The 115,343-nt window shown below is 60.3% G+C and carries 90 protein-coding genes, 8 tRNA genes and 4 pseudogenes (1 of these 102 only partly in view); 36 read left to right on the forward strand and 66 right to left on the reverse strand.

Translation table 11 applies throughout. The features are described 5' to 3' along the window. The 3 genes from MMB48_RS07395 to MMB48_RS07405 form a co-directional block, all read right to left on the reverse strand. Positions 1 to 2,323 carry the 5' portion of an ABC transporter permease gene (locus MMB48_RS07395; RefSeq protein WP_032744321.1) on the reverse strand. Its footprint begins 533 nt before the window's first position, so only the first 2,323 of its 2,856 coding nucleotides appear in the window; it begins with the start codon at positions 2,321 to 2,323; its stop codon lies beyond the left edge, outside the window. A gap of 28 nt (positions 2,324 to 2,351) precedes the next feature. Beyond that, positions 2,352 to 3,266 carry an ABC transporter ATP-binding protein gene (locus MMB48_RS07400; RefSeq protein ID WP_080714779.1) on the reverse strand — a complete coding sequence of 305 codons (915 nt, stop codon included), beginning with the start codon at positions 3,264 to 3,266 and terminating at the stop codon, positions 2,352 to 2,354. Between the two features lie 478 nt (positions 3,267 to 3,744). Beyond that, entirely contained in the window at positions 3,745 to 5,061 is a 1,317-nt protein-coding gene (locus MMB48_RS07405) for an O-acetylhomoserine aminocarboxypropyltransferase/cysteine synthase family protein (RefSeq protein ID WP_032744322.1), read from the reverse strand. Positions 5,062 to 5,536: 475 nt separating this feature from the next. Here MMB48_RS07405 and MMB48_RS07410 point away from each other — a divergent pair, with 475 nt between their 5' ends. From MMB48_RS07410 to MMB48_RS07440, 7 genes are all read left to right on the forward strand, one after another. Then, complete coding sequence (locus MMB48_RS07410) at positions 5,537 to 6,409, forward strand: pyridoxamine kinase (RefSeq protein WP_012577998.1); 873 nt, start codon at positions 5,537 to 5,539, stop codon at positions 6,407 to 6,409. A gap of 235 nt (positions 6,410 to 6,644) precedes the next feature. Beyond that, a complete protein-coding gene (locus MMB48_RS07415) occupies positions 6,645 to 7,148 on the forward strand; it encodes a YraN family protein (RefSeq protein WP_080714780.1) in 504 nt (167 codons plus the stop codon). A gap of 54 nt (positions 7,149 to 7,202) precedes the next feature. Further along, positions 7,203 to 8,738 carry a YifB family Mg chelatase-like AAA ATPase gene (locus MMB48_RS07420; protein ID WP_032744323.1) on the forward strand — a complete coding sequence of 512 codons (1,536 nt, stop codon included), beginning with the start codon at positions 7,203 to 7,205 and terminating at the stop codon, positions 8,736 to 8,738. Beyond that, complete coding sequence (locus MMB48_RS07425) at positions 8,735 to 10,435, forward strand: DNA-processing protein DprA (RefSeq protein WP_050496261.1); 1,701 nt, start codon at positions 8,735 to 8,737, stop codon at positions 10,433 to 10,435. Before MMB48_RS07420 ends, MMB48_RS07425 begins: the two co-directional genes overlap by 4 nt. A 56-nt stretch (positions 10,436 to 10,491) precedes the next feature. After that, the gene (locus tag MMB48_RS07430) at positions 10,492 to 12,357 is read left to right on the forward strand and encodes an FAD-dependent oxidoreductase (protein ID WP_032744324.1); all 1,866 of its coding nucleotides are present in this window, start codon (positions 10,492 to 10,494) and stop codon (positions 12,355 to 12,357) included. Between the two features lie 95 nt (positions 12,358 to 12,452). Next, positions 12,453 to 13,418: a succinate dehydrogenase/fumarate reductase iron-sulfur subunit gene (locus MMB48_RS07435; RefSeq protein WP_032744325.1), complete on the forward strand. Its 966-nt coding sequence runs from the start codon at positions 12,453 to 12,455 to the stop codon at positions 13,416 to 13,418. Positions 13,419 to 13,511: 93 nt separating this feature from the next. Next, positions 13,512 to 14,177, forward strand: coding sequence for an O-methyltransferase (locus tag MMB48_RS07440; protein ID WP_032744326.1), 666 nt, complete (start codon positions 13,512 to 13,514; stop codon positions 14,175 to 14,177). A 45-nt stretch (positions 14,178 to 14,222) separates the two neighbouring features. Here the strand turns inward: MMB48_RS07440 and MMB48_RS07445 are convergent, their stop codons facing one another. The 21 genes and pseudogenes from MMB48_RS07445 to MMB48_RS07545 all read right to left on the reverse strand — a co-directional run bounded on the left by MMB48_RS07445 (position 14,223) and on the right by MMB48_RS07545 (position 38,890). Continuing rightward, complete coding sequence (locus tag MMB48_RS07445; RefSeq protein WP_032744327.1) at positions 14,223 to 15,164, reverse strand: TIGR00730 family Rossman fold protein; 942 nt, start codon at positions 15,162 to 15,164, stop codon at positions 14,223 to 14,225. Between the two features lie 232 nt (positions 15,165 to 15,396). Further along, positions 15,397 to 16,815, reverse strand: a complete 1,419-nt coding sequence (locus MMB48_RS07450) for a Na+/H+ antiporter NhaA (RefSeq protein WP_013140568.1) — start codon at positions 16,813 to 16,815, stop codon at positions 15,397 to 15,399. A 178-nt stretch (positions 16,816 to 16,993) separates the two neighbouring features. Then, positions 16,994 to 17,067, reverse strand: a tRNA-Arg gene (locus tag MMB48_RS07455). Between the two features lie 29 nt (positions 17,068 to 17,096). Next, positions 17,097 to 17,170, reverse strand: a tRNA-Arg gene (locus tag MMB48_RS07460). Positions 17,171 to 17,325: 155 nt separating this feature from the next. Beyond that, positions 17,326 to 18,705 carry an ATP-dependent Clp protease ATP-binding subunit ClpX gene (gene clpX / locus MMB48_RS07465; RefSeq protein WP_032744328.1) on the reverse strand — a complete coding sequence of 460 codons (1,380 nt, stop codon included), beginning with the start codon at positions 18,703 to 18,705 and terminating at the stop codon, positions 17,326 to 17,328. 121 nt (positions 18,706 to 18,826) lie between these two features. Then, positions 18,827 to 19,528, reverse strand: a complete 702-nt coding sequence (locus MMB48_RS07470; RefSeq protein ID WP_032744329.1) for an ATP-dependent Clp protease proteolytic subunit — start codon at positions 19,526 to 19,528, stop codon at positions 18,827 to 18,829. Positions 19,529 to 19,533: 5 nt separating this feature from the next. Further along, positions 19,534 to 20,157, reverse strand: coding sequence for an ATP-dependent Clp protease proteolytic subunit (locus tag MMB48_RS07475; protein WP_080714783.1), 624 nt, complete (start codon positions 20,155 to 20,157; stop codon positions 19,534 to 19,536). Between the two features lie 205 nt (positions 20,158 to 20,362). Then, complete coding sequence (locus MMB48_RS07480; protein WP_007052057.1) at positions 20,363 to 20,743, reverse strand: hypothetical protein; 381 nt, start codon at positions 20,741 to 20,743, stop codon at positions 20,363 to 20,365. Positions 20,744 to 20,826: 83 nt separating this feature from the next. Then, positions 20,827 to 22,293, reverse strand: coding sequence for a chloride channel protein (locus MMB48_RS07485; RefSeq protein ID WP_032744330.1), 1,467 nt, complete (start codon positions 22,291 to 22,293; stop codon positions 20,827 to 20,829). 183 nt (positions 22,294 to 22,476) lie between these two features. Next, positions 22,477 to 23,856, reverse strand: a complete 1,380-nt coding sequence (tig, locus tag MMB48_RS07490; protein ID WP_032744331.1) for a trigger factor — start codon at positions 23,854 to 23,856, stop codon at positions 22,477 to 22,479. A 54-nt stretch (positions 23,857 to 23,910) separates the two neighbouring features. Beyond that, complete coding sequence (locus MMB48_RS07495) at positions 23,911 to 25,212, reverse strand: HRDC domain-containing protein (RefSeq protein WP_032744332.1); 1,302 nt, start codon at positions 25,210 to 25,212, stop codon at positions 23,911 to 23,913. Continuing rightward, complete coding sequence (locus MMB48_RS07500; protein ID WP_032744333.1) at positions 25,209 to 25,847, reverse strand: DUF3000 family protein; 639 nt, start codon at positions 25,845 to 25,847, stop codon at positions 25,209 to 25,211. The genes MMB48_RS07495 and MMB48_RS07500 overlap by 4 nt, the downstream gene beginning before the upstream one ends. A 62-nt stretch (positions 25,848 to 25,909) precedes the next feature. Continuing rightward, positions 25,910 to 26,791: a pyruvate formate-lyase-activating protein gene (gene pflA / locus MMB48_RS07505; protein ID WP_032744334.1), complete on the reverse strand. Its 882-nt coding sequence runs from the start codon at positions 26,789 to 26,791 to the stop codon at positions 25,910 to 25,912. 163 nt (positions 26,792 to 26,954) lie between these two features. Continuing rightward, on the reverse strand, positions 26,955 to 29,330 hold the full coding sequence (gene pflB, locus MMB48_RS07510) for a formate C-acetyltransferase (protein ID WP_032744335.1): 2,376 nt from the start codon (positions 29,328 to 29,330) through the stop codon (positions 26,955 to 26,957). Positions 29,331 to 29,607: 277 nt separating this feature from the next. Next, positions 29,608 to 29,832 (reverse strand): hypothetical protein, encoded by a 225-nt coding sequence (locus MMB48_RS07515; RefSeq protein WP_012578016.1) that lies wholly within the window; start codon positions 29,830 to 29,832, stop codon positions 29,608 to 29,610. Between the two features lie 52 nt (positions 29,833 to 29,884). After that, on the reverse strand, positions 29,885 to 31,582 hold the full coding sequence (locus MMB48_RS07520) for an NAD+ synthase (protein ID WP_032744336.1): 1,698 nt from the start codon (positions 31,580 to 31,582) through the stop codon (positions 29,885 to 29,887). A 348-nt stretch (positions 31,583 to 31,930) separates the two neighbouring features. Next, positions 31,931 to 33,082 carry a M20 metallopeptidase family protein gene (locus MMB48_RS07525; RefSeq protein ID WP_032744338.1) on the reverse strand — a complete coding sequence of 384 codons (1,152 nt, stop codon included), beginning with the start codon at positions 33,080 to 33,082 and terminating at the stop codon, positions 31,931 to 31,933. Between the two features lie 88 nt (positions 33,083 to 33,170). Further along, complete coding sequence (locus tag MMB48_RS07530; protein ID WP_032744339.1) at positions 33,171 to 33,857, reverse strand: methionine ABC transporter permease; 687 nt, start codon at positions 33,855 to 33,857, stop codon at positions 33,171 to 33,173. Next, positions 33,854 to 35,067: pseudogene (locus tag MMB48_RS07535) on the reverse strand (methionine ABC transporter ATP-binding protein). The gene MMB48_RS07530 and the pseudogene MMB48_RS07535 overlap by 4 nt, the downstream one beginning before the upstream one ends. A gap of 132 nt (positions 35,068 to 35,199) precedes the next feature. Next, positions 35,200 to 36,179: pseudogene (locus tag MMB48_RS07540) on the reverse strand (MetQ/NlpA family ABC transporter substrate-binding protein). Positions 36,180 to 36,412: 233 nt separating this feature from the next. Next, positions 36,413 to 38,890 (reverse strand): phosphoketolase, encoded by a 2,478-nt coding sequence (locus MMB48_RS07545; protein ID WP_032744340.1) that lies wholly within the window; start codon positions 38,888 to 38,890, stop codon positions 36,413 to 36,415. A gap of 445 nt (positions 38,891 to 39,335) precedes the next feature. Here MMB48_RS07545 and guaA point away from each other — a divergent pair, with 445 nt between their 5' ends. The 12 genes and pseudogenes from guaA to MMB48_RS07605 all read left to right on the forward strand — a co-directional run bounded on the left by guaA (position 39,336) and on the right by MMB48_RS07605 (position 50,899). Further along, positions 39,336 to 40,898, forward strand: coding sequence for a glutamine-hydrolyzing GMP synthase (guaA, locus tag MMB48_RS07550; RefSeq protein ID WP_012578023.1), 1,563 nt, complete (start codon positions 39,336 to 39,338; stop codon positions 40,896 to 40,898). A gap of 139 nt (positions 40,899 to 41,037) precedes the next feature. Next, a pseudogene (locus MMB48_RS07555) lies at positions 41,038 to 41,297 on the forward strand (hypothetical protein). Between the two features lie 175 nt (positions 41,298 to 41,472). Continuing rightward, complete coding sequence (locus MMB48_RS07560) at positions 41,473 to 43,344, forward strand: acyltransferase family protein (protein WP_032744341.1); 1,872 nt, start codon at positions 41,473 to 41,475, stop codon at positions 43,342 to 43,344. Between the two features lie 85 nt (positions 43,345 to 43,429). After that, positions 43,430 to 44,452 carry a ribose-phosphate diphosphokinase gene (locus tag MMB48_RS07565; RefSeq protein ID WP_032744342.1) on the forward strand — a complete coding sequence of 341 codons (1,023 nt, stop codon included), beginning with the start codon at positions 43,430 to 43,432 and terminating at the stop codon, positions 44,450 to 44,452. 116 nt (positions 44,453 to 44,568) lie between these two features. After that, positions 44,569 to 44,639: transfer RNA gene (locus MMB48_RS07570), tRNA-Gln, on the forward strand. A gap of 94 nt (positions 44,640 to 44,733) precedes the next feature. Then, on the forward strand, positions 44,734 to 46,116 hold the full coding sequence (gene glmU / locus MMB48_RS07575; protein WP_032744343.1) for a bifunctional UDP-N-acetylglucosamine diphosphorylase/glucosamine-1-phosphate N-acetyltransferase GlmU: 1,383 nt from the start codon (positions 44,734 to 44,736) through the stop codon (positions 46,114 to 46,116). 3 nt (positions 46,117 to 46,119) lie between these two features. After that, positions 46,120 to 46,512 carry a ribosome silencing factor gene (rsfS, locus tag MMB48_RS07580; protein WP_032744344.1) on the forward strand — a complete coding sequence of 131 codons (393 nt, stop codon included), beginning with the start codon at positions 46,120 to 46,122 and terminating at the stop codon, positions 46,510 to 46,512. Next, entirely contained in the window at positions 46,509 to 47,207 is a 699-nt protein-coding gene (locus tag MMB48_RS07585) for a histidine phosphatase family protein (protein WP_032744345.1), read from the forward strand. The genes rsfS and MMB48_RS07585 overlap by 4 nt, the downstream gene beginning before the upstream one ends. Before the next feature lie 217 nt (positions 47,208 to 47,424). Then, positions 47,425 to 47,497: transfer RNA gene (locus MMB48_RS07590), tRNA-Ala, on the forward strand. An 89-nt stretch (positions 47,498 to 47,586) separates the two neighbouring features. Beyond that, positions 47,587 to 47,659: transfer RNA gene (locus tag MMB48_RS07595), tRNA-Ala, on the forward strand. Between the two features lie 128 nt (positions 47,660 to 47,787). Continuing rightward, positions 47,788 to 49,458, forward strand: coding sequence for a phosphate acetyltransferase (gene pta, locus MMB48_RS07600; RefSeq protein WP_032744346.1), 1,671 nt, complete (start codon positions 47,788 to 47,790; stop codon positions 49,456 to 49,458). A gap of 211 nt (positions 49,459 to 49,669) precedes the next feature. Continuing rightward, positions 49,670 to 50,899: an acetate/propionate family kinase gene (locus MMB48_RS07605; RefSeq protein ID WP_032744347.1), complete on the forward strand. Its 1,230-nt coding sequence runs from the start codon at positions 49,670 to 49,672 to the stop codon at positions 50,897 to 50,899. Between the two features lie 111 nt (positions 50,900 to 51,010). Here MMB48_RS07605 and aroA read toward each other — a convergent pair whose 3' ends face one another. From aroA to MMB48_RS07620, 3 genes are all read right to left on the reverse strand, one after another. Further along, positions 51,011 to 52,348: a 3-phosphoshikimate 1-carboxyvinyltransferase gene (aroA, locus tag MMB48_RS07610; RefSeq protein ID WP_032744348.1), complete on the reverse strand. Its 1,338-nt coding sequence runs from the start codon at positions 52,346 to 52,348 to the stop codon at positions 51,011 to 51,013. Between the two features lie 182 nt (positions 52,349 to 52,530). Continuing rightward, on the reverse strand, positions 52,531 to 53,703 hold the full coding sequence (locus MMB48_RS07615; RefSeq protein WP_032744349.1) for a hypothetical protein: 1,173 nt from the start codon (positions 53,701 to 53,703) through the stop codon (positions 52,531 to 52,533). Positions 53,704 to 53,813: 110 nt separating this feature from the next. Next, positions 53,814 to 53,990 carry a hypothetical protein gene (locus MMB48_RS07620; protein WP_155270630.1) on the reverse strand — a complete coding sequence of 59 codons (177 nt, stop codon included), beginning with the start codon at positions 53,988 to 53,990 and terminating at the stop codon, positions 53,814 to 53,816. Between the two features lie 315 nt (positions 53,991 to 54,305). On the opposite strand from MMB48_RS07620, the gene MMB48_RS07625 reads away from it, so the two are divergent. Together MMB48_RS07625 and MMB48_RS07630 are read left to right on the forward strand one after the other, a co-directional pair. After that, positions 54,306 to 54,379 (forward strand) — tRNA-Pro (locus MMB48_RS07625). Positions 54,380 to 54,833: 454 nt separating this feature from the next. Next, positions 54,834 to 55,388, forward strand: a complete 555-nt coding sequence (locus MMB48_RS07630) for a DNA-3-methyladenine glycosylase I (RefSeq protein ID WP_032744350.1) — start codon at positions 54,834 to 54,836, stop codon at positions 55,386 to 55,388. A gap of 168 nt (positions 55,389 to 55,556) precedes the next feature. On the opposite strand, the gene MMB48_RS07635 is transcribed toward MMB48_RS07630, so the two are convergent. The 14 genes from MMB48_RS07635 to MMB48_RS07700 all read right to left on the reverse strand — a co-directional run bounded on the left by MMB48_RS07635 (position 55,557) and on the right by MMB48_RS07700 (position 71,978). Beyond that, positions 55,557 to 56,207 (reverse strand): GyrI-like domain-containing protein, encoded by a 651-nt coding sequence (locus tag MMB48_RS07635; RefSeq protein WP_032744351.1) that lies wholly within the window; start codon positions 56,205 to 56,207, stop codon positions 55,557 to 55,559. Between the two features lie 3 nt (positions 56,208 to 56,210). Continuing rightward, entirely contained in the window at positions 56,211 to 56,696 is a 486-nt protein-coding gene (locus tag MMB48_RS07640; protein WP_032744352.1) for a zinc ribbon domain-containing protein, read from the reverse strand. A 148-nt stretch (positions 56,697 to 56,844) separates the two neighbouring features. After that, positions 56,845 to 57,132, reverse strand: coding sequence for a hypothetical protein (locus tag MMB48_RS07645; RefSeq protein WP_230581236.1), 288 nt, complete (start codon positions 57,130 to 57,132; stop codon positions 56,845 to 56,847). Between the two features lie 50 nt (positions 57,133 to 57,182). Further along, on the reverse strand, positions 57,183 to 59,303 hold the full coding sequence (gene glgX / locus MMB48_RS07650) for a glycogen debranching protein GlgX (protein ID WP_032744353.1): 2,121 nt from the start codon (positions 59,301 to 59,303) through the stop codon (positions 57,183 to 57,185). Between the two features lie 73 nt (positions 59,304 to 59,376). Further along, positions 59,377 to 60,051 carry an NUDIX hydrolase gene (locus tag MMB48_RS07655; protein WP_012578040.1) on the reverse strand — a complete coding sequence of 225 codons (675 nt, stop codon included), beginning with the start codon at positions 60,049 to 60,051 and terminating at the stop codon, positions 59,377 to 59,379. A 45-nt stretch (positions 60,052 to 60,096) separates the two neighbouring features. Beyond that, the gene (locus MMB48_RS07660; protein ID WP_014485018.1) at positions 60,097 to 61,017 is read right to left on the reverse strand and encodes a Nif3-like dinuclear metal center hexameric protein; all 921 of its coding nucleotides are present in this window, start codon (positions 61,015 to 61,017) and stop codon (positions 60,097 to 60,099) included. A 169-nt stretch (positions 61,018 to 61,186) separates the two neighbouring features. Continuing rightward, on the reverse strand, positions 61,187 to 64,054 hold the full coding sequence (polA, locus tag MMB48_RS07665) for a DNA polymerase I (protein WP_032744354.1): 2,868 nt from the start codon (positions 64,052 to 64,054) through the stop codon (positions 61,187 to 61,189). A 45-nt stretch (positions 64,055 to 64,099) separates the two neighbouring features. Continuing rightward, entirely contained in the window at positions 64,100 to 64,885 is a 786-nt protein-coding gene (locus MMB48_RS07670) for an ANTAR domain-containing response regulator (RefSeq protein ID WP_012578043.1), read from the reverse strand. A gap of 67 nt (positions 64,886 to 64,952) precedes the next feature. Continuing rightward, a tRNA-Leu gene (locus MMB48_RS07675) sits at positions 64,953 to 65,026 on the reverse strand. A gap of 303 nt (positions 65,027 to 65,329) precedes the next feature. Then, on the reverse strand, positions 65,330 to 66,772 hold the full coding sequence (pyk, locus tag MMB48_RS07680) for a pyruvate kinase (RefSeq protein ID WP_032744355.1): 1,443 nt from the start codon (positions 66,770 to 66,772) through the stop codon (positions 65,330 to 65,332). A gap of 166 nt (positions 66,773 to 66,938) precedes the next feature. After that, positions 66,939 to 67,925 (reverse strand): TerC family protein, encoded by a 987-nt coding sequence (locus tag MMB48_RS07685; protein ID WP_032744356.1) that lies wholly within the window; start codon positions 67,923 to 67,925, stop codon positions 66,939 to 66,941. 32 nt (positions 67,926 to 67,957) lie between these two features. Beyond that, on the reverse strand, positions 67,958 to 70,069 hold the full coding sequence (uvrB, locus tag MMB48_RS07690) for an excinuclease ABC subunit UvrB (protein ID WP_032683833.1): 2,112 nt from the start codon (positions 70,067 to 70,069) through the stop codon (positions 67,958 to 67,960). Positions 70,070 to 70,087: 18 nt separating this feature from the next. Further along, positions 70,088 to 71,335, reverse strand: coding sequence for a histidine kinase (locus MMB48_RS07695; RefSeq protein ID WP_230581237.1), 1,248 nt, complete (start codon positions 71,333 to 71,335; stop codon positions 70,088 to 70,090). Next, positions 71,313 to 71,978 carry a response regulator transcription factor gene (locus MMB48_RS07700; RefSeq protein ID WP_032744358.1) on the reverse strand — a complete coding sequence of 222 codons (666 nt, stop codon included), beginning with the start codon at positions 71,976 to 71,978 and terminating at the stop codon, positions 71,313 to 71,315. Before MMB48_RS07700 ends, MMB48_RS07695 begins: the two co-directional genes overlap by 23 nt. 149 nt (positions 71,979 to 72,127) lie before the next feature. Here MMB48_RS07700 and MMB48_RS07705 point away from each other — a divergent pair, with 149 nt between their 5' ends. The 3 genes from MMB48_RS07705 (at position 72,128) to MMB48_RS07715 (ending at position 75,279) form a co-directional block, all read left to right on the forward strand. Beyond that, complete coding sequence (locus MMB48_RS07705) at positions 72,128 to 72,520, forward strand: lactococcin 972 family bacteriocin (protein ID WP_032744359.1); 393 nt, start codon at positions 72,128 to 72,130, stop codon at positions 72,518 to 72,520. A gap of 98 nt (positions 72,521 to 72,618) precedes the next feature. Further along, positions 72,619 to 74,589: a bacteriocin-associated integral membrane family protein gene (locus tag MMB48_RS07710; RefSeq protein WP_032744360.1), complete on the forward strand. Its 1,971-nt coding sequence runs from the start codon at positions 72,619 to 72,621 to the stop codon at positions 74,587 to 74,589. A 54-nt stretch (positions 74,590 to 74,643) separates the two neighbouring features. Next, positions 74,644 to 75,279 carry an ATP-binding cassette domain-containing protein gene (locus MMB48_RS07715; RefSeq protein WP_032744361.1) on the forward strand — a complete coding sequence of 212 codons (636 nt, stop codon included), beginning with the start codon at positions 74,644 to 74,646 and terminating at the stop codon, positions 75,277 to 75,279. On the opposite strand, the gene coaE is transcribed toward MMB48_RS07715, so the two are convergent. The 3 genes from coaE to MMB48_RS07730 all read right to left on the reverse strand — a co-directional run bounded on the left by coaE (position 75,274) and on the right by MMB48_RS07730 (position 78,477). After that, positions 75,274 to 75,891, reverse strand: a complete 618-nt coding sequence (gene coaE, locus MMB48_RS07720; RefSeq protein ID WP_012578052.1) for a dephospho-CoA kinase — start codon at positions 75,889 to 75,891, stop codon at positions 75,274 to 75,276. The genes MMB48_RS07715 and coaE overlap by 6 nt on opposite strands. Positions 75,892 to 76,005: 114 nt before the next feature. Then, positions 76,006 to 77,481, reverse strand: coding sequence for a 30S ribosomal protein S1 (gene rpsA / locus MMB48_RS07725; protein WP_032744362.1), 1,476 nt, complete (start codon positions 77,479 to 77,481; stop codon positions 76,006 to 76,008). Positions 77,482 to 77,601: 120 nt separating this feature from the next. After that, complete coding sequence (locus MMB48_RS07730) at positions 77,602 to 78,477, reverse strand: bifunctional methylenetetrahydrofolate dehydrogenase/methenyltetrahydrofolate cyclohydrolase (protein WP_032744363.1); 876 nt, start codon at positions 78,475 to 78,477, stop codon at positions 77,602 to 77,604. 103 nt (positions 78,478 to 78,580) lie between these two features. On the opposite strand from MMB48_RS07730, the gene MMB48_RS07735 reads away from it, so the two are divergent. The 3 genes from MMB48_RS07735 to MMB48_RS07745 all read left to right on the forward strand — a co-directional run bounded on the left by MMB48_RS07735 (position 78,581) and on the right by MMB48_RS07745 (position 81,724). Then, positions 78,581 to 79,762: a metal ABC transporter solute-binding protein, Zn/Mn family gene (locus tag MMB48_RS07735; protein ID WP_032744364.1), complete on the forward strand. Its 1,182-nt coding sequence runs from the start codon at positions 78,581 to 78,583 to the stop codon at positions 79,760 to 79,762. A 171-nt stretch (positions 79,763 to 79,933) separates the two neighbouring features. Further along, complete coding sequence (locus MMB48_RS07740) at positions 79,934 to 80,824, forward strand: ABC transporter ATP-binding protein (RefSeq protein ID WP_013140512.1); 891 nt, start codon at positions 79,934 to 79,936, stop codon at positions 80,822 to 80,824. Between the two features lie 66 nt (positions 80,825 to 80,890). After that, the gene (locus MMB48_RS07745; RefSeq protein WP_032744365.1) at positions 80,891 to 81,724 is read left to right on the forward strand and encodes a metal ABC transporter permease; all 834 of its coding nucleotides are present in this window, start codon (positions 80,891 to 80,893) and stop codon (positions 81,722 to 81,724) included. A 50-nt stretch (positions 81,725 to 81,774) separates the two neighbouring features. On the opposite strand, the gene ispF is transcribed toward MMB48_RS07745, so the two are convergent. Beyond that, a complete protein-coding gene (ispF, locus tag MMB48_RS07750) occupies positions 81,775 to 82,299 on the reverse strand; it encodes a 2-C-methyl-D-erythritol 2,4-cyclodiphosphate synthase (protein ID WP_032744366.1) in 525 nt (174 codons plus the stop codon). A 108-nt stretch (positions 82,300 to 82,407) separates the two neighbouring features. Further along, a complete protein-coding gene (locus tag MMB48_RS07755) occupies positions 82,408 to 83,001 on the reverse strand; it encodes a CarD family transcriptional regulator (protein WP_007053566.1) in 594 nt (197 codons plus the stop codon). Positions 83,002 to 83,178: 177 nt separating this feature from the next. Between MMB48_RS07755 and glgB the strand changes: the two are divergent. The 4 genes and pseudogenes from glgB to MMB48_RS07775 all read left to right on the forward strand — a co-directional run bounded on the left by glgB (position 83,179) and on the right by MMB48_RS07775 (position 87,717). After that, positions 83,179 to 85,432 (forward strand): annotated as a pseudogene (gene glgB, locus MMB48_RS07760) (1,4-alpha-glucan branching protein GlgB). Positions 85,433 to 85,467: 35 nt separating this feature from the next. After that, on the forward strand, positions 85,468 to 86,190 hold the full coding sequence (locus MMB48_RS07765; protein WP_012578060.1) for a response regulator transcription factor: 723 nt from the start codon (positions 85,468 to 85,470) through the stop codon (positions 86,188 to 86,190). After that, positions 86,190 to 87,263, forward strand: a complete 1,074-nt coding sequence (locus MMB48_RS07770) for a sensor histidine kinase (RefSeq protein ID WP_032744367.1) — start codon at positions 86,190 to 86,192, stop codon at positions 87,261 to 87,263. The genes MMB48_RS07765 and MMB48_RS07770 overlap by 1 nt, the downstream gene beginning before the upstream one ends. A gap of 67 nt (positions 87,264 to 87,330) precedes the next feature. Next, a complete protein-coding gene (locus MMB48_RS07775) occupies positions 87,331 to 87,717 on the forward strand; it encodes a LexA family protein (protein ID WP_032744368.1) in 387 nt (128 codons plus the stop codon). Here MMB48_RS07775 and MMB48_RS07780 read toward each other — a convergent pair. After that, the gene (locus tag MMB48_RS07780; RefSeq protein ID WP_032744369.1) at positions 87,633 to 88,355 is read right to left on the reverse strand and encodes a ComF family protein; all 723 of its coding nucleotides are present in this window, start codon (positions 88,353 to 88,355) and stop codon (positions 87,633 to 87,635) included. The genes MMB48_RS07775 and MMB48_RS07780 overlap by 85 nt on opposite strands. 12 nt (positions 88,356 to 88,367) lie before the next feature. Beyond that, positions 88,368 to 89,171, reverse strand: a complete 804-nt coding sequence (locus tag MMB48_RS07785) for an HAD-IIB family hydrolase (RefSeq protein ID WP_032744370.1) — start codon at positions 89,169 to 89,171, stop codon at positions 88,368 to 88,370. A 154-nt stretch (positions 89,172 to 89,325) separates the two neighbouring features. Here MMB48_RS07785 and MMB48_RS07790 point away from each other — a divergent pair, with 154 nt between their 5' ends. Beyond that, on the forward strand, positions 89,326 to 89,688 hold the full coding sequence (locus MMB48_RS07790; protein WP_014485022.1) for a metallopeptidase family protein: 363 nt from the start codon (positions 89,326 to 89,328) through the stop codon (positions 89,686 to 89,688). Between the two features lie 102 nt (positions 89,689 to 89,790). Here MMB48_RS07790 and MMB48_RS07795 read toward each other — a convergent pair whose 3' ends face one another. Genes MMB48_RS07795 through MMB48_RS07805 form a run of 3 tightly spaced genes read right to left on the reverse strand, consistent with a single transcriptional unit; the run spans position 89,791 to position 94,767 of the window. After that, on the reverse strand, positions 89,791 to 91,332 hold the full coding sequence (locus MMB48_RS07795) for a DUF5719 family protein (RefSeq protein WP_032744371.1): 1,542 nt from the start codon (positions 91,330 to 91,332) through the stop codon (positions 89,791 to 89,793). Then, on the reverse strand, positions 91,329 to 94,424 hold the full coding sequence (locus MMB48_RS07800; RefSeq protein WP_032744372.1) for a glycosyltransferase family 2 protein: 3,096 nt from the start codon (positions 94,422 to 94,424) through the stop codon (positions 91,329 to 91,331). The genes MMB48_RS07795 and MMB48_RS07800 overlap by 4 nt, the downstream gene beginning before the upstream one ends. 43 nt (positions 94,425 to 94,467) lie before the next feature. After that, positions 94,468 to 94,767 (reverse strand): WhiB family transcriptional regulator, encoded by a 300-nt coding sequence (locus tag MMB48_RS07805; protein WP_012578068.1) that lies wholly within the window; start codon positions 94,765 to 94,767, stop codon positions 94,468 to 94,470. A 778-nt stretch (positions 94,768 to 95,545) separates the two neighbouring features. On the opposite strand from MMB48_RS07805, the gene MMB48_RS11705 reads away from it, so the two are divergent. From MMB48_RS11705 to MMB48_RS07820, 3 genes are all read left to right on the forward strand, one after another. Next, the gene (locus MMB48_RS11705) at positions 95,546 to 96,451 is read left to right on the forward strand and encodes an LCP family protein (protein ID WP_050496269.1); all 906 of its coding nucleotides are present in this window, start codon (positions 95,546 to 95,548) and stop codon (positions 96,449 to 96,451) included. Positions 96,452 to 96,620: 169 nt separating this feature from the next. Further along, complete coding sequence (locus MMB48_RS07815) at positions 96,621 to 98,447, forward strand: FtsK/SpoIIIE domain-containing protein (RefSeq protein WP_032744374.1); 1,827 nt, start codon at positions 96,621 to 96,623, stop codon at positions 98,445 to 98,447. A gap of 113 nt (positions 98,448 to 98,560) precedes the next feature. Beyond that, positions 98,561 to 98,839 carry a WhiB family transcriptional regulator gene (locus MMB48_RS07820; RefSeq protein WP_003835265.1) on the forward strand — a complete coding sequence of 93 codons (279 nt, stop codon included), beginning with the start codon at positions 98,561 to 98,563 and terminating at the stop codon, positions 98,837 to 98,839. Between the two features lie 72 nt (positions 98,840 to 98,911). Here MMB48_RS07820 and MMB48_RS07825 read toward each other — a convergent pair whose 3' ends face one another. After that, the gene (locus tag MMB48_RS07825) at positions 98,912 to 100,399 is read right to left on the reverse strand and encodes a sensor histidine kinase (RefSeq protein ID WP_032744375.1); all 1,488 of its coding nucleotides are present in this window, start codon (positions 100,397 to 100,399) and stop codon (positions 98,912 to 98,914) included. A 162-nt stretch (positions 100,400 to 100,561) separates the two neighbouring features. On the opposite strand from MMB48_RS07825, the gene trhA reads away from it, so the two are divergent. Continuing rightward, on the forward strand, positions 100,562 to 101,506 hold the full coding sequence (gene trhA, locus MMB48_RS07830; protein ID WP_172664380.1) for a PAQR family membrane homeostasis protein TrhA: 945 nt from the start codon (positions 100,562 to 100,564) through the stop codon (positions 101,504 to 101,506). Positions 101,507 to 101,594: 88 nt separating this feature from the next. Here the strand turns inward: trhA and MMB48_RS07835 are convergent, their stop codons facing one another. The 14 genes from MMB48_RS07835 to MMB48_RS07900 form a co-directional block, all read right to left on the reverse strand. Beyond that, the gene (locus MMB48_RS07835; protein ID WP_007055115.1) at positions 101,595 to 102,074 is read right to left on the reverse strand and encodes a GreA/GreB family elongation factor; all 480 of its coding nucleotides are present in this window, start codon (positions 102,072 to 102,074) and stop codon (positions 101,595 to 101,597) included. A 98-nt stretch (positions 102,075 to 102,172) separates the two neighbouring features. Further along, a complete protein-coding gene (locus MMB48_RS07840; RefSeq protein WP_012578073.1) occupies positions 102,173 to 102,580 on the reverse strand; it encodes an FKBP-type peptidyl-prolyl cis-trans isomerase in 408 nt (135 codons plus the stop codon). Between the two features lie 141 nt (positions 102,581 to 102,721). Further along, positions 102,722 to 104,182, reverse strand: coding sequence for an L-serine ammonia-lyase (locus tag MMB48_RS07845; protein ID WP_032744376.1), 1,461 nt, complete (start codon positions 104,180 to 104,182; stop codon positions 102,722 to 102,724). Positions 104,183 to 104,328: 146 nt separating this feature from the next. Further along, a complete protein-coding gene (locus MMB48_RS07850; RefSeq protein ID WP_032744377.1) occupies positions 104,329 to 104,898 on the reverse strand; it encodes a hypothetical protein in 570 nt (189 codons plus the stop codon). 195 nt (positions 104,899 to 105,093) lie between these two features. Continuing rightward, positions 105,094 to 105,172: transfer RNA gene (locus MMB48_RS07855), tRNA-Leu, on the reverse strand. 223 nt (positions 105,173 to 105,395) lie between these two features. Next, complete coding sequence (locus tag MMB48_RS07860) at positions 105,396 to 106,397, reverse strand: Ppx/GppA phosphatase family protein (RefSeq protein WP_032744378.1); 1,002 nt, start codon at positions 106,395 to 106,397, stop codon at positions 105,396 to 105,398. A 62-nt stretch (positions 106,398 to 106,459) separates the two neighbouring features. Next, positions 106,460 to 107,026: a DUF501 domain-containing protein gene (locus tag MMB48_RS07865; protein WP_032744379.1), complete on the reverse strand. Its 567-nt coding sequence runs from the start codon at positions 107,024 to 107,026 to the stop codon at positions 106,460 to 106,462. Continuing rightward, the gene (locus MMB48_RS07870; protein WP_032744380.1) at positions 107,023 to 107,640 is read right to left on the reverse strand and encodes an FtsB family cell division protein; all 618 of its coding nucleotides are present in this window, start codon (positions 107,638 to 107,640) and stop codon (positions 107,023 to 107,025) included. The genes MMB48_RS07865 and MMB48_RS07870 overlap by 4 nt, the downstream gene beginning before the upstream one ends. Positions 107,641 to 107,730: 90 nt before the next feature. After that, entirely contained in the window at positions 107,731 to 109,029 is a 1,299-nt protein-coding gene (eno, locus tag MMB48_RS07875; RefSeq protein ID WP_013140489.1) for a phosphopyruvate hydratase, read from the reverse strand. Between the two features lie 150 nt (positions 109,030 to 109,179). Further along, complete coding sequence (locus MMB48_RS07880) at positions 109,180 to 110,118, reverse strand: aldo/keto reductase (protein WP_012578128.1); 939 nt, start codon at positions 110,116 to 110,118, stop codon at positions 109,180 to 109,182. 150 nt (positions 110,119 to 110,268) lie between these two features. Next, a complete protein-coding gene (gene mfd, locus MMB48_RS07885) occupies positions 110,269 to 113,853 on the reverse strand; it encodes a transcription-repair coupling factor (protein ID WP_032744381.1) in 3,585 nt (1,194 codons plus the stop codon). After that, entirely contained in the window at positions 113,843 to 114,442 is a 600-nt protein-coding gene (gene pth, locus MMB48_RS07890; RefSeq protein ID WP_007053586.1) for an aminoacyl-tRNA hydrolase, read from the reverse strand. Before pth ends, mfd begins: the two co-directional genes overlap by 11 nt. A gap of 135 nt (positions 114,443 to 114,577) precedes the next feature. Continuing rightward, positions 114,578 to 115,012: a type II toxin-antitoxin system VapC family toxin gene (locus tag MMB48_RS07895; RefSeq protein ID WP_032744382.1), complete on the reverse strand. Its 435-nt coding sequence runs from the start codon at positions 115,010 to 115,012 to the stop codon at positions 114,578 to 114,580. Continuing rightward, positions 114,966 to 115,316 (reverse strand): type II toxin-antitoxin system RelB/DinJ family antitoxin, encoded by a 351-nt coding sequence (locus MMB48_RS07900; protein ID WP_032744383.1) that lies wholly within the window; start codon positions 115,314 to 115,316, stop codon positions 114,966 to 114,968. Before MMB48_RS07900 ends, MMB48_RS07895 begins: the two co-directional genes overlap by 47 nt. Positions 115,317 to 115,343 lie beyond the last annotated feature (27 nt).

Consider the following 115,343-nt stretch of genomic DNA (forward strand, 5'->3'; position numbering starts at 1 on the left):
TGCGCATAAGCATGATATGCCCGTCGGCCTTGATTCCACCGTTGGTGAAGTGGCTGGCGTCCACGAAGGCGACCGCGGCGTAGTTGGAGGCGATGCGGCGATAGTCCACCTTCCGCGGTTTGAGCGTCAGCGTCTGTGTGCCGCCGGATTGTCCATTGCCGTTTTCGGCGCTGCCGTTCGCATCATTACCGGACGGACCATTGGTGGCATCGGCTTGTGCTTCGGCCGCTCCAGCCGTGAACGTAACGCTCTTGTCCAGCGGAATATCCTTGCCTGTAGCGGCGGAATACTTGGGCATCAGTACGGAATCGCCATCAATGGTCACACCGGACAAATCGGAGCGCACCACCTTGCGCAGCGCGTCGACGCCATCCACGCCCACGACCAGCACACTCAGACTCTTGCCGTCGGCATCCTTCATGGTCATCATGCGGGTCGGCGCGTAGATACTGCTCTGAACGCCCTTGACTTTGGCTGCCTCGCTGGCCTGTTTGCCAGTCATATCGGTGCCAGCGGCAATCATGTCGACGCTGTAGCGCGTGGTCAACGCCTCGTTCATGGTTTGCTTGGCGCTGGCGGCACCGGTGGCGATGGTGGAGACCAGCGTCACGCCGATAAGCAGTGCGGCACCGGTGGCGGCCACGCGGCGCGGGTTCTTCTGAATGTTCGCATGTGCCACTTTGGCGGACGGACCGGCCAGTGCAACCAGCGCGCCCACGCCGCGCATGAGCACCGGCAGCCAGAACGTGGCGGAAAGCACCAGTCCAAGGAAGATCAATGCACATCCGATGATGGCGGCGAGCAGCACCAGCGAATACTGCTTGTCGGCCATTGAATCACGTCCGGCGATTTTCTCGGACATCTGCCATACAGAGAATGCGCACAGTGCCACGCCGACCGCAATCAGCAGCATGGAAATCACGGCGCGGACCACACCGGCCCGTCGCGTGTCGGTCAGTTCGATGGGTCGCAACGCTTCCAGCGGGGTGACGGCGGTAGCGGAACGCGCGGAGCCTAGCGAGGCAATCACCGTCATAATGATGCCGAATGCCACCGGTACGGTGAACGCCGGGCGGGACAGCACCAGTCGCATGTTCATGTCGGTGGCCTGCATGATGCCGGACCGGCACAGCGCTTCCACAAGGGCGATGCCGAGGCCCACGCCCAGCACGGAGGCGATCAGTCCCAGCACGCCGGCTTCGAACAGCACACCGGCATACAACTGTTTCTTGTTCGCGCCGATGGTGCGCAGCAGCGCGAGCGTGCGGCGGCGTTGCGCCACGAGGACGCGGAAGGTGTTGGCGATGACCAGCGAGGCCACCAGCATGGCGAGTATGCCGAAACTCAACAGGAATATGGTGGTGATGCTGGTTTCGCCCGCGCTCATGCTCGCGATGGATCGTTCGGCGTATGAGGCTCGGGACTGGACGCTGAAATGCTTGGGGAGCAGGGCGTTGATCTGTGCGACCGCGGCCGTCGCGGCCGCATCGCCCGCACCATCGATGTCGAGGTAGATCATGCTGGCGGGCAGTTCGTTGAAATCGTCGCCGCCTCCCATCGCGGCGATCACGTTGTCGGAGAGCACGGAGGCGCCGCCGTAGTAGGGGTAGGCACCGTTCGGATCGTCGGTCAGGCCGACCACGCGCACGGTCATGCCGGAGTCGGCGGCCGTGTCGGTGCCGTCGGATGGGGCGGACGCGCCGGACGCGGCATCGGAATCACCGTCGTGCGAGCTCGCGCCATCGGCGTTCTGGGCCGACTCATCACCAGCGTCACCGGTATTACCGGCCGAATCGCCGGTCTTGCCCGCATACTGCGCCGCCTGCGAGTTGACGGTCACACGGTCCCCTACCTTGACGCCGAGCTGGTCGGCCACGGACTTGGTCAGGGCGATCTCGTTGCTGTCCGCCGGCTGGTCTCCTTGCGTGATGGTGACCGGCAGCAGCGTGCGTTTTGTGGCGGTGGTGATGACGTAGCTGCTGGCATGCTTGTTGCCACGGGTTACGGTCACAGGACCCGCGTAGCCGGCACGTGCGTCCTTGACGCCTTTGGTGGCGCGGATGCGGTCAAGCTGGAAGTCGTTAACCGTGCGCGTGTAGATGTAGTCCTGGTCCTTATCGGTCAGGTCCTTGCCGCTATCCGGGCTGATCACGTAGTTCGCGCCGCCGAGCTGGGCGGTGTTCTGGGCGGCAAGCGCATCGTTCATCGCGTTGCCGAACAGGAAGGTAGCGGCGATGAACGCAGTGCCGATCAGGATGGCGATGCCTGCCGGAATCAGCATCCTGGCGCTTTTCTTCATAAGTTTCAGAGTGATGGAAAACATGGGGGTGTCCTGTCTCTCGCTTTCCGGCTCAGCGAGCGTGCTGTACGACGGCGCGGGCATGGCGCATGGTGCCGGTTCTCCCAGCTGGGGGCAATGGAGCGTCGGTGATGGGCAGGTTGGGCACATCCTTTACGCCGGCAAGACGGGCGAGCGTGTCGGCGCGTGTGCTGGTGACGGCAGTGCGCGCGGCACGTTCGCGTTCGGACATAAGCAGCTCGTTCATCGTTTCGGCAGTGGGATTCGATTCATCGGCCACGATCTGTCCGTCGGCGAATACGATGGCACGGTCGGCGTAGGAGGCGGCCACCGCATCGTGCGTGACCATGACGATGGTTTGGCCAAGCTCGTTGACCGAACGCTTCAGGAAGCTGAGCACTTCGGCGCTGGAAACGGAGTCGAGGTTGCCGGTCGGCTCGTCAGCGAACACCAGCTTCGGCTTGGTAATCAGCGCGCGGGCGATGGCCACGCGCTGCTGCTGGCCACCGGACAGTTCATTCGGTCGGTGGTTCAGGCGCTGCTTCAGTCCCAGGGTATCGACGAGCAGGTCGAACCAGGCGTGGTCGGGCTTGTCTCCGGCGAGAGTCAGTGGCATGAGGATGTTCTGTTCGGCGGTGAACATGGGCAACAGGTTGAAGCTTTGGAAGATGAAGCCGATCTTGTGGCGACGTAGCAAGGTGAGCTGCTTGTCGTCCATGCGGGTCAGGTCTGCCCCGCCGAAAAGAATATGCCCGGATGTGGCGGAGTCGAGGCCGGCGAGCGTGTGCATAAGCGTGGATTTGCCGGAGCCGGAAGGGCCCATGATGGCGGTGAATTTGCCGCGTTCGAAACTCACGTTCACGCCGCGCAGGGCATGGACCATATTGCTGCCGGTGCCGTAGTTCTTGACCAAGTCGACGGCCTGAATAGCGATGCCGCGCGATGCGGCCGGGTTCTGCACGTTCATAATGTCTCTCCATATTTGGCCGGGCCTTATGCCCGGATGACGATTCCAACTTATGAAGAAATAACGGCGCGCCCCATCGTGCGCCAGACTGAATTGGGCGGTCGGCCACGCGCCGGCCCTCATCCTTGAGGATTATGTCGTCTCAGGTCTCACACTATTCATGCCTCTGCGCAAACAGTGTGAGGCCAACCGAATATAAAACGAACAACGACATCCGACAATCGGCGAAATATCGCGGATTGTCAACATGTGTGATTGGGTGATGATGTGCGTTTGTCTCACACATTTTTTGGCGACGGTCATTTTTGTGTGAGGCATACAGACGCAAGAAAGCCCGCACTGCATGACGTCAGTGCGAGCTTCCTACTCCTTGGGTCAAGCGATCAGGCGGAAGGCACCCCATGCGGCTCGATGATTCGCGATGCACCCCATTAGCATCGCGCCCCTTCTCATCGGGCTGTCAACCTTTCTGTCGACCTCACTTGGCCAAGCCGGAAGCGCGAAGGGCTTCGAAGCCGCCCTTCAGGTCATCGAGGATATCCTCGATGTTCTCGGTGCCGATGGACAGGCGGATGGTGCCCTGGTGAATGCCCTGGTCCTCGAGCTCTTCCAAGGTCTCCTGGGAGTGCGTGGTGGAAGCCGGGTGGATGACGAGGGACTTTGCGTCGGCCACATTGGCAAGCAGAGAGAACAGGTGCAGATTGTCGATGAAGACGCGAGCCGCATCCTTTCCGCCCTTGATATCGAAGGTGAAGATGGAGCCTGCTCCGTTCGGGAAGTACTTCTCGTACAGGTCGTGATCCGGACGGCCCGGGATGGACGGGTGGGAAACGGACTCGACTTCCGGCACGGTCTGCAGGTACTCGACGACCTTCAGCGCGTTCTGGACGTGGCGCTCAACACGCAGGGACAGGGTTTCGGTGCCCTGCAGCAGCAGGAAGGCGGCGAACGGGGACAGGGTGGCACCGGTATCGCGCAGCAGGATGGCGCGGATACGGGTCACGAAGGCGGTGCCGCCGAGAGCCTCGTAGAAGTTCAGGCCGTGGTAGGAGGGGTCCGGCTCGGTCAGGGTCGGGAACTTGCCCGGAACCGCATTCCAGTCGAAGTTGCCGCCTTCAACAATCACACCACCCAAAGTGGTGCCGTGGCCGCCGATGAACTTGGTCGCGGATTCAACCACCACGTCGGCGCCGTGCTCCAGCGGGCGGAACAGGTACGGGGTGGCGAAGGTGTTGTCGACGATCACCGGCAGGTTGTGCTTGTGGGCGATTTCGGAGATTGCCTCGAAGTCCGGCAGATCAGCGTTCGGGTTGCCGAAGGTCTCGAAGTAGACGAGCTTGGTGTTCTCCTGAATGGCATCCTCGAACTCCTGCGGGTTCTCGGCGGAAACGAAGGTGGTGGTGATGCCGTCGCGCGGCAAGGTGTGGCGCAGCAGGTTGAAGGTGCCGCCGTAGATGTTCTTGGCGGCGACGATGTGATCACCGGACTGGGTGATGTTGCGCACCGCGTATTCCACGGCGGCTGCACCGGAGGCGACGGCAAGGCCTGCGGTACCACCTTCAAGGGCGGCGATGCGGTCCTCAAAGACACCCTGGGTGGTGTTGGTCAGACGGCCGTAGATGTTGCCCGGGTCGGACAGTCCGAATCGTGCCTCGGCGTGATCGAAATCATGGAAGACGTAGCTGGTGGTGGCGTAGATCGGCACTGCGCGGGAATCGGTGGCCGGGTCGGCCTGCTCCTGGCCCACATGCAGCTGCAGGGTTTCAAAACGGTACTTCTTGTTGTTCTCGGCCATGGGTATTTCTCCTTGGTTATGCTAGGTCGCGAGGATTTTTCCTTGCCGCCCGCCTGCCGTGTTCGGGTGGTTGGCGAGGTGTTGGTTATGAAGTTACGACGCTTGGGCCGCGCGACGCAAGCCGAACGTTATCGGGCTTGCCTATAGGGGCTTATAAAGCCTTGGAATCATTGACGTGAGAGACTGTCAAGAGTCACGGAAAAGTCGTTGAAATTATCGCGACACACCGGGCCGCGCGCATGCGCTTTCACGTTCGACTGCGGTCACGGTGATATCGCTACCATGCCTTTCGCGCATGGCTCAAGCGTCCGTGATGATTGCTTGTTCCACCCATCACCAAGACGGTTTGCCCGCTCGGCGATGACGTCTGTTTCATTTTTCTGCCGCCCGGTTACATGGTTTACATGACGAACGACTACAGTCAAACATCGCCAATGAATTATTCCGCCAACATGGTGAAGGGGTTCGAACAGACATGACCGATGTAACACTGTATGACCGTGATCCGAGCTATATTCCGCGCGTGGCCGCCGTGCACGACATGTGCGGCTACGGCAAGTGCTCGCTGACCGCCGCGATTCCGATTCTCTCGGCCGCAGGCTGCGATGTGTGCCCGGTGCCGACCGCCCTGTTCTCGGCGCACACGCGCTATGCAGTGTTCACGTTCCACGACACCACGGATATTCTCTCCGGTTACTTGGATGCCTGGCAGAAGGAAGACGTGGAACTGGATGGCGTGTATTCAGGCTTCCTCGGCTCCCCCGATCAGGTGGCGATCATTCAGCGTCTCTACCGTGAATATCCGAACGCGCTACGTCTGGTTGACCCGGTGATGGGAGACGCCGGCGAAATGTACCCCACGTATACACCGGAGCTGTGCGAGGCAATGGGCGCTCTGGCCGATGGTGCCGACGTGTTGATGCCGAACCTCACCGAAGCGAGTATTCTCACCAAGCGTGACTATCCTGGCCAGAATATTGATGAGGCCACGGTTAACGAGCTGCTTGGTGCTCTGCTGAAGTTGGGTGCCAAGAACGTGGTGTTGAAGGGCATCGACCATGGCGATGGCAAAATCGTCAACTATGTGGCCAGCGCTTCCACCGGTGTTGCCGGCAAGATCGAGCTGGCTCATGAAAAGCTGCCATACATGATTCATGGCACGGGTGACGCCTTCGCATCTGCCCTGTGCGGCGCGGTGATGGCCGGCCGCGGCTTGGCCAAGTCGGCCGAAATCGCCGGCGAGTTCGTGCGACACGCCATGGTCAGCACCCGTGACCAGCCGCATTTCGAGGATCGTGGCGTCAGCTTCGAACTGAACCTTGGCGAACTCACCGATTTGGTGAAGTGACCGCACCTTGGCTCCCCTCTCCGCTCACTGGGTCTGACGTATTCAGCGAACAACTCGGCGGGTTGTTTGTCATCACAGGTAAGTCGGCTGGGGAGCCTTGGTAAACCTTCTGAACTAATGGTGGATAACCGGGTTTTCATCCACACGTTATCCACAACACGCCAAACCGCGTCATAGTATCCACATTTGCCGGTTGCGCTTGTGCTCTTACATATGTAACCCGCACAGTGGAATCATGAACGCTTTACCACCTACCCAGCCGACGACGAAGTCCGGCATCGACGCCGGTCTTGCCTTTCACCAGCCCATGCTGGCTTCACCTGATCCGCAGGCAACGCTGCCTTCGGAACGGATTGCGGCCACGATGGGCGACCGCAATCTGACGCCCAAACAGTTCGGTGCGCTCGGCGAGCAGTATGCCGCCGCGTGGCTGGAGGAACACGGTTGGACGACCTTGAGCCGCAATTGGCATACCCGTTACGGCGAATTGGACATCGTGATGCTCAATCCCGAGTACACGGTGGTGTTCGTCGAAGTGAAATCACGCCGGTCCATGCATTACGGATATCCGCAAGAGGCCATCACGCCGGTGAAACAGCACAATCTCAGGAAAGCCGCCTGCGATTGGCTGCTTGACCGGCGTAATCGTGTGCCGCATACGGCAGTCCGTTTCGATGTCGTCACCATCGTGCTTCGGGTGGGCAGACCGCTCGTGCATCACATCGAAAACGCCTTCTGAATTCGTCCCCCAAAAAACAGTCACGTTGCGAAACACATTGCGAAAGGAGTAGACATGGCTATCGGCAGCACTCTCTCAGTCGGACTGATCGGCCTTAAGGCCTTCATCGTCCAAGTGCAGGCTTTCATCAGCCCTGGCTTGCCATACTTCAGCATCATCGGATTGCCGGATGCATCGTTGTCCGAAGCCCGCGAGCGCGTGAAATCGGCGTGTCAAGCCACTGGATTCGGTTGGCCGCAAACCCGCGTGACCGTGAACATGAGCCCTGCGGCCATGCCCAAACGTGGTTCGTCGCATGATCTGGCCATCGCGGCCAGCGTCCTATGCGCGGCGGATGCCATAGGGCATGATTGCTTGGAAGATACCATTGTGCTCGGCGAAGTGAATCTTGACGGCTCGGTGCTGCCGATTCATGGGCTGCTCCCGATCATGCTGCATGCCGAGGAACGTGGCGTGCGCAAAATGATTGTTCCCCATCGCGATCTTGACGAGGCTTCGATGGTGGATGGACTGGATGTAGTGGGCGTGAGGCATGTGGGTGAGCTCATCGAACTGCTGGGCGGTGATGCCACCTATACGATTACTGATACACCGGTTGCCGACGAGACCACCATGGATCAATCGCCCACAAGCCATCCCAACGATTGTGGCGATATGAACGAGGTTCTGGGTCAGGAACATGCCAAATGGGCGCTGCAAGTGGCGGCGGCAGGCGGACATAATCTCATCATGACCGGCCCGCCAGGCAGCGGCAAAACCATGCTGGCCTCACGTATGCCCGGCATCATGTGCCCGTTGAACGAGGCGGAACAACTGGAGGTGGCATCGATTCGGTCGCTGTGCGGCATACTGCCTCAGTACGGCATCACCGACATGCCGCCGTTCGAGGCACCGCACCACACCGCCAGCACGGCGGCCTTGGTGGGTGGTGGCAGCGGCATCGCCGTTCCCGGCGCGATCACGCGCGCGCATCGAGGCATTCTGTTCCTGGACGAGGCACCGGAATTCAGCGCACGCGCCCTGCAGACGTTGCGCGAACCATTGGAATCCGGGTATGTGGCGCTTTCCCGTTCAAAAGGCAGCACCTATTACCCGGCCTCATTCCAACTCATCATGGCGGCCAACCCCTGCCCGTGCGGATACTATTACGGCACCGGCGAACGTTGCGCTTGCCGGGAAAAAGACCGTATACGTTATTTCTCGCGATTGTCCGGACCGATATTGGATCGTGTGGATATTCAGATGGCGGTGCCACCGGTCTCGCGCATTGCCGTGCAAAGCGAGCCAATCGGCGAGTCCAGTGCCGGAATACAAGCTCGTGTGATTCGCGCCCGTCAAGTGGCCAAGGACCGGTTCAGACAGTACGGATGGGTGTGCAACGCGCAAGCTTCGGGAAAATGGCTGCACGCCAATACGTCGCTGAAAGCGATGGAATTGGTCAATCGGGCCCTGTCCAATCATCAACTCACATTACGCGGGGCCGATCGCGCCATGCGTCTGTCTTGGACGCTCGCCGATCTGGCCGGCCGCGTGTCCCCCACCGAGCAGGACGTCCATCAGGGCATCGAAATGAGAACGAGGATGACATGAGTAACGCTACTGATATCCGACAATCTGGCGGCACCGCAGGCAGTGTGGATCACACCGATACGGGCCTCGCTGTTTCGCGCACCATTCCCATGCCTCCCACGGATACGTTATACCGCGCCGCGCTCACGTTCTGTCTTGATGGGGCGGATGTGATGATGTACGCCACGCTCAAAGGCGCGGAAAGCGCCGAATCCCTCTGGCACGCGTTGGCGCAATCCCATCCAAGCCAGCCATCTGAAATCTGCGGCCCGGCGCTGTCACGTATTGACCGCATGTTCGTGGACGGCCTCACTCGATGGGGCCGCAAGGCGTCGGCGAACGCGATGCGCTCCTTCCGCAATGCACTGGCCGGCTGGCATAACCGCATGATGGACCTGCCCTCGCAAGACATCATCCAACTGGCTGACTGGTTCACTATGGATGGCACGCAATGGATTATCGGCCCTGGCCATCCATGTTGGCCCTCGCAGTTGGCCGACCTGTCCATTCGCTCCGATTGGGCGCCACCGCTGTGTTTGTGGATCAAAGGCGATCCACGCGCATTGACCAGTTGCGCCAAACCGGTCGGCATCGTCGGTTCACGGGACGTGACCGAATATGGCCGGTATGTGGCGCACACCGTAGCCGAACAGGCAGCCGTTGCCGGGCATCTGGTCGTGTCCGGAGGCGCGATGGGAACGGATGCGGCGGCACATTGGGGAGCGTTGAATGCGCTGCACGGCAGAATGCCCGCCAATGTGGGCAGAACCGTTGCCGTATTCGCCGGCGGGCTCAACCATATCGGACCGATGCGTAACCGCACGCTGTTCGAACGTATCGAGGCACAGGGTGGTGCACTGATCAGTGAACTGTGTCCAGGGACGATTCCCGAAGCCCGTCGTTTTCTACTCCGCAACCGCATTATCGCGGCCATGTCTTCCACATTGATTGTGACGCAAGCCCGGTTGCGTTCCGGAGCGCTCAACACCGCGGGATGGGCATGTGAATTGCTGCGCGAAGTGTATGCGGTTCCCGGTGACATCAATCAGCCTTGCAACGCCGGGTGCAATAAGATGATCGGCGACCACCGAGCGATGATTCTGTGTGCCGCCACATCCACCGAGGATATATGCCATGAACGGCACAAACCCGTTATGGGAGTATGCCCAGGCATATCGAAATCCACAGGTCAGGACTCGTCCGAAAACGAGGAGGCCATGGAAGTGCCGGCAACGACTCCGTTATCGCCAGCATCCTCGGAATCATCGGCGTCACAGGAGTCGTCACAAGATCCAGGCCATTCGAAACGTCTTAAGACCAAGCATACTCAGCCTACACTCGTTCAATCCAAGGATGGGCCGGCGAGCGCAACCGCCGGGACCGGTGCCAACAAGAGCAAGGGTGAAGAGCTGCCCTCGTCGCATCAGATGCCGGATCTTCGTGTCAAGCCGAAGCCCGATCCCGAGAAGGAAGCCCAACAACGTATCATTATCGCCAAGCTGCCGGAAATGGAGCGCACATTAGTGGCATTGATTCGTGAATGCCGTAAACGACATCTCATCGTCACTCCGGACGCACTATTGCGTGTGGCGCGAGAGACGGTACCCGACGAGATTCCCAATATCGGCACCATACTTGAGCTACTCGGCGCATTGGAGCTGAAGGGAGTGATCGAGCGGGATGCCGGCATACTCAAGCTGAGCAGCCGTGTCGGCTAATCGGCTTCCATGACACGGCTCGAAGACTGTTCGGCGGGTGTGCGAGAATCGAACCCATGAGTCCGAAACGTTTGGAAGATATGTATGATGCGGTGATCGTCGGCGCCGGAGCGGCCGGCCTGTCGGCGGCGTTGGGACTGCTGCGCTCCCCCAAAATCACCGAGCTCAAGGAACAAGGCGTGGACCCGAAGATCCTCGTGGTCTCCAAACTGCAGCCGCTGCGTTCGCACACCGGTTCGGCCGAGGGCGGCATCGCCGCGAGCCTGGGCAATGTGGAGTCCGATGACTGGCACTGGCATTACTACGACACCATCAAGGGCGGCGACTGGCTCGTCGACCAGGACGCGGCCAAACTGCTCGCCGAATACGCGCCGCAGACCGTGATCAACCTGGAGCGTCAGGGCGTGGCCTTCTCCCGTACCGATGACGGGCATATCGCCCAGCGCCGGTTCGGCGGCCACACGCGCGAGTTCGGCGGTGCCCCGGTCAAGCGCGCCGCCTATGCGGCCGACCGCATCGGCCACCAGATTCTGCACACCTTGTGGCAGCAGTGCGTGGCCGCCGGCGTCGAGTTCGCCGAGGAATGGTATGTGACCGACCTGGTGCTCGCCGACGACGGCAAGCAGGCGGCCGGCATCGTGGCATTTGACACGCATTCGGGCAAGATTCAGGCCATCCACGCGCGCAACGTGCTTCTTGCCACCGGTGGCGCGGGCCGACTGTTCCATACCACATCGAATTCCTGGGACCTGACCGGCGACGGCATGGCATTGGCCTTGGCCGCCGGCCTGCAGCTGGAGGACATCGAATTTGTGCAGTTCCACCCCACCGGGCTCGCGCACACCGGCATCCTGCTGTCCGAGGCGGCCCGCGCCGAGGGCGGCATCCTGAGGAACGCCGACGGTGAGCCGTTTATGGAACGCTACGCCCCGGAGCATAGGGATCTGGCCGCGCGAGACGTGGTCTCCCGCTCCATCATGGCGGAGATCGACGCCGGCCGCGGCGTCGCCGATCCGAAGGACCCGGATGGTCCGAAGGACTGCGTCTGGCTGGATATGACCGGCATCGACCCCGAACGTATGAAGGAAGTGCTGCCGCAGGTAGTCGAAACCATCGAGCAGTACGCGAACCTCGATCCGGTCAAGGACCTGGTGCCCATCAAGCCCACTGCGCATTACACGATGGGCGGCATCCCCATCACCACCAATGGCGAGGTGTACCGTTGGGCCGACGGTGCCGTGCAGGTAGTCGATGGACTGTTCGCCGCTGGCGAATGCTCTTGTGTCTCCGTACATGGTGCGAATCGTCTGGGCGGCAATTCTCTGCTCGACGCCTGCCTGTTCGGCACACGCGCTGGTCAGACGATGGCCGCACGCATCGCCGAGAACCCGGTTGACTCCCCTATGGCCGAAGATTCGGCCGATGACATGCTGACCGATGCCGCCGATCAGGCTGCCGATTCTCGCAAGGCAGAGCTTGACGAACTGCTCGCCGGACCAATGGGTGATTCAGACGATGGGACGACCACTGCCAATCCTTATCAGCTCATGGCCCAACTCGGATCAGTGATGGAGCAGGCTCTGGCCGTACGTTGCACCGCTCAGGCCATCGATACGGCGTTGACTCAGATCAACAACGACATCACGCCGGTTGCCGATACCTTGCGGGCCCATGACAAGACCGCCGCTTTCAATCAGGAGGTCACCGCCATCTGGGAAGTCCGTCATCTGATCGAACTGGCCGAGGCCATGCTGCACGCTTCCGAATCCCGTCAGGAATCTCGCGGATCCATGCAACGCCTTGATTTCCCCGAACGCGACGATGAGCATTTCCTTGCTCACTCGATGGTCGCCGATGATGGTCCGGTAAGTTTCAAGCCGGTGCACATCACCGACTATCCGCCCAAGAAGCGCGAGTACTGATCCGCTGGTGGTAATACCCAAGCCGCCTAGGGCTTGTGGCACAATAGGTTGGCTAATACTGGACTTGACATCCCACTGTTTCATGGAGGCAGAACATGGCTGAGGCGAGCAACACGACGGTTACCCTGCAAGTGCATCGTTTCACGCCGCGACCCGAGCGCGCCGAACGTGCACGCGGCGGCAGCCCGTTCGCCAAGAAAAGCTCCCCATTCGGCGGCGGCTTGGATTCGGCGGCACGCCGTCGTCCGCGCGGCAAGCAGTGGGTGCAGGAATACACGATTCCCGCGCGCCCCTCGGACACCGTGCTCGACTGCCTGCTGACCATCAAACGCACCGTCGACCCGACGCTGGCTTTCCGTTATTCGTGCGGTCATGGCATGTGCGGTTCGGATGCCGTGGCAATAAACGGCACCCCCACCCTGCTATGCACGGCCACCATCCGCGATTGGGCCAAGCAGCCCGGCGCCATGCCTGAAGTCGATGACGAAGGGTTCCGACACACCGGCACCGAGGCTGAGGAATCCGACGATTCCGCGGAAAACGTCGCGAACGCGGCGGCCGACCAGGACTCGGCCGCAAACGGTTCACTGGGAGTCATCGAACTGGCATCCCTGCCCGGCTTCCCGCCGCAGCGCGACCTCATCGCCGACATCGACCCTATGCTCAACCAGATCAGGAAACTCACCCCATATCTTCGGGCGGACGGCGTGCTCGTCACCACCGCCGAAGGCAAGGTGGACGTGTTCGAATACCTGCAGAACCCCGAACAACTCGCCAAATACGAGCTGCTGAGCAACTGCATCGCCTGCGGCGTGTGCGAAGGCGCCTGCCCGGTGTACGCCGGCGGCGACGCCTTCATCGGCCCGGCCGCGCTGATTTGGGCCTCCCGTTTCGTCAACGATTCGCGCGACACCAAGGCCATGGAGCGTATGGATGCCATCGACACCGCCGACGGCGTGGCCGCCTGCCAGTCCGTGCGCGCCTGCTCCCGCCACTGCCCGCGCGGCATCGATGTGGGCGAGGAGATGTGGCAGATCGTGGCCAAGGTCCGCGAGCGCTAAGCCGCGCCGCGGCTGGCTGCGGCGATCGTCTAAGCACATGCGTCGATGCATCCGCCGGGTGCCCGCACGAGAGAAGACATGAAGGAACGAATTATGGACAGAACGCAGTACACCAACCTCGCCAAGGCATGGGAATTCACCGAGGAACACGCGCGCGAACGTGAATCCGATGCGTTGACCGACGCCCGTACGGCCGCCGACGAGTCCGGCCAGTTGCAGGGTTCGGCGGCGCAGGCCCGTCTGCTGGGCATGCTGGTGCGCATCACCGGCGCCGCTTCGGTCATCGCCGTGGGCACCGGCTCGCTGGTGGAGACCTTGCAGCTCGCCCATGCGCTGGATAGCAAGGGCCTGCTGACTGCGGTCGATTCCACCGCTCAGGGCATCGCGCTGATTCGCAAGGCGTTCGCCGAGCTGCAGGATGAGACCGACACCACGTTGCGTGCGGTGAATGCTCCGGCCAGCGTGTTTCTGCCGCGCCTCAACGCCAATGATTACGATCTGATCGTGGTGGCGGGCGACGCCGAGAACTATGCCGCCACGTTCGCCCAGGCCTCCCGTCTGCTGCGCGCGCACGGCGTGATCGTGTTCACCGATGTGCTGGTGTTGGAGGACGGTCAGGGCGGCGTGATCAATCCGGCCGACCGCAGCGACAAGGCCATCGCCATGCGTGAATTGCTCGCCACCGTCGAAGATGACGAAGGTTTCGAGTCCACGCTCACCCCTGACGGCACCGGCCTGCTCATCGCCTACAAAAAGTAACTCTGTCCTTGGCTCCCCTCTCCGAGGGGAGCCACTCTATCTCGCTTATCTCACGATTGCGCTGACGGCCACGTCCACGGCTTCGTCGGCGTCGTCGGTTACGGTGACCAGTTTCGGGTCGATCGTCGAGATCATGCCGTGCTCGGCCACCGGACCGTTGAGCCAGTCAAAGAGCCCCTGCCAGTATTCCTTGCCGTAGAGCACCACCGGAATATTCGCCACCTTGTGGGTCTGGACCAAGGTCAGTAGCTCGAACATCTCATCCAGTGTACCGAAGCCGCCCGGGCACACGATCACGCCCGAGGAATACTTGACGAACATGGTCTTCCGCACAAAGAAGTACCGGAAGCTCATGCCGAGGTTCACCCACTGGTTCACCCCCTGCTCGTGCGGCAATTCGATGCCGAGTCCCACGGATTTGCCGCCGGCCAGTGCCGCTCCCCTATTCGCGGCTTCCATGATGCCTGGACCACCGCCGGTGATGACGGCGATGTTGCGCTTGGCTATCTGGCTACCCATGCGCCGTGCCGCCTTGTAGATCGATTCGGTGCGCTGGGTGCGTGCGGAGCCGAAAATTGAGACTGCAGGTCCGAGCTCGGCGAGCGCCCCGAAGCCGTCCACGAATTCCGATTGGATGCGCAGCACACGCCATGGGTCCATGTGCAGCCAGTCGGTGTCCCGGTCGGGTTTCAGCAGGTTGGCGGTGGTGTTGTCCGAGGGAATCATCTGGCCGCGTAGAATCACCGGGCCGCGATGATAGGTGTCGCCCAGCGGCGAAGCCTCCTCCAAGTCGACCAGGTTCACCGGTGTGGCCGCAGCCTCAGTTGCCGTCTCAGCCTCCAACGTTGCCGTATCATTCGCAGCTGTGGCTTCCAATGGTTCCATATCGTCCACGACTGCGGACTGGGACGCGGCCTCGGCTGGATTCTTTGCTTCAGCGGCCTTTTTGCCGCCGTTCTTCTTGGATTTCTTCTGCTTCTTTGCCATCCAATGTCCTCCTGTACGGTGCTATCGACTCTTCGCATTCTAGCGCCTGAAGCTCTGCATACGTTTTCCGCGAAATCATCCTTGACTTCGTGAAGAACGTACGGTGAGTGACACTCAGCGTACGGTTTTCACGAAATAAGGCCTCATCTCGTGAAGAACGTACGGTGAGCGCGCCTCAGCGTACGTTTTCCGCGAAACAAGGCCAACAACGGAGTAGGGACCGTCTAAGCCATCAGTGGCGGAAGTCAATCTCCACACTGGCGGTGCCGTCGGCGAGGGTGCCGGGGTGTTCCGTGGGCGTGGTGGACTTTGTGGTGCGACCGGTCTGACCAGCGCCATCGCCATCAATCGATTCGTCATCCTCCGCATCGGCCGCTGCTGCGGCTGCGGCCTTCTCGAATCTCTTGGACTGACGGCTCAGCAGCACACCGGAAATCGCGGCGGCGATCAGGGAGGCCACCAGCACGCCGAAGCGCGCCTCAGCGGAAAGTTCCGCGTTCTTGTACGCCAGCGAAGCGATAAGGAAGGACACAGTAAAACCAATGCCGCAGGCGACGGCAGCGGGAATCATGTCACGTACGCGCAGCCCCTTGGCCATCTTGAGCCCGCCCACATGCGTGGCCAGCCATGCGGTGGTGATGATGCCCAAAGGTTTGCCGACCACCAAAGCCACAATCAGTGCGATAACCAACGGCGAAGCCAGCAACAGCGGGCTCACCGACTCGAAGTGCACGCCGGTGGCGAACAGGGCGAAGATGGGCAGAGCCAGCAGTGCGGAGAATGGCTGAAGCTTGTTGGCATAGCGTTCGGCACGCGGTGAAAGTTCGCCGTGCATTTCACGGGAGGGAGTCAGCAGGCCAACCAGCACGCCGGCCAGTGTGGGATGCACGCCTGCCTCGAACATCATGATCCAAGCGAGGACGCCGACGATGCCGACCGCGATCCACGGCACTTTTTTCAGTCGTACGAGGTATGCCCAGATGGCGGCGCATACGGCGATGCCGATGAACCAATACCAGGCGTTGATCGAGGAGAAGAATACGGCGATCAGAATAATGGCCAGCAAGTCATCGACGGTGGCAAGCGTCATCAGGAACGCGCGGATCGAACCGGGCAGGGCCTTGGCAAACAGGGCGAGCACGGCCAGTGAGAACGCGATATCCGTGGCGGTGGGCACTGCCCAGCCGTGCGACATCTCCGAGAACGGGATGCTGCTGCCGGTGGTGGTCAGAATCAGCGTGCCGGGTTCACCAGGCCCGATCTGAGAGAACAATGCCGTGACGGCCAGGAACAGGATGGGCGGGGCGATCATGCCGCCCACCGCGCACAGCATCGGCACGGCGGCCGCTTTCGGATTGGCGAGCGAGCCGGTGGTGAGTTCCTGCTTCAGTTCGAGGCCCACGGTCAGGAAGAAGATGGTAAGCAGACCATCCTGGGCCCAATGGCCAATCGGCAGGTCGAGATTGGTGTAGGGGATGAACAGATGCGTTTCCGCTACGGTCTCGAACGCATGCGCGGTGGCGGGCAGGTTCGCGAGCACCAGGCCGGTGAGCGCGAAGCCGAGCATGATGAGTCCGGAAATACGGTCTGAGGCGGCGATTCGCCTGATGGTGGACCAAAGTCCCTTCTTCGCGCCGGCGGTCGTGGCCATCGCGTCTCCTTGCTGTACTCTCTTGGATGAACCGTATGTAATAGTACGGAATATCTCAGGACGTTCCGCTCCGGGCTGAGTCGCGAAGAGCAACCTTACCCCACCCCTGTGTGGCCGACTCAAACGGGCCAATACAATTGGAAAAGCCTCGGAAGCATTTCGCTTTCGAGGCTTACTGTGCGCCAGACAGGATTCGAACCTGCGACCTGCTGATCCGTAGTCAGCTGCTCTAATCCGCTGGGCTACTGGCGCATACCACTGTTGTCCCCGTGGTTCGGGAGTGCGCCAGACAGGATTCGAACCTGCGACCTGCTGATCCGTAGTCAGCTGCTCTAATCCGCTGGGCTACTGGCGCATGTTGTCTTTCAGACAACTCGATATATAATACACGCCGTTCAGCTGAATGCAACTCGGCGTGTTGCGGCGATTCGCATCATCTTAATCGTCACCGCAACGGCGTATTTACTGGCCTCACGCAGCATGTGTACGGACTCGGTCAAGCAAAACCGACTACGCAACTTTGAGGCGTCCCTGCGGCACATCCACGGCTTCGCGCAGGAGTTTGGGCGTACTGGAACCCTCTACGGACGCCTTGTCCACAATCACCTGCTTCACATCATCCAAACTCGGCAACTGGAACATCGTGTCCTGCAACGTACGTTCGATAATCGAACGCAACCCGCGTGCGCCGGTCCCCTGCTTGATGGCGATATCAGCAATCGCCCGAATGGCCTGTTCGGTGAACTGCAGGTCGACGCCGTCGACGGCGAACAGCTTACGGTACTGCTTGATCAGCGCGTTGGCTGGCTGGGTGAGAATCGCCGTCAGATCGTCTACGGTAAGTTCCTTCAGCACACTGGTGACCGGCAAACGTCCGATGAACTCAGGCAACAGCCCGAACTCGGCCAGATCATCGGCATTGACCTGTTCGAGCAATTCCTCGTCTTTCATGTCGGCGTCGTGCCAATTCGCGCCGAAGCCGGTCTCTCGACGGCCCAATCGCTTGCGAACAATATCCGTCAGTCCCACGAACGCACCGCCGCAGATGAATAGGATGCCGCGTGTGTCCATCTGCGCAGTGTCCTGCTCCTTATGCTTGCGCGTGCCCTCCAACGGCACGGAGGCGATGGTGCCTTCCAAAATCTTCAGCAACGCCTGCTGAACGCCCTCACCGGACACGTCACGGGTGATGGAGGTGTTCTCACCTGATTTGCGCGCGATCTTATCGATTTCGTCAATGTAGATGATGCCGTGCTGGGCTCGGCTTACGTCGCCATCCGCAGCTTGGAGAAGACGTTGGAGCACGGTTTCCACATCGTCGCCTACATAGCCGGCCTCGGTCAGGGTGGTGGCGTCGGTGATGACGAACGGCACGTTCATTACGCGGGCCAACGCCTGCGCAAGATAGGTTTTACCCACGCCGGTGGGGCCAAGCAACAGAATGTTTGACTTGGCGACCTCGACGCCAGCCAAAGGGTCATTGCTGCGGCGGGTAGCACGCGTCTGGGCGGGAGCGGATTGCTTGGCTTGTTCGCCGGTCTGGCCACTGTGCCCGTTATTCCCGTCGAGCTGTTCAGCGGACTCCTGAAGCTCCATATTGACGCGCTTGTAATGGTTGTATACGGCCACGGACAATGCACGCTTGGCGTTCTCCTGACCGATGACGTAGCGGTTGAGATAATCGAAGATCTGAGCGGGCTTGGGCAGGCTCAGCGAATTGACCTCGGCATCTTTGACACGCTCCTCGGAGATGATGTCCACGCACAGGGCGATGCATTCATCGCAGATGGAGGCGTTGGGACCGGCCACCAGTTTTCTGACCTGACGTTCGGTTTTGCCGCAGAACGTGCAACGGGGTACGTCCTCGTTGTAGCTCACCACACGTCCCATGATTCTCCTTTGCCGACCGCGCCGCACCGTCGAACCGCCACGCTGCGCATTATCATTGTCATCCTTGAAATACAATACCCCCGGTCGTTGCCGACCGAGGGTATTGCAATGTTCGGAAGTTTTACTGGCGGTGTTCCAGCACCTCGTCCACGATGCCGTATTCCTTGGCTTCAGGAGCGGTCAGGAAAGTGTCCACTTCGATGTCGCGGCGAATCTTCTCGACATCCTGGCCGGTGTGCTTGGCGAGGGTCTCCTCCAGCCATTCGCGCATACGCAGCATTTCCTTGGCCTGAATCTCGATCTCCGTGGCCTTGCCGAAGCCTTGGTCGATGGCCGGCTGGTGGATGAGCACACGGGCGTTCGGCAGCATCAGGCGCTTGCCCTTGGTGCCGGAGGCCAGCAGAATGGCGGCGGCGGAGGCGGCCTGGCCGAGACACACGGTCTGCACGTCGGGCTTGATGTACTGCATGGTGTCGTAGATGGCGGTCATGGCCGTCATCGAACCGCCGGGTGAATTGATGTACATCATCACGTCACGGTTCGGATCCTGGGATTCGAGGACCAGCAGCTGGGCCATCACGTCGTCGGCGGAGGCGTCGTCCACCTGCACGCCGAGGAAGATGATGCGGTCCTCGAACAGGCGGGAGTAGGCGTCCTGGGTCTTCATGCCATACGGGGTCTTCTCCACGAACTGCGGCATGATGTAACGGTTGGTCGGCGCTGGCTGGGCTGCGCGGGCGGCGTCCGGCATGAAACCGGCTACGCCCTGACGGCCGGCCAAGCGGTCGGCACGGGCGGCGAACTTTGCTTCTTCACTTGCCATGAGTCTCACTCCCCCTGCTGGTTGTTGCCGATGGTGTCCGGCGTGGTCACGAGCTTGTCCACGAAGCCATAGTCGAGGGCTTCCTGGGCGGTGAACCAGTGGTCGTATTCGTTGTCGCGGTAGATTTCCTCGAGGGTGTGGCCGGTCTGTTCGGCGGTCAGCTCGCTCATGGTCTTCTTCATGTCCATGATGAGCTCGGCGTTGATGCGCACGTCAGTGGCGGTGCCGCCAATGCCGCCGGAGGGCTGGTGCATGAGCACACGGGCGTGCGAGGTCAGGTAACGCTTGCCCTTGGTGCCGGAGCTCAGCAGGAACTGGCCCATGGAGGCGCACATGCCCAGACCCACGGTCGCCACGTCCGGCTCGATGAGCTGCATGGTGTCGTAGATGGCCATACCGGCGGTGATGGAGCCGCCCGGCGAATTGATGTACAGCCAGATATCCTTCTTCGGGTCTTCGGCGGCCAGCATCAGCAGCTGAGCGCAGATGCGGTTGGCCATATCGTCCTTGACCTCTTCACCCATCCAGATGATGCGGTCTTTGAGCAGACGGTTGAAAATCGGGTTGACGGGGCCGGCCGGGACGTCATCGCCCGCCATGACCGGCAAGGTCGCAAAGGTATTGCTCACCTTGATTCTCCTTCTAATTACTCGAACACTGTTCAGACTACCGCCTTGAAGCGACTGAAGTCGGCTTTTCGCGTGCTTTTTGGCGGGTAGCGTAGGATATCTCTCCCTCCGTCTCGACTTTGTCGAGCCACCTCCCTCGTCTTTTGTTGACTTCTCTCCCTCCATCTCGACTTCGGCGAGACACCTCCCTCATCAGTGGGAGGTTTTATTCAAGGGTATCGAGGACGTCGTCAATGAGGAGACGGGTCTGGGAGGCGGCATCGTCGCCCAGACGCGGGAAGCGACGGGCGGCATTGGCGGGGCTGGCACCGGCGGCTCGCGCTACGTTGGACTTGCTGGCACCATGGGCCACGGCTTTTTCCGCGAGCCGATCGACCAGTGAATCGGCGACTTGGCGCATCTGTTCGGCCACCCATAATTGGGCCATATCCGCAGGTAAGTCGTAGTCTTCGGCCACATCGCTGGCTGCCTCCTGAATGGCGGCCCATAACACCATGAATGGCTTTCGATAGTAGTCAATCTGCTCAGTGAGCGGCTCGGCGGCAAGCAATTCAAGTGCCGAGCGAATTTCTGTATTTTCTGACATAGCTTTCTTTACCTCGGCTCCCCTCAGTCTCACCGTGTTCGACAGCTCCCCTCAGAGAGGGGAGCCAGAATATATGTATCTACTTACTTACGACTCAGCAACCACTTTGATATCAACGACGACGTGGCCACGGCCATGCCGACCGGCACAAAGAAGCTAATCGGCGCTTCGCTCAGCTCCATCACCAAGCACATGGCCATAAGCGGTGCCTGCTGTGAAGCCGAAAGCAACGAAGCCGCACCGATCAAGGCACACGCGGTTACCGAATCGGTCGGAAACATCAGTATCCATACGAGGCCGAGCATCGCACCCAGCGTGGAACCTAATGCGATGCCGGGCTGCAGCACACCGCCCGATGCACCGGAGCGAATGGTCATCAGCGTCACCAGCGCTTTGGTGACAAAGGTGAGTGCCAACACACCCAGCAACATCCAGATATTGGACTGGGACAGCGGGAAACCGGCGTTCATCCCGGATCCAGAAGAGCCGCTCCCACCCTGAAGCATGGCCCAGAACGAGGCCATTCCAGAGCCCGCTCCCCCGCCAGAGGCCGAATCGGATACATTACCGCCGCCCGTAAGCAAGTTCCATGGAGAGGCGGCCGATGAAGATGCCGACTGCATGGCACCAGCAGTGCCAGCGGTTTCAGGAATGAACGTGCTGAATCCAAGTTGCGCTGCGGCACGGCCGTTGCCCATCACCTGCGGCACAACAATCGCCACCAAACCGGTGATGAGACCAGCCAGCGGCATCTGCCACAGAATGGCCTTACCGGTCGGCTTGTGCGCTTCCGCCCATTGCGAACCTTTTCGGAACAACGCGCCGCCCACTCCACATGCCGCACCGCAGATCAGAGCGAACAGCATTAACGTTGGCGTGGATTCCGGTTGCATGGCGGTAATGTCGTAGAACAGGCAATGCCCTTTGATCGCAACCGCCACGAATGCGGCAATGGCAGACATGCCCAGTCCAAAGGCAACCTTTTCGATCGTCACATCCACCAATAGGATTTCGATGGCGAAGAACATGCCGGCCAGTGGCGCGTCATAGACGCCTCCTAGACCGGCACCGGCAGCCACTGCCACCACCATGCGCCGGTCGATGCCGTCAACGCCCTCGATATGGAACAGGTCGCAGAAACGTTGCGCGATCATGGCGCCGAGTTCGCGTGGGGCGACTTCTCGGCCGATCGAGGCACCGGAGCCGACGATGAAAATCTGCAACACCACATGCACAATGGTCTGCCAGAAAGGCATTCGCTCCCCTGCCACGGCCTTCTTGACTGAAGATACCGCAGTCGTTTTGCGGCGTAACAGATGCCAGATAATGCCCGCGATGCCGAGTCCCACGGTCACCGATATCGCACGGCGTACAGCGGGCACGCCGAATGGACCAGACAATTCTGGGCCTTCGATGTAGCCGAGCAGCACATGTTCAACGCCGTAGAGCAACAGGGTCAGCAGACCTGCTCCCACACCGATGAGCACGCCGAGCACAATGGTCGCCGCAGCGAGCCAACCAAGGCGTTTGATAGTAACCGTTGGCTGCATGTCAACCTCCGCACCCTATGCAACGAGTATGCCTTGGGAACTCCCCTCAGTCTCGCTACGCTCGACAGCTCCCCTCAAAGAGGGGAGCCAAAGAAATAGTCCTTTTGCCAGAATATGAAGAGCCCGGAACCGTGAAACACGATTCCGGGCTCAAACAATCACGCTAACGCGATGAGGCTACGCTCACTCAGCATCCTTGGCGTCATCCTTGGCGGACAGTTCGTCGGCCACGGCGGCAGCAGCGGAAGCGGCCTCGACGGACTCGGACTCTTCGTCCTCAGCGGCCTCGCCCAGGAAGCCGGAGAGGTCCACAACCTCGCCATCAGCGGTGAACTTGACGGCGCGCATGCCGGCGAGCAGACCCTTGGAGCGGGCGACTTCCTGCACGGCCGAGCCAAGCTGGCCGTTCTTGATGATGGCCTGGATGAAGTTGTTCGGGTCCATGCCGTACTGCTGGGCGATGGAAGCGAGGAAGTTGAACACGTCGGACTGGGACACCTGAACGTCCAGCTTCTCGGCCAGGGCGTCGAGCACCATCTGGTCGCGCAGGTCCTTCTCCACGGTCTCCTCGGCCTGAGCCTTCTGCTCCTTGGTGGCCTTCTCCGGGTCCGGGGTCATGCCCTTGAGCTGTTCGGCGACCATGTTGGCCTTGACGCCCTTCGGCACCGGGATCTCGAGGCCTTCCTGCAGCTTGGCGATGAAGGCATCGCGAGCCTCGGTGGCCTGACGACCTTCGGCGTCCTGAGCGGCAGCCTTGCGGATGTCGGCCTTGAGCTCGTCCAGGGTGTCGAACTCGGAAGCTTCGGAAGCGAACTCATCGTCCAGCTCCGGCAGTTCCTCAGCCTTGACGGAGTTGACCTTGACCTTCACGGTGGCCTTCTGACCCTCGTGCTCGCCGGCTTCCAGCGTGCCTTCGAAGGTGGTCTCCTCGCCGGCGGACAGGCCGTCAAGGGCCTCGTCCAGACCGTCGAGCATGGTGTTGGAGCCGAGCTCGTAGCTCACGCCTTCCTGGGAGTCGACGGTCTCGCCGTCAATCTCAGCAGTCAGGTCGATGTTGGCGAAGTCGCCCTTGGCGGCCGGGCGATCCACGCCGACCAGGGTGCCGAAACGCTGACGCAGGGTCTCGAGGCGCTTGTCGACGTCCTCATCCTTGACTTCCGGCTTGGAGATGGCGATCTCAAGACCGTCGATTTCCGGCAGTTCGATGTCAGGACGACGCTCGACGGTGGCGGTGAACTTCAGCTTGGTCTCGTCGTTGGCGGACTGCGGAACATCCTGCACGTCGAACTCCGGCTGAGCCATCGGACGAATCTTCTTCTCATCCAGGGCCTTGGAGTACAGCTCCGGGACCGCGTCGTTCACGGCCTCACCGGCGACGGCGGCGAAACCGATGCGCTGGTCGATGATCTTGCCGGGAACGTGGCCCTTACGGAAGCCGGGAACGTTCACCTGCTTGGCGATTTCCTTACGGGCCGCATCCAGATACGGGTTGAGCTCTTCCGGTTCAACAGTGACGGTGAGCTTCACCTTGGTGGGCTCGAGGTTACGAACGCTGATCTTCACGCTAATGACTCCTCAAAAGTCGTTATTTCTTACAGTTCTGCCGTAAGGCAACCTCTACATGATAACGCCACTTACGGACGGTGCAATGAGTTTCACCTGCCAGTTTCTTGCGCCCTGCTCGATCAGGAACGTCTCGACGTCCACTTCCACCGGGTCTTCCACCCAGCACAGGTTGCGTAGGATCTGTGGCTTGATGATCATCTCGGCCGGCGTGCGGGTGTCTTCGGCGATGCGGTTGATCACACGCCGTACCCGTTGCAGACGGTCATAACGCTCCGGATGGCGCTGTTGCCACAGCCGCATGGATCGGGGCGCGTTCACCACACCGTTTTCGCCCTGTTCGGGGGCAGGCATGGTAGGCCATTGGGTGGGCTTCAGGGCCATGGCTCGGTCGATGGCCTGCTTCCAGACCTTCGGTTTGACCGTACGCTGAATCGGCGCGTACCGCTCGAACATTTTGTCCTGCTCGGTACCGGTATGGATGCGCACACGCTCGTTCAGGGATCGGAGCGCGCGGAATTGGGCGGCATTGTGTGGCTTGTTGGTCGCGGCCTCAATGATTGACGAATCGGTCAATAACAGGCTGGGGGCAATATCGTATTGCCGGGCGAGCCGGTCGCGCTCCTCCCATAGGGATTTGGCGATGGCCAAGCCCCTCGGATCACGACTCAGCTGGGTGATGCGCGAGATACGCAGCCAAGGAATCGGATGAGGTTTGCGCGGGGCAAGGCCCGCAACCAAAGCGTGAGAAAACTCTTCAGCGGCCCACTCATCCTTGCCTGCGGCTTTCAGGTCACGACGCATCAAGGTTTCGAGTTCGATAAGCACCTCCACGTCGAGCGCCGCATAGTTGCGCCAGTCGCGCGGCAGCGGACGGTAGGACCAATCGGCGGCGGAATGCTCTTTGGCCAGCGTGATGCCGAGGTAGTGTTCGGTGACGGCGGCCAGACCGAAGCGATGCAGGCCGAGCAATCGCGCCGCTATTTCCGTGTCGAACAAGGCCTTGGGTTTGAGTCCGATTTCGGCGAATCCGGGCAAGTCCATCAGAGAATCATGCAGAATCCACGTAGCGTCGCCCACGGCGTCATTGAATTCATTCCAGTCAGCTCCGGCCCGTGTCAGGGCGACGGGATCAAGCAAGGCGATGCCCGCCCCTTCACGTTTGAACTGAATCAGCCAATCCTCATGTCCATAGCGGAATCCAGACGCACGTTCGGCGTCGGCGGCCAGCGAGCCCGTCGCCTCGGCCAGCGCATCGCAGGCACGATGATAGCCATCCAGCGTCGAAGTGACATCGGGCACTCCCCCGCGAGGCTCTTTCAGCAGTCGGGGTTCGGTGTCACGGACGTCACTCAACTGGCGTCATCCTCCTCAAAACGGATGGTGGATCTGATGAATGCGGCCCACGAGCGGATTTGTGCGCCGGCGTCCATAGTACCGTCCGGTCCGGTCCCGTCAAGCGGGGTCCATGAGACGCGAATCTCACACCCGGCGCTGGTGGAGCCAGACATCGAACCAAAAGCCGTGTTCTGGGTCACGGTGACTGTGCCGGATACCGAATCCGGCTCGATGCCGTCGAAATAGTCGCACATGTCATCCCAGTACATGCCGGGGGTCAGAGAATCGTTTTCGGCGGTTTCCAGCGGCAGCCGCGCGAACGCCACGCAACGCCAGTTGGAATCCCAGTCAATGCGCAGCTCATGAGCATAAAGCATCATGATCCAGCCTGTGGCGATTCGTGATTCGGCATCGTTGCCAAGACCGGCGGAAAAGGCATCGCCGAGGGCACACTCTCCCGCTTCGAATTCCACGCCGATACCATAATCGGCCAAGGTGGAAGGCACGGGAATCTCCCGATAGCGCACGTCATGGATGCGCTTCATGGTGCTGACGGATTCGACAGCTGCCCATACTTCATCCGGCACACCCTGAGGGCGTACGAGGCGTCCGTCGTTGGACGCTCCCATAGGAAATGCGTAGATGTCGGCCATATCTCTAGGGTATGGGCGAACGGGCCGAATCGTGGTATTTACGCGCGGTTCGGCCCTGCAATTTAAAACACGGTGAAGCCGTGGTCCTTGAACTGGTTGGTCACCCGTTCGCGGGTGGCGGCGTTGGGTCCCTTCTGGTTCTCCAGCGGGTATGGGATGCGCAGTTCGTGCCACTTCGGGCGGCCAAGCTGGTGGAATCCCAGCACGTCGATGTGTTCGACGGCATCACCGAAGGACTCGCAGATCTTCGCCACGTTTTCGACGTTCTCTTCGGAGTCGGTCAGGCCCGGCACGAGCACAAATCGTATCCAGATCTTCTTGCCGGCCTTGGCCAGTCGCTGGCCAAAATCGATGGTGGGCTGCAAGGTGCCGCCGGTGACCTTGTGATAGGTCTCCTCGTCGCCGGATTTGACGTCGAGCAGACACAGGTCGATGTCCTCGAGCATCTCGTCGGTGTAGCTCGTGTTGAGGAAGCCGGACGTATCGAGGCAGGTGTGCACGCCCATCTCCTTGGCGGCATGGAACACACGCGAAACGAAGGCGGGCTGCATCATGGATTCGCCGCCGGAGAAGGTGATACCGCCATGCGTGGCCTTGAACAGGTCCTTGTAACGATCGACCTTCTTGATCATGGCGTCAAGGTAGACGGGCTTGCCGTCGCGCATCTTCCAAGTGTCTGGGTTCTGGCAGTACTGGCAGCGCAGCGGGCAGCCGGACATGAATACGGTCATGCGGGTGCCCGGTCCATCCACGGAGGTGTTGATGTCCCAAGAGTGGACGAAGCCGATATCGCCGGATTTCAGGGCGGAAAGGCGGTCACGTCGGTCGAGTCCGATTGGGGATTCAAAGCCGGAAAGGCCGCCCATCAAAGTCTGCGAGGCATAGGTCTTCGATTCCTTGAGCATATGCCTGGTCGTGGTGCGGAACGTGGGTGTTGCGGGCATAGTTGTCCTCCTGTTCCAGATATGCGAACGTCTGTGTCGATTCCTGTGGGTGTCGCCGGCATTGGGGAATCTCGCCGAAGGCCGGCGCGGCGGAGACGAAGAAGGGGTGGAGCCGTGCCCCACCCCTTCAGTTAGTCAGTGTCGCGTATCGCGAAGCCGGTCATCAGTCGACGACGGCGCCCTGGTGGAAGGTACGGGAGATGACGTCGAGCTGCTGCTCCTTGGTGAGCTTTACGAAGTTCACCGCGTAGCCGGAGACGCGCACGGTCAGGTGCGGGTACTTTTCGGGGTGCTCGACGGCGTCCTCCATGGTCTCGCGGCGCAGAACGTTGATGTTCGCGTGGTAGAGGCCGTGGCCGTTGCCGGCGTCTAGGATGCCGACCAGATTGCTGATGCGCTCGTCCTCGTCGCGGCCCAGGCCATCGGGGGTGATGGTGTTGGTCGACGAGATGCCGTCAAGAGCGTCGTTGTAATCGATCTTGCCGACGGAGAACATGGACGGCAGCATGCCGTGGGAGTCCATGCCGTTCTCCGGGTTGGCGCCCGGGGCGTACGGGGTGCCCTTCTTGTGGCGGGACGGGAAGGAACCGGTGTTCTTGCCGTACTCCACGTTGGAGGTGATGGTCAGGATGGACTGGGTCGGGACGGCACCACGGTAGACGGGCAGACGCTTGACCTGGCCCATCACAGTGGAGACAACCCACTTGGCGATGTCGTCGGCGCGATCGTCGTCGTTGCCGTAGACCGGGAACTCGCCCTCGGTGCGGTAGCCGACGACCAGATCGTCGTCGGCGCCTTCGACGTACTCGTACTCGTGGCCTTCGAGGTTCTTGGCTTCCTTGTTAGTAATCGGGTACACCTTGGCGTACTTGATGGCGGACAGGGAGTCGGCGGCGATGGACAGACCGGACATGCCGCAACCGAGGGTGCGGTACACCTCCTTGTCGTGCAGGGCCATCTCGATGGACTCGTAGGCGTACTTATCGTGCATGTAGTGGATGATGTTCAGCGCTTCGACGTAGGTTTCGGACAGCCACTCGAGCGCCTTCTCGTAGTTGTTCTTGACCTTCTCGTAGTCCAAGGTGCCGTCGGCCTCCGGGGCGATCGGGTCGATGACGCCCTTGTCGATGACCTGCATGCCGGTCATCTCGTCGCGGCCGCCGTTGATGGCGTACAGCAGGGCCTTGGCGGAGTTCACTCGGGCGGCGAAGAACTGCATCTGCTTGCCCACACGCATCGGGGAGACGCAGCAGGCGATGGCGGCGTCATCGCCCCAGTGGTTGCGGATCTCCTTGTCGGACTCGTACTGGATGGCGGAGGTGTCGATGGAGATCTTGGCGCAGAAGCGCTTGTAGCCTTCCGGCAGCTTCGGATCCCAGAAGATGGTGATGTTCGGCTCGGGGCCGGGTCCGAGGTGTTCGAGGGTCAGCGTGTTGAGCAGACGGAAGGAGGTCTTGGTGACCAGCGGACGGCCGTCGTCGCCGAAACCGGCGTCGGACCAGGTCGCCCAGTACGGGTCGCCGGAGAAGATGTTGTCGTAGTCCTTGGTACGCAGGAAGCGCACGATGCGCAGCTTCATGACGATGTTGTCGATGAGCTCCTGGGCGTCGGTCTCGGTGATCTTGCCGGCCTTGAGGTCGCGCTCGATGAAGCAGTCGAGGAAGGCGGAGTTGCGGCCGAACGACATGGCGGCGCCGTCCTGGGACTTGATGGAGGCCAGGTAGCCCATGTAGGTCCACTGCACGGCTTCCTTGGCGGTCTGGGCCGGACGGGTCAGATCCAGGCCGTACTCGTTGCCGAGGGTGATGAGCTGCTTGAGGGCCTTGATCTGCTCGTCGTGCTCCTCGCGGAAGCGGATCCAGTGCTCGATCTCCGGCTCGGTGAAGTCGTTGCGGTACGGGATGGAGTCCTTATCGCGCTTCTTGAAGGCGATCAGCTTGTTGACGCCGTACAGGGCGACGCGGCGGTAGTCGCCGATGATACGGCCTCGGCCGTAGGCGTCCGGCAGGCCGGTGAGGATCTTGTTGTGGCGGGCGATCTTGATGGCCTTGGTGTAGACGCCGAAGACGCCGTCGTTGTGGGTCTTGCGGTACTTGGTGAAGATCTTCTTGATCTCCGGATCGGGCTCCTTACCGGCTTCCTTGATGGCCTGCTCGACCATGCGCCAGCCGCCGTTGGGCATCATGGCGCGCTTGCAGGGCACGTCGGTCTGCAGGCCGACGATCACGTCGTCGATTTCCGGAGATTCGATGTAGCCGGCCGGGAAGGCGTCGATGCCTGCCGGGGTGTGGGTGTCAACGTCGTAGACGCGCTGCTTGCGCTCCACGGCCAGGTAGTTGTCGTCGAGGTACTTCCACAGATGCTTGGTCTTCTCGGTGGCAGGCGCCAGGAAGCTCTCGTCGCCCTCGTACGGGGTGTAGTTCTTCTGGATGAAGTCTCGAACGTCGATATCCTTCTGCCAGTTGCCCTCGGTGAAGCCAGCCCACGCCTTGGCGTCGAGCTCCTCCTGGGAGACAGCTGCATTTTCCACTGCGGTCATGTCACTCCTTACATGGGGTTGTAGGTTTCGCATCCTCACGGAACCCTTGGTTCACAAGTGTAGTTGGCACTTGCTTGAGAAAAGCCGAAATTGGGGGTGAGCTATCTCACATTGTTTTTGTGAACGCTACCATTCCAATGGTTTTTAGGTATTGATGGGACTATTGCACGTCTCCAGATATGGGAAACCGCTCATACTGTGATGTTCGTATGAGCTGTTTGATGAGCAGCTCGGTCTTGAGCTTGACAGCAGAACCGTATCCGCCAGTTTTCGACCGTCAATCCTCGGGGTGAGCCTGTGCGGGTTTCGCGCCGTAGTTCTTCCAGCGCCGGTTCTCCTCCTCCCATCTGGCATTGCGGTCCACCACGATGTCCCACGCATGTTCGGCGTCTTCCTTGGTCTTGTACGGACCCATGCGCTGTTCGACCGGTGAGACCATGCCCAGCTCGGCCTGCTTCTTGACGGTGTTGAAATACCACTGCTTCTTGTTATCGTCTGTCATTGGTACCTCCTCAACGGTATTACTTGCTCCCGCTGGCGGGAGCAATATATGTTTATTCCCTGAATGCGTTGGTGACGGGCAGTCGGCGGTCTCGTCCAAATGCGAGGGCCGTGACCTTGGGCCCCAGAGGGTATTGGCGGCGCTTCCATTCAGCGCGGTCCACCAATCGAATCACGGTGTCTACGGTGGCCTGGTCAAAGCCGTCGGCTAACAGGTCGGCACGGCCGTGCGCGTGCTCGATGTATGCGGCGAGCACCTTGTCGAGCAGCGCGTATTCGGGCAGGGAGTCGGAGTCCTTCTGCCCGGGGCGCAACTCGGCCGAGGGAGCCTTCTCGATGGATGAGACCGGAATCATCACGCCGTCCTTGAGCGGGACGCCGGTGTTGCCGTCCTCGTTGCCCACGATCTTGAGCCCACCGATGCCGACGCCCGCGGCCGCAGCTTTGTTACGCCAACGGCTGATCTCCCAGACGCGGGTCTTGAGCAGGTCCTTGATGGGTGCGTAACCGCCTACCGCATCGCCGTAGATGGTCGAGTAGCCGCAGGCGAGCTCTGACTTGTTGCCGGTGGCCACGGCGAGCAGACCGCGCGAATTGGAACTGGCCATCACGATCACACCGCGGATGCGGGCCTGCAGGTTCTCGGCGGAGACACCATGGAGATCAAGTTGCTGTTGGTAGGCGTTGAACAATGGCTCAATGGGCTGAACCTCGTAATGGGCGCCAATGTTGGAGGCCAGGTCAGCGGCGTCGTCTTTGGAACCATCGGAGGAGTACATGGAGGGCATGGAGATGCCCCAGACGTTCTCGCCGCCGCATGCGTCGGCCGCCATGGCGGCTACCAGTGCGGAGTCGATACCTCCTGAGAGGCCCAGCGTCACGCCGGTGAAGTGGTTCTTGGCCATGTAGTCCTTGAGGCCGAGCACGCAGGCGGTGTATACCTCTTCGTCCGGGTCGAGTTCCGGAACGATCTCGGCCTTGGCCTGATGTTCGGCGGCGGAATCGAAGTCCCAGAACGTCAGGTTTTCCATGAACATCGGGCTGCGTTCGATAAGCGTGCCGTCGGCGTCGACCACGAAACTGCCACCGTCGAAGACGAGGTCGTCTTGACCGCCGACCTGATTCAGGTAGATGACCGGGGCGTTAACCTCGGCGGCACGACGCTGGGCGAGCTCAAAACGGGTGTTGGTCTTGCCTTCCTCATACGGCGATCCGTTGATGGTGAGCAGCAGGTCGATGTTCTTGGTGGCCAGGTCGGCCACCGGGCCGCCGTCCTGCCAGATGTCCTCGCAGATGGCCACGCCAATGGTGGCGCCGTCCACGTCGAGGGTCACAGAGCGGTCGCCGGCGGAGAAGATGCGGAATTCATCGAACACGCCGTAGTTGGGCAGGAAGTGCTTGTCGTAGCCGGCCCAGACCACGCCCTGATGCAAGACCACCAGTCGGTTGCGCGGCTTGGAGGTCTTGCGGTCGGTGCCCACGGTGCCGACCACCACGAACAGATCGCCGAGGCCGTCGTCGTTGAGCTGGGTGGCGAGTTCGTTGGCCTTGTCCCATGCGGCTTGGCGGAAGGTACGGCGCAGGGCCAGATCCTCGATGGGGTATCCGGTGAGGGTCATTTCCGAGAAGACTACCACCTGGGCGTTTCCTGCGGCGGCTTTACGGGAGTAGTCGAGCACCTTGGCGGCGTTGACGTCAAGCGCGCCGACGCAGGTGTCGATCTGGGCGAGTGCGAAGCGAAGCTGTGTCATAGCTTCTTAGTGTAGCCGCGTATGGCGTCGGATTGCCTGTTCTTCCGGCTTGGCGTCATTCATTAGGTCGTTTTTGCGTTCATTAGGTCACTGCAATGCGATATCAGTCGTTGCAATGGCGCGATTCCAACAACCAGTATCACCGTTCACCGACCTAATGGACGATGAATCGACCTAATGAACGAATGTCACTCCCCTCAGTCAGTTTCGCTGATAGCTCGTCCTGCGCTTATGGACGGGCGAGGCCCGCGCATATCTGGTTCGGCTGTCGCCTCACCTTCGGCTACAGACAGCCCACTGGGCTGTCTGCCTAACGCCTCAGCCTCCAGAGGGGAGCCAGAAAAGGATTTACCTCAGCTCGTTGAGCACGCGCAGAGCGGCGTTGACGTAGAAGTTGACGAAGGTGGGAATGGATTCGTCGAGACCCACGAAATGCGGGCTATGCCAGTCGGCGCAACCTTCTTGGCCGTTTGACCCGACGAACGCGAACACCGGCAACGTCACCTTGGCGAATTCGCAGAAGTCCTCCCCCGCCATCGACTGACGTATCGGTTCGAGCTGCGCGTAGTCGTTGACATCCGCCGCCACGGCCTTGGCAAGACCTGGATCGGAGACCAGCGGGTCTTGAAAGTCATCCCAGACCACGTCGGCGCTGATGCCGTATGCCTCGGCGGTGTGTTCCACCACTTCCTTGAATCGGCGGCCGACCAGATTGCCATCCGACTTGTGGAAATAGCGCACAGTCCCTTGGAATCCGGCTTCGGCGGGCACCACGTTCCACACATGGCCGCCGTGCACTTCGGTAACGGACAGCACCAGCGGGTGGAAGGGCGTGACGTTGCGGCTCACGATGGTCTGCAGGCTCAGAATAATACTGGAGAGCGCTTCGATGGGCCCGGTGCCCTTGTACGGGTAGCCGGCGTGGGTGCCTTGGGCGTGGAGGGTCACGCGGAATTTCACGCAGCCGGCCATCATCGGCTCAACGCCGATGGCCAGCTGGCCGGGCGCATAGTTGGGGTTGTTGTGCGTGCCGATAATGGCTTCGACGTCATCCACGAGTCCGGCGTCGATCATGGCGCGAGCGCCTTGGCCGGTCTCCTCACTCGGCTGGAACAGAATCTTGATTGAGCCGGCGAACTTGTCACGGTGCTCGGCGAGCCAGAAGGCGGCACCGAGCAGACCGGTCATGTGCAGGTCGTGGCCGCAGCCGTGCATCACGCCTTCATTGACGGAGCCGAACTCCAGTCCGGAGTCTTCCACGATGGGCAGGCCGTCTATGTCGGCGCGCAGGCCGATGCGCGGGCCGGGGCCGCGCTTGCCTTGGATGAGGCCCACGACGCCGGTTTCCAGCGGATTGTGCAGGATTTCGACGCCGTGCGCTTTGAGCTGGTCGGTCAGATAGATGCTGGTGTCGAATTCGCGGAAGCTGCGTTCCGGGTGGGAGTGCAGGTAGTGGCGGATGACGATGAGTTCGTGGTCAATGTCGATGTGTTCGCTCATGGTTCTCGATTCTAGTAGCGCGCAGAATATATTGCGGCCCTCGCTTCATATTGGCGAGGGCCGCGATCTATGGGGTCAGTATGCCTTGTTATTGCTGGCGTTTGAGCAGTCGTTTGGCGATGGCGTTGGCGATGCCCTGCACCACCTGGACCAGTACGATCATGATGATCACGGCCGTCCAGGTGACGGTCTGGTCGAACTTCTGGTAGCCGTAGGCGATGGCGAAGTTACCGAGACCGCCACCGCCGATGTAGCCGGCCATGGCAGACATGTCGAGCACGCCGATGAACAGGAAGGCGTAGGCCAGGATCAGCGGTGCCAGGGCTTCGGGGATGAGCACGGTGCGGATGATGGTGAGCTTGCCGGCGCCCATCGAACGCGCGGCCTCGATTACCCCCGGGTCGACCGGCACGAGATTCTGTTCGACCAGACGAGAAGTGGCGAAAGTGCACATGACCACCATCGGGAAGATGGCGGCCACGGTGCCGATGGACGTGCCGACCACGACGATGGTGAGCGGCTGCATGGCTGCCAGGAAAATGATGAACGGAATCGGGCGCACGATGTTGACGATGATGTCAAGGATGCGGTAGACGACCGCATTCTCGAACAGGTTACCGGGGCGGGTGCCGTAGAGCACCACGCCGAGGATCAGGCCGAGGAATCCGCCGATCACGAGGGTGATGAGCACCATGGTCAGGGTCTGGCCGATGGATTCGAACAGGAGCGGGCGCAGCACGTTCCAGTCGCTGCGGGGGTTGGCGAGGATGATCATGCGTTGTCTCCTTCATGTGCGGCGGCGGATACACCGGGCGCGGTGGATGCAGAGGCAGTATCGGCCGCCAGCGGGTCATGGGATCGGTCTTCGGCGTAGGTGGCATGTCCAGCGACCGCGTCGGCGTACGCCACAGGCTTTGCGGCGGTGCCGAAGTCGATGACGTCGCTATTGACGGCGAGCTCGCGCAGGAATTCGTCCACATGCCAGCCGGGCCCGTTGAATTCGTAGGTGATGGCACCGATGGCGGCACTTTTGACCGTGTCGATACCGCCGTAGAGCAGGCTGGATTCAACGCCGTATTTGGCGATGAGTTCGGAGATATTCTGTCCGGATGCCTTGAGTTCATGGCCTTGGGTGCCGGAAACGTCCTTTTGTCGGATAAGCACGGTGACAATGCGGCCCGACCATTCGTGATGCAATCGCTCGACCCGATCTTCCTCGGGCAGGCCGGACAATGCGGTGGCGATGAATCGCTTGGTCACCGGCTGCTGGGGTGCAGCGAACACGTCGTATACGTCGCCGGATTCGACCACGCGTCCGGCGCTCATTACGGCCACGCGGCCGGCAATCTGCTGGACCACGTTCATCTGATGGGTGATAAGCACAATGGTGATGCCGAATTCCTCGTTCACACGCTTGAGCAAGGCCAGCACTTCGGTGGTGGTTTCCGGGTCGAGCGCGCTGGTGGCTTCGTCGGCGAGCAGAATCTCCGGATTAGTGGCCAGTGCGCGGGCGATGCCGACGCGCTGCTTCTGGCCGCCGGACAGCTGCGAAGGGTATTTGTTTGCGTGCTCACTGAGGCCCACGAATTCAAGAAGTTCGTTGACACGACGATCCTGATAGTCCTTGCGCCAGTGATCGAGTTGCAGTGGGTAGGCGATGTTCTGGGCCACGGTTTTGGTGGAGAACAGGTTGAACTGCTGGAAAATCATGCCGATTTTTGACGGATGGGTCGCAGCTTGGTCTCGCTCAAAGAGGTGATATCGGTACCGAGCACGGTCACAGTGCCGGAGGTGGGTCGTTCGAGCGCGTTGATAAGCCGGACCAGTGTGGATTTGCCGGCACCGGAATAGCCGATGATGCCGAAGATGTCGCCGCGATCGATGGTCAGGCTGACGTCATCCAAGGCTCGTGCGATGTTCGCGCCGCGTCCGCGTGTTTTGAATTCCTTCACGACATGGTCGAAGGTGATGATGGGGTCGCTCATAGTGCTCCCTGATGCTGGTTGTTGGTGTCCGGTCACGGAAGCGGAGCGAATCCCGATGTTGGCTCGGGTACTCGCTCCGCTTGGTGGTAATGGCTATGGATAGGTTAGTCGTACGCTCGTATCAGCCACGGCTCACTGCTGGGCCTTGGCATCCTTCTCGATGTCGGACAGGAAGCCTTGCAGCTCGCTGGCGCTGAACTGTCGGCGAACACCGCGGTACCGCCGGAGTTCTCCTGCAGGGCGGCCAGCACGTCCTTCTGTTGGAAGATGGAGACGAGCTTCTTGTAGGTCTCGTTGTTCACGTCGGACTTGCGGGCCACCCACACGTTGATGTAGGGGCGGGCCTCCTCGGATTCGGCGTTGTCCTGGTAGATGGCGTCCTTCGGGTTGAGACCGGCGTCGGCCACGTAGTCGTTGTTGATCACACCGGCGGCGATGGTCGGGTCCTTCAGGGTGGTGGCCACCTGTTCGGCCTTTAGCGGGGTGACCTTGACCTTGCTCTTGGCTTCATCAATGTCGGCCGGGGTGGAGAAGGCGGTCCAGTCGCCCTTGAGCGTCACGAGACCGGCGGCCTTGAGTACGCCGATGGCGCGGGCCTGGTTGGTTTCGTCGTTCGGGATGGTGACGGTGTCGCCCTGCTTCAGGTCCTTGATGTCCTTGACCTTGGTGGAGTACACGCCGAGCGGGTAGATGGCGGTGCCGCCGATGGGCTGCAGGTCCTTCTTGTTGCTCACGTTGTAGTTGGCCAGGTAAAGCAGGTGCTGGAATTCGTTGAGGTCCAGCTCGCCGGAGTCGAGGGCCGGGTTTTCGGAGGTGTAGTCCTGGAAGTCGACGATGTCGACGTAGATGCCGGCCTTCTCGGCGTTCTGCTTGAACTTGACCCATTCGGGGTTGGTGGCACCGACCACGCCGATCTTGACCGGGTTGCCCTTGCTGCCCTTGGCGGACGACTCGTTGGCACCGGCAAACGCGCGGTAGCCGAAGAACGCGGCCACGGCGATAATCGCCACGACCACGATGGTGATGATGACGTTGCGGGCGGTGTGGTTCACACGCACCGGCTCGTTATTGTTAGGAGCGGCCGGGGTTGCCGGCTGGGTTGCTGCTGTCATTGGATTTCCTCTCTCCAAAATTGATGTCGGGTAACACCATAACGCGCTTGAACCGCGAAAGTGTCGAAAAATGGCCGATTGCCGTATAAGTGTCTTTTATGGCGCGCATGCAATGGCCGGGATTCGTGCGTTTGGCGGCCGGGCGGCACAGCCGGTGCCGATATGCGAACAGGGCCCGGGACGGATCCCGGGCCCTGTTTCGTCAGCGGTCTAACGACACCGTGGAGGTGTTATCACTCGTTGTCGCCGGCGGTGGCGGCGGTAGCGGTGACGGCACCCTTCTTGTCGGTGTTCACGCCGGAGTACACCCAGTCGGTGTAGTCCGGGTGGTCGTAGCCCTTGTCGACGGCGAACTGGAAGGCCTCATCACGGAACTTCTCGAGCTCGTCGATCTTGTCGGCGTACTTGTCGGCGTCGATCATGCGCAGAGCCTCAGCGGTCAGCTCGTAGCGGTCAATGCGGTTGACACGAACCATGTCGTACGGGGTGGTGGTGGAGCCCTCCTCCTCGTAGCCGTGGACGTTGAAGTTGTCGTGGTTCGGACGATCGTAGATCAGACCGCGCACGTCGTGGGCGTAGGAGTGGTACGCGAACAGCACCGGCTTGTCGGCGGTGAAGATGTCGGCGAACTCCTCGTTGGACAGGGCCTCGTCGTTCTCCTTGGCGGACTGCAGGGAGAGCAGGTCGACAACGTTCACGACCTTGAACTTGATGCCCAGTTCCTTCAGCTTGTCGGAAGCGGCCATGATCTCCTGGGTGGGGACATCGCCGGCGGCGGCAAGCACGATCTCGGCTTCATCGTTGGTCTTGGCGGTGGAGGCCCAGTCCCAAGCGGCGGCACCCTTCTCGAGCTCGGCACGAGCCTCGTCCAGGGTCAGCCAGGTGGCGGCGGGCTGCTTGCCGGCGATGATGGCGTTGATCTTGTTGGTGGACTTGTAGCACTTCTCGGCGATGGCCAGCAGCATGTTCGCGTCGGTGGCGAAGTAGATGCCGATGACGTGGTCGTTGTGGAAGCACTTGTTCAGCAGGACGGAGGTGACACCCGGATCCTGGTGGGAGAAGCCGTTGTGGTCCTGACGCCAGACGTGGGAGGAGACCAGCAGGTTCATGGAGGCGATCGGCTTGCGCCACGGAATCTCGCGGACGGTAGCCTCAAGCCACTTGGCGTGCTGGTTCAGCATGGAGTCGATCACGTGGACGAAGGACTCGTAGGAGCTCCAGATGCCGTGACGGCCGGTCAGCAGGTAGGCCTCGAGGAAGCCTTCCATCTGGTGCTCGGACAGCTGCTCGACGACCTGGCCGGAGACGCGCATGTGCTCGTCGACCTCGTCGGAGATGTAGCCGGCATCCCACTGCTTGTTGGTGACTTCGTAGGAAGCCTGCAGACGGTTGGAAGCGGTCTCATCCGGTCCGAAGATGCGGAAGTCGCGCGGGTTGTTCTTGATGATGTCGCGGGTGTAGGCGCCCAGGGAGCGGGTGGCCTCGAGCTGGCCCCAGCCGTGGCCGAACTCGGCCACTTCCTTGACCTCGTAGTCCTCGAGGTTCGGCAGCTTCAGGTCGTCGCGGATCACACCGCCGTTGGCGTTCGGGTTGGCACCGATACGCAGCTCGCCCTTCGGCATGAAGGCGAGGACGTCGTCCTTGACGGCGCCGTTGGCGTCGAACAGCTCTTCCGGCTTGTAGGACTCGAGCCAGTTCTTGAGGACCTCGAAGTGGGCCTCGGTGTCGCGGGCGGAGGCCAGCGGCACCTGGTGGGAACGCCAGGAGCCTTCTGTCTTCTTGCCGTCGATGTACTTCGGGCAGGTCCAGCCCTTCGGGGTGCGGAAGATCAGCATCGGGTAGAACGGACGGTGCACGTTGTCGGTCTGAGCGGTGGCCTTGATGTCGCAGATCTCGTCCCAGATGGTCTCCCACAGCTCGGCGAAGCGGCGGTGGATGGACATGTGGTCCTCATCATCGAAGCCAGCGACGAACTCGTAGGGCTCGTAACCCATGCCGTAGAAGAACTCGTGGAGCTCTTCGTCGGAGATGCGGGACAGGATGGTCGGGTTGGCGATCTTGTAGCCGTTGAGGTGCAGGATCGGCAGCACGATACCGTCGGTGCGCGGGTTCACGAGCTTGTTGGACTGCCAACCGGTAGCCAGCGGGCCGGTCTCAGCCTCGCCGTCGCCGACGATGGCCGGGACGAACAGGCTCGGGTTGTCCATGATGGCGCCGTAAGCGTGGGACAGAGCGTAACCCAGCTCACCACCCTCGTGGATGGAGCCCGGGGTCTCCGGAGCGAAGTGGGACGGAATACCGCCCGGGTAAGAGAACTGACGGAAGAACTTCTGCAGACCAGCTTCGTCCTTGGTGATCTTCGGGAAGGTCTCGGTGTAGGTGCCGTCCAGGTAGGACTGGGAGGTACCGGCCGGGCCACCGTGGCCCGGGCCCATGATGATCACGGTGTTCTGGCCGTGGTCAGCAATGAAACGGTTGATGTGGCCGATGAGGAAGTTCAGGCCAGGGGTAGTGCCCCAGTGGCCCACCAGACGATGCTTCACATCTTCGCGGGTGAAGGGCTCCTTCATCAGCGGGTTGGAACGCAGATAAATCTGGCCGATGGAAAGGTAGTTGGCAACGCGCCAGTACTTGTCAACGCCTTCGAGGGCTTCCTCGGAAACCGGAGCGCTGAGCTTCTTCCAAGGGGTGCCAATAACAGGACTCGTCATGTGTACTCCTGTACTCCTGCACGTAATCGTGCGATTGATTATTTCTGTTCGGTCACGGTCCCTGACCCTTGCGGTGCCAAGGTTTTCCGTTCCCAGTCAACCGCCATGGTACGAGGACAACGCGACTTTTGAACGATTTCTTGCGGGTGTGTTCGAAATTGTTGCGGAAATTTCAGTATTTGTGCGGTTCAACTGACCGTTTGTCAACATTAGTTTTTTCAACATACTTTTTCAAAACGGCGGAAGCATGCGGAAATCCATTATCTGGCTAGAACAGCGCACGTTCGATTTCCCATGTTTGAAATCGGCGTGTTGTCCGACTACAGGCATGTAGTTTGTTCGATTTACGCACATAGTTTCTGCGTGTCGGCCTTGTCGCCTTGACCAGTGATAATCAGTGGTGTTCAGCCCACGTAAAATTCCAATGAACGTTAGGGGAATATCAATGGCAAACGGTCCTGTGCTTGTCGTCGACTTCGGCGCCCAGTACGCCCAGCTCATCGCCCGCCGCGTGCGCGAAGCAGGCGTGTACTCCGAGCTGGTCCCTCATTCCATGCCGGTTGACGAGATCCTGGCCAAGGATCCGAAGGCGATTATTCTGTCCGGCGGCCCGGCCTCCGTGTTCGAGCCCGGCGCGCCGACCATAGATACTAAGGTATTCGAATCCGGTGTTCCGGTGCTTGGTATCTGCTACGGCTTCCAGGTCATGGCCTATGAGCTCGGCGGCAAGGTGGATAAGGCCGCTCTCGGCGAATACGGCAAGACCTCAGCCACCATCGACGACGCCGACGGCATCCTCGCCGACTCCCCCGCCGAGCAGACCACGTGGATGAGCCACGGTGTGGCGGTCGAACAGGCCCCGGCCGGCTTCGAAGTGCTGGCCCACACCGAAGGCGCGCCCGTGGCCGCCATGGCGGACGAATCCCGCAAGCTCTATGGTGTGCAGTGGCACCCGGAAGTCAAGCACTCCCCGCTTGGCCAGAAGCTTATCGAAAACTTCCTGCACCGTTGCGCCGCGCTGCCCAACGACTGGGATGCCTCCTCGATTATCGAGGATCAAGTCAAGAAGATCCGCGAGAAGGTCGGCGACGCCGAGGTGATCTGCGGCCTGTCCGGCGGCGTGGACTCCGCCGTGGCCGCCGCTCTGGTGCACAAGGCCATCGGCGACCAGCTCACCTGCGTGTTCGTGGACCACGGCCTGCTGCGTAAGGGCGAGGTCGAGCAGGTCAAGCACGACTTCGTTGCCGCCACCGGCATCAAGCTCATCACCGTGGACGCGGCCGACGACTTCCTTGAGGCCCTGAAGGGAGTCTCCGAGCCGGAGCGCAAGCGCAAGATCATCGGTGAGAAGTTCATCCGCACGTTCGAGAAGGCCCAGCGCCAAGTGCTTGAAGAGGCCGGCGCGCGCGGCAAGGAAGTCAAGTTCCTCGTGCAGGGCACCCTCTACCCCGACGTCGTCGAATCCGGCGGCGGCGACGGTGCAGCCAACATCAAGTCCCACCACAACGTCGGCGGCCTGCCCAAGGACATCAAGTTCCAGCTCATCGAACCGCTGCGCACTCTGTTCAAGGATGAGGTGCGCGCCATCGGCACCGAGCTCGGTCTGCCGGATGAGATCGTCTGGCGCCAGCCCTTCCCCGGCCCGGGTCTGGGCATCCGCATCATCGGCGAGATCACCAAGGAGCGCCTCGACCTGCTGCGCGAGGCCGACGCCATCGCCCGCGAGGAACTCTCCAAGGCCGGCCTCGACCGTGACATCTGGCAGTGCCCGGTCGTGCTGCTCGCCGACGTTCACTCTGTCGGCGTCCAAGGCGACGAGCGCACCTACGGCTCCCCCATCGTGCTGCGCCCGGTGAGCTCGGAGGACGCCATGACCGCCGACTGGTCTCGCGTGCCCTACGACGTGCTCGCCACGATCTCCACGCGCATCACCAACGAGTGCCGCCAGATCAACCGCGTCGTCCTCGACTGCACGAGCAAGCCTCCGGCCACAATTGAATGGGAGTAATTGCTCTCTGTGACGAATGGGATTCTCCATCGGGGAATCCCTTTTTTGTTGCCGACGATGCCCAGTATAATTTTTCCGCTTACGACGTCGTCCGGAAAGGGATGCCGACCTCTTCGCGCCAGGGATTCGACAACGAAAAATACATCGAACTGCAAGCCGCCAACATCTCAACAGCGTGAACCGACGCTTGCACTCGGATGAAACGCTGATTGCATTGTCAATCACCAGCGCCACCAGTCCTGTGGCCGCTCGCGTCATCGAAGGGCTCAAACAGTTGCAGGGCTGCGACGCCTTTTCTCCGTTATCATCTCATCCACGGACGAGGCGCTGTATCGCAATCTCGACATCAACGTGTGCTGCGAACCGAAGTACGAACGGGTGAGTCTGTATCACCGGTAAACGCCACCGATAAGCGCGGTATGCCGCGAATCGTCAAGCCGGTAATCATGCAGCATGCGGCCTGACGATTCGCTGCTGTCGCATTGTCTCTCCCCTCTACCATGCTGGGCTTGTTTTCCGTTTGTTGGAGAGAACGGGGGATGCCATCAGCACTACGGTGAGAGAAGGATTATCCGTGAAGCGGTTCGTGGGTCTAGACGGTATTAAAGGACTGGCGCTGCTGGCCATCGTGCTCTATCACTGCATGCAGCAGCGTCTGCCGGGCGGATTCTACGGCGTGGACGTGTTCTTCACCGTCTCGGGATTCCTGACCGCCACAAGCCTCATACGGTCCCTGAACACGACCGGAACGCTCAACCTCGTGCGATTCATCCCCAAGCGGGCGGTGCGCCTCTACCCCGCGTTGCTCCTGCTGATCCCGATCATCGTCAGCGCCGGCTGGCTGTTCGATCACGATATGCTGGTGTCCATCCGCGATCAGGTCATCACCGTGCTGCTGGGCTGCTACAACTGGTACGCCATCGGCACGGGACAAAGCTACTTCGACCAGATGAATCCGCAGGTGTTCCGTCATCTGTGGTTCATCGGCGTGCTTATGCAGTTCTACGTGATCGTGCCGTTCATCGTATGGCTGATGTGGCGGATTCGGCGCACGCGGTATGCCTCACTGGTCCCTTTGTCGCTGGCGGCGGCCAGCGGCCTTGCCATGGGACTGATGTATACGCCCAAGGGCGATCCCACCCGCGTCTACTTCGGCACCGATACGCACGGCATGGGTCTGATGCTGGGCGTCGCCCTCGCCTGGTGGGTCACCGTGGCCCCGCTGGGCAACGCCGACCAAGAGCCCGAACCGACGCCCCGCATCATCAGTTCAGGTGATTTCCCCGTCGCACGTGAGACGCCGACGCCTCACGTTCCGGCATGGAGGCGCCTATGGGACGCGGCGGCGCCCTCGATGGCGTTCATCAGCCTGATCGCCTTGGTGAGCATGACGGTCGTGGGCAGGCAGGACGCCTTCGCCTTCCGCGGGGGCATCATGCTGTCCAGCCTGCTGTCCGTGCTGCTGATCGCCGGCACCATCGCCGATGACTCCTGGATGCAAAGCCTTATGGTGTTCAAGCCGCTGGCCGCACTCGGCCGGTATTCATACGGCATCTATCTGTGGCATTGGCCGTTGTGGATCCTCTCCACCGCCCTCGCCCCGAAGCTCTTCCGGTCCGCCGCCCCCTGGCCTCTCGCCATGGCCGCGCTGCTCACCGTCGCCATGGTGACGCTCTCCTGGCAGATGGTGGAGAAGCCGGCGGCGCTCTCGCCGCTGTCCATCGTGCTGCCACCTCGCGCATGCGGCTGCCGCCGGGCCGTGCAGGTCATCGTCTTCGACCTCATTGCGGCGCTCTCGCTGGTCGGCTGCGTGCAGGGCATCGTCCATGCGCCGGCGAAGACCGCCATGCAGATTCAGTTGGAGCAACAGGCCGCGCAACTGGAGCGCCTGCAGAAGACCGAACATGTGCTGCTGCGCCGCAACGTGCCGGCCCCGCCCAAGCCCACGCATACGATGCCCACCGGAGACCGGATCACCGCCATAGGCGATTCGGTGATGCTCGCCTCCTCACAAGGGTTGTCGGCGGTGTTTCCCGGCATACAGATCGACGCGAGTGTGTCACGATCCATCATGGCCGCGCCCGAGCTCATCGACGATGATCTCGCCGCCGGGAGCCTACGGCAATGGGTGCTGGTGGGACTGGCCACCAACTCGCAGATCAGCGCCGATCAGCTTGACCGCATTCTCGCCATGATCGGGCGGGACCGTGTGCTGGTGCTGGTCAACGCGCATGCTGATCGCGCATGGGTCCCGCCCACCAACCAGACGCTGGCCGACTATGCGGCCGCACATCCGAGCAATGTGGTGCTGGTGGATTGGAATGCCGCGGCCAACGCGAACGCGCAGATGCTCGGCTCCGACGGCATCCACCCGAGCATGGATAGCGATATCTATGCAAAGGCGGTCAAACAGGCCATCGAACAATGGATCGCAAGCGGCAGGTGAACGGCAGGCAACGCTGAGTTGTCCAACCGGTCGTGAAGAACGGCTATGCTGAAGACTGCATCAACGAGACCACACGTTGGGAGACATGGTGAGCGCAATCCTTGAAGGGAAGCCCGATAAGAATCTTATTCTCGTTACGGGAAGGATTCATCCGAAGTTGGCTGAGGATGTCGCCGAGCAGCTCGGCATCGACGTCCTTGAAACCACCGCATACGATTTCGCCAACGGCGAGATGTACGTGCGCTACACCGAATCGGTGCGTGGCGCCGATGTGTTCGTGCTGCAAAGCCACTACAAGCCCATCAACAAGGCGATCATGGAGCAGCTCATCATGATCGACGCATTGAAGCGCGCCTCGGCCCGTTCCATTACTGCGGTCTGCCCGTTGCTCGGCTACTCCCGTCAGGACAAGAAGCACCGCGGCCGCGAGCCCATCTCCTGCCGTCTGGTGTTCGATCTGCTGAAGACCGCCGGTGCCGACCGCATCATGTCGGTCGATCTGCATGCCGCGCAGTCCCAAGGCTTCTTCGACGGCCCGGTCGATCATCTGGTGGCCATGCCGGTGCTGGTCGACTACATCCGTGATCGTTTCCAAGGCCATCTCGACAACGTCGCCGTCGTCTCCCCCGACGCCGGCCGCATTCGCGTAGCCGAGCAGTGGGCGCAGCGTCTCGGCGGCGGTCCTCTCGCTTTCGTGCACAAGACGCGCGACATCACCCGCCCGAACCAGGCGGTCGCCAACCGTGTGGTCGGCGACGTCGCCGGCAAGGACTGCGTGCTTGTCGATGACCTGATCGACACCGCCGGTACCATCGCGGGCGCATGCCACGTGCTGCAGGACGCGGGAGCCAAGTCGGTGACCGTGGTCGCCACGCATGGCGTGCTCTCCGGCCCGGCCATCGAGCGACTCAAGAACTGCGGTGCGCGCGAGGTCATGCTGACCGACACCGTGCCGATTCCCGAGGAAAAGCGCTGGGATGGCTTGACCGTCCTGTCGATCGCCCCGCTGCTGGCCAGCGCCATCCGCGCCGTATTCGAGGACGGCTCGGTCGCCGAACTGTTCGACACCTACCCCGAGCACCACGGTCAAGGCTTCCTGTTCGCCTGATTACGTGCGTGTTTGTTCGCGGAAAGCACACAATGCGAGACGCGACATGGCGTAGTCTTTCGGTAAATACCGACAGTATGATATAAATGAACACTTGTGGGCCGAAAGTCCACGACTCCCCCATGGTGTAATGGCAGCACACGGGTCTTTGGAACCCTTTGTCTTGGTTCGAGTCCAGGTGGGGGAACGGCTGACGGCCGCTCGACATCCGGGCGGCCGTCTATTGTTTTGAGGTGTTTCCGCCCTCAATAGACATTCCGATCGAAGGGAATACGTCAGTTATGGCATTATCCGCAGCCATCGTCCTCGCCGCCGGCGAAGGTACCCGCATGCGTTCCAACAAGCCGAAGGTGCTGCATACTTTTGCAGGCAAGACCTTCCTGAACAGGGTCATGGATTCGGTGGCCGCCCTGAATCCCGACACGCTGGCCGTGGTCGTGCACTTCCAGGCCGAGCGCGTCGCCGAAGCCGCACGCTCCTATGACGAGCAGGTCACCATCGTAAACCAGGACGACATCCCCGGCACCGGCCGCGCCGTCCAGTGCGCGATGGCCCAGCTCACCGAACCCGGCAAGATCGACGGCCCGGTGCTCATCGCCGCCTCCGATATGCCGCTGCTCGACAGCGAGACGCTGCACCGCCTGGTCGAATTCCACACCGCCTCCGGCAACGGCGCCACCGTGCTCACCACCATCCTCGACGACCCGACCGGCTACGGCCGCATCATCCGCGACCGCGAAGGCAACGTGCTGCGCATCGTCGAGCAGAAGGACGCCAACCGCAGCGAACTCGCCGTGCAGGAGGTGAACACCTCGGTCTACGTGTTCGAGGCCTCCGTGCTCGCCGAGGCGATCGCCGGACTGAAGTCGAACAACGCGCAGGGCGAGTTCTACCTGACCGACGCACTGGAAACCGCCAAGACGGCCGGCAAGGTCGGCGCGTTCGCCGCACCGGATCCGCTCACCGTCGAGGGCGTGAACGACCGCGTGCAGCTGGCCGCCCTGTCCAAGACCTACAACCGCCGCGTCTGCGAACGCTGGATGCGCAATGGCGTGACCATTCTCGATCCGGAGACCACCTGGATCGAGGACGACGTCCAGATCGGCCGCGACGCCACCATCCTGCCCGGCTCCTTCCTGCAAGGCCATACGGTGATCGGCGAGGACGCCGTCGTCGGCCCGTACACCACCCTTATCGACGCGACCGTGGACGAGGGTGCGGTGGTCGAACGTTCCCGTGTGCAGGAATCGCATATCGGGGCGCGCACGAACATCGGACCGTGGACCTACCTGCGTGCGGGCAACGATTTCGGCGAGGACGCCAAGGCCGGCGCATTCGTCGAGATGAAGAAGGCGCACATCGGCAACGGCACCAAAGTGCCGCACCTGAGCTATGTGGGCGACGCCCGGCTCGGCGACCACACCAACATCGGCGGCGGCACCATCACCGCCAACTACGATGGCGTGCACAAGAACCGCACCGTGATCGGCGACGGCTGCCATGTGGGCGCCGGCAACCTGTTCGTGGCCCCGGTCGAGGTCGGCGACAACGTGACCACCGGCGCCGGCGCCGTGGTGCGCCACGCCGTGCCGAGCGACACGATGGTCTACTCCGAGAACACGCAGCACAACGTCGAGGGCTGGAAGCCCGCCTGGGAGCGCTGAACCATGCCCGCACTTCAGGATTCCATCAACGCCGTCCGCGTGGCCGCCGAGGCCGCAGACCGTCTCAAGGCCACCGATATCGTGGCCTTCGACGTGGCCGACCTGCTCGGCATCACCGACATCATGATGGTCGCCGGCGCCTCCAACGAACGTCAGGTGCTGGCCGTGGCCGAGGAAATCGAAAAGGACCTTTACCTCAAGGGCTCCGGACGCCAGCCGCGCTCGCGCGAGGGCCTGACCGAAGGCCAGTGGGTGCTGCTCGACTACGGCGATTTCGTGATTCATGTCATGCACGAGGAATCACGCGAATTCTACGGGCTCGAACGACTCTGGCGCGACTGCCCGGCCATCGATCTCGATCTTGCGCATCCGGAGACGAAGGAACCGTTGCGATGAGCGATCACGTCCGTTCCATATTCCTCGTCCGTCACGGACGCACTTCGTACAACGCCGCCCACAAACTTCAGGGACAGGTCGACATCCCTTTGGACGCCGTGGGCGAATGGCAGGTCAGGCAGACCGCCGAGGCTTTGAAAAGCCTGTATGTGGACCGTCGGCCGGAAGTGCGCCATCGGCTCATCGTCTGTTCCGATCTGCGGCGCGCACATGCCACCGCGCAGGCTTTCGCCGACGTATTGGGTGGAATCGAGCCCGTCGATGATCCTCGCGTGCGGGAACGCAGTTTCGGCGAGTGGGACGGCCATGCCGTCAGCGAACTGGCCGAACGCTACCCCGAGGACTTCCGCTCCTGGGCGGAGTTTCGCGGCGGCGAGCTGAAGTACGGCGCCGAACCCAAGGAGGCCGTGGGCCGTCGAGGCGTGCGGGCCCTTGAGGACTGGTCCACGCGCGCTGGCGACGACACGGACCTGTTCGTGTTCTCCCACGGCGCATGGATCGCGCAGACATTGCAGACCCTGTTGGGCATTTCCGCGATCGATCCGACCTTCTCCACGGTGGTCTCATTGCGCAATGCGCACTGGGTGCGCTTGGTGCCGATGGACAATCCTGATGGCACTGTGCGCTGGCGTCTGCTGGACTACAATCACGGTCCGGCCATCGCCGACACCGACGAGTGGGAGCGCGAACGCTGATCGCGTCACGGCTCCCCTGCTGATCCAACAGGTCCGTTGTATTCGGAACCGTTCAAGCAATAACTGAATGACTCAATGTCTGAATAATGGCGGAAACAAGCCAAAAAGTGTCGCCAAATCACACTTCTGTCATTTGGCGACACGCCGAGTGTTGCCGGAATCGGCATCCCGGCGTAATGTATACGAGGTCCGAACGACGGGCCAACAATTAAAGAACGGGGCTATAGCGCAGCTGGTAGCGCATCTCCATGGCATGGAGAGGGTCGGGGGTTCGAATCCCCCTAGCTCCACGATGAAGCCGTCAGGTTGCATGATGTGATGGTTTCTCCGCTGGTTCGTGGTGGGTATCTCGACTCCCATGAATCGGATAGCTTCACTCGGGGCTATAGCGCAGCTGGTAGCGCATCTCCATGGCATGGAGAGGGTCGGGGGTTCGAATCCCCCTAGCTCCACAATCAAGGCCGGTGCTTCACGCATCGGCCTTTTGCGTCTCCCCCGCCACGACACTGCGTGAACGGTAACGGTGATCGCCACTACAATGAATGATGGTCCCTATCATGCTGATATCAAAGGAGACATCGTGACCGTCACCCGTGTATACATCGCCAGCCCCGAAGGCGCCAATGGACGCAACGTCGTCGCCTATGGCGTGCTCAATGCGTTGACCTCCAAATACAAGACCATGGTGTTCCGGCCGGCCGTGTCGAACCATGACGAATTCACCCCCATCCTGCTCGCCGCCTCCAATGCGGGGCTCGGCGTGTCCCTGTCCACCGGCCTCGACGTGCATAAGGTGCGCGCCGACAAGGACACCGCCCGCGGAGACATCGTCGGCGAGTTCAACTACGCCATGGAGGTCTCCCGCGCGAACGCCGCCCTGATCGTCGGCACCGACAAATCCCACGTCAACGACCCGACCACCTACGAGTTCAACGCGGACGTCGCCGCCGATCTGAAGGCCGGGGTATTCCTGGCCGTGTGCACCATGGACCGATGGCCGCACGAGCTCGACGAAACCGTGCAACTGTCCATCGAGGGCATGCGCGCCGCGGGCAATACGGTGCTCGGCATCTTCGTGACCGGCTGCGAGCCGCGTCATGCCTTCTCCGTCAAAGAGACCCTCGCCAAATACGGCCTGCCGGTCTGGACTTTGCCGCAGGTGCCCTTCACCGACGAATCCACCAAGGACCTGGCCCTTGAGACCTTCCGCAAGCACGCTCCCATCGACGAGGTGCTCGCCGCGCTCGACGTGGACGTCACCGCGCCGGTCACGCCGTACGCCTTCCAATTCGACCTGCTCGGCAAGGCCAAGAGCAACAAGAAGACCATCGTGCTGCCCGAAGGCGAGGAGGACCGCATCATCAAGGCGGCCGATTACCTGCTCGAACGTGAGACCGTGAACCTCATCATCGTGGGCGACAAGGACGCCATCCTGGCCCGCGGCCGGGAACTGGGGCTGAACAGTCTGGGGCGCGCCCGATTCCAGGCCATGGACGACGAGAACGTGCTCAAGCCGATGGTGGCCAAACTGTGCGAGTTGCGCGCCAAGAAGGGCATGACCGAGGAGCAGGCCCGCAAGCAACTGACCGACGCCGGCTACTTCGGCACCATGCTGGTGGTGCTCGGCTATGCCGACGGCCTGGTTTCGGGTTCCGTGCATTCCACCGCCAACACCGTGCGCCCCGCCCTGCAGGTCATCAAGACCAAGCCGGGCCAGAAACTGGTCTCGGGCGCGTTCCTCATGTGCTTCAAGGACCATGTGGCCGTGTTCGCCGACTGCGCCATCAACCTCAACCCGGACGCCGAGCAGCTTTCCGAGATCGCGCTGCAGTCCGCCGAGACCGCCCGCGCCTTCGGCATCGACCCGAAGGTCGGCATGCTCTCCTACTCCACCCTCGGCTCGGGCAAGGGCCCGGACGTGGATCTGGTGGAGGAGGCCACCAAGCTGCTCAAGGAGAAGGCGCCCGATCTGCCGGTGGTCGGTCCCATCCAGTTCGACGCCGCCTGGTCGCCCACCGTGGCCGCCACCAAGGCCAAGGGCAACGACGTAGCCGGACATGTCAACGTGTTCGTCTTCCCGGACCTGTGCGCCGGCAACATCGGCTACAAGGCCGTGCAGCGCTCCTCCGGCGCCCTGGCCATCGGCCCGGTGCTGCAGGGTCTCAATAGGCCGGTGAACGACCTGTCCCGTGGTGCTCTGGTGCAGGACATCATCAACACCATCGCCCTCACCGCCATCGAAGCGCAGTGAGCCCGGCTTAGCTCCCGCCAGCGGGAGCTGTCACGCACAGCGTGACTGAGGGTGGTCAGGCGCGAAGCAGAACCACCCTCAGTCGGCTTCGCCGCCAGCTCCCGCCAGCGGGAGCCACTGTAATGCTTATTTTGTAGCAAGCAACGAGTAATCTAATCAACGGTAACCCGTGTCTCACGGGAACATTCAATCACAATGGAGGATGCCCACAATGGCGAAAACCGTCCTTGTCATCAATTCCGGCTCCAGCTCGATCAAGTACCAGCTGGTTGATCTTGAATCCGGCGAAGGCCTCGCTTCCGGTCTTGTCGAGAAGATCGGCGAACCGGTCGACGGCCACTACAAGCACGAGTACAACGGCGAAAAGCATGAGCTTGAAGAGCCGATCCACGACCACGAGCAGGGTCTCAAGCGCGTGCTCGGCTTCTTCGAGGAGTACGGCCCGAAGCTGTCCGAGGCCGGTATCGTCGCCGTCGGCCACCGCGTGGTGCAGGGTGGCTCCATCTTCCCGAACCCGGCCCTCGTGACCGACAAGACCATCAACCAGGTCAAGGATCTGGCCGTGCTCGCCCCGCTGCACAACGGCCCGGAGGCCAAGGGCGCCGAGGTCATGCGCTCCCTGCTGCCGGATGTTCCGCAGATCTTCGTGTTCGACTCCTCCTTCTTCTTCCAGCTGCCGAAGGCCGCCAGCACCTACGCGCTGAACAAGGAGATCGCCGACCAGTACCACATCCGCCGCTACGGCGCCCACGGCACCTCCCACGAATACATCTCCTCCGTGGTGCCGGGCGTCATCGGCAAGCCGGCCGAAGGCCTCAAGCAGATCGTCCTGCACATCGGCAACGGCGCCTCCGCCTCCGCCGAGATCTCCGGCAAGCCGGTCGAGACCTCCATGGGCCTGACCCCGCTTGAGGGCCTGATGATGGGCGGTCGCACCGGCGACATCGACCCGGCCGTGGTCTTCCACCTGATCCGCAACGCCCACATGAACGTGGACGAGCTCGACGCCCTGTTCAACAAGCGTTCCGGCATGATGGGCATGACCGGCTACGGCGACCTGCGCGAGGTCCACCGTCTGGTGGCCGAGGGCAACGAGGACGCCAAGCTGGCCCTCGATGTCTACGTGCACCGTATCGTCAGCTACATCGGCAACTACACCTATCAGATGGGCGGCTGCGATGTGATCACCTTCACCGCCGGTGTGGGCGAGAACGACGATGTGGTCCGCAAGATGGTGTGCGACAAGCTCGCTCCGTTCGGCGTCAAGCTGGACGAGGCGAAGAACGCCGTGCGCTCCAAGGAGCCGCGCATCATCTCCACTCCGGACTCCTCCGTGGTCATCGCCGTGATTCCGACGAACGAGGAGCTGGCCATCGCCCGCAAGTCCGCCGCGATCGCCGAAGCCGGCACCGACACCTACGGCAACACCTTCGCCAAGTAAGTAACCGCCGTTAGGCATCTCACTAATCTCTAGTTGCAACACTGTGAGGGGCTGTTGATTCCCAGAGAATCAACAGCCCCTCGCTCGTACCCGGCGCACAGGGAAGGCCGGTCAGGCGGCCAGCATGCCGCTCCACATACCGACGAAATCAGGCAAGGTCTTGCGCGTGGTGGCCACGTTGATGACCTCGATATCGGGAATACGCAGCCCCAGCATCGCGGCGAACGTGGCCATACGGTGATCAGCATAGGTTTCCATCACGGCACCGTGCAACGTCTCCGCCGGCACCGGTTCGATACGCAATCCATCAGGCAATTCCTCAGCCGCTCCCCCAACACGACGAATCTCGTTGACCAATGCCTCCAGACGATTCGTTTCGTGGCCGCGCAAGTGACCAATACCAACCATGCCTGTCGACTTATCAGCAAACACCAGAATCGCCGCCAACGAGGGCGCAATCTCCCCGGCCGCCGTCAAATCGAACGTACCCAGCCCACGCACGATGCCGTCACCGGTCACCTCGCAATAGCGCACGCCATCGATTGTCGGGAACGATACTTTGGCACCTATCTGTTCCAGATAGCCCGGCAACAAACCACCCGGCTGGGTGGTGGTCTCAGGCCAATGAGGCACCCGGACCGTGCCGCCGGCGATCAATGCCGCGCCGAGGAATGGCGCCGCGTTCGACAGGTCGGGCTCAACAGTCACCTTGCTCGGCAGTTGCATTGCGCGCGGTTCAACCGTCCATGTGCGGGCGGATTCATCGGCCTCAACCGCTCCGCCAGCACCGGTCACATCAGCCACAGTCATGCGAATGTGCGGCAGACTCGGGGTCTTCTCCCCCGTGTGCGTGAGGTGCAGACCGCCAGGCAGTTTGGAACTAATCAGCAACAGGCCGGAGATGAACTGGGAAGAACCGGACGAATCGATGCTGACATGCGCCTGGGCAGCCGGCAAGGTTGCAGGCGGCGTAATAGTGAACGGCAGACGGCCAATCTCGCCGTGATAATCAACCGTTGCACCCAGCTGTTCCAAACCGTCAAGCACCGGCTTCATCGGGCGTGCATAAGCCTGTTCGTCGCCATCAAAATTCACTGGGCCATCTGCAAACAGGGCAAGGCCGGGCACGAAACGCATCACCGTGCCGGCCAGTCCGCAGAACACATTGACGTTGCCATGGAATCGGCCGGATACGGGAGGAGTAACCGTTACGGTGGTGTCGGTTGCGGAATCCACGTCGCAGCGGACACCGAGGACTTCGAGGGCGTTCATCATAAGGTCCGTGTCGCGCGAACGCAGCAGGCCAATCAGAGTAACGGGCTTGCTGCCGAGGGCGGCGAGAATCAGGTAGCGGTTGGATAGGGACTTGCTGCCCGGCACCGTTACCGTAGCGTTCAACGGCTGTGTGGCGAGCGGGGCAGGCCAGAGATTCGTAAGTTGTTCAGTCATAAGGCCAAATCTATCAGTATTTGGAGGCTCCAGAGCGTCCGCTGTCATTCATTTGGTCGATTTGTCGTTCATTAGGTAGGTCAGCCTCCGCACCCACCTTTGAAATGGCGCGATTCCAACATGGCGTAGGACACCGAACCTACCAAATGAACGATAAATCGACCTAATGAACGAGATATCTATCAACGGTCGGCGGCGATGCGGGATTCGATCTGCTGGTCGGGCTCGTCATGCGGCTGTTCGAAACCGCCTTCGATGGCCTGCGCGTGCAGCAGCTGGGCGGCCACGCGGTCGGCTTCGATGGCGGCGATCTGGCGCGAAAACACGATGAACCAGCCGAGGAAGGCCATGCCGGCCAACGCCTCCACATTGGTCAGGGTGTTGTGGCCCAACATCATATTGGCCCAGAACGCGGCGCACACGAGCGCGGTCAGGTCGGAAGCCACCATCACGGCTTTGGAGAGGCGCGGCGCCAGCCACGGCAGGAGCCCGAACAGCAGCAGCATGACGGCCGGCAGTCCCTTGGCGCACACATTGTGCAGGATATGGTGCGGCGTGTATCGGAAGACGCCGATGCCGATGAACGCCAGGCCGGACACCGTCAGCAGGAGGGACAGCACGGCGATGCGCGCCGCGAAATGCGGGATCTCATAGCCGCGGTTCGGGTCGCTTTTGGTGCGGTCATGCCATAGACGCCGCAACCGTTCGGTGGCCACCAGTTCGGAGATGGCGAAGTAGCTGACGATGATGATGCACGAGCCGGCAAGGATCAGCGTGGAGTTGAACATGCGCGCCGCGAACGTGGAGCGGTCGCCAAGCTGGGAGAAATTGTTGAGATACCAGTACGGGTCATCGGTGGTCATGCCGGCGGTGGCCACGCCGGAGACGACGAAGAACGGCAACAGGCCGGCGATGGTCTTGGCGTTCATCATCTCCGCCTGCACGAAGGTCATGTATCCCACCACGCCGGCGAACGCCGCGCAGACGCTGGAGATGTATCCGGAGAAGATGGCATTGCCCATCATGTCGTTGGCCACGCCGACGAGTGCGAACGACGACAGGAAAATGGTCGCGGCATACACCACGGACAGGGACGCGATCTCGAAGACGCGGCGGATCGGTGCGAACCAACCGTGCCTGAGGTTCAGGGAGCGGGACTTGCGCCCATAGCCGATGATGAAGGAAAAGACGCCGCATAACGCCACGATGCCCGCGCACACCATGAACCGGCGTTGCGTCAGCTGCCAGATGGCCGGCGCGTATTCCATGTACAGGTTCATCGATACCGCACCAACGACGGCACAAATCAAGAAGGAGATGAGTCCGGAGGTTTCTGCACGCTGATGACGTCCCATGCCGGGCCTCCCCTATCTATTCAATGCCGCGTTATCTTTCAACAACAACCAAAACTCCCCCCGAGGACAATGCTTTACTAGCAAGCCAGCGGGATTCGACTGTCGCCATTCTACTGAAAATTTGAAACATGGAATGGAATATCAGGCAAGCCGGAATCAGCCAAATGACGTTCATACTTATCAATATGTTCCGCTACAGAATCGGACTGGACGTGAAGCACCAATGTGATGAGATGGTATTTACCCCACTCGCCAGATTTTTCCACGAAGATGCTCAATTCGCTCAAATGGGCTCCTGACAACGTTGGAGGAAAAGGAATGCCGGGGAATACCCCCGGCGACTTGGAGCCTCGCCCTTGCGGGCTAAAGCACTGCTTATCATGCCAAAATACGTGACGACTTGCAACACCCTCATGAATGTTGTTACTGAATTAAACTGAAATAGCAGATGCAGATCCAAACCCAGTCGTTGTAGAGCATCATTGGATAAAGATGTCGCTCATATGCTATCAAGAGAATCCAGAACCTTTTTGAATTCACATGCTCGACACGCAATGTATCCAGCGTCGTTTATAATGATTACTTGTGCCTTAATGGCGCATCGGGCTATAGCGCAGTTTGGTAGCGCGCCTGCTTTGGGAGCAGGATGTCGCCGGTTCAAATCCGGCTAGCCCGACAAACAAAAAAGCCTGGAATCTCAACGATTCTGGGCTTCTTCTTTTATCCGGCTGCTAAACGATTTATCCGATTTTATCTGATGACCGTAGAACCTATATGGCCTTGCGGTCTAAGGGACTTTTGTGATGTTGGGACCTCACCTGCTAGTCAGTTCGATTCCATGCGACATCGATTTCCGCTTCCCAATCTCAAATGACACCAAAATACCTGCAACCGATTGTGCAATCCCGTGGGCGGGAGTGGGTTGCAGGTAAAAGGGCCCAGAATCACCCCTAACTAGTACCGAAATACCTGCAACCGCAGTAACTAACCCCTTTATACCCGCAATCCGGCAAATATGGTTCAGACAATCCGCACATCCAGACCGCTATCCGAACACACCGTTTATACTGGATCACACATCGAATCAACATCTAAAACCGACCGTCTCCAACGACCCATAGGGAGAGCACATGGACGATATAAGACCACGTTGCGGCTGGTGCAACCTCAGCAATCCTGTCTATGTTGCCTATCACGATGCTGAGTGGTCAGTTCCTTCGCACGATGACCATCATCTCTTTGAAATGCTGGTGCTCGAAACCTTTCAGGCCGGACTGTCATGGGAGACGGTACTGAACAAACGCGAACGTTTCCGTCAGGCGTTCGAGGGGTTCGACATCGAACGGATCCGACGCTATGACGAGAACAAAATTGCCGAACTCATGAACGATCCGGGCATCATCCGCAACCGTCGCAAAATAGTCGCGACGGTCGGCAATGCCAACGCATTCCGGGATATCCAGGCGTCATACGGCAGTTTCGACGACTATATTTGGCGGTTCACCGGCCGTCACGTCATCTACGAGACAGGCATGACTACATCCCCTCTGTCCGACGCCATCGCAGCGGATCTCAAGACGTACGGCATGCGATTCATCGGTACCACCATCGTCTACGCCTATCTGCAATCCATTGGCGTCATCAATGCACATGAGCCTGGATGCTTCCTGCACCGGGAAAGATGACCTGTGCCGGATTCATAAGGTCGCTCGGGCAGAATCTCTCCGAGAGGAACCAGTGCTTCTAGTTATTTTGCTTATCGAGTTCTTGGTAGCGCTCTTTGACCACGGTGAGGATTCCGGCAGATTGTTTGCGCTACTGCGCGGTGAGCGCTTCGAGCAGTTCGCCGAAAGTCAACCCACCTTCACTACCGGATGACGGATGACGGTTTTGAGGTTTTCCGGTTTTGCTCGGCGCGGATCGGATATGTAGATTTCGTGATGTCGGCGGGCGTCGGAGAGGTCGAGCTCGTAGCCTTGCGAGCGCGCGTAGTCATCCAGAATCGCCACGGTTGCGGGCTCGTCGTCGTACGGGCCCCTGTGCATGACCTGCGCGACCACGCCTTCATCGAAATCGAAGAGATATGCGCGATTGACGTCGGATTCCGGGTGTTTGACGGCAAACGATGCTTTGGCCCACGCAAAGATCTTATCGGTCACGAATTCCGGCAGACGAATCATCGAAGTCCAATGGAAGTCGGCTTTGTGCGCGTAATCGACGCCGGACACACCCTCCCCCATGCTCCATAAGCCCTCCAGCGGAGGCACGGTGTAGTCGAAGTACCCGTCGATATGCTCGGCCGGGTTCTTTGACTTCTTGCTCATTTTGACGGTGAACGAAATGCCGTAAAGCAGTTGCATCGCCTTGGCGTAATCGCCGCCTTCTTCGTTCGGGTCGCCCACACCGTCCACCGCGACGAACCGCATCGCCGGTACCATGACGATGGCCGGCATGGTCTTCGGCTGATACAGGTCGGCATACTCCTTCTTATAATCGAACGCCATCGCTCATTCCCCTTCCGCCACCGCATCGATCTCGTCCTGACGCCGCCACCGCTTGAGGTTTGGCAGCAGCGCCGACATGCAATCCTCGGCCTGTTCGACGCTGATATGGCAGGATTCCGCCATCATCGGCGCACACGCGGCGACCAATTCATCGCTATTGGCATAGGCCTGAAGAAAAACGCCGTCGTCATAACAGTAGTTGCAATAATCTCCGCTTCGCGTTCCATCCGGTTCGGTGCCATGGTCTTCCGGGCGATAGAACGGCATGGCGCAACTTTGGCAAAAACCGTTGTCCGGCATTTCCATAAGCCTCGCCATCGGCGCCTCAAAACGGGTGCTGATCAGCCGAATCATGTCGATGCTCGGCTCTGCCGTTCCCTTCTCCCAGCGGGAAAGCGCCTGTTGGGTGACGAACAGCTCGTGCGCGAACTGCGACTGCGTAAGACCTCGCTCCTCGCGCACGACTTTGATAACCTGACCGATCGACATGACTACCTCCCGACATCGGAAAACGATTCGAGCGCCTCGCTGTGCGCTTGCTGATTCCAGTCTAAGGGCATGGCCCGTTCGCCAAGCGCGGGTACAACAAACCGTTGTTCGCGCTTGCATCCCGGAGGAAGAAACGGCTCGGTCGAACCTATTTCCTCTCCGCACCCTTCAGTTCTCCCGGTTCCTCTGACTCCTTTGCAAGCGCGGCGGACGGGATAAGCACGCTCACGTATGGGGTTGCGCCGGATAGGACGTTGTCGTAGAAGCGCTGTTTGGCGTCGATGAAGTCGATGGAATCCTGGATTTCCGTAAGCTGTTCGACCAGCCGCGCCCGCTTGTCGGCAAGCATCCGCTTGCGCTCGGGAATGCTCGGCTCGTGGAGGAGCGTAAGGGGCGCGAGTAGGAGTTCGCGGCTTTGCTGCGGTCTCTCCCTCACCCGGCTACACTGGGAGCTCCCTCGTCAGAGGGAGCTTAAATTCGGTCTGGTTATAGGCCCATGGGCTTCTTGGGCTTTTTGTCGCTCATGAGCATGAGGAAGCTGCGGGACTGGGCGGTGATCATGAAGCCCGCCTCATAGCTCAGTTCCGGCCTATCCGGGTTGTGCGTATCCACGACCAGCTGCCATTTGCGGCCGTATCGCTCATCCGGCAGGGTGAACATAATCGGCTCGTAATGCGCGTTGAAGATCAGGATGAAGTCATTGTCGACCATCCGGTTGCCGTACCAGTCTACCTCCGGAATATCCGAACCGTTCAGATAGATCATCATGGAGAACGCATGCGTGTTCTGCCAGTCGTCCATATCCATGATCGAACCGGTGTGGTCGAACCATTCGACCTGCGGAATCATGTTCGAATCGTCGCCGGGCTCACGGCCTGTGAAGAAGCGACGGCGGTGCAACACCGGATGATCCAAACGCAGATGAATGAGTTTGGAAACGAAGGCGAGCAGTTCCTTGCGTCCCTTGTCAAGATGCCAGTTGGTCCAGGAGATCTCGTTGTCCTGACAGTAGGCGTTGTTGTTGCCCTGCTGGGTGCGGGCCACTTCGTCGCCACCGCAAATCATCGGGATACCCTGGCTGAACAGCAACGTGGCGAACATGTTGCGCATCTGACGCTGACGCAAGTCGTTGACGTCCGGAATATTGGTCGGGCCTTCAACGCCGCAATTCCAAGAGCGATTGTTGCTCTCGCCGTCGCGATTGCCCTCGCCATTGGCTTCGTTGTGCTTTTCGTTGTAGCTGACCAGGTCGTTCATCGTGAAACCGTCATGCGCGGTGATGAAGTTCACGGACGCCACCGGTCGACGGCCGTTGACCTGATACAGATCGGAGCTGCCCATGAGGCGTGATGCGAATTCGGGCAACGTGGAGGGCTGCGAGCGCCAGAAGTCGCGCACCGTGTCGCGGTAGCGGCCATTCCATTCGGACCAGCTGGACGGGAAGCCACCCACCTGATAGCCGCCGGAGCCCAGATCCCACGGTTCGGCAATCAGCTTCACGCGCGAGATGATCGGGTCCTGCTCCACGATGTCGAAGAACGCAGACAGCTTGTCGACCTCCTGGAACTGGCGTGCCAGCGTGGCGGCCAGATCGAAGCGGAAGCCGTCGACGTGCATTTCGGTAACCCAGTAGCGCAGCGAATCGGTAATCAACTGCAGCGCGTGCGGCGAGCGCATGAGCAGCGAGTTGCCGGTACCGGTGGTGTCGAAGTAGTGCTGCTGGTCGCCTTCCACCAGTCGGTAGTAGGAGGCGTTGTCGATGCCCTTGAAGCTCAGGGTGGGGCCCATATGGTTGCCTTCGGCGGTGTGGTTGTACACCACGTCGAGGATGACTTCCATGCCGGCGTGATGGTAGGCCTTGACCATGGACTTGAATTCGTTGACCTGCTCGCCGCGTTCCCCGGAAGAGGAGTAGGCGTTGTGCGGCGCGAAGAAGCCGATGGTGTTGTAGCCCCAGTAGTTCGACAGGCCCTTCTCCTGCAGGAAGGAGTCGTTGACGAACTGGTGGATCGGCATGAGTTCGATGGCGGTGATGCCGAGCTTCTTCAGGTATTCGATGACGCTCGGGTAGGCCAGGCCGGCGTAGGTGCCGCGGATGTCCGGCGGCACGTCCATGTTGAGGTTGGTCATGCCGCGCACGTGCGCCTCGTAGATTACCGAATCGTGGTACGAGATGTAGGGGTGCTGGTCGTTGCCCCAGTCGAAATACGGATTGATGACGGCCGACTTCATGGTGTGGGCGGCCGAGTCAAGGTCGTTCATCGCCGAGGTGTCGTCCGGGCTTTTGAACCAGTAGGAGAACAGGCTTTCGTCGCCGTCGATGTTGCCTTCGATGGCCTTGGCATACGGGTCGAGCAGCAGTTTGTTGGGGTTGCATCTGAGGCCGTGCATCGGGTCATAGGGACCGTAGACGCGGTAGCCGTAGCGTTGGCCGGGCTGGAGGCCGGGGATGTAGTTATGCCATACGTATGAGTTCTGTTCGGTCATTTCGATGCGCGTTTCCGCATCGTGCTCGTCGAACAGGCATAGCTCGACTTTCTGCGCAACCTGTGAGTACAGCGCGAAGTTCACACCGGCGCCGTCATAGCTGGCGCCCAGCGGATACATTGATCCAGGTCTGATCTGCATAGTTTTCAGTATCCCACTTTCTTGTGTCACTGATGTGCCGGGGAGTTGAACGTCAGGAGAACAGCGACGGCTTGTCTTTGTCGGAGTTCCTGGCGATGAGTCTGCGCAACGCCTCATGCTGGATGGCGATCATCGAATTGGATGAGGTGATGCGCGTGGCGGCAAGGTCGCTCCACGGAATCCACGCGGATTCCACGTGCTCGTCCGCGTCGAAATGGCGCTGCTCCCGCCTGAACGGGCCCAAATGCAACACCATGATGTGGGCCAGTTCGTCGGTCATGCCTTCGGACGAGTAGAAATCGCCCACGAAGTCAACACCCATGGTGTCACGGTCCGGCACCACGCCGGTTTCCTCGGCCAGTTCCCTCAGGGCCGCGTCCATGATGTCCTCGCCCTCGTCCATGAGACCGGCGGGAAGCCCGTAGGCGAACATGTCCGATCCGGCACGGTATTCGCGTTCGATGAGGTAACGGTCGGTGGACATGTCGTGCACGAGCATGACCACACAGGGGGCGTGACGCAGCACCTGGCGGCCGATCTCGTGTTCCTTGCCCTGCTTGTCGGTCAGAGCGATGCGCATGTCGTCCACGTGGAAGATGCGCCCGGTATAAACGGTTTCGCTACTGATCACTTTGGCGGGCACGTCCATGTCGATGCCGTCCGAGGAGGCGTTCAGCTTATGGTCGAGCCGATGCTCCAGTTGTTCCTGCTTGCTTCCCCCAAACATGTCATCTCCTCGGAAAAAACGTTTTCGCCACGTCACTATAGCGTCTTAATCTCGATGCGCGGTAATGGACAGCGTCCATGGATCGGTCGTGTCGTGGAACCACTCGACTTCAGGCCTTGCTCCGGTCGCTTGTTCGATGGCGGCTGGCACGTCATCGATCGCGTAGTTGAACCACATGGATTCGATGGCAGCATGAGGGGTGTTGATGAAGCAGGGACGCACATGGCTCTCCCCCGCCATTCCATGGCCGAGCATGATGCCTTGGGCCCTCATACGGGCTTCATACCGGGCTTGTTCGATGGCGTCGGTCACCGGGTGGTGACGCAAATCGCTGGTTACGTACACGTCCGCACCGGTGGCACGCACCTCGTTGAACAGGGAGTCACCGGAGCCAGGCAGAATGGCCACATACTGAACAAAAGTGTCCGAATCGCCGCATACCTGGATGCCGAGCGCGGTGGTCATGCCATGATCGGACACTTCGTCGAATACACGCTGAGCGAAATCCTTCAGGGCAACAGGCTTCGGCAAACGACCCACACGCCCCAAGCCGACCGGATGAGAGGCGTTGGCATCGTCAATCGGCACGAGTGGTTTCTGGTCGATGAGTCCGAAGTAGTCGGCCGCCGCCTGCCCCACGCCGCGATACGCAGCGTCAGCATTGGTGTGCCCTACCCACAGCCCGCAGCCTTGCTGGTAGAGCCTGCGGACGATGTCGCCCCGGAAACCGAGTCCGCTCGTCTCGTGTACGGAACGGAAGAACAACGGGTGATGGGTGATGAGCAGGTCCGCGCCAGTAGCGATGGCCTTGTCAATGATGGCGGAGGTCGGGTCGGCGGCGAACACGATGCGGTGCACGTCGTGGCTCAGATCGCCGACGATGAGACCCGGCTCATCCCATTCCTCGGCGTAGCGCAATGGGTACAGGGTCTCGAGAACGTCGATGACTTGCTTGAGATTCGGCATATGTCCCATTGTAGTGGGCTATTGCGGCAAGGGACTCATTCTGCAATTGCGGACAAGCCATGCTCGTGCTCTTCGTTGCTCGACTATCGGCTCGCCTTCGCCTACAAACAATCCACTGGACTGTTTGCTCAACGGCTCAGCCTCCTCACCCGAGGGGAGCTAGAAATTGTCAGTGTGCAGCGAGCTGCCAGTCGGAACCGATGCCGCACGATACGTCCAGCGGCACGGCAAGGTCGACGGCGTGTTCCATGGCGTTGCGTACCAGTTCGGTGACCTGGTCGCCTTCTCCCGGCGCAATTTCCACTACCAGTTCATCGTGAATCTGCAGAATGATACAGCTCTTGACGTGGGCCTCGGCCAAGGTCTGCTCGGCGCGAATCATCGCGATCTTCATGATGTCGGCGGCAGATCCCTGAATCGGTGCGTTGAGTGCCGCACGTTCGGCGGCCTCACGCGCAACACGATTGGTCGAATGCAGGGCCGGGAAGTAGCGACGCCGTCCGAAAATGGTTTCCGTATACCCCTTCTCTCGGGCATTGGCCACCAGCGATTCAAGGTAATCGTGCACCTTGCCGAAGGTATCGAAATACCGGTTTTTCAACGCTTCCGCTTCACGTGGCGCGATCTTGAGCTGCTGGGCGAGACCATACGTGCTCAGACCATAGGCCAATCCGTAGCTCATGGCTTTTACATGGCTGCGCTGGTCGCCGGTGATCTGGTCGACCGGCAGCTTGTAGACCATCGAGGCCACGTATTTGTGGAAGTCGGCTCCGGAGCGGAACGCTTCGATCAGCGCCTCATCACCGGACAGATCAGCCATGATGCGCAGCTCGACCTGTGAGTAATCGCAGCTCATCAAGGCCTCGTACCCCTCCCCCGGCACGAACACGCCGCGAATCTCACGGCCGGCGGCGTTCCGATTGGGGATGTTCTGCAGGTTCGGGTCCACGGAGCTCAATCGGCCGGTGGCCGCGACGGTTTGCTCGAAAGTGGTGTGGATGCGCTCATCTGATGTATTGGTGGCATCGATCAGCGTTTGAACGATCTGCTTGAGCTTGTTGATCTCTCGGTGGCGCAGCAACGCCCCGAGGAAACCGTTGGCCCGCTCATTGTCCACTGATTTGACATACAGATCCTGCAATGCGGCCGCATTCGTGGTGTATGAGCCGGACTTGGTACGTTTGGTGGGCTTCAAACCCATATCTTCGAACAGCACCTTCTGCAGCTGCTTGGGACTTTGCAGGTTGATTTCGGTGCCGGCATACTCCCAAGCCATTTCCTGCGCCTGACGAGCCTCGGCGGCAAACTGGTCACGCATGGAAACGAGTCGAACGCTATCGACTTTGGCTCCTGTGTGCTCCATGCCGTGCAGCACGCGGGAAACAGGAAGTTCAATCGCGCGCATCAGCCAGCATTGTTCACGCTCGTCGATAATCGGCCCGAGCGTGACGGCGAGGCTGCGGATAATGGCCAAATCGCGCAGACGATGTTCGTTCGGATCTTCTTCGACCTGATCGTCATCGAAGTCCAACGTGCCTTGCGAAGGCTGTTCGGTTTCGGTGAAGTGGATGTCGAGGAAGTGCTCGGCCGCCTGCTTGAGGCTATCGGCGTGGAAATCCGGTTGGGTCAGATACCCGGCAAGCTTGGTGTCAAACATCGGCAGGTCCATGTCAAGATCTACCGCGCCCAGAAGATGCAGCAATTCTTTATACCCATGCACGATGGTGCGGGAGTGTTCGCTTTTCAGGAACCGCGCAAACTGTGCTCGCAGGGTATCGGTGATTGGAAGGGGCACAATGGCCGCTGATGTTGCCGTGGCAACAGCAATGGCTTGTGCCGTGGCACGCCCCGGCCTTTCGTCGCCCCATGCGGCCACGGTCCAAGCGTGGCCGACCGCGTCGCCGCAGACGGTATGCCGCTGCGATCCATCGCCATAGTCGGAAACCGTGAAATCGGCGATTTCACCGGGAACTTTGACCTCGGCGCGATGGGCCTTGACCCATTCGTCGAACTGCTCCGGAGCAGTGATGCTCGTGGGTTCCGGCAGGTTCAGATCGAGGTTGCTATCCCGCTTGTCCTGTTCATTATTCGTAGACTCGCCGGCTCCGGATGTGTTGCAAACCTTGGCCCCGGTATTGAAGGTTTTCAGTACACGACTCTTGGTACGCGGTCCGAATTCAAGCTCCTTGAACAGGGCGTCGATTTGTGCCACGTCCACGGTGCCGAATGTCAGATCCTCGATATCGACGCCTAGATCGACGTCTCGTACCAGTGCGTTGACTTTGCGATTGAGCTTGACCTGGTCGATATTGGCCCTCAGCGATTCGCCTTTTTTGCCGCCGATTTCATCGGCGTGCTCGCAAATGCCGTCGAGGGAACCGAATTGGTTGATCCACTTGGCCGCAAAGCCGTCGCCTACGCCGGGCACACCGGGAATATTGTCGGCGGTTTCGCCGCGGAGCGCCGCCAGATCCGGATATTGCGCGGGAGTGACTTTGTATTTGTCGACGATGGACTGCGGCGTCATATGCTTCAGGTCTTTGAAGTGATGGCCCGGGTACAACACGGTGACGTTGTCATCCACCAGCTGGAAGGCGTCTCGGTCTCCGGACAATACCAGTGTGTGGTAGCCGGCCTTATCTCCCATGGTGGCGAGGGTGGCGATCACATCGTCGCCTTCGAATCCCGGCTTCTCGATGTATGCGACGCCGAGGGCCGTGAGCATGCGTTGAATCAATGGCAGCTGGGTGAGCAGCTCTTCGGGAGCCGCCTCACGGGTGCCTTTGTATTGCGGAAGCATCTCATTGCGGAATGTGCCGCCCTTCACATCGAAGGCGACGCCCAGATGGTCGGGCTTCTCCGCATCGATCACCTGCGCGAGCATGGTGGCAAAACCCCAGACGGCGTTGGTGGCTTGGCCGCTGGAGGTGCTGAAGTTGTCGACCGGCAGGGCGAAAAATGCACGGAAGGCCAGCGAGTGGCCGTCCACCACCAGCAATGTTTCATTGGTGGGTACGGTCACGCTGGCCTCTCCCATAGTGTGTTTGTGTTACTTTACGACTCAGCACGGCGACGCCGATAATCAGCGTTCGCCCGAATCAGAAGGCTTCGGATCGCCGTACTTGGCGATGATGGCCTGAGCCAGGCGCTTCTTGGGGATGCGCTGGTCCATGGAGGTCTTCTGAATCCAACGGAAGGCACCCTGCTCAGAGAAGTCCGCCTTGTCCATCAGCAGACCCTTGGCGCGGTCGACGAGCTTGCGCTCCTCAAGCGTGTCTTCGGCCTTCTTGAGCTTCTCTTCGGTTTCCTTGAGCTGGTCGGTGGTTTCCTTGAGCTTGCGTTCGCTGCGCTCCACGTTGTCCAGCAAATCGTTGATCTCGGCGAAACGGCCCATGGCCACCTCGAGGGTCGGCAGCAGCTTGGATTCCTCGTACGGCTTGGTGACGTATGCCATGGCGCCGGCGCCGGTGGCCTTCTTCACCAGATCGGTCTGGGAGAATGCGGTGAGCATGACGACGGGGGCGATGTTCTCATCGCAGATGATGCCGGCAGCGGCGATGCCGTCCATACGCGGCATCTTGACATCCATGCACACCACATCGGGGCGGTACTTGCGGGTCAGTTCCACGGCCTCCTCGCCGTTGGCGGCCTGACCAACGACCTCATAACCGTTGTCTTCCAGCATGGCGACCAGATCCATGCGGTTCACGGCTTCGTCTTCGGCCACGACAACGGTACGCGGACCGTCCTCGGGCTTGACCTTGCGCTCAGCAGGTTCGCTTTCATCGGCCACGGCCTTGAGCTCTTCGTCGGTCAGCACCTCATCGACGTTGATACTCGGTTCTTCGGACTTCTTCCTTGCAGCCATGCCAACCTCTTTCTTGAATTACCCAACAGTGGGGTTCGTAATAATTTCAGCGAACTCCTAACTAAAGTGCCCTCGGTGGGACTCGAACCCACACTGCGCAGATTTTGAGGCTGCTTCCTCTACCAATTGGGATACGAGGGCGTGCCAAAGCACTCTGAAGAGAGTACCATACCGATTCGACTCCCGCCACACAAGACACGCGCACCGCCACGGCATCCCCGTCGGACGGGCGTTCTGCGGCGTTCGGACGGGCCGCGCTCCCGTGTGTCGCCCACGCTTGCGCCCATGGCCCACGTCCCGAAGGCGGCGTGTGCGATCGACCGTTGCGAGGATTGCGCATCCCGCACCCGGCGATGACCGCCGTCCGATACGCGAAGGCCCCCACCCCGCAGCGGGATGAGGGTCTTTACGTACCGCACATCAGCGGTCAGCGGCTACACGACATCAGTCGCAGGCGCCAACGGTGTGCACGTAGATGGAGTCGGTGCGGCCCGGCTGGTGATCGCCCTGGGCGGAGCTCAGGATGACGATCTTGTCGCCGTCGACGACCTTGCCGGCGTCCTTGAGAATCTTGTCCGTGTAGATCATCAGATCCTTGCGGGACTTGTCGTGGTAGTCCTCCTTGAGCAGGAAGGCTTCGGTGCCCCAGGACAGAGCCAGCCAGTGGTAGGTGTGCTCGTTGCTGGTCAGACCATAGATCGGGGCGGCCGGACGCTCACGGGAGACGCGGTGGACGGTGGCGCCGGTCTGGGTGTAGGCGACGATGGCCTTGGCGTTGAGCTTGTCGGCCAGGTCCACGGCGGCGGAGGAAACGGCGCCTGTGGAGGACATGTCGAGGTTCTTGAGCTCGGGGATGCGGTCGAAGCCGTGGTCGGTGGCGTAGCCGGAGATGCGCGACATGGTGGACACGGTCACATCCGGGTACTTGCCGACGGCGGTCTCGTTGGAGGTCATGGTGGCGTCGGAGCCGTCGAGGACGGCGTTGGCGCAGTCGGAGGCCTCTGCACGGGTCGGGACCGGGGAGTTCACCATGGAGCCGAGGACTTCGGTGGCCACGATGACCGGCTTGGCATACTGGCGGGCCAGCTCGATGATGCGCTTGGTGGCCAGCGGGACCTCTTCCAGCGGGCACTCAACGGCCATGTCGCCACGGGCGGCCATGACACCGTCGAAGGTCTTGACGATCTCTTCGAGGTTCTCCAGAGCCTGCGGCTTCTCGATCTTGGCAACGATCGGGATGCGACGGCCTTCCTCGTCCATGATCTCGTGGGCGCGGTCGATGTCGGTGGCGAAACGCACGAAGGACATGGCGATGATGTCGGCACCGGTGCGGATGGCCCAACGCAGGTCAGCCTCATCCTTCTCGGTCAGAGCCGGCAGGGAGACGGCGACGCCCGGCAGGTTGATGCCCTTGTGGGAGGACACAGGACCGGCCACGATGACCTTGGTGTACACGTTGTTGCCCTCGACCTTGGTGACCTCAAGACGGACCTTGCCGTCATCGATCAGAATCGGGTCGCCCGGGTGGCAATCGCCCGGCAGGCCCTTGAAGGTGGTGGAGGTGATGTGCTCGTCGCCCTCGACGTCGTCGGTGGTGATGACGAATTCCTGGCCGAGCTGCAGCTGGACCTTGTCCTCGCCGTCGGCGTTCTTCTTGAACCAACCGCAGCGAATCTTCGGGCCCTGCAAATCAACAAGCGCGGCAACGTTGCGACCAGTGGCTTCGCTGGCCTTGCGCACGTTGTTGTAGACCTTGAGGTGATCCTCGGGGGTGCCGTGGGAGCGGTTCAGACGAGCAACGTCCATACCGGCTTCAACGAGCTTCAGGAGGTTGTCGTAATCCTCGGTGGAAGGACCGATGGTGTCTACGATCTTGGCTTTACGCATGAATGCCTGCCTATTCTTGTTCAATTGGGTCGAGGCGCGATCGCCTCACTTGCCGAAGCCCAGTCTACTAGCGCGCGCCGACTCATGACAAGTTTTCTTCACGGTGTGTTGTGAGCGCTCACATTGTTGTGCTGACTGGGCTTAAGGGTTGTATTCTCTAACGATTTCAGGCCTTTTCAGCGCTTTCCATGCTCTTCATCTTGATCACGGAAGCCACGGATGCGCCGCCAATTGCGACCACAATCACAGCCAGCGACAGCCATGTGGGCACTTCCGGCACCCAATGGATGCCTTCGCCGCCGTTGATGAACGGCAAGGTATTGCCGTGCAGGGCCTCCATGATGAGCTTGACGCCGATGAAGCCCAGCACCACGGACAGGCCGGCAGGCAGGTAGACGAGCTTGTCGAGCAGAGCACCCAGCAGGAAGTACAGCTGCTGCAGGCCGAGCAGGGCGAACACGTTGGAGGTGAACACCAGGAACGGATCCTTGGTCAGGCCGAAGATCGCGGGAATCGAATCGAAGGCGAACATGACGTCGGTGGTGCCGATGGTCAGGAACACGATGAGCATCGGGGTCCAGTAACGCACGCCGTTCTTGGTGGTGCGCAGCTTCTCGCCGTCGTAGTCGTCGGTGATCTTGATGATCTTGCGCAGATTACGGATGATGCCGTTCTCGTGATATTCCTCGTCTTCATCGCCACCGAGCACCAGTTTGACGGCGGTGTAGATCAGGAAGGCGCCGAACAGGAAGAACACCCATGTGAAGCGGGTGATCAGGGCCGCGCCGATCAGAATGAAAATGCCACGGAAGATCAAAGCGATGGTGATACCGACGGACAGCACATACTTCTGAACCTGCTTGGGCACCGCGAAGTTCGACATGATAATGACGAACACGAACAGATTGTCGATGGACAACGAGTATTCGGTGAGCCAGCCGGAATAGAACTCGATGGCGGGCTTGGAGCCGGCGAAGAACCAGATGCATCCGCCGAAGATCAGCGCCATGACCACGAAGAAGGCGATATGCTGCACGCATTCCTTGGTGGAGGGCACATGCGGTCGGCGCCCGATGACGAACAGGTCGACGATGAAGAACAGCGCGAGCACCACGAAGGTGATGATTTCAAATGCGAGTGGGGTTTCTGCCATGATTCCCTACACTAACCCATGTATGTGACGGGTCATCGCCCCGCCTCGGTCATCTGCCGGAGCTCCTTCTTGAGATCACGGATCTCGTCGCGCAGACGGGCCGCAAGCTCGAACTGGAGCTGCTCGGCGGCGGTGTGCATCTGTTCGCTCAGCTGGCGAATCAGATCGGCGAGGTCCTGCGCGGGCAGGCCGGCCTTCAGGATCTCCTCGTGGCGTTTGTCCGCCTCGTTGGGATCGAGTACCGGCACGCCCAGGTGTGTGTTGCCGGCCTTGCCCGCGTTGCGGTAGCCACCTTCAAGCAAGGTCTGGGTGTCCACATCCTCCTTGGCGAGCATGTCGTTGACGTCGCTGATCTTCTTGATCAGGGGCTTGGGATCGATGCCATGCTCCTGGTTGTAGGCAATCTGCTTGGCGCGGCGGCGGTCGGTCTCGTCGATGGCTTGCCGCATGGCTTCGGTGGTCTCGTCGGCGTACATGATCACCACGCCGGACACGTTTCGCGCGGCACGGCCGATGGTCTGGATGAGCGAACGATAGGAGCGCAGGAAGCCCTCCTTGTCGGCGTCAAGAATCGCCACCAGCGATACTTCCGGCAAATCGAGGCCCTCACGCAGCAGGTTGATACCGACAATCACATCGATCTTGCCTTCGCGCAACATGCGCAGCAGTTCGACGCGCCGCAACGTATCCACATCGGAATGCAGGTATTCGACCTTGATCCCGCGTTCCAGCAGATAGTCGGTCAAATCCTCGGCCATCTTCTTGGTCAGGGTGGTGACCAGCGCGCGCTCGTTCCTGGCCACACGGGCCTTGATCTCGGCGAGCAGATCGTCGATCTGCCCCTTGACCGGGCGCACGTCGATCTTCGGGTCCAGCAGGCCGGTCGGACGGATGATCTGTTCGACCACCCCGTCGGACAAGCCCAACTCGTAGTCGCCGGGCGTGGCGGACAGATACACGGTCTGGCCGACGCGCTGCAGGAACTCCGGCCATTTGAGCGGTCGGTTATCCATCGCGGAGGGCAGGCGGAACCCGTGTTCGACCAACGTGCGCTTGCGGGAGGCGTCCCCCTCGTACATCGCGCCGATCTGCGGCACGGTAACATGCGACTCATCGATGACCAGAAGGAAATCATCCGGAAAGAAGTCGAGTAGCGTATGCGGCGGCGTGCCGGCCGCGCGGCCGTCGAGATGACGCGAATAGTTTTCGACCCCCGAGCACACGCCCACCTGGGTGAGCATCTCCAGGTCATAGGTGGTGCGCATGTCGAGACGCTGCGCCTCAAGTTCCTTGCCCTGTTTGCGCAGTTCGGACAACCGTCCGTCAAGCTCCTCGCGGATGGTTTTGAGCGCGCGTTCCATACGCTCCGGCCCGGCCACATAGTGGGAGGCCGGGAAGATATGGACCTGCGGTTCATGGGCGATCACATCGCCGGTCAGCGGATGCAGGGTGGAGATGCGGTCGATCTCGTCGCCGAAGAATTCGATGCGGATGGCCAGTTCCTCGTATACGGGGATGATTTCGACCGTATCGCCCCGCACGCGGAACGTGCCGCGGGTGAAGGCGATGTCGTTGCGCTTGTACTGCATGGCCACGAACCGGCGCAGCAGGTCGTCGCGATTGATCTGCTGGCCTTCCTTGAGAAACAGCATACGCCCGGCGTATTCCTCAGGAGTGCCCAGGCCGTAGATGCAGGAGACGGTGGCCACGACCACGCAGTCGCGTCTGGTCAGCAGGTTGGCCGTGGCCTGATGGCGCAAACGTTCCACATCGTCGTTGATGTTGGAGTCTTTCTCGATATAGGTGTCGGTCTGCGGTATGTAGGCCTCCGGCTGATAGTAGTCGTAGTAGGAAACGAAATAGCTCACCGCGTTGTCGGGCATGAGCTCGCGGAATTCGGCGCACAGCTGCGCGGCGAGCGTCTTGTTCGGCTCGATGATGAGCGTGGGACGTTGCAGCCGTTCGATCAGCCATGCGGTGGTGGCGGTTTTGCCGGTGCCGGTGGCGCCCATGAGCACCACGTCGTTCTCGCCGTTCTCGATGCGCGTGGCCAGTTCCTCGATGGCCTTCGGCTGGTCTCCGGATGGTTGGTACGGCGATTTGACCACAAACGGCTTGTCCACACGTTCGATGTTGAATCCCATGCGCTGTTTCCTTCCGATTCACGCTGTATCCCGATGATATATCGGAATATACGCTAGGCAACTCCAATACCCGTCTTCCTCTTGGATGCGCAGCCAACCACCGCTCCGCGTAATTGATTGACGCAGATGAGACATTCCAAATCCCATGCCCAATGTTCTCGGAGATTCCGCCAATGCTCCATCCGCCATCTTGGCGGGAACGTCAGCCACCGATACGTATAGTCCGTCTTGCCGCACTTGTATGGCGAGTACATACCCTTGTTCGCGATCCGCGTGCTTGGCGATATTGGCAAACGTCTCTTCCAGCAACGACCGCGTCAACTGGATAGTCTTCTCGTCAAACCGACTCAGGAGATCGAAGGGATCGGACACAACCACCTCGCCTCGGAAACCAAGCGCTGCGAGTTCCCGCCGGTGCCGTTCGATCTCGGCCTCGAATCGACCTGCACCGATCGGAACGATGGCTTCTCCGGAGCGACGCGCATGGCATCGCGGGATTCGCGCAGTACCGACATTGTGCTTTGCGAGAACCGCTATGACATCATGCGTCTGATCGAGCGCCCGTTGAGCCACTTCGCGCAACAGTGGCAAGTCCATCGACTCTCCTTGCGAAGGGTGTTCCGACATGATCCTGTCGATGCTCATGATGAGATATGAGAGATCATTGGTCGTCGCATCATGCAGCCTTGCCGCCAGATCCAACGATTCGGCCCTGCCACGCGCTTCCGACTCCCTCTCCCCCTCACGATGATGCCAATTCAGCAGCAGACCGATTCCAACGCACGCCAACGCCGGCATGACGGTCCAAGGCACAACGGACACCAACGCCCCGGCATCCCAACCCATCGGCAACCCATACTGCCATATCAGCTGCGCCACGCGAGATACGGTCACAGCCACCGCCAACACCACGCCGCACCATATGCGTTGATAGGAGAGGACGATTAATGGCTCGGCTATCACCACGCTCACCGACATGGACAGATCCACCGGCAAGGGGAACACCACGCACCATAAGATCGCCAACGCGATATTGCCGCCGAACGGGAATGCCACGCAGAGCAACGACAGGATGACGAACAACAGCCCCACCCACAGGGTCCACGCATCCCAAACCGGATTGATACACGACTCGATGACCGTATCAGCGGCTATGCACAAGGCGCAGGCTAGCGCCGCGATCTTTTCGCCATGCCAAGACTTCCCGAAATCGCGGAAGCGACGTCTAAGAAAACGGCTGCCGTCACAGAACATGGTATCGCTCACAGTAATCAAGGAGTTCGCCGCGCCTCGTCACCCCGACCTTGCGCATGGCTCGTTTCACATAGCTGTACACAGTTTCGACACCGATTCCCAAGCGGCGCGCAATTTCAACGGTCGGTACATGATGCGCATAGAGACGCAACACCGCCAGCTCTCGATCGGAGAAGAGCCTGGCACCATCCGCTTCCGGCTGTGCGGCATCCACCGTATGCAATGTCTCTTCAAGGCTATGCAAACCCCAACCATGAGGGTATGTTCCCCCGTCAGACACCGATTTAACCGCCTCGCGTATGGTCGCTGCGAAATCTCTTTTCGAAATCAACGCTTGGGCTCCGCAACACGCGATATCCTCACCATAGGTTGCCAGGTCATACGAAGTGACTACGATGACGCCAACCTGCACATTCCGCTGTCGAATACGTTCCGTCAGCCGCACTCCGTTCAGCCCGTCCATCATGAGATCGCAAATAAGGATGTCCGGCTTCCGCGGATCGAACAGACAACGTTCCAAGGCAAGACTGGGATTATCCGTAACCCATAGCATATGCGCCTCGGGAATCATCCTGCCAATAAGCAAAGCCATCATCTCCGCAGAGCAACGATCGTTGTCCACCAAGGCAAGCCGAATCGGGCGCCCGTTCTTCATAAGTACCCCCTCCCCAAATCGCCTCCGTCAAACGCAATCGTAACACTGTGACGATTCCCGTCACACAGACTTCGTTCGCTCCTCATTGGCATCTTACCGTGTTGCATGCGGCAAAACAGCCGCTCAATGAGGAACAACAAGGAGCACTCATGATCGCAAAGAAAACCACCGGAGGCCTACTGGCGTCAATGCTTGCTCTCGGCGCAAGCGGAACACTTATCATTCCCGCAAACGCCAATGAAGTCGGTACTTCAGTAAAAGTCTCCTGCAGCGTTCCCACAGATAGGGATGCTGGCATCAGCACCGTTGATGTTTCATATCCCTACGGTGGAACATGGCAATATGGAACCACCTTGTGGGGCGGATGTGGAGATGTCTACTCCAATTTCCTCCACAATTCCCGTCGGCATCATTCCTCGGTTTTGAACGCCGATAATGTATACGCATACAGCGGCGTCAAGGAAGCGGGAATCTGGGCCTACGCAAGGACTTACGCGGTATGCGGCAAAGTGGATCAAGCTTTCTATGGATTTGATGCTTGAATCATTTCGCAGCATCCACACCATTTATTGAATGTGCGGCGAGCGAACTTCCTATCGTCCGCCGCACAAACACATTGTTACCGGGAATAAGGTGTATCATGCACTGGACTTATAAAATCGCCAGTATATTGGCCGTGGCTCTCATCACTCTCGCAGCAGGATTCTATGCGCAAAATAACGAAGAAACCTATCCCTCCGGCCCTAGCTACGATATTGGAATTTCCGACGCGCACGGGCAGCCTCTATCGACATTGACCGGTCTCGCAGCGACCCATCATGTCGTACTCGCGAGAGTCTCCTATGAGCCGGACGGTCACGGTACCAACAGACGCGTAATTTCTATTTTCGGCGCATTAGACGGCAACGGCATGCATGCGAATTCGCCATACCCGGATTATGGGTTCGGGCCGCGCACACGTGTGCAACGCGGAGACAGATTCACCGACCCATTGGGAAGATGGCTTCTCTATGGATCACCACGGGATACCGCTTCAGTAGCCAAATCCATACGGCGCCAAGGATTCGAACTTAACAGAGCAACCCCCATCGGCATCACACAAATCACCAAACAATTCTTCTCCAATTCCATCGCCCAAGTCATATTCGCCGGACTTGCTGTAGTATTTGTGTCCGGCGCGCTTTCCGTGTCGACAGCTTCACGCGTTTGCGCGATACAAGCCTTGCATGGCATGAGAACAACCGGCATTATTATGAGGCAATTCCTGCGGCATGCGTTCTTTTTCATCATCTGCGTCTGCATCGGATGGATGACTTGGATTTCCATTGGTGCGATCTTCTGGCCTTTCGCTTCTCCCTTAGGATTCGCCGGTCAGGTATTCCTCTCCATCATCATCGCCACAACGTGCATGGCATTGGTTGCCTTGTCATTGTCGATTGCTCTAGTAAGGGTTCTGGTGCCGAACGCACTCAAATTAATCCAAGGAAAGCGCCCTTTACGTTTTCTCATGGCTTCCGGCTGCATCATGGCAATCATCGTTCTCGCTCTCAGCTCTGCCAGTTTGAACGTTACGAACTTCAAATGGCGGCAATCCCAAACACTGAAAACAACATTGGAGCATCAATTGTCATCCAACGACGGATTCCAATTGCAACTGTGGTATAGCAGCGATCAAAACCGAGCTCGTTCCATGCCCTCATGGAACGACTTCGTCGAACAAACTTCCCAATCAGAACATACGCGATTCGCCTCATTCCGGCTAGGATGCACGTGGGTGGATAGCTCGCAAGACCCACAGCCCTGCATCCTCATGGATTCCCGTACGGCAAGGCTTCATCATCTTATACGAAACAACACGACACTTGCACGAATCAGTGTGATTATGCCCGAGAATGAACAATGGAACAGCGAATCCATTACGAACAATGTGCTTCGCGCATACTCATTCGAGCAAAGTTTGGCGGCAGAAGAGGGAAAGAGTCTGCCCGCCATCAATCGCACGAGCATCTCCATTGAATCCAGACCAAGAGATGCTGTCTTATCGGCATTTGACACCCCTTCCAACACCGATGGCCTTTCCTCTGTTCCTGTTGTTGTCATTGACCCGTCACTGCTCTCTGGCGATACCACTACATCGATGGTGTCCACCGGCGGCATGACCTTCGATTACAGCTCCCGCCATCAGCTGCTCGAAATCCTACGGGAAAAGGGCGTGGACTCTTTGGTGGCTTCGGTCGTCAATCGGCACGACGAGATACAAACTCGTTTGGCACGAACAACTCAGGAAATGAACTATTTTTCCATCACAGCTTGCATATCCATAACATGTCTGCTGGGCGGCGCAATCATGGTGGCTTTGACACTATGCACACTCCGACGTCAAATTATGTTCGTGGAATATATGCATGGAGCGCCGTCATATCTCCGTTTTCAATCGATACTGTTCCTAGCAGCGGCGTTATGCAGTGCATCTCTTCCGATCCAGTTGCTCATAGGAGGTTACAACGCCGTTTCCACGACCTCGGTTTCCTTACTATTCATCGTCGTTTCGCTGGCAACCACAGTGCTTTACGATTCGCGGCTGCGCGCCGACAGTATCAAACATCCCTGATCGCCATCCACAAACCTGTATCAGCAATCACTTACCACGTAAGGAACATCAAGCATGAGCGCCTTATTGATCACGCATAATCTGACATATCGAATCGACGACCGCACCTTATGGGAAGGACTGGACCTGACGTTCAGCCCCGGTGACATGGTTGCCCTGACCGGAGAAAGCGGATGCGGCAAAACCACTTTGTTGAATGTCCTAGGTCTTTTGGAAGAGCCAAGTTCAGGAACAATTACCTATGATGGGCAAACAATTGCCTCCAGAAAGGGCCGACGGCTCATGCACCGCAACGTCATGGGATTCATGTTCCAGAATTACGCCCTGGTGGAGCAATGGACGGTGAACAGAAATCTGATTCTGGCTCTGCGCAGCGTCGGAATACCATCGGCAGATAGAAGTCGGCTCATCAGACGCGCATTGCGGGCCGTGAATCTGACGGGCTACGGCAATAGACCTATCTACACACTCAGTGGAGGCGAACAACAACGAGTCGCAATCGCGAGGCTTCTCATCCGTCAATCGCTGCGCGTCATACTGGCGGACGAGCCAACAGCGGCCCTCGATGCCGACAACCGCGCCATGGTCATGCGTCACCTGCGTGATTTCGCCGACAACGGAGCGATCGTGATCTACACGACGCACAACGAGGAGACCGCGGCTCTCGCCGACCGCATCATCGCATTATGATTCCGCCAGCCACTGTTCGTACAGCGCATCGACGGCTTCGAGCATTCGACCCATCGGCTGCGTGGAATCGATCACCGCGTCGGCTATGACACGGCGTTGTTCCGGGCTGGACTGGTGGCGAATGCGCGCAAGCGCATCATCTCGTGTCATGCCGCGGGTCGACACCATTCTGTCGACCCGCACTTGTTCGGGCGCTTCGACGGTGACGATATGGTCGAATCGCATGGGCATGGCGTCCAGGACTTCCGCCAACAGCGGAACATCATGCACGACCACGGCATCCGGATTGTCCGCGACCGCCTGCCGCTCCCGAGACAGCGCAAGATCATAGATCAACGGATGCTCGATATCGTCCAGTTTCCTCCGCATCCGTTCCGAGTCGGGCCCGGCGAACACGTGCTCGGCGATCCATCGCCGGTTGAGCCGCCCCTGATCGGTCAGCGCGTCGGGGCCGAAACATTCCGCTATACGACGAAGACCGACGCCGCCCGGTTCCACCACTCGGCGCGCGAGCTCGTCATAGTCGATAAGCGCCGCGCCGAGCTCCCGCAGTCTTGTGGACACCGTGCTTTTGCCCGCCGCAATACCACCGGTCAATCCTATTCGAATCATGCTCCCCCCATCATGCCATGTTTCGAGGTTCATGCACACAACGGCAAAACCCGGCCCGCCGAAGCGAGACCGGGTTTTGACTATACGTCAGGCGTCAGTCGCCCGATGGCGAACTCACTTGCCGAGCAGCTGGTCGCGCAGGGCGGCGAGCTGATCGGAGTCGGCGAGGGTACCGGTAGCCGGAGCAGCGGAAGAGTAGTTGGAGGTCTCCTCGACCGGCTTCTCTTCCTTCGGGCCCTGGCCGTCGGCGGCCGCGGACTCGGCGGCGTTCTCCAGCTCCTTGGCCACGAACTCCTTGTGCTCCTCCCACAGCTCGTGAGCGGCGGCGTACTGGGACTCCCACTCCTCGCGCTGCTTCTCGTAACCAGCGATCCACTCGTTGGTGTTCGGGTCGAAGCCTTCAGGGTACTTGTAGTTGCCCTGCTCGTCGTACTCAGCCGGCATGCCGTAGATGGCCGGATCGAAGTCCTCGGAAGCCGGGTCGACGGAGTCGTTGGCCTGCTTGAGGGACAGGGAGATGCGGCGACGATCGAGGTCGACGTCGATCACCTTGACGAACACGGCCTCGCCCGGCTTGACCACGGTCTCCGGGTTCTCGACGTGACGGTTGGCGAGCTCGGAGATGTGCACCAGGCCCTCGATGCCGTCCTCGACGGAGATGAAGACACCGAACTGTACGATCTTGGTGACCTTGCCCTTGACGATTTGTCCGGGAACGTGGGTGCGAGCGAAGCGCTGCCACGGATCCTCCTGAGTCGCCTTCAGGGACAGGGAGATACGCTCACGGTCGAGATCGACGTCGAGCACCTCGACGGTGACCTTGTCGCCGACCTTGACGACCTCAGACGGGTGGTCGATGTGCTTCCAAGACAGCTCGGAAACGTGGATCAGGCCGTCAACACCGCCCAGATCGACGAAAGCGCCGAAGTTGACGATGGAGGACACCACGCCCTCACGAATCTGGCCCTTCTTGAGCTGGGACAGGAAGGTCTCGCGGACCTCGGACTGGGTCTCCTCGAGGTACTGGCGGCGGGACAGGACCACGTTGTTGCGGTTCTTGTCGAGCTCAAGGATCTTGGCCTTGATCTTCTGGCCGATGTACGGGGAGAGGTCGCGGACGCGACGCATCTCGACGAGGGAGGCAGGCAGGAAGCCACGCAGACCGATGTCGACGATGAGGCCGCCCTTGACGGCTTCGATGACGGTGCCCTCAACGACGCCGTCAGCTTCCTTGATCTTCTCGATGTCGCCCCAGGCGCGCTCGTACTGGGCACGCTTCTTGGACAGAATCAGACGGCCTTCCTTGTCTTCCTTGGTGACGACAAGGGCCTCGATGGTGTCGCCGACCTCGACGACTTCGTCAGGATCAACGTCCTTCTTGATGGAAAGCTCGCGGGAGGGGATGACACCCTCGGTCTTGTAGCCGATGTCCAGGAGGACTTCGTCGTGATCGATCTTGACGACGGTGCCCTCAACCAGATCACCATCATCGAAGTTCTTGATGGTGGAATCGACTGCCTTGATGAAGTCCTCTTCGGTGCCGATGTCGTTGATGGCGACCTTGGCGACTTCAGTGTTGTTCTCTGCCATGTAAATATATGGTTTCTAATAGTGGATGGATAATTTCTCGATATTCAGTTATACGCACACCCTTACAGGCATACGGATATTCACAATACAAGCAACTCTGCCCAAATTTCCTAGGAAACTCTAGGCGTGTCGTTCGGCCATTTCCACGACGTTGGCCAGGAGCATGGCTCGGGTCATGGGGCCCACGCCTCCGGGGTTGGGGGTGTAGGCGGATGCCTTGTCATAGCAGGCCTTGTCCACGTCGCCCTTGATGCGGTAGCGACCGGCTTCTTCGTCGTAGACGCGGCTGATGCCCACGTCGACGAGCACGGCGCCGTCCTTGATCTTGTCGGGCGTCACGAATCCGGCCGAACCCATTGCGGCGACGATCACGTCGGCGCGGCGCATGTGGTCGGCCACATCCCGGGTGCCGGTGTGGCACAGGGTGACGGTGGCGTTGACGGCGTTGCGCGTGAGCATCAGGCCAATCGTGCGGCCAATGGTGATGCCGCGGCCAAGCACGCACACTTCCTTGCCGTTCAGATCAATGTCATAGGCGTCGAGCAGCTCGAGCACACCGCGCGGAGTGCAAGGCAGCGGTGTCGAAATGTCGCCGCGCACATGCAGCACCAGTTCGCCGAGGTTGTACGGGTGCATGCCGTCGGCATCCTTGGCCGGGTCGATCATGTCGATGATCGCGTTCTCGTTGATGCCCTTGGGCAACGGCAACTGGACGATGAACCCGGTGCAGGCCGGATCTTCGTTGAGTTCGCGTACGGCAGCGGCGATGTCGTCGAAGCTGGCGTCCGCCGGCAGTTCCTTCTTGACTGAGGTAATGCCCACTTCCTGACAATCGGCGTGCTTGCCGGCCACGTACTTCATCGACCCGGGGTCCTCGCCCACCAGCAGCGTGCCCAGCCCTGGTTGGATGCCCTGCGCCTTGAGCTTGTTCACTCGCTCGGCAAGGTTGGTCTTGATTTCGGCCGCAATCTGCTTACCGTCGATTTTTGTGGACATCAACGCCCTCCCCTGTAGTTTCGGTGCATTCTATCGAAACGATAGGCTATCGTTGGAACAAGTCAGGATTATATATCGTTCGCTCTCACGAAGAAGGCGTGCCATGGGGACTCAAATCACACGACTTACGCGACTCGCCGCAGCCGGCCTGAGCGCCGTCCTGTTGTTCGCGACCGCCGCATGCGCAGCCACCTCCCCCGCTGAAACCGAGCCGGACAACAAGTCCAGTGTTCCCGCACCGACCGGGCCGATCAATGTGGTCGCCTCCCTCAATCAATGGGGCTCGCTGGCCGCCGAGCTGGGCGGCGATGATGTGGAAGTCACGTCCATCGTGAACTCCACCAATGTGGATGCCCACGATTTCGAGCCAAAGACCTCGGACGTCGCCAAGCTGTCCAAGGCACAAATCATCGTGGCCAACGGTGCGGGCTACGATTCCTGGGCCACCAAATCGATGACCAAGACCACGACTATCGTATCCGCCGCTTCCGTCATGGGTGCCATGGAAGGCGATAACCCGCATCTGTGGTTCTCCAAAGACGCTCGATCCAGCATGGCCACGGCCATCACCGATGCATATGTAAAGGCACTCCCCAGCAAGAAGAAGGCCTTCCAGAAGCGGCTCAAGGCATGGCAGGCGGATGAGAAATCGCTGGAAACATGGACGTCCGAGTTCACCAGATCCCACTCCGACCTCACCTATGCAGCCACCGAACCCGTGGTCTATTATCTGATGGCCGATCTCGGGTTCAAGAATCAGACGCCCAAGGGGTATACGCAATCGACCGCTTCCGGCGGCGAACCGGCCCCCGCGGACCTGCAGTCTTTCCAGAAACTCATCGAAGACAAGGGCGTGGATGTGCTGGTTAACAACACGCAGGAAGCCAGTGACGCGACCAATATGATCACTGGCGCTGCCGGTCGTGCCGATGTGCCGGTAGTCGACGTCTCCGAACAAATGCCCAAGGATACCGACACGCTGAACGCCTGGATCAACCGGCTCATCAACACCATCATCGACGCGGTGGATCCGAGCTATGGCTGCGAAGACGCCACGGACGGCAACGCGAATTCCGATGATTCCAGCGCCGACGGCGCCGCCACGGATGATGCCAATGCGCACGATTCCAAGGCCAGCACCGGTTCCAGCACGGAGCCCAAGTACATCCGTCAGTGCAAGGCGGCCACATCCAGTGACTCGTCTCAGGATTCGGCAAAGGCCGATGCCTCCAATGGCGATTCCGGCGATGCCTCCGGCAACGACCAGACCGACTCCGGCAAATAGTTAGAAGCAAAGGACACCGGCATCGGATTCATGCAATGCCGATAGACGCCTTGCACGAGAAGGGTTGTGCGACCATTGTCGAGATGGCCGCACAACCCTTTTCTTTGGTTGTCACCATCCGTACACGATATTGAGAACGATTGTCAGCATCGTTTGCCACAATCGGGCGTTATGAGTGAAACTTCCGATTGCATCGTGTTCAGCGATGCCGCCATCAAGCGTGGTGACCATATCATCTGGCAGCATGGCACCTTTGCCATTCCCACCGGTTCGGTCACGGCCATCGTCGGCACCAACGGCACCGGCAAAACCACGATGATGAGGGCCGAGCTGGGACTTTTGCCGCTTTGCCATGGCAGCCTGACCGTACTGGGCAAGCCCGCAGGCGAGATGAACAAACGCATCGGATATGTGCCACAGAGCTATGTGGCGAATGTCGATTCCAATCTCACCGCCGAACAATCCGTGTTGCTGGGCCTGACCGGCACCCGATTCGGCATCCACCCCATCACCAAGGCCCAGAAAGCCAAAGCGCTCGAGGCGATGGAGTTCACCGGCATCGCCGACAAGGCGCAGTACCGTCTGTCCGAACTGTCCGGCGGTTTGCGCCAGCGTGTGGCCATCGCCCAGGCGTTGGTGTGCGATCCACAACTGCTGATGCTTGACGAGCCGTTGGCCAACCTCGATCTGGCCAGTCAACGCGCCACCGTACACGTGCTGGCCAAGCTGAACCGTGAACTGAACATGACCATCCAGGTGGTTGCGCACGATCTCAATATGCTCTTGCCGATTCTGACCGGTGCCGTCTACTTGCTCGACGGGCACCCGCACTACGCCGATATGCACAAAGTGCTCGACTCCGACCTACTCACCCACCTCTACGGCACACAGGTGCAGGTGGTCACCACTCCGCAGGGTGACATGTTCGTGACCCCGACGCCGGATGAGCCCCAGGACCAGCCGCAGGATATGCACACGGCAGCCGAAGTGGCGCAATTGCACCATCACGAGCACGGCAACGCCACCAATGGCAGTGCCGCCAACAGCGCCGAGAATCGATAACATCAAGCTAGCCGATCCACAGCCCGTCAACGGGCTGCAGCGCAGGCATGGAGAAAATACAGGGACATGAGCACCATCAACTTTTCGTATGATCCCGAATGGCTGGACACACTGTCCGCTCCATTCATGACCAACGCCTTCATCGCCGGCCTGTGCATTGCCCTGGCCGCCGGTGTCATGGGATACTTCACCATCGCCCGTCGTTCCACCTTCGCGGCCCATGCGCTGGCCCATATCGGTCTGCCGGGCGCGACCGGCGCGGTGTTGCTCGGCCTGCCCGTGTCACTGGGCATGGGCGTGTTCGCACTGGGCGGCGCACTGGTGATCGGTGCTTTGGGCAAGCGCGTTTCCGAGCGTGAAATCGCAACCGGCACCGTGCTGGCCTTCGCCACCGGCTTGGGTCTGTTCTTCGCGCGATTGTCGAGTTCCGCCTCCCAGCAGATGCAGTCGATCCTCTTCGGCTCGATCCTGACCATCACCACCGGCCAGATCATCGGCTTCGCCGTGTTCGACGTATTGCTGCTGGCATTGTTGGCCATCATCTACCGCCCGCTGCTGTTCAGCTCGTTGGATGAGCAGGTGGCACAGGCCAAGGGTGTGCCGATCGGGCTGATGAACGTGGCGTTTATGGCGATTATGGCCGGTGTAATCACCATTGCCGTGCCGGCAGTGGGTACCTTGCTGATTTTCGCGCTGGTGATCACGCCTGCGGCCACCGCCAATATTCTGGCCGGCTCCCCATTCAAGGCGATGGTGATCGCCAGCGTGCTGTGCCTGGTGTCGATTTGGGCCGGACTCGTGCTGTCGGCGATGCTCCCCGCCCCCCCGAGCTTCATTATCGTGACGCTTTCCACCCTGTTCTGGGCTATCGCCAAGGCCGTGGAGACAGTGCGGAAGTAATCTCATTCATTTTTCTTGCCCCCGCTGGCAAATTCATAGCGGGGGCTTTGTTATATCTTCTCCACCAAGGCATTGGCGATGGCGGCGATGCCTTCGCCGCGGCCAGTGAATCCCATATGGTCGGTGGTGGTGGCGGTAACCGATACCGGGCAACCAACCGCCGCAGACAGGGCGGCTTCGGCTTCAGCACGGCGTGTGCCGATTTTCGGGCGGTTGCCGATGATCGCCACTGAGGCCGATGCCGGCGTATACCCGTTGGATGCCAGATGCGCCACAACTTCTTGCAGCATATCGATGCCATGCCTTCCGGCACCATGCGCGTCCGCACCGACACCGAACAGTGAACCAATGTCTCCCAATCGGGCGGCGGCAAGCAACGCGTCAATCAGGGCGTGCGCGGCCACATCGCCATCGGAATCCCCTTCGATACCCTCGTATTTGGCGGCATCGGCCTCGCTGCATGAATCAGGCACCGGCCAGTAGAGCCCGGCAATCCACAGTTCACGGCCTGAACCGGCAGGCGCAAAACGGTGAGCGTCAAAACCTTGCCCTATCAGTACTCCTGCAGACCCCATGCAGTTCCCTTCGATGGCATTGCCCAGATGAACGGCAGCAAACGATTATGAATCACGAAGCCCCGGCGCATCGCATAAGGACACGACCGAGGCCTCAAAACAATCAAATCACTTCTTCTTGGACTTCTTCTCGGCTTCGACACGAGCCAAAGTATCGGCCGCGGCCTCTTCGGGCTCGGCGGTGTGATGCTTGTCGTCACCGGGCTGAGCGGGCTCGTAGCCCAGGTTCACGTCGAGCAGACGCTGGGCTTCCGCCTCGTCGATCTTCTCGGACAAGGCGATCTCAGAAGTCAGAATGGCGCGGGCCTTGGTGAGCATACGCTTCTCGCCCGCGGACAGGCCGTGCTCGTCGACATCGCGCTGGGCGAGATCGCGAACCACTTCGGCGATCTTGTTGACATCGCCGGTGGCGATCTTTTCGACGTTCAGCTTGTAACGGCGAGACCAGTTCATCTCTTTCTCGATGATCGGGGTCCGCAGGATGCCGAATACCTTGGCCACTTCGGATGCGGAGACGATATCACGCACGCCGACCTTCTTGGCATTGTCCACGGGAACGTTGATGACCAAACCATCGGAAGAGAGTACGGACAACTGCAGATATTCGCGCGTCACTCCCTTGACCGTCCGCTCGGTAATGGCCTCCACCTTCGCTGCACCATGACGCGGATAGACGACCATATCGCCGACTTTGTAAGACATGTACCCTCCGAGAACTGACGGCTTACACACAAAAACTCGAATAATTATGCCATGCGGCCTGGACCGCCCCTATGAGAGCGCTCACAACCACGAAGACACACCGAAAAGGGCAAGAATTCGCCATTTTCGACGCGCCAATGTAGCGTTTTCGACTCCAACGCACGTAGACTTTGGGTCATGGCTAAAGAAACGAAGATCAAGGAAGATACCGTCACCGTGCCTGTCGCCCAAGGCGACCTCGATGCGGTGAGCAATGCTGAATTCTACAACCCTCACGGAGTTCTCGGCGGGCATCTCGGCATCGGCAAGCATGCCGACACCGCCACAATCCGTGTGCTGCGTCCGCTTGCCAAGTCCGTGACCATCCTCACCCAGGATGGCGAATACCCGATGACCCACGAATACAACGGCGTGTTCGTGACTACCGTGCCGGCTTCCGGCACCAAGAAGCAGCCCACGATTCCCGACTACCGCGTCAGGACCGAGTGGGAAAGCGGCGCAGTGCTCATTGAGGACGACCCATACCGTTATATGCCCACAGTCGGCGACATGGACACCTATCTGTTCGGCGAGGGCCGTCACGAGAAGCTCTGGGAGGCGCTTGGCGCGCATGTGCTGCGCTATGACGATCCGATGGGCGGCGTGGACGGCACGCCTGGCGAACAGGTGGTAGGCACCGCGTTCTCCGTGTGGGCCCCGAACGCCCATGCCGTGCGCGTGGTCGGTAACTTCAACGCCTGGGATGGCCGTCGTCATGCCATGCGCGAGCTCGGCTCCTCCGGCGTGTGGGAAATCTTCATCCCCGGAATCGGCGCGGGCGAGACCTACAAGTTCCAGATCCTGAACGCCAATTACACGTGGGAGATGAAGGCTGACCCGATGGAGCGTCAGCACGAGGTTCCGCCGAACACCGCCTCCATCGTCACCGAATCCACCTACGAGTGGAACGATGACGCCTGGATGCAGCACCGTCGCACCACCAACCCGCATGATGGCCCGGTCTCCATCTATGAGGTGCACGCCGGCAGCTGGAAGCAGGGACTGACCTACCGTGACCTGGCCAAGCAGCTCGTGGACTACGTCAGGCAGGAAGGTTTCACCCACGTGGAGTTCATGCCACTGGCCCAGCACCCGTTCTCCGGCTCCTGGGGCTATCAGGTCACCGGCTACTATGCGGTGGACTCCCGTCTCGGTTCCCCCGACGACTTCCGTTACCTGGTCGACCAGTTCCATCAGGCCGGCATCGGAGTGATCATGGACTGGGTGCCCGCCCACTTCCCGAAGGATGCCTTCGCGCTCGGCCGCTTCGACGGCACCCCGCTGTACGAGGACCCGGACCCGCTGCGCGGCGAACACCCCGAGTGGGGCACCTATGTGTTCAACTTCGGACGCCGCGAAGTACGCAACTTCCTGGTGGCCAATGCCCTGTTCTGGCTCGAGGACCTGCACGTCGACGCATTGCGCGTGGATGCCGTCAGCTCCATGCTCTACCTCGACTACAGCCGCGAACCCGGCCAGTGGCGTCCGAACATCTACGGCGGACGCGAAAACCTGGAGGCCATCGACTTCCTCAAGGAAGCCACCGCCACCGCGTACAAGAACAACCCCGGCGTCATGATGATCGCCGAAGAGTCCACCGCATGGCCGGGCATCACCGCCCCCCACCTCCGCCGGAGGCATCGGCTTCGGCATGAAGTGGAACATGGGCTGGATGCACGACACCCTCGAGTATCTGCACGAGGAGCCCATCAACCGCAAGTGGCACCACAACGAAATCACCTTCTCCATGGTGTACGCCTACTCCGAACACTACGTATTGCCCATCAGCCACGATGAAGTCGTGTACGGCAAGGGCTCCCTGTACGGCAAGATGCCGGGCGATGGCTGGCAGAAGCTAGCCGGCGTGCGTTCGATGTTCGCCTATCAGTGGGCTCACCCGGGCAAGAAGCTCTCCTTCATGGGCAACGAGCTGGCCCAGTGGGGCGAGTGGGATCACGACGCCTCCATCGATTGGGATTGCCTGAACTGGCAGGAGCACCGTCAGGTCCAGACCATGGTCGCCGACCTTAACGCCTTCTACAAGGCGCATCCGGCACTTTGGAGCCAGGACTTCGATCCGGCCGGCTTCCAGTGGCTGACCAGCGACGATGCCGACCACAACACGCTGAGCTTCCTGCGCATCGGCACCAAGGGCGAGACCTTGGCCGTGGTGGTCAACTTCTCCGGTGAAGCCTGGTCCGATTACCAGGTGGCGCTGCCCACCGGCGGCAAGTGGACCGAAGTGTTCACCACCGATGACGCCAAGTACGGCGGCTCCGACATCCACAACGGCACCTTCGAAGCGGTCGAGGGCGAATATCATTCGCGTCCGTTCTCGGCGAAGATCACCGTTCCGGCTCTGGGAGTTGTATTCTTGAAGCCGGAAGACTGAACTGGTCAACAGGCTGAAAGGTAACCGGTTTATTTATGCTCAATACCACAGCGCGTCAGAATACGACACCGCGCACGGTGCTGGTGGTCGAGGACGAGCCCACGCTCGCCACGGCCATTGCCCAGCGCATCACCGCTGAAGGATGGACCGCTCGCGTGGCCGGGGACGGCGCTTCCGCCGTCCAGGCCGCGTCCCAGCTACGCCCCGATCTGGTAATCATGGACATCATGCTGCCGGTCATGGATGGTCTTGAGGCCACCAAACGCATCGTCGCCGAACGTCCGGTGCCGGTGCTGATTCTCACCGCGCGTGATGACGAGGCCGACAAGGTCATCGGTCTGGGAGCGGGCGCCGATGATTACATGACCAAACCGTTCTCCATGCGCGAGCTCATCGCCCGCTGCAAGGCGCTGCTGCGCCGCGTGGAGCGTGCGAAGGTCATCGCCAAGAATTCGGAGAACGAGAAGCTGCTCGACTTCGGTTCGATAGTCATCGACCCGGCCCAGCGCATCGTCACCGTGAACGGCGAGCAGGTGCATCTGACCCCCACCGAGTTCGATCTGCTGGCCACACTGGCCCGCCGCCCGAAGTCGGTGCTCACCCGCGAAAAGCTGCTCGAAGAGGTCTGGGACTGGGTCGACGCATCCGGCACCCGCACCGTCGACAGCCATGTCAAGGCGCTGCGCCATAAGCTCGGCGCCGATACCATCCGCACCGTGCATGGCGTGGGCTACGCTTTCGAGCCGCCGACCGCGTGATGGCATCCAAAAAACAACAGCAATCCCGGCTTGATGCGATGAAACATCGCGTCAAGCCGGTTGATTTGTTCTCCTCTCTGAAGCTGGAACTCAGCGCACTGATCGTTATCGCCACGGCCGTCGCATTTGCCATGTGCTGGTTCCTACTGAAATTCGGCTGGTCCGGTTGGATCGCCATGCCGCTGACCTTGGTACTGGCATTGGGCATCACCTATTTCTTCTCCCGCGGCACCACCGCTCCCCTACGCCAGATGCGCGATGTGGCCGAAGCCATGGCGGATGGCGATTACACGGTCCGCGTGGATATCGATCAGGATCGTCATGACGAGGTCGGCCAGCTGGCTCGCTCGTTCAACGAGATGGCCGGCGAACTCGAACATGCCGATAAAATGCGCCGCGATATGATCGCCAATGTGAGCCATGAGCTACGTACGCCCGTTTCCGCTTTGCAGGCGATGGTCGAGAACATGGCCGACGGCGTCACCGAGCCCACTCCCGCCAATCTGGAGAGCATCCTCACCCAAACGCAGCGTCTCTCCGATCTCATCGCCTTCCTACTGGACCTGAGCCGTATGGAGGCCGGTGCGGCGAGTTTGAATATCGAGAAGTTCAATTTCGCCGACTTTCTTGACGAAACCATCGAGCCGTTGGAAATCGCCGATGGCGGTCACGCCCACGACATCCATGTCACCGTGCCGGCCGACATCTCGATGGAAGGCGATCAGGACCGCCTGCGCCAGCTATTCACCAACATCATCGCCAACGCGCTGAAACATTCGGCCGACGGCACCACCGTGCTGGTCGATGCCCACGAGGACGAAAACCAAGGCACCATCGTGACCAATGTGGTGAATTTCGGCTCACAGATTGCGCTTTCCGACCGTTCAGACATCTTCCGGCGCTTTGTCAAAGGCAAGACAGGTCCCGGCACCGAGTCGGGCGGCACCGGTCTTGGCCTGTCCATCGCGCGCTGGGCGGCACAATTGCACGGTGGCACCGTCAAAGTGGTCGATGACACGCGAGGGGCCGATTTCGAAATCATCCTGCCTAAATATCACATCGCCGAACGTTGATATTGTCCGACGTCCTACCGTATACTGTATTCGAACAGATGTTCGAATACAGGGTGGGAGGCACAGCATGACACAGCAATCCGAGTCACGAACCATGCCGCACGAGGCCACGCTGTTTGTTATGCAGATGGCCGGCGATTCCATGATCAATGCGGGTATTCATAACGGCGATCTGCTGATTGTCGACCGTTCGTTAACACCAGTCCCCGGAGATGTGGTTGCGGCTGTCATGGATGACGAAATCGCCATCAAGCGGCTGGTTTCACGGGCCAGCATCACCATATTGCACGCCGAGAATCCGCGATACCCCGATTACATGCCAAGCAACGGCGATTCGCCTGCTATCTGGGGCATCGTAACCGATGTCATTCACCCACTGATATCGTCATCGGACCGTCGCACCACGGCATCCGCCAATACCAGCACGCCCACCACTTTAGTACCGGCCTGCTGAAATGTCTGAACGCATTGCCGCACGGTGGCACCTGTGGTGACGATGTCATCAATGAGAAGCACCACGTCGCCATGGCCGATGAGATCACGCTTCACCGTGACATGACCGGTGATACGGCGGGCACGCTGTGCCGAAGAGACCTGCTGCACGGAGCGTGCCTTGGTGGAGGAGCTCAGGGCATCGCATGGTCGCGCATCGACGCCGTACCCACGCAATGCCCCTGCCACCGATTTGGCCAACGCTGCCGTGTGAGCCCGTCCTCTTCGGCGCATTGACGCCCGCGATGACGGCACCGGAACCACCAATACGCGATGACCCAAGCATGATGATGGTATTGGCGTCTTGTTCAGCAGCGACACCATGATGCGGCCGAACGGGCCGTCAAGCTCGGTATCGTCGTGGTCCTTCCAGTCGAGAATGGCACGACGCGCCGCTCCCTGATAGATTGACGCGGACCATATACGGGCTCCGCCACCACTGTCTGCATCCCGTTCCCGGCATTGCGCGAACAGGGCCCAGCATGCCGCACACAATACCTCATCCGGCGCGTCACACCCAGCGCAGCCGCGTGGAAACAGCAGATTGCAGGCCTGCGCCCACATCGCATGCCACCACTTGTATACGCTCGGCCCATCCATAACGCCTCACCATCAAGCTGGAGTATCGAATCGCGCAAGCAGTGCATCCAGCAGTTGTACCGTATCTTGCGGATTCTCCACACGAACACCGATCGCACCGGCCTCAACCGCGGGATAGTCATTACCCGTAGGCGTCATGCGATCACCCACGAACACCATTTCATCGGCCCGTATGCCAAGTGTCTGCGTCAGCTTGCGCACGGCATAGGCCTTATCGATGCCGCATTCGCTGACATCCACACTGGTGTATCCGCCGGCCCTGACCAGCATATGCGGCAGATCGGCCTTGACCGCTTCGACCAGCGCCTGTTTCTTCGTGTTATCGCGATCCCATGCCTGCTTGGCCGCTACGGACGCGAACTGTCCAAGAGCGGAGAAGGTGATCTGGCTGCCCCTGTTCTCGATTCGAGGCCCCCATACCTGCTGTTCCCACAATCCCAGTTCCCGGGCATGTCGCTCAAGACTTTCCGAGACAGCAGCCACGGTGGCTTCGGACAGATCATGCGCATACACCAAGGCCCATTGCGTGCCATCCCACCGGTAATACCGGGAGCCGGAGGTAGGCATGACATGCAGATTGCCGCGCCTGGCATTCGGGGTGAGCACATCCAGCACCTGCGAGGTGACCACCGCCATGCCGCCCCCTGAGATCAGGGCCACCACCGTATGGTCGAGCAACGCACAGAACCGTTCGATCATCGCGGGCTTCATCGGCTGTTTTGAGCTGGCCAGCGTGTTGTCCAAATCGAAACCGAACACCTTGGCGTTGGAGCAGACATTATCGAAATCAAGTTCGGACCACGAACGTACCACCATCTGTCGCGCCTCCCTCGTTGACGAATGTTCACAACCAATGAACCAATCCTAACGCATGTTGCCGCCGCCATGCCCTATGGTGGGAACCATGCTTCAGCCACCTTGGAACACACGAATCTACCGTAACCGCCACGGTCGCGGCACACGAACCCCGATGTTCGGCACCCGTCTGCCCCGTTACCGCACCCGAACCGGCATGTTCGACGATATGGTGGCGGCCCAGGTTCGCAGGCTCGGCCAAGCGTGGCCGGAACTGATACGTCCGATCCAGTTCGCGGTGGAGGATGTGCCGCCTTCGGATCCGACGCCTTGGCAGACCGAGCCGAATATGACGTCCCAGTGCTTCCCCGCCAGCCACGGCATTCCCGCACGAGTCGTGCTCTACCGTATGCCGTTGCAGACCGAGGCACCTTCCAAGCTCGAATTGCAATTGGCCGTCAGGGATGAGCTGGTGGCCCGCATAGCGGAATTGTATGGGCGCAGGCCGGAGGAAATCGACCCTGACTGGGGCCTGTGACAACACTGCGGGCCGTGTCACTTGTAATAAGATAGTGGCACGGCCCGCAGCTATATCGCCGCCGAAACATCATCAGACTGACGCTTCGGCGAGCATACCCTTCTACTTGACGATGGAGGAATCATTCCGAGCCCAGACATGAACCGTGGCGGGCATCAGCGTTGAAGCGTCGATGACGGACAATCCGGCGATGTCCTTGTCTTGCAACGAATCGTGACTGAACCGCGCTCCCCAGCTCACTTTCTTGGATGAGTCCTCCAACATCAGCGCGACCGCGGTGCCATGATCGCCGGAAAGTTTGCCGGTCTCAATCGTTTGCGCTGCGTTCGCATCCAGTGTGATTTCCTTGGAGGTTACCGAAGCACCGGCATCATCGTAGGCGTGCAAGGTGACCGTCCTGCGCGCATTGGACGTATTGGCCAGCGTGATGGAGGCCTTTACTCCGTCGGGAAGGGCCAACCCCGAGAATTCGGATGGCTCGCCAGCATTGACCAATGCGAAATCGGCTTGGCCGGAGTCACCGGAGCGTGTGGCCTTGACGGAGAACGACACGGCATCCTCTGCGGTGGACATCACGCCCAACGCCCCATCAGGAGCCTCTCCCAAGTCGATCGCCGTCACCTTATCGGCAGTGACGGTGGCATCTTTGGCGGGAACCAAGCCTTTGTCGGTAATCCATGACAGCCCGGTGCTGGTGTCTGCCTTGGCGAACAGATAAGCGGTGACCGCATCGCCGGCAGTGATGGACGGCGCCACCGATGCATTGGATGCGGTCGGCAGCGGCAGCGCGAAATCAGAACCCTTCGGTGTCAGACCATCCATGGTCACCGTACGTACCACGGACGCGATAGGAGTCTCCTTGCTGGAAACGGTCACGAACAGACCATGCTGCCCATCGACCGCGGCGGACAGTTCCATCGATGACTCCCCCTCGGCCGGCACAGACAGCGTGGATTGGGTGGACAATGCCATCTTCCCGGCTGTCTCGGAACCCCAGACGGCAATGTCGACGGTGGTCGGCTTGGTGGAGGGATTCGAGACGATGAGCTGCTGTGTGGTACCGGTCGTGCCGCCGGAGAGCAGGAACGACTGGCTGAGCGAGGTCGATACGCAGGATGCCGCCGATACGCCTCTCACATCGCCATCATCGGCCCATGATGCGATGGTGCCGACGGCGCCGGTGCCGGCTGCGGCCTGCAGCATACGGGTATTGATCAGGCGAGCTCCCTGATTGATCTTCTGAGCACCGGTTTTCACCGAGGAATCGTCGGTCGGATCGGCGTCTTTCAAAGTTACGTCATCTGAACTGGACTTTTGCCCGATCGCCGAGACAGTGGCGCTGTAGACGGAGCCGAACGCCGCATAGCGCGCCTGTGTGCTCAGATTGCCGACAGTGGCCTGGAAGGCGCTGTCGCCATACGTGCCGGTATCGGCCAATCCCATAGGTGCCGGGCAGTAGGTTTCGGACTGGGTCGGACTAACGGTCTGGTCGATGGCATTATCGGAAGCGGCCACCTTATCCACCCAGATATTGGGGATGGGGGCCATGACGAGAACGACGAACAGCGCAATCAACACCAGCATGGTGATCACACCGAGCACGATGCCGATCGCACGTTTGAAACCAGAAGTTGTGTTGCTCATGCCTGCTCCTCCAATCCGTAGGACAGTCGTCTGCGAGGCATGGCGACCAAGCAGTACAACGCCGTGATCACACCTAGGCATATCAGCCAGGCGTGCCTCCAGACACTATGCTGTGCACGTTGCTGCCATGAGGTATCCACCTGCTGTGAGGCGCTGCTACGCAGCGTCAGACGATAGTAGCTGCCGCTATCCGTGGAGACCAGGGACTGGGTGCCGTTCGATGCGGCGATATTCGCGCTCAACTGTTCATACGGCATGTCGTTCGAGGAATCGCCGGTCTCGGGAACCACGTAGATGCCGCCGAATCCAAGCGCGCTGATGGCCGCGATGGCTTCTTCGTCGGGATTGGACAGCAGCGAGGCACAGGCCTGGGCCAGCTGTTCGTCAACCACATCATGCTTGCCGGACAGCAGGCGCGCCCGCTGGACCGGAGAGCTGTCGATCAGATCGCCGCGCGAGGTGCGCATCACCGCATAGTTGACGATGTTGCGGGTCTCCGCGCTCACGGCAAGCACACGATGATCGGCACTGGCCTCCAGATAATCGGTGGTGACCATGGGCAGGCCGTTTTCGGACACGCCCAGTCCCGTATCCTTATGACGTTCGATGCCATACATGCATTGGATGCCAATGCAGCACACCAGTATCAGAGCAAGCACCACACGGCCAGACACGATGAGCACATGCAGACGGTCCCTTTTCGGTGCGGGATCACTGCCAGACGCATGCAACGGTTGGAATCGCTTCACCGCACCACCGGCGACGAGACACACGCAGGCAAGGAAGCCCAATATCATCATCGCGATGCCCGGCTGCGCGGAACCGACCACGACACCATCGGCATCCACGGTTATGGCCACACGGCTGGAGACCAGGGCGAGCGCGCCTCCGCAGACGATTACCACCCACATCAGTCGCGAGGTCCGCAACGCGAACGGCAGCACCAGCGAAGCAAGAGCAAGCAGCGTGATGACGCCAAACAGCACAGTGACCGCCAAATCGGCATAATCGGTCGACCCCATTCGCCATCCCAGCGCACGCTGTACGGCCTCAAGCAGACTCAGCGACGCCGGCGACCCGTTGGCGGATGACGTTGGCACCGTGACGTCGCCGAACAGTTGACGCCACATGCCCAAACCGGCGTAACGCACCGCATTGACGAGCGTAGGAGCCACCGCAAAGGCGGCAGGAACCGGAATAAGCAACAGCATGGCGCGCTTGCGACGCACGAATAGCAGGAACATCAGGAACACGACGATCAGCGCGAACAGCAGCTGCGGTTCGGCGGCCACCACAGGGATGAAGCACAGTGCGGCGATGGCTGCGGCCTGAACGGATGTGCGCGGTTTAAGCGGGTCTTCGGTATGGTACATGCCCACGGCACGGAACACGAATGCGAACGCGGCCGGCAGGAACACCATTACGGTGAGCATCGGCATATTGGCCTGCGCATACCAGCCGAACATAATGCCGGTGGATGCCCACAGCAGTCCTCCCAGCACACGAACCACGTCCGAGCGGGTGAATACGCCCGCCAGCGCCCAGAACGACAATGCGCTCAGCGGCGCGGCCACAAACAGTATCATCGCCAAAGCGGCGGTCACATGGCCGAGCGTGACCAGCGAGGCCAGCATCAGCACCAGCAGCCACGGCATGGGCGGCGCAGGAATGCCGGTGCCGCTGCCAAACACCCACGGCGTGGTGGCGGACTGCACCAGTTGCGTGAAGCTGGCACCGGTGGGAAGCAACACATCGGAATACAACGATCCGCCGGAGAATGTCGAACGGAACACCGGCCAATACATCACCGCGATGGCCGCAAAGCACACCAGCGCCATCACCACGGCCGCACTCCAGCGATATATGGTGCGTATCCGCAGATGGGCACGTTCCAGCGGACTGAGCAGCACTCTGTCCTGCTGGGATTGGAATGCGTCCCGACGATCGTGGAACTGCTTGATCTGCCGACTGTCGGCGAGCAAGACCTGCAGGGACGACGCGGTGACCTTCGACTGTCTGGCCACCAGCCTGCGTGATTTCATGTTTCCCGCGATATCGGCCAAAGCCAGCCATGGCAGGCACAATTGCACCCATGCTTCATACGGCTTCTTGCCGAACATCATGGCTATGGCCATGCCAAAACTGCGGAGCAGCCTCCACAGCCAGACGATAAACCAGGATGACATGGCCAGATCCGTGTACAGATACCGCTGTTGGGAACGATGCACCGTCATTGCATGATTGACCGTGTGATCGTCTTTAAGCGGCTCCCCGCCTCGCGTACGAATGCCTTCATACCGTGCACGACGATGTGATATCTCCGCTTGCGGGACAACCACCACGCGTCCGCCGCTCAGGCAGACGCGGCGGCAGAAATCAACCGATTCGCTGTAGGTGGTCAGCCAGGCATTGATGCCCCGCAGTCGCGTGAATTGCGACATGGACACCAGCGCGCCCGCCAGCGACACCGCAAACACATCCTGTCGCCCGTCATACTGCTCCTGATCGGGTTCTCCATCGACCACCAGGGAGTGCACGGCGTGGTGACCCGCATACATACCGACATCATGCAGATGGGAGCCTTCCCAATCGCACTGCTTGCATCCAAGCACACTGGCACCCGGCGTATTGCGCCATGCCTCAAGCAATCGTTCAAGGCATGAGGCATCCGAGGGACGGGAATCATCATGGAGTAGCCACAATGCGCGGGGAACATCACCCAGATCGGCACGATCCAATGCCCGGCTGACCGCATCACCGAAGGAGCGTGCACCCTTGGCCGAGACGATGTGAATGGTCACATGCTTGGACTGCGGCACCTCCATCACCGGCCCCGACGGCGAGGGGATGACCTCGAACGAGGTGGTTATCCTCGAACTGGTGCGTCCGGCCGCGTCGGCGATGATGACAACTCCCGGGAGAACATTCTGTGTCAATACCGAACGCAATGTAGACCGGAGGAAACGCATATCCTCCTCAACGGTGATCACAGCCGTAATGCCGGTATCCACATCCTGCCTATGCGTATACGGTCGAGAAGACATGGCGTCAGCCAACGCCTCATGAATATCGCTATTACCTGTCGGACTCATAAATTCCCAGTGTACGCACCAGACTTGAAGGGGGTGTGTGGAACTACGCCTGCTCTCGGTGCTCTCGCTTATATCGGCGACGTTCGCGCTCGCTCATGCCACCCCAAATACCGAACCGCTCATCATGATCGATGGCCCATTTCAGGCATTGCTCACGCACTTCGCATTTTGCGCACACACGTTTGGCATCACGGGTTGAGCCTCCCTTTTCCGGGAAGAACGCCTCCGGATCGGTTTGCGCGCACAACGCCTTGTGCTGCCAAGATACATCGCCATCAGGTCGGAATAGTCCCCACAATTCATGCCATGGCTCTTCGGCTGAATCGTCGACCACACCCCACATGCGATTCTCCTTGCCTATTGAGCTTTTCATACGGACTAAATTACACACATGCAATTTCGGTTTTGTCAAATTCTTTCTCGTGTCATTACATCATTTTTATGGAACTGTGTGCTATGGCGTGAACGCGATGCCCTGACGCCGTTGCACATGATATTGTGCCGTTCCTGCGCAGGAACACCATAGCGCAGGAACACCCGGCGGATGCTGTGTCAAAGTGTCATTCAGACAATCGACAGTTTCAGGAGGGGTTATGACGCAGGAATCAGGTGGGGCAGATCCGCATATCAACCCGCCAAGCTTCATTCCTGCGGGAAATCGACGCCCCCGGCCTTCCGGGCAGGTGCCACGCTCCTTCGCCCCTGCCCGCGCCTCACGTCAGTCAGGGCAGGCTCCATCGGACCGTCTGTCTGTCATGGGAAATAACGTCGAAGAGCCCCAACCGAACGCCAATGCCAAGGCAAGCACCAATGCCGCGGACAACGGCAGGCGGACTCCGCCCAGTTTTTCTCCGAAAACCGGACGTGCCACTCGCGGCGCGGCTCCGGATGCCGCCGCGCCGCGCAGTATTCCGCCGTCGCGAGCACGGATGTCTTCCGGCTCATCCCGCAACGCCGTGCGCAATCCGTCGGATATGCCGGTTTCCCGGCCCTCATCGCCAGCAGCAAACGTGTCCACGAAGTTCAGCCATATTGACCGGCCGGCGGCGGCAACGGCGAAAACGGTAACGGCACACCGGCCGCGCGCCTTGCGCATCATCTTATGCGCGATTGCGGTGCTGGTGGCGGCGTTGATTCTTTCCGTTTTCGGCGCCTGGCAATGGGTGGACAGCAAACTGAATCGGAGCGACTGGCTGACCGACACCCCCAATACGCCGGCCTCGACCTGGCTGATTCTTGGCTCCGATGAGCGTGACGGTTCCACCGATTACGGCGGCGTGGACGATATCTCTGGCTTCAGGACCGATACGATTCTGGTGCTGATCAAGCCCAAAAGCGGGCCGAGTTCGTTGATTTCCATTCCCCGCGATTCGCTCATGAACGTCGATAACCAGTACATGAAAATCAATGCGGTGGCGCAGATTGCGGGCAAGAAGGCTTTGATAAGCAACGTCGAGCAAATCACCGGCCAGAAAATCGATCATGTGGCGCAGATCAAGTTCGGCGGTCTGCAGAACGTGGTGAACGCCTTGGGCGGTATCGAACTGTGCTATGACGAGGATGTTCAGGATTCCTATTCCGGACTGAACTGGAAGGCGGGATGCCATACGGCGGATGGTTCCACCGCATTGTCCTTCTCTCGTATGCGATACGCCGACGCGCGAGGAGACTTCGGGCGCAACGAACGCCAGCGGCAGGTCATCTCGGCCATCGTCAAGACGGCTTCCAGCAGTGGGACCCTGACCAATCCGTCCAAAGTCGTGGCAGTGTCCAATGCCGCGATGAGCGCACTCACCGTGGACGAGAAGACCAACCCTTACACGTTGCTCACCATGGCGTTGGCGTTCAAAAGCGCCACCGGCTCGAATGGCATCTCCGGCAGCGTGTACTGGTCCGACCCAGATTATTACGTTGATGGCGTTGGCTCCTCGGTGCTGCTCGACGACGCCAAGAACACCGAACTGTTCAATCAGCTTGCCGACGGCACGCATAAGGCCGGCGCCGTGGGCAATCTGGCGGAAGGCTGACCGACGCTTTCCCGGAGCCCATCGGCTTCATCGTCGGCGCATGATCGCCGCCGTTGCCCACGCAGCCAATCATGCACTGGCAAGATGTCATGTGGATAACTCGGCAAGCTGGAACCACATACCTTGATTCGACTTGCGCTTTCGGCACGCGCTCCCCCACGCTGGAAGCATGACATCACAGCAGAACGATTCGAAGCGACATTCCGCCCATACGGCATCCGCCGTATCCCGGGCGAAGCACCGTTTGGGCGCGCCGCCATTGCGCGCCCGCCTGACCATGCTTGCCGCGGCGTGCCCGATGATCGCGCAGGCACTGATGATGGTCATACTGCTGTTGCACGGGCAATGGCTGTTCGCCGCCATGATCACGCCAGGCATATTCGCCTGTCTCGTGTCCCTGCTGCTGACGCTCCCTTCATCTCCGGGTCCGGAGAAGGCTCCCGCCCCGCAACAGGCAACGATCGATGTCGGTATCGCGGACGACGCCGATGACCGCGTCGCAGACCTCCGTCATGCGCCGTCGCAGTCGATAGAATCGCTGCTGCACTTCGCACGCCTGCCATGGCGCACCATTGTGGGCCACTGGCTTGAGCCCCTTGACCTTGCGGTGCCGATTGGCATGACCGGAAGCGAGCCGCTGACGCTCGACCTGAACCGTCAGGGACCACATGCCTTGGTAGCCGGCACCACCGGTTCCGGCAAATCCGTGTTGCTGCAAAGCTGGTGTCTGGCGCTCGCCTCGATGAACGGGCCCGAACATCTGAATTTCGTGTTTTTGGACTTCAAAGGCGGTTCCGCGTTCCGCAAACTCGAACGGCTGCCTCATACCGTTGGCAGCGTATGCGATCTGGATCTGGCGCATGCCGTACGCGCGTTGCGTGCGTTGGAAGCCGAACTGACACGCCGTGAGCAGCTGTCCGCCGCTATCCGTGCTTCCGATATCCGCGATATGGTCAATCCGCCACCGCGCCTGATCGTGGTCATTGACGAATTCCATGCTCTGAAGGACCAGCTCCCGGATTATGTGAATCGTCTGGTGCGTATTGCCTCGCTCGGCAGGTCGCTGGGCATGTACCTGATCGCCTGTACGCAGAATCCCATGGGCCAGGTCAGCGCCGATATGAAGGCGAATATGTCCGTCAGCATTTGCTTACGGGTTCGGGACCGTCTGCAATCATGCGAGCTGCTTGGCGATGGTCGTGCCGCCGACCTCAGTCCGGCAATGCCCGGTGCGGCGTTCTGCAACGATTCCGAACAGGTGACGGCATTCCGCTGTGCAACGGCACGCGATATCGATGCGGTGTGCCGCCAGATCGCGTTCGCATCGCGGTTCGTCGCAAGCCCGCCGCAACCGCCCCTGTTTACCGCGCCACTCCCCCGGCACGTAAAAGACCGGACTGTGGCCGATCACGCACCGCAACGCATTCGATTTGGACTTGCCGACGATGGCATCAATCTGCGAGAGGCGACAGTATCCCTCATCGGCGGCAATATCGGCGTCATCGGCCCGCAGGGGCGTGGCAAAACCACGTTGCTGGAAACATTGGCTCGACACGCCAGCATTGCCGATGGCTTGGCGGTACGTGTCAGTTCCCCGCATCGCCGGGTATGGAGCTCGCAATGGCTTCATAGCGGCCGTCGCATGCCGTATGCCAGCTCGGATGCACCACCGCCTCCGCATATCGTGTGGTTTGTCGACGATGCCGATGAGTTGTTCGATCCATTCCGCACCGACGAACAGGCGCTGTCTTTCACGCATGCGTTGGCTGATGAGTCCGTCAGCGTGGTATTCGCCGTCAGCACGATTCGACCGATACGCATACCGGAGCATTGCAATACCAGAATCGTGTTCCCGTGCGGGGAGAGAACATCCGATCTTATGGCTGGAATCCCCGCTCGCCTATTGGATACAATGAGTCTTATCGATGCCGACAACGCGGGCCGGGCCGTGCTCATCGAGGGCACATCGGCATGTCTGGTGCAGTGCGCTTCGTGAGAACTTCGGTTTTTTCTCGGCGAAACCTCTTGAAAATCACCACGGTTCGTGGTTACCTTGGTACTGGACTTAAGGAACAACACCAGTCACGGGGCTTTTAAGGGAGGCAAGCAATGAGCAGCGCTTTTGATTGGCGAGCCAAGGCCGCATGTCGCGACAAGGATCCGGAACTCTTCTTCCCGGTGGGCAACACCGGTGCAGCTTATCAGCAGATTGAGGAGGCCAAGGCCGTGTGCCGCACCTGCAAGGTGATTGACGCATGCCTGAAGTGCGCACTGGACACCAATCAGGATTACGGCGTGTGGGGCGGCTTGAGCGAAGACGAGCGTCGTGCGCTGAAGCGCCGCGCCATGCGCGCCCGCCGTTCTCAGGCCATGCAGATGCAAATCTGATGTTTTGATTATTTCTTCGTTATACCAGGAAACCCTCCCACTCGGGAGGGTTTCCTCATTTCGGGCTTCTCGTCACTCGTCCTGAGCAGCCCTGAGCTTCATATCGAGCACCACACGGGTGCCGCCTTCGCGGCGCGGCTCCCAATGCACGGAACCACCGAAATCATTGGTCACGAAGGTGTTGATGATCTGCGTGCCCAAACCGGAACCGGAAGAACGAGCCAATCCACCCTGCTCTTCGGAGCCGAGACCGGAACCGTCATCTTCAACCACCACATTGAGGTTCGGGCCGGAGCGGCCCACGGAAATCGTGATATGGCCATCCTTGCGGCCTTCGAACCCATGCTCCACCGAATTGGTGATGAGCTCGGTCAGCACGAGGGACAGCGGCGTGGCATCCTGAGCGGGCATCATGCCGAACTTGCCCATGTAGTTGATATCGATATGCTGGTCTTTCATCGTGGCCAAGTCCACGGCCATGCGCAGCAGGTTGGCGATTACCTTGTCGAAGTCGACGACTTCGTCGGCGGTCTGGCTCAATCCCTCATGCACCATGGCGATGGTCTGCACGCGGCGTTGCGCCTCCTGCAATTCCTTCTTGACCTCATCCGACTTGGTTTTACGAGCCTGAAGCCTCAGTAGCGCAGAGACGGCCTGCAGGTTGTTCTTGACACGATGGTGAATCTCGGAAATCGTGGCGTCCTTGGTCTGCAGCTCCTGCTCTCGGCGGCGCAGCTCGGTGACGTCACGGCATAGCAGAATCGCTCCGATACGGCCGTTGTTGTCATACAAGGGCAGCGAGCGCATCGAAACGGCGGAACGGTTGGCGTCAAGTTCGGAGTCCACCGCGGCCTTGCCGGTCAGCACCAATGGCAGGGTTTCCGGAACGGGGTCGTTCTCCTTCAGCAGCTGTGTGCCAAGTTCGCTGAGGTAATGGCCAGGCATGGTGGTCAGCAAACCGAGACGCCTAAAGCAGCTGATGGCGTTCGGGGCTGCGTATCGAACCACGCCGTCCATGGTCAGGATGATGAAGCCGTCCGCCACGCGAGCGATATGGCGTTGGCTCATCACCGAATCCTTGTAGGGGAATTGGCCTCGCGGAATCATCTCGTACAGCTGCTTGCCGGCATTGATGCTTTCCGACTCATATCGGCCGTTGGATTCTCGTGTGGCCATATTGGTCTCACGCACGACCAAGCCCAAGGTCTTGCCATTGTGCCGAACCGGCGCGTACACGTTGCAGACGGTCGCCTTGCCCACAGTTCTCAATACCGTGGAGCGGAACACCACGCTGGAGAGCATGGCGGCGTCCAATTCGCCGACCATGTCGTCCGGCATGACGTTTCCCACCACGTCTTCCGCCCGCAGCGTCATCACGGTGGATGGACGGCATTGCTCGGCCACCACGTATTTACCATCGCCATTCTGTACCAGCAGCAGCAGATCGGCGAAGCTCAAATCGGCGATCACCTGCCAATCGGCGACAAGATGATGCAGCCACTCGCGGTCCTCGTCGTCGAAGTCGGGGCGCGTTGCAAGGATATGTGAAAAATCAGCCATGTCACTATCATACGCAGATGCGACGTCGCATCGCCCGACGGCGAGGAAGAAGCGCGGTGTCCACATCGGCGTCCGCATCGTTGACCAGCATAGATGTTACGCTGACGTAGGTTACGGCAGCGTAAGTAACGTATCGCCAACTCGTGAAACGGGGGAACCATCATGGCATCAGCGGATGACGACGCAACGGCAACGATGCGCCATGACACTCGCGACGATTCGACGGCCACGCCGGACGCCGCCATCGAATCCAAGCGTCAGGCGGCCGAGCAGGCGCTCGAACAGGCGACGCGGGCCAAGGCGGATACGATACGGGCCAAAGCCCGGTTCAAGGCCGCGTCCATACGGGCCGCAGCCGAGGAGCGCGCCCGACGCACGCTCGCCAAAGCGGAGAACCACGCGCTGAGGATCGAGGGCATCGCCCCGGTGCAAACGCCGCGCAGGATTCGTCTCGACGTGCACGGACGGCCAAAGCCGTTGATGCGCGGCTGGATTCACGCGATTGCCGCTCCCCTGTCATTGGCGGCAGGCATCGTGCTTATATGCCTGGCACATGGCGCGAGTCTGAAGTGGGCGTGTGCCGTGTTCATGACAGCGTCTCTGATTCTGTTCACCAATTCGGCCTGCTACCATCTGGGCGATTGGAGCCCGCGCGTCACCGATGTGCTGCGGCGTATCGATCATGTCAACATCTTCCTGCTCATTGCCGGCACGTATACCCCGGTCTCGTTTGCGCTGGAACCGTTCTGGCGCAATGTGATCATCATATCGATGTGGGCGTGCACGGCCATCGCCATCGTGATTCACGTGATCTGGATCAACGCGCCACGCTGGTTGTATACGGTGGTGTACATCATCTTCGGCATCTACGGCCTGGCTTATATGGTGATGTTCTGGAATTCGCCGTATGCGGGGCCAGCCGTGGTGGCGCTGCTGTGCGCCGGCGGTGCCTGCTATATCCTCGGCGCCATCGTCTACGCCTTGCGCAAGCCCGACCCTTGGCCTCGCGTCTTCGGCTTCCATGAGATTTTCCACTGCGGAACGGTGGCCGGATATGCCTGCCATATGGTGGCCATCTACATGGTGATCATCTCGCTGTGGCATTGACGTCTCCAGGCCCGGCGACGGTGCCGGGCCAACGAACGGGGAGGGGTTCCGGAATCGTCCGGAACCCCTCCCTCGCGTTGAGACGACGTCAGGCCAGCGGCTTGGCGGCCTTGACCGTCACGGACAGCTCGCGGCCGTTCGGTGCGGTGTAGGAAACAACGTCGCCCACCTTGGCACCCTCGATGGCCTTGCCAATCGGGGAATCCGGGGTCATGATGTCGTAGTCGGTGCCGGCCACGATGTCACGGCTGCCGAGCACGTAGGTCATCTCGTTGCCGTTGAGCTCGATGGTCACCACAGAGCCCTCGCCCACGGTGCCTTCCGGAGCATTCTCGATGATCTTGGAATCGCGCAGCTTGACAGTGAGCTCGGTGATGCGGCCCTCGTTCTTGCTCTGCGCCTCACGGGCGGCCTGGTAGCCGCCGTTTTCGGACAAGTCGCCCTCGGCGCGAGCCACGGCGATCTTGTGCGCGATTTCCTCACGCAGCTCACCTTCACGATGGGCAAGCTCTTCCTTCATCTTGTTGTATGCTTCCTGCGTCAGCAGGTAGACCTTGTCCTCAGCCATATCGTCCTCCTGAACCGTTGTCGATGCTGAAACAATCTTCGTTATTTATGACAAAACGCCGGCTATGACCCCGGCGTTCGTCATGTGCTGACCTGTGGTCAGCGGGTGGAAATGATGTCGATGACGAACACCAGCGTGTCCTCGCCGCCGATGCCGGCCTGCGGGATGCCGCGGGAACCGTAGCCGTATTCCGGCGGAATGGAAACCACCAGACGCGAACCCACGTTATGGCCCGGCACGGTCTGGTCCCAGCCCTTGATGACCTGTCCCACGCCGATGCCGAAGCTGGCGGGCTGATGACGGTCGAAGCTGGAGTCGAATGGGGTGTCCTTACCCCACACCACGCCGTGATAGTTCACGGTGACGGTGTCGCCGCGACGCACGATAGGGCCGTCGCCCTCGGTCAGCTCCACAACCTTGAGGCCCTTCGGGGCTTCGGGCGTCGGGAACTCGATAACGGGCGTGGTGCCGTATTCGGCGTTCACCTGAGGCATCTGATCTGCCATTAGTCCTCCTTCAAAGACACAATGCGCCCTACCTTAGCACCATCGGCGAATCGGCGGTAGTCCTTCATCCCTGTGCGATACGACACGCCGGCCGTATACGTCAATTCCGGTCATCATGCTGGTGAATACCAGACATGTCAATCAGCATTCGACGACATTGACGGCAAGCCCGCCCTTGGAGGTCTCCTTGTATTTGGCCATCATGTCTTCCCCGGTCTGCTTCATGGTTTCGATGGCCTGATCAAGGGTCACGATATGTGAGCCGTCGCCGAGCATGGCCATACGCACGGCGTTGATGGCGGTGTTGGCGGCCATGGCATTGCGCTCGATGCATGGAATCTGCACCAGACCGCCCACCGGATCGCAAGTCAGGCCCAGATTGTGTTCGATGCCTATCTCGGCCGCATTCTCCACCTGCTCCGGCGTGCCGCCCATGACTGCGGCAAGTCCGGCCGCCGCCATCGAACAGGCCGAGCCGACTTCGCCCTGGCAACCGACTTCCGCACCGGAAATTGAGGCGTTGCGTTTGAACAGGTATCCGATGGCACCGGCGGTCAGCAGAAACGTGACCACGCCCTGTTCATCGGCGTTGTCCACGAAATGCCAGTAGTAATGGAGCACGGCGGGGATGATGCCGGCGGAACCGTTGGTCGGAGCGGTCACGATGCGCCCGCCTCCGGCATTCTCCTCAGAAACGGCCAAGGCGAAGAGATCCACCCATGCGGCGTCCGAGGATTCGAGCACGGCGTCTTTGCGCCGGTTGTCGCGGCGCAGCACATCGGAATTCAAGGCGAGACGCCGATACATTTTCGGCGCGCGGCGGGGTACGTCAAGGCCACCGGGCAATGTGGGTTCCGCCGAGGTGCATCCGTGGTCCACACAGGCGCGCATAACACGCCAGATGGTATCAATATCGGATCGGACCTGGGCGCCCGAGCGTGAAGCGGTTTCGTTGGCCCATACAAGTTCGGCGATGCTGAGATGATGTTCCCGGCACAACGACACCAGTTCGGTGCATGACGAGAACGGGTAGGGTGCCTCGACGCCGAAATCAGTGGATGATGATTCGTCCGCGTCGGCAAAGGAGGTGCCTTCCGGAGGGCGTTCATGAATGCCGATCATCGGGTCTTCGGGAGCGCCTTTGCGCACGAATCCGCCGCCGATGGAATACCAGACCTGTTCGTCGACCAAGCTTGCGGCGGCGTCGAAAGCCTGGAATCGCATGCCATTGGGGTGCGCGGCCATGCGCTTCCATTGTTCGAACACCACGTCGCGGTCGTAGTCGAAATGGATGCGTCTGAGGCCGGCAAGGTTCAGAGTATCGTCCAACGCGCAGGTCTCGCGGATGTGCATCATGTGGTCGGTATCCACGGTGGCCGGCAGATTGCCTTCGAGCCCGGCCATTGCGGCGCGATCGGTGCCGTGGCCGAGACCGGTCAGCGCCAGAGAACCGTAAAGCGTGATTTTGACACGTGCGGTGCGATCGACCAAATGGTCGGCCTGCAACGAGGAGGCGAAGGCATGTGCCGCGACCATCGGGCCTACAGTGTGCGAGGATGAAGGTCCGACGCCGATGGTGAACATGTCAAGCACACTGAACATTTGGCTCCTTCTCCCCTGCTGGTTCGGCATGCCGGTGTTGCCAGGCGTCACGCCATCACGATATCGTATTCCAGCCTAACGCCCGGAATCGCTTTCGCCTTGTGCGGTGATGGCCGCGCGCGTCGTGCCGGTGATCGATAAGTCAGTCAGCGAGACAGTGCGGAGAACATCATAACCAGTACGATGATGCCGATGATGGCCAATACGATCTGCACCACCATCAGCCCGATGGTCAGTCCCTTCTTGGTGGCGATTTTGGGCGCGTACGCCTGTGCCAACAGGAAGGCGATGAAGCCGAACACCGCGTAGTTGACGGTCAGGGCCATCACATCGCTGTTCGACAACACCACGCCGTTCAGCGGCTGGTTCAACGTGTTCATCATCGTGCTCATCACGAACATGCCCCACACGCCGTAGCCGATTAATCCGACGACGCCGTACAGCCATGGCTTGAGTTTGTCGTTGGCACGCAGGGTCAAGGCTTCGGCACACCACAACAGGGCGAAGCCGACGATGTAGGTGAACGCCACGGCAATCAGTATCACGATAGTCGCCCATGGCAGGAGTGCGGCCACATTGCCGATCATGGACAGATAGAATCCCGAGCAGGCGATGGCACCAACGGTGAGCGCCGTGCCCGCAATGACGGCTTGGGCAAGCATGGTGGGCAGGGCGCCTTGTTCGACTCGTTCGACATCGGTCCAGCGTGAAGCCATGTGGGTTCCTCGTTTCATCAGGTACAACGTCACAACGCCACATAGCCTAACGGCCTTTTGTTTCGGCCTTATAAGCCCCCCACATAGTAGGCTGCGAGCCTCCTTCTGACGAGGGGGCCTGCGGCGAAGCCGACTGGGGGGAAGAGACCGCGGCACAGCCACAAAAAACGCATCGGCCACAGGCCGATTTCAAGGTGCCTCCGGTGGGACTCGAACCCACAAGCCGAAGCGATCGATTTTAAGTCGACTGCGTATACCATTTCGCCACGGAGGCCAACTTTTCTATTATAAGCTATCTCCTGCCCTGAGCGTTGCTTGCGGGTTGCTGCACTTCGTGCAGCCGTCGCGGCATAGCCGCTCCCTTCGCCTACAAACAGCCCAGTGGGCTGTTTGTAGCAGCCGGTAGCGATAGCGTCGCCGGCGTCGCATATAAAGCAAACAGCCCAGTGGGCTGTTTGCTTAACGACTCAGCCCACTGGGGGCACTTACCACTTACGCTATTGAGCCAGCAACCGGCGACCATAATCGAGCACAATGCCGTCCAGCAGCCCGTGTTCGCTGGCGACGAACGAATCGATGGCTTCACCATGATCGGCCTTGGCGGCTTCGCTGACACGCGTCAGCACAAGGCTCCACACCACAGCGCCGCCGCCGACCACATCGATACGGCCGGGGTGGATGGTCTTGTATTCGCGGCGCTCGGCGCGCGTCATCCTAAGGAACTTGTCGTCCACGGCATAGGCGTCTTCAAGGCTCAACCGATGCCCGTCGACCACGGTGTGATCGTATTCCTTCAATCCCATGGCCAAGGCGGTCATCGTGGTCACCGTGCCGGACACGCCGATGATGGTACGGGCCTTGCCTGCGTCCACGGTGCGCAAGGCCTCATCGATATGTTCATCGACGTCCGCAACGGCCTCATCGATCTGTGTCTGGGTCGGCGGATCGTTGGTCAGATGACGTTCGGTCATGCGCACGGAACCGATGTTCATGGAAAACGCGCCCTGAACCTGGGTAGTGGGCGCACTGACGCCGTCGCCACCGATGACCAGCTCGGTGGACCCGCCGCCGAGGTCAACCACCAGATAGGGGGCGGGCAGATTGTCGCGATTGACCACGGAAGTGGCGCCGAGGAAGCTCAGGTCGGCTTCTTCAGTGCCGGGAATGACTTCGGGGCGCACGCCGAGGATACGTTCGATCTCATCCTCGAACTCCTCACGGTTTTCCGCGTCACGAGTGGCGGAGGTGGCAACGAAACGCAGGCCGTCGATGGGATGCTCGGCAATCACACCGGCGAATTCCCGAGCGGCCACATAGGCGCGTTCCAACGCTTCGTCGGCAAAACGATGGGTCTTGTCCACATCCTGACCAAGGCGTATCACACGCAGGATGCGCGGCACCACCTCATGCATGCCATCGGCATCGACACGTGCGATCTTCAGTCGAATGGAGTTCGTGCCGCAATCAATGCCGGCGACGGTTACGGATTCCTTGCTCATTGCCTTCTCCTCGTATCCCTTAGTGCGTATGAATGGGCTGTTCGCGGTGGCTCATCTGTTGATCAATCGTCCAGTGTGCAACGGCAGACGGTCGGATCGAACTCGTCTTTGACACGTTCCAGCACCAAATCGCCAATGGGGTTGGCACCCGGTCCCATAACCAGGGATTGGGCCAGCAGAGCGTGCAGGCACTTGACGCGCACTGGCATGCCGCCGGCCGAAGTGCCTTCAATATGCTTCTCACTGTCGCCAAGACGTCCTGCCAGTTCGTGGCGGAATGCCAGATACAGATTATGGGCCTGCTCATATGCGGCCTTGAGCTCCTCATCAGCGGCCAGCATATCGTTGTATTGTTGCATCACGCCGGCGGCCTCGACATGGGAGGCAGCCTTGACGGCTTCCGGACCGGTCAGATAGCACGTGGTGGGGAAAGGGATTCCGCCGGGCAACACCGGGCGGGTGATTACGGCAAGTGGCCTACCGCAGACGCATCGCGCCCCCACGGCGACCATGCCGCGCGGGTATCGGCCGAGCTGACGCTGCACCAGGTCGATGTCATGGTCGTTGGCGGGCTCGGCAAGCATGGTGTCGACAAGGGTCTTGGCCTTGGCGGCGATATCGATGGTCACTGTTGGGTTCCCTCCCCTGTGTTCTGTTGGGTGTTCTGATCGGATGGGGTGTTCTGATCGGATGGGGTGTTCTGGTCTGACTTATCGGACTGCTTGGATGAGTCGTTGGATGACGAGTCAGAGGAACCGGAAGTATCGGATTTGCCGGACTCGCTATCGTTCACAGGCTCATCGGCCTTTTTGAGCGAGTAAGACAGTTCGCTGTACCATGGCAGGACTTTTTTGTTGCTGCTACTGGAATCTTCCGTTTTCTGGGATTCGCTATCGGAGCCGGTCACGGCTTCGGGATGCAGCACACGCACGGCCTGTTCTCCCGGGAACACGAAGCCGAGTCGTTCACGGGCCTGTGCGGTGATGTACGCTTTGTCATCCCAACGCTTGATGTCGTTCTCCAACTCCTGCTTTTGGGCGATCAGCGAGGCCTCCTCACGCTTGAGACCATTGAGTTCGGCCAGATTCAGGGCATAGGTGTGAAAGGTGGAGACCAGCTGGATGGTGCCGAGTGCGATGATGAACAGGGAGACGAAGAACGCTATGGGCCCCGCTGACCTTTTTCTCCTGACTTGTGCTTTGCCGGTTTTGCCAGGTTTGCCGGTACGGGACGACTTGCTCATGTCACATGAAAATACCCGCCGCATTCGACTTGACGAACACGACGGGTATCGAGCTTCAGTGGAAACTCACGCCTTTACGGGCGTTTCAGCTCACTTGGCCAGGTACTTCTTGCAGGCCTTGAAAGCGCTGTAGCCGGCGTACTGAGCGGTGGAGCCGAGCTCCTCCTCGATCTCGAGCAGGCGGTTGTACTTGGCAACGCGCTCGCCACGGGCCGGGGCACCGGTCTTGATCTGGCGGGTGTTCTTAGCAACAGCCAGGTCGGAGATGGTGGTGTCCGGGGTCTCGCCGGAGCGGTGGGAAACCATGGAAGTGTAGCCGTTGGCGGTGGCCAGCTCGATGGCGTCGAGGGTCTCGGTGACGGAACCGATCTGGTTCAGCTTGACCAGCAGGGAGTTGGCGGCGCCGAGGTCGATGGCCTTCTGCAGACGAGCCGGGTTGGTGACCAGCAGGTCGTCGCCGACGAACTGCAGACGATCGCCGAGGCGAGCGGTGATGGCAGCCCAGTCTTCCCAGCCTTCCTCGTTGAACGGGTCCTCGATGGAGACGATCGGGTACTCGTTGATGAGGTTCTCGTAGTAGTCGAGCATGTAGGCGGAGTCGCGCTCCTCACCGTCGAAGCGGTACTTGCCGGTCTCCTTGTTGTAGAACTCGGAGGAGGCGACGTCCAGGCAGATGCCGATCTGCTTGCCGGGCTCGTAGCCGGCGGCGGAGATGGCGTCCATGATGTACTTGAGGGAGTCCTCGTTGGACTTCATCTTCGGAGCGAAGCCGCCCTCGTCGCCGAGGCCGGTGTTCAGTCCTTCCTTCTTCAGGACGTTCTTCAGGGTGTGGTAGACCTCAACGCCAGCGCGCAGAGCCTCGGAGTAGGTGTCGAAGCCGTACGGGGAGATCATGTACTCCTGGATGTCGGTGGCGAAGTCAGCGTGAGCGCCACCGTTCATGATGTTCATGTTCGGGACCGGCAGGATGTGTCCGTTGGTGCCGCCGATGTAGCGGTACAGCGGCAGGCCGGCGGACTCGGCGGAAGCGTACAGAGCAGCCAGGGAGACGCCCAGGATGGCGTTGGCGCCCAGCTTGCCCTTGTTCGGGGTGCCGTCGAGCTCGATCATCAGGTCGTCCAGAGCGCGCTGGTCAGCAGCGTCCATGCCGATGACCTTCGGAGCGATGACCTCGTTCACGGCCTTGACCGCGTTAAGAACACCCTTGCCGCCGTAGACGGACTTGTCGCCATCGCGACGCTCCCAAGCCTCAGCTTCACCGGTGGAGGCGCCGGACGGAACCAGACCCTTGCCCTGAGCGCCGTCTTCGGTCTCCAGGTAGACCTCAACGGTCGGGTTGCCACGGGAATCCAGAATCTGACGCGCGTACACGCTTTCAATTACTGCCACAACTACTCCTTAAAACGGTTGTGTATCTTGAATGACATTCTTAAGAGTAGTGCGATTTGTGGACGTTGTGAACAACACGCCCAAAATTTAGTGTTAGCGCTCACAATGCCAGTGTGCCGCCTGATTGCAAGGCAGTACGGACGAAATCGCTCAGTCGATGTCCTTGCCATTGAGGTAGTCGATTTCACTGTCGGACAATTTCAGTTCGCCGGCTTTGAACGAGTCCTGAATCTCCTGCGGGTTTCTGGCCGAGGGAATCGTGAACAGATATTGGTATTGCGCAAGTTCCCACGCGAGCGTGACGCGCTGGTAGGAGCAGTCGTGGGACTTCGCGACTTCGCGGAACCGGTCGAACAGATGCCCGTTGAACGGGTCAAGGAATCCCCCGAGCGGCGACCAGCAGACGAAAGCCAAACCGAGTTTTTCGCAGGTTTCCAACGTGTGTTCGGGGTCGCGGTGGACCGGGGAGAACTGGTTCTGGACGGCCACGAGACGATCGCCCAAAATGTTGTGGGCGGTTTCGATGTCTGTGTTGTCGATTCTGGAGATACCGACCGCTTTGGCCACACCTTCGTCCACGAGCTGCTTGAGTGCGCCCATCTGGTCTTCGTACGGCACCTGCGGATCGTTGCAGTGCGAGTAGAGCAGATCGAGCGTATCGACACCGAGGCGGCGGGCTGATTCCTTGGCATTGGCGATCATGGTTTCAGGTCGGGCGTCGGCCTGCCAGCCGTAGTTGCCGTTGCCGTCAAGCGTACGCAGCCAGCCGGTTTTGGTGGCCACGAGCACCTGATCTTTGGGGCCATGCCACGAGTGCAGAGCATCACGGACCAGATATTCGCCATAGCCCATATCCTCCGGTTCGCCGGTGCCGGGCGCGCTGGGCAGATAATAGGACCAAGCCGTGTCCAAATAACGGACTCCGGCATCGAGCGCGGCATGGATGGTCTCGATTGCCTGATCACGGTTAGAGGGGCGCCCCTCGATGGCGAGCGCCATCGTGCCCATGCCGAGGCGGGGAATCTCATAGCCGGCAAGTGTTGCCGTGGTCGCGCTCTGGTTCGTACGGTTCGTAGTCGTTTCGCTCATAGCAGTCACTTAATCCCGCTCGCTGGACAGCCGGAACGATTCCGTCTGTAGCGAATCATCGTCACAAACGACGGCCCGAAAATATGAATATGGCTCACCGGAGGTTGCCCGGTGAGCCATAGCTGGCTCGACTGTCGCCTCGCACCCCGCCTACAAACGGCTCTGCCGTTTGCTTAACGACGGGGTCCATGCCAAATCATCAAGCAACTGGTTGGTCCAGAGGACTACCTGGTCGGAGCTCATGGGGCCTTGGCCCAGGGAGCCGGTGAACGGGGTGGGGACGATGAGCTGGTGTGTGACCGGACGGTATTGGGTGCCCTTGTAAATACGACCCATACGCATCTGGATGGATTCGGGCGGGTCGATACGGCCGATGCGCACGCGGTTGGATTGCGCGAGAATCTCCGAAATGCCGAGCTTGCGGGCCTTGAACTTCAGACGGGCCACATCGAACAAGGTCTCGAATTCGACCGGCGGCTTGCCGTAACGGTCGGTGAGCTCCTCTTCCAAATCCTTCAAATCGGCCTCGTTGCGGGCGGAGGCGAGCTTGCGGTACGCTTCCAGACGCAGCTTGTCCGAATCGATGTACTCGATCGGAATCGACGCTTCGATGGGCAGGTCGATGGACACGGCCACCGGCTCGACGTTCTCTTCGGGCTCCTTGTACTTCTCCACGGCTTCGGACACCATGCGTACGTACAGGTCGAAGCCCACGCCCTCGATATGGCCGGACTGCTCGTCGCCCAGAAGGTTACCGGTGCCACGCAGCTCCAAGTCCTTCATGGCCACGTCGAAACCGGAGCCGAGCGCCGTGTTCTGCGCGATCGTGGCGAGCCTGTCATGGGATTGCTCGGTCATCGGCTTGGACGGGTCGTACAGGAAGTAGGCGTACGCGCGTTCACGTCCACGGCCGACGCGGCCGCGCAGCTGATGAAGCTGGCTCAGGCCGAAACGGTCGGCATGGTCGACGATCAGCGTGTTCGCGTTGGATATGTCAAGACCCGTCTCGATGATCGTGGTGCACACGAGCACGTCGATGTCACGATGCCAGAAGTCGCGGATGATCTGGTCAAGCTGCTTCTCACCCATCTTGCCGTGGGCGATGCCGACGTGCGCTTCGGGCACCAGCGTATGGATCTTGTCGGCGATGGACGCGATGTCCTGCACGCGATTGTGCACGTAGAACACCTGGCCGCCGCGCAACAGTTCGCGGCGCACCGCCGCGGTGACCTGCGCGTCCTCGTAGGCTCCCACATAGGTCAGCACCGGCAACCGGTCTTCGGGCGGGGTGGCCAGCGTGGACATTTCGCGGATGCCGGTCACGGCCATCTCCAGCGTGCGCGGGATAGGCGTCGCGGACAGGGACAGCACGTCCACATTGGTGCGCAGTGCCTTCAGCGTTTCCTTGTGTTCCACGCCGAAACGCTGCTCCTCGTCGATGATGACGAGCCCCAGATCCTTGAACGTGATCTTGGGGTTCAGCAGTTTGTGCGTGCCGATGACCACGTCCACCGTGCCGGACCGCAGGCCCTCGACGGTCTCGTTGATCTCCTTGGTGGTCTGGAACCGGCTCATGGCCGCCACATTGACCGGGAAACCCTCGAACCGTTCGCTGAAGGTCTCGTAATGCTGCTGGACCAACAGCGTGGTGGGCACGAGCACGGCCACCTGCTTGCCGTCCTGCACGGCCTTGAAGGCGGCACGCAATGCGATTTCGGTTTTGCCGAAGCCCACGTCGCCGCAGATGAGGCGGTCCATCGGCACGGGCTTTTCCATGTCGGATTTGACCTCGTCGATGGTGGTGAGCTGGTCGGCGGTCTCCTGATAGGGGAAGGCGTCTTCCAGCTCTTTCTGCCACGGGGTGTCCGGGCTGAACGCGAAGCCTTTGGCGCGCTGGCGGGCGGAGTACAGCTTGATCAGGTCGTCGGCGATCTCGTGGACGTGCTTGCGGGCCTTGGCTTTGGTGGCCGCCCAGTCGGAGCCGCCGAGCTTGTTGAGCTTGGGGGCTTCGGCACCGATGTATTTGCTGACCTGGTCGAGCTGGTCGGTGGGGATGAACAGTTTGTCCGCCGGGGCGCCGCGCTTGGAAGGCGCATATTCGATGACCAGGTATTCGCGAGTGGTTTTGTTGGCGCCGGTGCCGATGGTGCGCTGGCGCATTTCGATGAACCGGCCAATGCCGTGCTGCTCGTGCACCACGTAATCGCCTTTTTTGAGTTCCACCAAGTCGATGGCCTTGCGCCGGCGTTTCGGCGTTTTGGCCACGGCCACGGCTGAAGTGCGGCCGGTCAGGTCGCGTTCGGTGAGCAGGGCGATTTTGGCGGCTTTGTCCACGAAGCCGTCGATGGCCTGAGAGCGGATGACGTTGAAATTGGCGATGCCGGTAGTGTTGATCGCGCGCTTGAGTCTGGCCAAGGTGCCGGTCGCAGCGGCGGTGATGGTGACGTGGAAGCCGGCATCGAGCAGGCCTTCGATGCCTTGGGAGGCCTTGGCCTCATCCCCTCGGAATTCGGCCGGGTTCTGGGCGTCGAGCTGCACATGGCCGGTCAACGTGGTGTCCACGCCGAAACTGGTGAGGCGAATCACCGGATGTTCGGAGTATTCGAGGGAGCTGATGGTTTCCGCATAGTCGAGGAAGCTGGCTTCGTCGAAGCTGATGGGCGCGCCGGCGCCGTGGCCGGAGGCGGCCACATGCCAGCTGGCGGCCAGGAACTCGTTCGCGGTTTTTGCCAAGTCTTCGGCGGAACGGCGCAGTTTCTCCGGGTCGCTCAGGAGGATCACGGCATGCTTGGGCAGCATGGAGCCCACCGGTTCCAGATGATCCACGAGTGCGGGCATCAGGGATTCCATGCCTTCGACCGGAATGGCGTTGGCGATGGATTCGAGCATGTCCTCAGCATTGGGAATCGAACCGACCAAGGCTTTGGCGCGGGCGCGCACGGCGTCGGTCAGCTGCAGTTCACGGCATGCGGTGGCCCAGATGGTCTTGAGGCCGTCGCCATAGGTACGCTGGTCGGAGGCGTGGAATTCCTTGATGGTGTCAATTTCGTCGCCGAAGAATTCGATACGCACCGGGTGCGGTGCGGTGGGCGGGAATACGTCAAGAATGCCTCCACGCACCGCGAACTCGCCACGGTCCATGACCAGATCCACGCGCGTGTAGGCGTTTTCGATCAGACGTTTGGCGGCTTCGTCGAGGGGCAGGTCCTCCCCCACGGCGAACACGAGCGGCTCGACGTCGCCCAGTCCTTGGACGACCGGCTGGATGAGCGAGCGGATCGGCATGACGAGAATGCGAATCGGGCCGAACATCGGATCGGTATCGCTCGGATGCTTGAGTCTGCGGAACACGGCCATGCGGCTGGCCACGGTGTCCGCGCGCGGGCTCAGACGCTCGTGCGGCAGGGTTTCCCAGGCTTCGAGCTGGGCGATGTCGTTCGGGTCGCCATCATACCAGGAGCGCAGCGAGCCCACGGTCTCTTCGGCTTCGCGGCCGGAGGCCACGACCAGCACGACCGGCTTGCCGGGTTTGCCGGCCACACCCTGGCCTATGGCGGCGGCCAAAGCCGGGCGCAAACCTTCGGGGACGCCGGCCAGGACGGAGTTGTCGACGTCGTCCGAAATCTCGATGTCGCCAGTGGCGAGCCTAAGGAAGGTCTTGTCCTGTTCCAGCCCGGACAGGATGCCTACCAGTGAGCCGTTGATCAGGTCCGGGTGCGTCACCTCACCGGCCATTGAACTTCTCCTGGGTCTTGGCAAGACCGTGGAAGATGATGTCCTCGGCGGCGTCAGCGCCGTCAGCCAGGAATTCGGGCAGCTGCTTGCGCTGGTCCGGGCCGAAGCCGCCCAGTACCCAGTTCACCGTGTTGTCATGCGCGTTCGCACCGCGCTTGGAGTGGCCGACGCCCATGCGCACGCGCGCGTATTTCGGCGTGCCAAGGGAACGGTCAATCGACTTGATGCCGTTGTGGCCGCCTGCGGAGCCGCCTGCCTTGACCTTGATACGACCGAATTCCAAGTCCATGTCATCGTGAATCACCACAATATGGTCGGGCTCGATCTGGTAATAGGCGCTAATGGAAGCCACCGCATTGCCGGAATCATTCATATAAGTCAGCGGCTTGGCCAGAAAGAACTTGACGGTGCGGCCGTCCAGGTTCATCACGCTTTTACCGAGCATGGCCAAGCCCTTGTGATCGGCGAAGTTCACCGTCCAACGTTCGGCGAGCACGTCGGCGGTCATGAAGCCCATGTTGTGCCGCGTGTCCTCATATTTTTTGCCGGGGTTGCCCAGTCCCGCAATCAGCCAGAAATCCGACGCCATAATCCGCTCCTCGTCCGTCTTCCTATATTCCCGTATGCACGTTCCGTACGTTCCGTACGTCATGCGCGCGTTCGCCTCGCGCACTGGCCCATGCCCGGCCGGATTCAACCGTCAAGATTGTACTCAACGCCGCCGTCAAGCCTTGGAATCGGCAAGCAGCAGGGCGCGGCATTGCTCGGCATCCATCGATCGGACCGATGAATGGTGAAACGCTTCGACGTCACGAGTCACGATGACGTCGGCATCATTGTCCTCGGCAACGGCACGGATGATCCCGTCCTCGAAGTCGGGCTCATCGGACCGGTACGACATACGCGCATGGCGTTCCATAAGTGGACGGATGTCGAACAATTCCATCAGTCCACCGATATCGTCTCGCGCCGCCCGCTCCTCGCCATAATGCTTGCGCAACACGTAATACACGTCATTCAATGACGATACCGGCGCCATGATCTCAATGTTTGGCTGCGCAACGGCTTCCATGAGCAAATCAACGCATTGTTTATGGAAAGGCGCTCGTTTGTCATTGCACAAATCGAGCAGAATATTCGTGGCAAACAGCAGTTTCATCCCGTTCCCCAAATCGTTCCATACGTGCCTGCGCGAGAATCTCCTCATCCGAAAGATCGCCTTCCGCCTCCGGCAAATTCCGGTCGGCGAAACGTTGAATCAGCTCCTGCTTTTTCCCACGCTCCGGCTCCTGAATCAGGGAAAGCGTCAGACGCTCGAATTCCGGCAGTTCCCCCGTATCCGCAAGATAGTCGGTCAGATCACGAATCAGGTCCGAATAGGTGCGCCCATTACGCTTAAGCACTTTCTCCGCGTCGCGCTTCCGTTCGGCATTGACGCGCGCCGTCACCATGGCCATAGTCATATCGCACCTTCTTGTAATACCAGTATT

The organism is Bifidobacterium sp. FKU, assembly GCF_026016385.1.
GTDB classification, from domain to species: Bacteria; Actinomycetota; Actinomycetes; order Actinomycetales; family Bifidobacteriaceae; genus Bifidobacterium; species Bifidobacterium infantis.

Coding starts and splice junctions, on each gene's coding strand:
- MMB48_RS07400 (WP_080714779.1), bottom strand. CDS start 3,266: ATGAACGTGCAGAACCCGGCCGCATCGCGCGGCATCGCTATTCAGGCC.
- MMB48_RS07405 (WP_032744322.1), bottom strand. CDS start 5,061: ATGGCCGAGAACAACAAGAAGTACCGTTTTGAAACCCTGCAGCTGCAT.
- MMB48_RS07410 (WP_012577998.1), top strand. CDS start 5,537: ATGACCGATGTAACACTGTATGACCGTGATCCGAGCTATATTCCGCGC.
- MMB48_RS07415 (WP_080714780.1), top strand. CDS start 6,645: ATGAACGCTTTACCACCTACCCAGCCGACGACGAAGTCCGGCATCGAC.
- MMB48_RS07420 (WP_032744323.1), top strand. CDS start 7,203: ATGGCTATCGGCAGCACTCTCTCAGTCGGACTGATCGGCCTTAAGGCC.
- MMB48_RS07425 (WP_050496261.1), top strand. CDS start 8,735: ATGAGTAACGCTACTGATATCCGACAATCTGGCGGCACCGCAGGCAGT.
- MMB48_RS07430 (WP_032744324.1), top strand. CDS start 10,492: ATGAGTCCGAAACGTTTGGAAGATATGTATGATGCGGTGATCGTCGGC.
- MMB48_RS07435 (WP_032744325.1), top strand. CDS start 12,453: ATGGCTGAGGCGAGCAACACGACGGTTACCCTGCAAGTGCATCGTTTC.
- MMB48_RS07440 (WP_032744326.1), top strand. CDS start 13,512: ATGGACAGAACGCAGTACACCAACCTCGCCAAGGCATGGGAATTCACC.
- MMB48_RS07445 (WP_032744327.1), bottom strand. CDS start 15,164: ATGGCAAAGAAGCAGAAGAAATCCAAGAAGAACGGCGGCAAAAAGGCC.
- MMB48_RS07450 (WP_013140568.1), bottom strand. CDS start 16,815: ATGGCCACGACCGCCGGCGCGAAGAAGGGACTTTGGTCCACCATCAGG.
- clpX (WP_032744328.1), bottom strand. CDS start 18,705: ATGGGACGTGTGGTGAGCTACAACGAGGACGTACCCCGTTGCACGTTC.
- MMB48_RS07470 (WP_032744329.1), bottom strand. CDS start 19,528: ATGGCAAGTGAAGAAGCAAAGTTCGCCGCCCGTGCCGACCGCTTGGCC.
- MMB48_RS07480 (WP_007052057.1), bottom strand. CDS start 20,743: ATGTCAGAAAATACAGAAATTCGCTCGGCACTTGAATTGCTTGCCGCC.
- MMB48_RS07485 (WP_032744330.1), bottom strand. CDS start 22,293: ATGCAGCCAACGGTTACTATCAAACGCCTTGGTTGGCTCGCTGCGGCG.
- MMB48_RS07500 (WP_032744333.1), bottom strand. CDS start 25,847: ATGGCCGACATCTACGCATTTCCTATGGGAGCGTCCAACGACGGACGC.
- pflA (WP_032744334.1), bottom strand. CDS start 26,791: ATGCCCGCAACACCCACGTTCCGCACCACGACCAGGCATATGCTCAAG.
- pflB (WP_032744335.1), bottom strand. CDS start 29,330: ATGACCGCAGTGGAAAATGCAGCTGTCTCCCAGGAGGAGCTCGACGCC.
- MMB48_RS07515 (WP_012578016.1), bottom strand. CDS start 29,832: ATGACAGACGATAACAAGAAGCAGTGGTATTTCAACACCGTCAAGAAG.
- MMB48_RS07520 (WP_032744336.1), bottom strand. CDS start 31,582: ATGACACAGCTTCGCTTCGCACTCGCCCAGATCGACACCTGCGTCGGC.
- MMB48_RS07525 (WP_032744338.1), bottom strand. CDS start 33,082: ATGAGCGAACACATCGACATTGACCACGAACTCATCGTCATCCGCCAC.
- MMB48_RS07530 (WP_032744339.1), bottom strand. CDS start 33,857: ATGATCATCCTCGCCAACCCCCGCAGCGACTGGAACGTGCTGCGCCCG.
- MMB48_RS07545 (WP_032744340.1), bottom strand. CDS start 38,890: ATGACGAGTCCTGTTATTGGCACCCCTTGGAAGAAGCTCAGCGCTCCG.
- guaA (WP_012578023.1), top strand. CDS start 39,336: ATGGCAAACGGTCCTGTGCTTGTCGTCGACTTCGGCGCCCAGTACGCC.
- MMB48_RS07565 (WP_032744342.1), top strand. CDS start 43,430: ATGGTGAGCGCAATCCTTGAAGGGAAGCCCGATAAGAATCTTATTCTC.
- glmU (WP_032744343.1), top strand. CDS start 44,734: ATGGCATTATCCGCAGCCATCGTCCTCGCCGCCGGCGAAGGTACCCGC.
- rsfS (WP_032744344.1), top strand. CDS start 46,120: ATGCCCGCACTTCAGGATTCCATCAACGCCGTCCGCGTGGCCGCCGAG.
- MMB48_RS07585 (WP_032744345.1), top strand. CDS start 46,509: ATGAGCGATCACGTCCGTTCCATATTCCTCGTCCGTCACGGACGCACT.
- MMB48_RS07605 (WP_032744347.1), top strand. CDS start 49,670: ATGGCGAAAACCGTCCTTGTCATCAATTCCGGCTCCAGCTCGATCAAG.
- aroA (WP_032744348.1), bottom strand. CDS start 52,348: ATGACTGAACAACTTACGAATCTCTGGCCTGCCCCGCTCGCCACACAG.
- MMB48_RS07615 (WP_032744349.1), bottom strand. CDS start 53,703: ATGGGACGTCATCAGCGTGCAGAAACCTCCGGACTCATCTCCTTCTTG.
- MMB48_RS07630 (WP_032744350.1), top strand. CDS start 54,834: ATGGACGATATAAGACCACGTTGCGGCTGGTGCAACCTCAGCAATCCT.
- MMB48_RS07635 (WP_032744351.1), bottom strand. CDS start 56,207: ATGGCGTTCGATTATAAGAAGGAGTATGCCGACCTGTATCAGCCGAAG.
- MMB48_RS07640 (WP_032744352.1), bottom strand. CDS start 56,696: ATGTCGATCGGTCAGGTTATCAAAGTCGTGCGCGAGGAGCGAGGTCTT.
- glgX (WP_032744353.1), bottom strand. CDS start 59,303: ATGTATCCGCTGGGCGCCAGCTATGACGGCGCCGGTGTGAACTTCGCG.
- MMB48_RS07655 (WP_012578040.1), bottom strand. CDS start 60,051: ATGTTTGGGGGAAGCAAGCAGGAACAACTGGAGCATCGGCTCGACCAT.
- MMB48_RS07660 (WP_014485018.1), bottom strand. CDS start 61,017: ATGCCGAATCTCAAGCAAGTCATCGACGTTCTCGAGACCCTGTACCCA.
- polA (WP_032744354.1), bottom strand. CDS start 64,054: ATGGGAGAGGCCAGCGTGACCGTACCCACCAATGAAACATTGCTGGTG.
- MMB48_RS07670 (WP_012578043.1), bottom strand. CDS start 64,885: ATGGCTGCAAGGAAGAAGTCCGAAGAACCGAGTATCAACGTCGATGAG.
- pyk (WP_032744355.1), bottom strand. CDS start 66,772: ATGCGTAAAGCCAAGATCGTAGACACCATCGGTCCTTCCACCGAGGAT.
- MMB48_RS07685 (WP_032744356.1), bottom strand. CDS start 67,925: ATGGCAGAAACCCCACTCGCATTTGAAATCATCACCTTCGTGGTGCTC.
- uvrB (WP_032683833.1), bottom strand. CDS start 70,069: ATGGGATTCAACATCGAACGTGTGGACAAGCCGTTTGTGGTCAAATCG.
- MMB48_RS07700 (WP_032744358.1), bottom strand. CDS start 71,978: ATGAAGAACGGGCGCCCGATTCGGCTTGCCTTGGTGGACAACGATCGT.
- MMB48_RS07705 (WP_032744359.1), top strand. CDS start 72,128: ATGATCGCAAAGAAAACCACCGGAGGCCTACTGGCGTCAATGCTTGCT.
- MMB48_RS07710 (WP_032744360.1), top strand. CDS start 72,619: ATGCACTGGACTTATAAAATCGCCAGTATATTGGCCGTGGCTCTCATC.
- MMB48_RS07715 (WP_032744361.1), top strand. CDS start 74,644: ATGAGCGCCTTATTGATCACGCATAATCTGACATATCGAATCGACGAC.
- coaE (WP_012578052.1), bottom strand. CDS start 75,891: ATGATTCGAATAGGATTGACCGGTGGTATTGCGGCGGGCAAAAGCACG.
- rpsA (WP_032744362.1), bottom strand. CDS start 77,481: ATGGCAGAGAACAACACTGAAGTCGCCAAGGTCGCCATCAACGACATC.
- MMB48_RS07730 (WP_032744363.1), bottom strand. CDS start 78,477: ATGTCCACAAAAATCGACGGTAAGCAGATTGCGGCCGAAATCAAGACC.
- MMB48_RS07735 (WP_032744364.1), top strand. CDS start 78,581: ATGGGGACTCAAATCACACGACTTACGCGACTCGCCGCAGCCGGCCTG.
- MMB48_RS07740 (WP_013140512.1), top strand. CDS start 79,934: ATGAGTGAAACTTCCGATTGCATCGTGTTCAGCGATGCCGCCATCAAG.
- MMB48_RS07745 (WP_032744365.1), top strand. CDS start 80,891: ATGAGCACCATCAACTTTTCGTATGATCCCGAATGGCTGGACACACTG.
- ispF (WP_032744366.1), bottom strand. CDS start 82,299: ATGGGGTCTGCAGGAGTACTGATAGGGCAAGGTTTTGACGCTCACCGT.
- MMB48_RS07755 (WP_007053566.1), bottom strand. CDS start 83,001: ATGTCTTACAAAGTCGGCGATATGGTCGTCTATCCGCGTCATGGTGCA.
- MMB48_RS07765 (WP_012578060.1), top strand. CDS start 85,468: ATGCTCAATACCACAGCGCGTCAGAATACGACACCGCGCACGGTGCTG.
- MMB48_RS07770 (WP_032744367.1), top strand. CDS start 86,190: ATGGCATCCAAAAAACAACAGCAATCCCGGCTTGATGCGATGAAACAT.
- MMB48_RS07775 (WP_032744368.1), top strand. CDS start 87,331: ATGACACAGCAATCCGAGTCACGAACCATGCCGCACGAGGCCACGCTG.
- MMB48_RS07780 (WP_032744369.1), bottom strand. CDS start 88,355: ATGGATGGGCCGAGCGTATACAAGTGGTGGCATGCGATGTGGGCGCAG.
- MMB48_RS07785 (WP_032744370.1), bottom strand. CDS start 89,171: ATGGTGGTACGTTCGTGGTCCGAACTTGATTTCGATAATGTCTGCTCC.
- MMB48_RS07790 (WP_014485022.1), top strand. CDS start 89,326: ATGTTCGGCACCCGTCTGCCCCGTTACCGCACCCGAACCGGCATGTTC.
- MMB48_RS07795 (WP_032744371.1), bottom strand. CDS start 91,332: ATGAGCAACACAACTTCTGGTTTCAAACGTGCGATCGGCATCGTGCTC.
- MMB48_RS07800 (WP_032744372.1), bottom strand. CDS start 94,424: ATGAGTCCGACAGGTAATAGCGATATTCATGAGGCGTTGGCTGACGCC.
- MMB48_RS07805 (WP_012578068.1), bottom strand. CDS start 94,767: ATGTGGGGTGTGGTCGACGATTCAGCCGAAGAGCCATGGCATGAATTG.
- MMB48_RS07815 (WP_032744374.1), top strand. CDS start 96,621: ATGACATCACAGCAGAACGATTCGAAGCGACATTCCGCCCATACGGCA.
- MMB48_RS07820 (WP_003835265.1), top strand. CDS start 98,561: ATGAGCAGCGCTTTTGATTGGCGAGCCAAGGCCGCATGTCGCGACAAG.
- MMB48_RS07825 (WP_032744375.1), bottom strand. CDS start 100,399: ATGGCTGATTTTTCACATATCCTTGCAACGCGCCCCGACTTCGACGAC.
- trhA (WP_172664380.1), top strand. CDS start 100,562: ATGGCATCAGCGGATGACGACGCAACGGCAACGATGCGCCATGACACT.
- MMB48_RS07835 (WP_007055115.1), bottom strand. CDS start 102,074: ATGGCTGAGGACAAGGTCTACCTGCTGACGCAGGAAGCATACAACAAG.
- MMB48_RS07840 (WP_012578073.1), bottom strand. CDS start 102,580: ATGGCAGATCAGATGCCTCAGGTGAACGCCGAATACGGCACCACGCCC.
- MMB48_RS07845 (WP_032744376.1), bottom strand. CDS start 104,182: ATGTTCAGTGTGCTTGACATGTTCACCATCGGCGTCGGACCTTCATCC.
- MMB48_RS07850 (WP_032744377.1), bottom strand. CDS start 104,898: ATGGCTTCACGCTGGACCGATGTCGAACGAGTCGAACAAGGCGCCCTG.
- MMB48_RS07860 (WP_032744378.1), bottom strand. CDS start 106,397: ATGAGCAAGGAATCCGTAACCGTCGCCGGCATTGATTGCGGCACGAAC.
- MMB48_RS07870 (WP_032744380.1), bottom strand. CDS start 107,640: ATGAGCAAGTCGTCCCGTACCGGCAAACCTGGCAAAACCGGCAAAGCA.
- MMB48_RS07880 (WP_012578128.1), bottom strand. CDS start 110,118: ATGAGCGAAACGACTACGAACCGTACGAACCAGAGCGCGACCACGGCA.
- mfd (WP_032744381.1), bottom strand. CDS start 113,853: ATGGCCGGTGAGGTGACGCACCCGGACCTGATCAACGGCTCACTGGTA.
- pth (WP_007053586.1), bottom strand. CDS start 114,442: ATGGCGTCGGATTTCTGGCTGATTGCGGGACTGGGCAACCCCGGCAAA.
- MMB48_RS07895 (WP_032744382.1), bottom strand. CDS start 115,012: ATGAAACTGCTGTTTGCCACGAATATTCTGCTCGATTTGTGCAATGAC.
- MMB48_RS07900 (WP_032744383.1), bottom strand. CDS start 115,316: ATGACTATGGCCATGGTGACGGCGCGCGTCAATGCCGAACGGAAGCGC.